The following is a 115,343-nucleotide window of genomic DNA, read 5'->3' on the forward strand; positions in this document are numbered from 1 at the left end:
TATGGCTGCTACTCGCACCGCGTGACTACCTGTCGACGTTCATGAAGGTCGGCACCATCGCACTGCTGGCCGTCGGAATTCTCATCGCCCGTCCCGAGATCCAGATGCCCGCGATGACCACCTTCGCCACCGAGGGCAACGGCCCGGCGTTCGCCGGCTCGCTGTTCCCGTTCCTGTTCATCACCATCGCTTGCGGTGCCCTGTCCGGCTTTCACGCACTGATCTCCTCGGGCACCACGCCGAAGTTGCTCGAGAAGGAAAAGCAGATGCGGATGATCGGTTACGGAGGCATGCTGACCGAATCGTTCGTCGCCATCATGGCTCTGATCACCGCCTGCGTTCTCGATCAGCACCTCTACTTCGCACTCAACGCACCGACTGCGCTCACCGGCGGGACTCCGGAGACCGCAGTGCCATACCTCAACGGACTCGGCTTGAGCGGCGGGGACATCACCCCGGCCGAATTGAGCCAGGCCGCAGCCGATGTGGGCGAGGAGTCGATCATCTCCCGCACCGGCGGCGCCCCGACCCTCGCGTTCGGCATGTCCGAGGTACTGAGCCAGGTCTTCGGCGGAGCGGGACTCAAGTCGTTCTGGTACCACTTCGCGATCATGTTCGAGGCGCTGTTCATCCTCACCACGGTCGATGCAGGCACCCGCGTCGCACGCTTCATGCTCTCCGACAGCATCGGCAACCTGCCCGGTGCATCGGCCAAGAAGTTCAAGGATCCGTCGTGGCGTCCCGGTGCCTGGATCTGCTCGATCATCGTCGTCGCAGCCTGGGGCGCAATCCTTCTCATGGGCGTCACCGATCCCCTGGGCGGCATCAACACCCTGTTCCCGCTGTTCGGTATCGCCAACCAGCTGCTGGCGGCGATCGCGCTGACGGTGGTACTCGTCATCGTCGTCAAACGAGGTCTCTACAAGTGGGCGTGGATTCCCGGAGTTCCACTGGCCTGGGACCTCATCGTGACGATGACGGCGTCGTACCAGAAGATCTTCTCCTCGGTCCCGGCCATCGGTTACTGGACGCAACACTCGCAGTTCCGCGATGCCAAGGCGCAGGGCCTCAGCGAGTTCCGCACCGCCGGGACACCCGAGGCCATCGACGCCGTCATCCGCAACACCTTCATTCAGGGCACGCTGTCGATCATTTTCGCGGTACTCGTCCTGGTCGTCGTGTTCGCCGGAGTGTGGGTGTGCATCAAGGCCGTTCGAGGAGACACCCTGCCCGACAACGAGGAGCCCGAGGTGCCGTCGAAGATCTTCGGTCCCACCGGTTTCGTCCTCACCCCGGCCGAGAAGAAGATCCAGGCCGAATGGGACGAGCTGATCGACGCCGGCACCGTCCGTCGACCCGGATCGGCGCACTAGATGCGCGGGCTGTGGTGGTGGATCACCTCGGTGATGGGCGACCACGATTACGACCGCTATGTCGCCCATCTGGCCCGCCACCATCCGGATCAGGAACCGCCGACCGTGCGGCAGTACTGGAAGGACCGGCACGCGGAGGCGGACCGAAACCCCGGGGCCCGATGCTGTTGACACGGTGATGTCCGATTCCCGCTAGCACCGACGCGTCCGCGCTGACACAGTAGGTGCATGAGCAGCGAACGGCAGGTGCAAGAGCTGGACTTCGATCGGTGTTATCGCGCGGTCTCCTCGCGTGACGCACGGTTCGACGGCCAGTTCTTCACCGCCGTCTCCACCACCGGCATCTACTGCCGACCCTCCTGCCCGGCCCGTACACCCAAGCCGAGCAACGTCTCGTTTCTGGCCACCGCAGCGGCGGCGCAACAATCCGGCTACCGCGCCTGCCGCCGCTGCCAGCCCGACGCCTCCCCCGGTTCCCCACGGTGGAACATCCACTCGGACCTCAATTCTCGCGCCATGCGGTTGATCTCCGACGGAGCCGTCGAACGCGGGGGTGTCGACGGCCTCGCGAGCACCCTCGGTTACTCGAGCCGGCAACTGACCCGCGTGTTGACCGCCGAAGTCGGTGCAGGCCCGCTCGCTCTGGCCCGCGCGCACCGCGCCCATACCGCCCGCACCCTGATCCAGACCACGGACATGTCGATGGCCGACGTCGCCTTCGCGGCCGGGTTCTCCAGCGTCCGGCAATTCAACGACACCATCAAGGAAGTCTTCGCCGTCGACCCGTCGACGCTGCGTCGCGAGGCACACCGCACCGCCGTACCGACCGCAGGCGGAACCGTCACGCTACGGTTGCCGTACCGCCCACCGCTCGATCGCGGCTGGATCGAGTGGTTCCTTCGAGGCCACGTGGTCGATGGCATCGAATCCTTCGCCGAGGACGGCGAATACGTGAGATCCCTGAGCCTGCCGCACGCCGCCGGACTCGTCGCACTACGGGTGATGGACGGATTTGTCAGTGCCGCAGTGACATTGCAGGACATGCGCGATCTGGCTCCTGCCGTCGCCCGCATCCGACACCTGCTGGACCTCGATGCCGATCCACTCGCCGTCGACGACGCCCTGCGCGCAGACCCGCAGTTGGCAGCGAGCGTCGACGCCCACCCGGGGATTCGCGCCCTCGGAGTGGTCGACGGCGCAGAGATGTTGCTGCGCACGGTGATCGGACAGCAGATCTCCCTGAAGGCCGCGGCCACCCACACCGCCCGGCTCGTCGACGCTCTCGGTGCACCACTCGATCTCGGCAACGACACGGTCACCAGGTTGTTTCCCGAACCTGCCGTCATCGCCGAACGAGGCCACGAGGTACTCACCGGACCTACCGCCCGGGTCCAGACCGTCATCCGCGTCGCCGACGCCATCGCGTCGGGAACCGTCGTGCTGCATCCCGCGCGAGAAGGGCCGGAACTGGAGCGAGAACTACTCGCGCTCAAAGGAATCGGCCCCTGGACCGCCCGGTACGTCGTGATGCGGCTACTCGGCGACCCCGATGTTCTGCTCGATACCGACCTGGTCGTCCGCCAGGGCGCACAAGCCCTGGACATCTCGCTGAAGGACTCCGCCCGCTGGGCTCCGTGGCGTTCGTACGTCTCGATGCACCTGTGGATCACCGCACTGGAAAGAAGACGAGCATGACTGCCACCGCCGCCACCCAGGACACCCCGATCGGGCCGTTCAGCACCATCGTCGACGCCGATCAGCGCGTCCTCGCATCCGGGTGGACCGCCGACGTCGAGGAACTGCGCGTCCTGATCCACTCGACGATGCGCCCCGAGACCGTCCGCGCTGTGTCCGATCTCGGCGACGTGACCCGCGCCGTCGACAGCTATCACCGCGGCGAGCTGAGGGCTGTCGACTCCGTGGCCGTCGCACAACGATCCGGCGAATTTCTCATGCATGCCTGGGGCGTATTGCGCACCGTCGAACCCGGCGCGCCGGTGACCTACTCCGAGTTCGCCGAACTGTCCGGGAGACCGGCGGCCATCCGCGGAGCTGCGTCGGCATGCGCTCGCAATGCCGCTGCACTGTTCGTGCCGTGCCACCGGGTGGTGCGCATCGGCGGCGGACTCGGCGGTTTCCGCTGGGGACTGCCGGTGAAGAAGTGGTTGCTGGCGCACGAGGCGGCCTGACCGGCCTTGTCTTGGACGGCGGTGACATACAGCTGGGCACGCCGGGACGTTATGGTTCATCACGAACCGCCAACCGCCGACTGTGAGGACCCCACCGTGACCGAATCGGCAGTTCCCGGTAGTACGTCGAAGTCCGAGAAGCCCGGCAGTGATCGCGGTGACCTCATCGGGGTCGGCGGTCTGTGGCTTGCCAAGTGGTCGCTCATTCTCATTTCGATCGCTGCCGGGGCGTGGGTACTGGGCTGGCTGATCGGCCACCTCTGGGTGATCCTGCTGCCGGTTCTGCTCGCTGTCATCGTCGCGACGGTGCTGTGGCCGCCGGCGAAACTGATGATGCGTCTGGGATTTCCTCCCGCACTGGCCGCCTCGGTGTCGCTCGTGGTGTTCTTCGTCGTCATCGGCGGCATCATCACCCTGATCGTTCCGTCGGTCGCCGAACAGGCTCCCGAGTTGGTGGACCAGGCGTCCGGCGGTATCGCGCAGGTTCAGGACTGGTTGAAGGGGCCGCCGCTGAACATCGGCGACGACCAGATCGACTCGGCGGTATCGGCGATCGTGTCTCGGCTACAGGACAGCGGGGAGGTCATCGCCACCGGCGTCTTCACCGGCGTCTCCGCGGCCGGCTCGCTGTTGGTCACTCTGGCGCTGGTGTTGGTGCTGACGTTCTTCTTCGTCAAGGACGGCCCGAGGTTCCTGCCGTGGCTGCACGGGTTCTCCGGTGGCCGCGCCGGACGCCACCTGGGCGAGGTGCTCTCACGAATGTGGGCGACGCTGGGCGGATTCATCCGAACTCAGGCCATCGTCAGTTTCATCGATGCCTTCTTCATCGGACTCGGACTGGTCATTCTGGGTGTTCCGCTGGCGTTGGTGTTGGCGACCCTGACGTTCATCGGTGGCTTCATCCCGATCGTCGGTGCGTTCGTCGCAGGTGCTCTCGCGGTACTGGTCGCCCTGGTGGCGAACGGGCTGACGACTGCGTTGATCGTGCTCGCCATCATCGTTGCGGTCCAGCAGTTGGAAGGCAATGTGCTGCAGCCGATCCTGCAGAGCCGCAGCATGAACTTGCACCCGGCGATCGTGCTGCTGGCCGTGGCGGGCGGCAGCTCACTGTTCGGCATCATCGGCGCGTTCCTCGCCGTCCCGGCGGCCGCAGTGGCCGCTGTGCTGATCCGGTACCTGTCCGAGCAGATCGACGAACGCTCGAACGAACCGGATCAGGACGAACTCGAAGACGAAATCCCGCCGCCCGATGGGCTGACCGAGGAGCAGGCCGGTCTGGACGACGAGGACGAGTCGAAATCCGACAAACCTGCTTCAGGTCAGGACGCTACGACCTGAAGGGTGGATCCGGAACGCTCCCGCTTGACGTAGAGCCGGCTGGGAATGCGTTGCCGCATCTCGTCGACATGGCTGACCACGCCCACGACGCGTCCGCCTGCACGTAGTTCGTCGAGAACCGCCATCACGGATTCGAGCGTGTCGGCGTCGAGTGTGCCGAATCCTTCGTCGATGAACATGGTGTCGAGGACAACACCGCCGGACTCGGCGGCCACGACGTCGGCCAGGCCCAACGCGAGCGAGAGCGACGCGAGAAACGCCTCACCGCCCGAGAGTGTCTTGGCCGAGCGCACGACGCCGGTGTAGTCGTCCCTGATGTCCAGCCCGAGACCACCCCGTTTTCCGCGGACGCCGGCCTCGTCGGAGTGCACGAATTCGTAGCGCCCCGAGGACATTCGACGCAGCCGCGCGGATGCGGACTCGGCCACGTCCTCGAGCCGCGACGCGAGTACGTAGGAGCGCAACGACATCTTGCGCGCATTCTGCCCCCGACCTGCCACCACGTCCGCCAGGTTGGCGAGTTCGTCGAATTCGGCGCGTTGTGGCGCGATGGCCTGGGCGGCGGTGAACAATTCGGCGATCAGGCGTTCCAGGTCGTCTGCGCGCCTTCGGCTTTCCGCCACCGTCGCAGCAGCAGCCCGGACCTCGTCGTCCAGCTCGGCGCACGCCTGATCGAGCGGTTCCAGATCCGCAGGCGGCCGACCTGCCACGTCCACGATGGCGGGCTCGCGCAGCACGTGCTCGGCATGCGCACGCGTCTCCTCTGCGGTGCGCAGCTCGGTCTCGATCTGCTCGACGCGGTCGGCGGCCAGCACTGCCCCGGCCGCTGCGTCGACCGACTCGAAGTTCGACGCCTGTACCCGTCGGTCCAGTTCGGCTGCCAGTGCATCCGCCCGCACGGTGGCGTCGAGCCAGGCGATGCGCGCTTCCTGAATTCGCCGGGCACCGTCGATCAGGTTCTCTCGCTCCGCGATTCGATCTGCCAGCGACGCGCCCTCGTTCACTTCCTCGGCTACCGACGCCCGCATCTGCGCCAGCGATTCCTCGGTAGCCGAGATGCGTTCGTCCACGGCACCACGCGAGGCGACGAGATCGTGGAGCGTGACCGTCAGCGCCTGCGACTCGCTCCGCAGGCGGTTCATTTCTGCGGTTGCCGGTTCGACATCGGCGGCCCGCGCTCGGGCGTCCTGCACTGCGGTGGTTGCGGCATCGAGCATCTGGGTCAACTCCGCCGCGGAGACCCCGCCGGTACGGTCGTGCAGCAGGTCGACGCCACGTCGCGCTTCCGCAACCTCCGCGACCCCTCGATCGAGCGCAGCGGCGGCCTTGCGTTCTGCGGCAGCGGCCTTGTCTTCCTGTGCCTTGGTCACCGTCGACATGGACGCTGCAGCGGGATGCGGGTGCACCTCCGATCCGCACACGACGCACGGCTCCCCCGCCTCCAGACGGGCCGCCAGCTCGGCCGCCATCCCGTCGATGCGTCGCTCACGGAGATCGAGCAGATGCTCCCAGGCCGTGTTGTGCGCTGCCGCGGCGGCGTCGCGGGCACGTTCGGCCTCGGCCAGAGTCGCGCGCTGACGAACCAATTCGAGTGCGGACTCGGCCGCCGCGCGGGCCCGACCGCAGCGCTCCTCCAGGCCCGGCAACTCTGCCGCAGCCGAGGCGGCTCGGGCCATCCGTGATTCGACCGCCGCGATCTTCTCGGGCACGGAGGCCTGCGACTGCACGGTGCGCTCGATCGCCGCCGCGGTGGTGCGTTGCTGCGCACGGTAGTCGGCGAGAGTGCCGTCGAGTCGGTCGGCCTCGCGGGCAAGACCGAGCAGCGACTGCAGCCGAGCGACATCGGTGGTCCAGTCGCGCACGAACTGTGCGACGACAGCGCGCTCGTCCGACGGATCGGTCGGCGCGGGCGGCCAGTGCAGTGCAGCGTGAAAGCGCTGCCCCTCCGCCGTTGTCGGTAGGCCACGCTCCGCCGCAGCGAGTGCGGCGGTGGCCGCGTCGGTGGTCAGGCGTGCGAGGCGAAGGTCTCCGGCCGCGTCCGCGATCGGCCCTGCAGCCGCGGAGTCGGCGAGCTCGGTTCTGCGCGCCAGTCGTGCCGCCTCGCCCTCCTCGTAGTGCGCGAGTTGGCCCTCGGCGAGAGCGCGTCGCCGCTGCAGATCGAGAACGGTGGTGGCCTTCGCCAGAGCTGCCGACGCACGCCGAGCTGCCGCGTCGATCAGCACCGCCCGGCCCTGCGCGAGGGTTCGATTCTGCCGGGCATCGTCCAGGACGTCGGCCGCCCACTCGAGTGGATCGGGCTGTTCGCTGTCCTCGCTCGTGGGCTCGGGCTCTCCCGACGCCTGCGATACGCGCCCCAGCATGATGTCGATGGCGTGGTGGGCGTCGGCGAGTTCGGCGGCGAGCTCCCGGCGGCGCTGCGCGAACCACTCTTCGACGTCACCGAATCGGCCTGTGTCGAAGAGTCTTTCGAGTAGGTTTCCGCGTTCGTCGCTGTCGGCTCGGAGGAATCGCGCGAACTCGCCCTGCGGCAGCAGCACCACCTGAAAGAACTGGTCGGCGCTCATCCCGAGCAGCGCATTGACGGCGTCACCGATCTCATTGAGCCGGGTGAGGTTCTGCCCGCGGCCGTCGAGCCAGGTGAGACTGGCTTTGGCGTGCTGTTTGGTAGTACCCGTGCTTCGAAGCTTGGGCCGCAGGAACTCCGGGCTGCGTACTATCCTGATGCGTCGCCCACCGAGTGTGGCCTCCAACGTGACCTGTGGAACCGCGCCCTTGGCTGCGTGATCGGACAGCAGTCGCTTGCCCTCGCGACGGGCTCCGGGCACGGTTCCGTACAGCGCGAACGCCACGGCGTCGAGCACCGTCGTCTTGCCCGCTCCGGTGTGGCCGTGCAACAGGAAGAGCCCGTCTGCTCCCAGCGCATCGAAGTCCACCGTCTCGGTGCCCGCGAAAGGGCCGAAGGCGGTGATCTCGAGTGAATGCAGCCTCATGCGGCACCGCGGCCGGCGGCGGTGGCCGGCCCGCGGGTGGTCTCGGCCTCACGGTGGACGGAGGCCAGAGCGCGAGCCAGAAGTGCGGACTCCGCTGCCGTCGGCACACTGCGCATATCCGTCACGAACGAAGTGGCGATGTCGAGATCGCTACGGCCGCGCACACGGTCACGGTAGCGAAGCTCGCCCGAGCCCTCCGGGCGACGCCATTCCAGGTGGATCGCGTGCGGGAAACGCTGCTGCAGCAATCGCATTGCGTCGACCGGACGCACCTCGTCGGTGAGCACGGCGGAAACGTATTGATCCTCGAACTCGAAATACGCTGCGCCCGTTGTCAATTCCTCGACGGTGCCTTCGATACGGGCGAGTCCGCGCACCACCGGCAGGTCCACTCGCTCTACGCTGCCGAGCCCGTTCGCGTCGAGGTCGAGAATCCACACCGCCTTGCGGTGCGACCGCTCGCCGAACGAATAGGGCAACGGCGAACCGGAATACCGCACCCGGTCGGTCAGTGTCTGAGGGGAATGCAGATGTCCGAGCGCCACGTAGTCGACCCCGTCGAACGCCGACGCAGGCGCGGTTTCGATGCCGCCGGAGGAGATCGACCGCTCCGAGCCGGTCGCCTCACCGCCGACTATGAATGCGTGGGCGAGCACGACCGATCGAACGCGTTGCCCTGCTTCACTTCTCGCAGCGAGGTCGCCGCGCACCCGATCCATTGCGGCACCGAGCACATCGGCGTGAGTACGTGCGGTGGGAACGTCGAGTTCGAGGCGCGTGGTTTCTGGCTCGAGATACGGAATCCCGTAGAACGCAACGCCGCCGTGCTCGTCGTCGATGACGACCGGGGTGGCGACGTCGCCCACCCGAGTCATCAGATGCAACCCGCCGGCCGAGGCGAACGCAGCGCCTGCGCCCAGCCGTGCGGGTGAATCGTGGTTTCCCGACGTCGCGACGATCACGGCACCGGCCGCACGAATCGCCTCGAGCCCGCGGTTGCAGACCAGGACGGCATCGGCACTGGGAACAGCGCGGTCGTAGATGTCGCCGGGCACCACCACCACATCGATCGATTGTGCCGCAACCAGTTCCGCGATGGACGCCAGCACAGCGCTCTGATCGGCCAACAGGTCGACACCGTGAAAGGTGCGACCGATGTGCCAGTCCGAGGTGTGCAGGATTCTCATACCGACGACGCTATCGGGAACCACCGACAAACTCCTCGAGGTGCCTCGGCCTGTCGGACGTGAGCTGCTGTCCACAGCCTTCGAGAACCGAAGTTGTCGGTACCGTCCTGCATCATCTGCCCCATGAACATTCTCACCGCGTTCGGCCTGCTCGTCGCCCTCGGTATCGGCGCGGTCGTCGGCTGGTTGCTGCATGCCTCCCGGATGGGCGATCGTGCCGTACGAGCCGAGGCACAGCTGTTCGCGCTGCGTGAGCACGAGAGCATGCTTCGGCAGTCGCTCAGTGCGGTCAACGAGGATTCGGCGCGGCGCAATTCGACCGTCATCGGTCAGCAGGTCTCGCATCTGGTCGAGCCCTTGCACGACGCCGTCGATGCTCTCTCCGAGCACGTACGGCAGGTTGAGCACAACCGCATCCGGGCGTATGCGGGGCTGTCGGAGCAGGTCACCGGTATGCATCGCGCGTCGATGCATCTGTCGACGCAGACCGGTCAGCTGGTCACGGCTCTGCGCGCGCCGCAGATTCGGGGCAGGTGGGGCGAGATCCAGCTCGAGCGCGTCGTCGAGCTCGCCGGCATGGTCAAGCACTGTGATTTCGACACTCAGGTCAGCAAGGACGGCATCCGACCCGACATGATCGTGCGTCTCGCCGGCGGTCGACAGATCGTGGTCGACGCCAAGGTTCCGTTCGCGGCCTACCTCGACGCCGCTCAGGACGAGGAACCCGGCACGCGCGAGAAGAACCTGCGTCGCCATGCCAAGCAACTGCGCACCCATATCGATCAGTTGGCCGACAAGGCGTACTGGCAGGCATTCGAACCGACGCCGGAGTTCGTCGTGCTGTTCGTTCCCGGCGACCCGTTTCTCGACGCGGCGCTGACGTCGGACACCGGTCTGCTGGAGTACGCCTTCGGCCGGAACGTGATCCTGGCCACCCCCACCACCCTGGTCGCGCTACTGAGGACCGTCGCGTACACGTGGAAACAGGAGTCACTGGCCGAGGACGCCGCACGCATCCAGCAGCTGGGACGTGAGCTGTACACGCGCATCGGCGTCGTGTCGACACACCTGGACAAGCTCGGTGCGCACCTCGGCAAGGCCGTCGAGTCCTTCAATTCCACCGTCGGGTCCGTCGATACCCGGGTGAGCGTTACGGCAAGAAAGCTGCACGAGCTCGAGCTGTTCGACGCCGAGCCGGTGGACATCGCCCGAGTGGACGAGCGACCGAAACTGTCCGATTCGTCCCGCTACCGGCACGACTTCGGTCATGTCAGCGATGCAGTCGGCTGAACAACGGCTAACCTCGGGGGGTGTCTACCTCCCAACGTGCCCGCTCCGGGGTACCGCTGGATCACCGATCCATCCTCGCGACTCTGCCCGGCATACCAGCATGGGGTGCCGTCGCGATCGCCGCGGGACTGACCTTTCTCGGATTTCTCATCGATGCCGCCCGCGGTACCGAGCTGACCGGTGCGTTCGCGTTCATGTACGTCCTGGGCTGCATCGCCGGCGTTCTTCTCGTCCGTTTCCGTGGACTGTTCACGGCGATGGTGCAAGCCCCACTGATTCTGTTCGTGGCGGTCCCGCTGTCCTACCAGTACTTCACCGACAACGCCGGCACCGGACTCAAGGACATCATCCTCAACGTCGCCATCCCGCTGGTCAACCGCTTCCCCTTGATGCTTCTCGGCACCCTGGTGGCCGTCGGACTCGGAGCACTGCGCATCGTTCTCAAACGGCAGAACACGCATGCCCCCGCACAACGACGCAGCCCGAAGCTCAGCGACGACAAGCCCACCAGAGCACAGCGACGAGCACAGGAAGAGCGCCCCGAACGATCTCGCAGGCGAACAGCCGCAGCCGATCGCACCCCCGACTCTGCGGCCGAGGCCACCGACATCGTGCCCGGGCCGTACGTCGGTCGCAGAAGCACCGATTCTCGCCCGCGCAACGCCACCGACCCTCGGTCGACCTCTCGCCCCGGCTCGCGTGGCACGGCTGATTCACCGGCGACTCCGCGCCGCTCGTCTGCACCGACATCGCAGTCGCGATACGCCGCCACCGACTCCCCTCGGCAGGACCGCAAGCCCGAACACCAGACGCCGGAGTACCCGCGAGCGCAGTATCCGCAGGCACAGCCCCGGCCGGCACAGTCACGTGAAACACAGCGGCCGCAGCCGTCCGAGTCGCGCTACGGGTCAGAGCCTCGTCATTCCGGCGAAGCCCGGTATTCGACCGAACCTCGTCGCGAGCGGTCTGCCCGGGTTCACGCTCCGCGCGAGGTGGCGGATCCCTACAGCACGGGACCCCGGCCCGTCGTGACTCCTCGGACGAGCAACTCCTCTGCAGACGACAGCCAGGGCGATCACGCTCTGCCGACTCCGCATCGGGACGACATTCCCCCGCATCCGGTGCCGCGGGTTCGCTACCGCGACCGTCCCAGCGACTAGTTCGTACGAAAAACGCCCCGTATCGGTTCCCTCACTTCTGGGCAGGGGTTCCGATACGGGGCGTTCTCGTGGGGCCTTGCCACTAGCGAGCGGGGCGCAGCTCGCGGGGCAGGGAGAACACTAGAGTCTCGTTTGCCGTGGTGACCGGCTGTACGTCGGCGTAGCCGTGCTCGGCGAACAGTTCGATGACGCCCTGCACCAGAATCTCGGGAACGGACGCACCCGAGGTGATGCCGATCGTCTCGACCCCGTCGAGCCAGGCCAGATCGATTTCCTTCGCGTAGTCGACGAGGTAGCTCGCCCGCGCACCGGCACCGAGCGCAACCTCGACCAACCGCACGGAGTTCGAGGAATTCCTGGAGCCGACGACGATCACCAGATCGCATTCCGGTGCCATCGCCTTCACCGCGACCTGGCGATTCTGGGTGGCGTAGCAGATGTCGTCACTCGGCGGGTCCTGCAGCGTCGGGAAGCGCTCACGGAGCTTGGCGACCGTCATCATCGTCTCGTCGACGCTCAACGTGGTCTGGGACAGCCAGATGACCTTGTTCTCGTCTCGGACGGTGACACTGTCGACCGAATCGGGGCCGTCGACCAGCTGAATGTGTTCGGGAGCCTCGCCTGCGGTGCCCTCGACCTCCTCATGGCCCTCGTGGCCGATGAGCAAAATGTCGTAGTCGTCCCTGGCGAAGCGCTTGGCCTCCTGGTGCACCTTGGTCACCAACGGGCAGGTGGCGTCGATGGTGCGCAGGCTGCGGTCGGCAGCGGAGGCGTGCACCGCAGGTGAGACGCCGTGCGCGGAGAACACCAGCAGCGATCCCTCGGGAACCTCGTCGGTCTCCTCCACGAACACTGCGCCACGGTCGGACAGCGTCTCGACGACATGTCGGTTGTGCACGATCTCCTTGCGCACGTACACCGGCGCACCGTGCTGCTCCAGCGCTTTCTCGACGGTCTCGACCGCTCGATCGACACCCGCGCAGTAACCCCGCGGCTCTGCGAGCAGCACTCGTTTACCCCCGGCGTACGAGGACTTCCCCGCGCCGGCGGAGTGTGCAATACCAAGATTCAGAGGAACAGCCGAAGACATACCTACCAGGATACGTGCACCCAGCACGCCTGCCTCGCTTCCGAGTCCTCCAGCCCCCGCTGCGAGGGGTCGTACCGCCTGTCGGCTACCCAAAGTTCACCGTTTCGGGCAGTCTGGTGCACATGACTCGAGTCCCCTTTGCAGCGCGTGTGGCTGCAGGCGTCGCCGTGACCGTCGTGGAAGAGGCTCGCAAGCTTCCCGGTTCCGCCCTGATGCTGCCGATGACGGTCGTCAGCGAGGCACTGGCGCGCAGCATGCGATTCCAGCAGCAGGTGACCGCGTTGGCCATCAAGGGCGATCTGGTGATCGCGAGCCTCCCGGTCATCGGGACCCCGAGCGAGGAGCAGCCCGCCTGGGCCAGCTTCGACGAGGACGGGGACGAGACCTCGGTCACCGAGTCGATGTTCGACGCCGCTGTCATCACCGACGACGTCGACGTGCCCGACGCACCCGTTGCCGAGCCCGTCGCGGCGAACGGCCGCTTCGCGCTGTACTCGACGCCTCCGCTGGACGAGCCGGTCCAGGACAGCGCGGCCAAGCGCGGTCCCGCAGCAGACAAGCCCGAGATCGTCGAGATGATCGACTTCGACACCCTCGCCCTGGCTCAGTTGCGAGCCCGTCTGCGCACACTCTCGATCGAGGAACTCGAAACACTGCTCGACTACGAGAACGACACGCTCTCCCGCGCACCCTTCCAGACGATGCTCGCCAACCGCATCACCACCGCCAAGGCCAAGTGAGCACTCCCCCACCCCAGTCCGGTCCCACCCAGCCGGGTGCAAGCACCGCCGAACAGCCATGGCCGGTGCGTACCGTCGCCATGAAGGTCGCCGGCTGGATCGACAAGCTCGGCTCCATCTGGGTCGAGGGCCAGCTCACGCAGATCAACGCTCGTCCGGGCACCAGGACGGCCTTTCTGACGCTGCGTGATCCGTCGGCCGACATGTCGTTGTCGGTGACGTGTTCGCCACAGCTGCTCGACCGTTCTCCGGTTCCACTGACCGAGGGTGCGCGCGTCATTCTCTACGGCAAGCTGTCGTTCTTCACCGGTCGAGGGACGATTTCGCTGCGCGCCACGGACATTCGCGCTGTTGGCGTCGGCGAACTCCTCGCCCGCATCGAGCGGCTCAGAGCCCTGCTCGCCGCCGAGGGCTTGTTCGACCCACGCCTCAAGCGTCCGCTGCCGTTCCTGCCGGGCACCATCGGCTTGATCACCGCTCGCGCCAGCGCGGCCGAGAAGGACGTACTCACCGTCGCCCAGAGGCGTTGGCCTGCGGTCCGATTCGAGGTTCGCAACACTCCGGTCCAGGGCCCGCAGTCGGTGCCGGCGATTCTGGACGCACTGAAGGATCTGAACGACGACCCCGGCGTCGACGTCATCATCCTCGCCCGCGGCGGCGGTAGCGTCGAGGACCTGCTGCCGTTCTCGGACGAGGCTCTGTGTCGCGCCATCTCTCGGGCGACGACGCCGATCGTCAGTGCCATCGGCCACGAACCCGACAGCCCGCTCAGCGATCACGTCGCGGATCTGCGGGCCGCAACCCCTACCGATGCCGCCAAACTCGTGGTGCCCGACGCCGTCGCCGAACAAACCCTCGTCTCGGAACTGAAGTCGAGAAGCGCTGCAGCACTCCGCAATTGGGTCGAGCGCGAGGCGCGCGGATTGGACATGCTCCGACACCGGCCGGTGCTGGCAGATCCACTGGCCTCGCTCGAGCAACGTCGCGAGGAGGTTCGACGCCTCCTCGACGCCGCCCGACGCGACGTGCAACGCGAACTCACCACCCAGGACACACTCGTCGAACATCTTCGGGCGCGGCTGTCGACGTTGGGACCGGCTGCCACACTGGCTCGGGGCTATGCCGTCGTACAGCGGGTGGTTGCGGGTTCGGATCCCGAGGTACTGCGTTCGGTAGAGGACGCGCCACCGGGTACACAGATCAGAGTGCGGGTGGCCGACGGTGCCGTCACCGCCGCAGTCATGGGACGGGTCAGATGACAGAAGGAGTACGGATGAGCGAGAACGACAAGCCGGTATCGGAATTGGGCTACGAAGAGGCCCGCGACGAACTCGTGGGTGTGGTGAAGATCCTCGAGCAGGGCGGACTCGATCTCGACGCCTCCCTGGCCCTGTGGGAGCGGGGAGAGCAGCTGGCCACTCGCTGCGAGGAGCAACTCGCCGGTGCCCGCAAACGTATCGAGACCGCGCTCGCGAGCACCGAGAAGGACAGCTAGGGCGCGAGCGGTTCGGTGACCTCGAGTGCCTGTGCGAGCGTGGTGAATTCCTCTGTGGTGGCGGTACCGCCCAGCAGGATTCGCACGTCGCCGAAGTCCGAGACCCAGTAGGTCCGCGAACCCTCTTCGCCGTAGACCACCCAATCTCGGCCCGACACGTTCTGCGCACCCGACGCGTACACCGTCTCGTCGCCTGCCACGAAGGGAACCAACACGTCCTCGACGGCGCTGGTCTGGGTCAGTTGGAGATACGCACCCGATCCGGTGATGTATCCGACAGTCGACACCGGTCCGCCGTTGTCGCCCGAGATCGTTGCGCTACTGCCCGAATTCGGCGTCCAGTCCTCGGGAACGACCGGGTTGCGCACCGGAAAGCCGATCTGCGATGCGTCGTACTGCAACGCGGTGTCGATGTCGAAGTTCGGAATGGGCCCCTGCTTGGGCCCGCCGGGGCTCAGTGAGCACTGACTGGCGATACCCGCAATCAGCAAACATGCGATGACCAGCGGAATGAGCGACCAGACCATGTCGCGGCTGTTGTTGAGAATCCGAGGTTTGCTGTTTGCCACCTCACCAGTATCCCCTGTGCGCGGCAGTGCTCGGTCGGCGCGTGCCTCACACCCGACCCGACCCCACCGCGGGCATCACAGAAGTGAGATAATCGCGCCTGGGTAACACCCCACCAACCAGGAGGCTACAAACCGATGACGGCCAGCACCGAGTCCACTCGCGCCATGGCGCCAGATCGCAACCTCGCACTCGAACTCGTACGCGTCACCGAGGCCGGTGCGCTCGCCTCGGGTCGCTGGGTCGGTCGCGGCGACAAGGAAGGTGGCGACGGTGCTGCGGTCGACGCCATGCGTCAGTTGGTCAGCTCGGTCTCGATGCGTGGCGTCGTCGTCATCGGCGAGGGCGAGAAGGACGAAGCGCCGATGCTCTACAACGGCGAGCAGGTCGGCAACGGCAACGGCCCCGAGGTCGACTTCGCCGTCGATCCCGTCGACGGCACCACGCTGATGGCCAAGGGCATGCCCAACGCCATCTCGGTTCTCGCCGTCGCCGAGCGCGGCGCGATGTTCGACCCGTCCGCCGTCTTCTACATGAGGAAGATCGCCGTCGGACCCGACTTCGCAGACGTCATCGACATCACCGCACCGGTCGCGGAGAACATCGCCCGCGTCGCCAAGATCAAGAAGGGATCGACCTCCGACGTCACGGTGTGCATCCTCGACCGGCCCCGGCACGCCGAGCTGATCCAGCAGGTGCGCGATACCGGCGCTCGCATTCGACTGATCTCCGACGGCGACGTCGCCGGTGCCATCGCCGCCGCTCGGCCCACCTCACCCATCGACATCCTGATGGGTACCGGCGGAACTCCCGAGGGCATCATCGCGGCGGCCGCCATGCGCTGCATGGGTGGCGCGCACCAGGGCATGTTGGCTCCGACCGACGACGACGAACGCCAGAAGGCCATCGACGCCGGGCACGATCTCGATCGCGTCCTGTCCACCGAAGACCTGGTCTCGGGCGAGAACGTCTTCTTCACCGCGACCGGCGTCACCGACGGAGACCTGCTCCAGGGCGTCCGCTACTCGGGCGGAGGCGCACACACGCAGTCCATCGTGATGCGCTCGAAGTCCGGCACCGTTCGCATGATCGACGCGTACCACCAGCTCAACAAGCTCAAGGAGTACTCGACCATCGACTTCGACGGCGACACCTCCGGCGCCATCCCGTCCTTCTGACCGTCCGCTCGACGAAGTTTCCGCTCCCCTACCGAGGCAAGAGGTCAATGACAGAGAACGAACAGCAGTTCCGGATCGAGCACGACACCATGGGAGAGGTTCGCGTTCCCATCGATGCGCTCTGGCGTGCCCAGACGCAGCGTGCAGTGGAGAACTTCCCCATCTCGGGCCGCCCGCTCGAGCGCACCCAGATCCGCGCGATGGGCCTGCTCAAGGCGGCCTGCGCACAGGTCAACAAGGATCTCGGTCTGCTCGACGGCGCACTGGCCGACGCGATCGTCGCCGCAGCCACCGAGATCGCCGACGGCAAGCACGACGACCAGTTCCCGATCGACGTCTTCCAGACCGGCTCGGGCACCAGCTCGAACATGAACGCCAACGAGGTCATCGCGTCGATCGCGAAGGCGAACGGCGTCGAGGTGCACCCCAACGATCACGTCAACATGTCGCAGTCCTCCAACGACACGTTCCCGACGGCTACTCATGTCGCCGCCACCGAGGCAGCCGTCACGTCGCTCGTGCCCGCGCTGCGTCACCTGCACGAGGCACTTGTCGTCAAGGCCACCGAGTGGAAGCACGTCGTGAAGTCCGGCCGCACCCACCTGATGGATGCCGTTCCGGTCACCCTCGGTCAGGAATTCGGCGGCTACGCCCGTCAGATCGAGGCCGGCATCGAGCGCGTCGAGGCCACCCTGCCGCGCCTCGGTGAACTGCCCATCGGCGGCACCGCCGTCGGCACCGGCCTCAACGCACCCGACGGCTTCGGCCCGAAAGTCGTTGCAGAACTGGTCAAGTCGACCGGCATCGACGCACTCACCGCAGCCAAGGATTCGTTCGAGGCGCAGGCTGCCCGCGACGGACTCGTCGAGGCATCGGGCGCACTGCGCACCATCGCGGTCTCGCTGACCAAGATTGCCAACGACATTCGCTGGATGGGATCGGGACCGCTCACCGGACTCGGCGAGATCGCCCTTCCTGACCTGCAGCCCGGCAGCTCCATCATGCCCGGCAAGGTCAATCCTGTTCTGCCCGAGGCTGTTACGCAGGTCGCGGCCCAGGTCATCGGCAACGACGCCGCAGTCGCATTCGGCGGCGCATCGGGCGCATTCGAGCTCAACGTCTACATCCCGATGATGGCGCGCAACGTGCTCGAGTCGTTCAAGCTGCTCGCCAACGTTTCGGTACTGTTCGCCGACAAGTGCGTCGTCGGCCTCGAAGCCAATGTGGAGCACCTCAAGACCCTCGCCGAGTCCTCGCCGTCGATCGTGACGCCGTTGAACTCTGCAATCGGTTACGAGGAAGCTGCCGCCGTCGCCAAGCAGGCACTCAAGGAGAAGAAGACGATCCGTCAGACGGTCATCGACCGCGGCCTGATCGGCGACAAACTCAGTGAGGCCGAACTGGACAAGCGCCTGGACGTCCTCGCCATGGCGAAGGTCAAGGACTAGTTTTCCCGTTCGCCCTGCCGGACCCCCTGAACGCGTGAATGGTCCATTGCACCGCCGAGACGTGTGCAATGGACCATTCACGGTTTCGAAGGGGGCGAACCTCAGGCCAGGTGCGCGAGTTCCTCGCGTGCCTTCAGGCCGTCCTCGCCCAGATCGGTGCGATCGAAGATCTTCCAGCCCGCGAGCAGCGGCTTGAACACCTTGTCGCGTTCCTGATCGGCGTCGTAGATTCCGGCTTCGGCGAGGGCGGCGGTGCTGCTGCCGCGGTCGGGGAGGTCGACCTCGGGGATCTTGAATCCGTTGATGCGGTCTGCGATGGCGCGCGCGGCCTGATCGGGCACCACGGCGAAGGCCTCGTCGAGGATGCTGGCGAAGAATGCCGACTGCAGCGCGTCGTCGTCGGCGATCCGGCCGAGGATGGTGGCCAGCACCGGGTCCTTGCCGAGGGCAATGGTGTTGCGGTTCCGCAGCGAGGCTGCCGCTTCCTCGATGGCGAAGTGCGCGAGGATGTCGAGCAGACCCTGGCTGGGCGCATCGAATCCGAGTGTCATGTGCTCCATCCGAACGCGCTCGAGGGCGACCGGGTCGACCGCGCGCGTGAGCACCAGGAAGTTGCGCAGCACGATGGACTGTCGGTTCTCCTCCGAGGTCCAGCGGCCGGTCCACTTCCACCAGGCTCCGAGGCCGGTGAGCGCGTGGGCCAATTCCCGGTGGTACGCGGGCAGGTTGTCCGCCACCAGCACGCCGACCGTGGCGGACAGGATTTCGACATCACTGAGGTGCGACTGCTCCGGCGTCCAGTCCTCGCCGCCGAGGAACGCGAAGTTCTTGCCCTCGTCGAACGGCGCGAGATCGTGTGGATGCCAGTCGCTGGCAGCCTCGATGTGGCGTCGTAGATTCTCTTCGACCGCGGGCTCCAAACGGACCAGCAGATCACCGTCGGACAGGTTCGTAGACATGCGGTAACCGTAGCGCCTGCGCCCGAGCGCCCGACGTCGCGCCCCTGACCATTGTGAATTGTCCTAACGCCCAGGTCGTCGCAGGTCTATTCTCAGGTGCATCCAGTCATCGAAGTGAGGACTCCTCATGATGCGGTCGGGTCGAAATTTTCTGTGTCTTGCTGTTGTGTGCTCGATGGTCGCGCTGGTCGGGTGCTCGAACGACGCACCCACCGCATCCAGCCCCCCGACCTCCGAGCCCTCCCCGCCCAGCGACCTCTCCCCCGGTCAGGTCGCGGGCGTCGATGTTCCTTCCGGTCGCATCGACGAGGCCGTCGGCAAGCTCGACGGCATCGCCGAGGAGCTGATGGCGTCGTCGAACATCCCCGGTATGGCCATTGCCGTCGTGCACGGCTCGGACGTCGTCTACTCGAAAGGCTTCGGCGTTCGCGAAGTGGGCACGGACGACCCCGTCGACGGTGACTCGGTGTTCCAGTTGGCCTCACTGTCCAAATCGGTCGGTGCGACGGTCATCGCGTCCCAGGTGGGAGCGGGCGTGGTCGACTGGTCGACGCCATGGGTCTCGCAGTTGCCGTGGTTCGCGCTCGACGACCCGTGGGTGACCGAGAACATCACGGTCGGCGACTTCTATGCCCATCGAAGCGGCCTACCCGAGCATGCAGGCGATCTGCTCGAGGACCTGGGCTACGACCGGCGCCAGGTTCTCGAACGCCTCCGGGAGGTGCCTCTCGACCCGTTCCGCTCCACCTACCACTACACCAACTTCGGCATCACGGCTGCGGCCGAGGCCGTCGCTGCGGCGTCGGGCAAGGACTGGGACACGCTCAGCCAGGACACGATCTACGGCCCACTGGGCATGACCTCGACGAGCTCGTCATTTTCGGACTACATGGCTCGGGCCGATCGGGCCGTACCTCATGTCCTCGTCGACGGCGAGTACCAGGCGAAGTATCAGCGACAACCCGATCCACAGACCCCGGCCGGTGGCGTCAGCTCCTCGGTGAACGATCTCGCGAAGTGGCTGACGATGCTCGTGGCCGACGGGACCCACGACGGCCGACAGCTGGTCGATCCCGACGCCCTCCTGCCTGCCGTCAGCGCGCAGATCGTCTCGAGCCCCTCCGCGACCCCGGATTCACGCGCGGGCTACTACGGCTTCGGGTTCAATGTCTCCACCAGTGCGGCCGGCCGCACGACGGTGAGCCATTCGGGAGCGTTCGCCCTCGGAGCCGGCACCAACTTCGTGTGGATTCCTTCGCTCGACGTCGCCATCGTCGTACTGACCAACGCCGCACCGATCGGTATCGCCGAAACGGTGACTGCCGAGTTCGCGGACCTCGTCCAGTTCGGTGAGGTGCGGGAGGATTGGCGGACGCTGTACAAGAATGCGTTCGCCGGGATGAGCGAACCGGAGGGCGAGCTCGCGGGCACAACCCGTCCCTCGAATGCTGCTGAACCACAAGCCCTCTCATCGTACGAGGGGGTGTATCAGAACAGCTACTGGGGGCCGGCGACGGTAACGGAGGTCGACCAGAAGCTGACGTTGACCCTGGGCCCCGATGGAACCACCTACGAACTGATGCCCTGGGACGGTGACACGTTCACCTTCGAGCCGAGCGGCGAGAATGCACCCGACGGGTCCATTTCCCAGGCGACGTTCGACGCGAATACGCTGACACTCGAGTTCTTCGACGGCGATGGATTGGGGCGGTTCACGAAATGACCGAGACGCAGCAGGCAACCGAGACCGTAGTGGATCTGTTCGACGCGTTGAGAAGTCGAGATACCGAGCGCGCGATGTCGCTCCTCGACGACCGGATCGTGTGGCACAACGTCGGATTACCGAAGGTACGCGGTCACTCGAACGTGGGCAGGTTCATGGCCACGCTTGCCAAGCCTGCGTTCGGCTTCGACGTGATCGTGCACAACATCGCCGCCGACGGAGCTGTCGTCCTCACCGAGCGCACCGACGTTCTGATCTGGCGGCGGCTCCGGATCGAATTCTGGGTGTGCGGCACCTTCGAGCTGCGCGACGGCAGAGTAGCTGTGTGGCGCGACTATTTCGACAACGTCGATTTCCTGAAAGGCCTTGTGCGCGGGGCATTCCGGGCCGTAGTGGGCCGGTGACCCTTGTGTGCGAAACTTCGTAGTGGGCTGCGAAGTCAGGAGTGGAGCCTGCGGAACGACCCGCAGGCTCCACGCTCACAAGGGGGGTCAGGCTCCCGAAGGCCCGAATTCTTCGAGCATTTCCGTCACCAGTGCCGCGATCGGTGAACGCTCGCTGCGGGTGAGGGTGATGTGCGCGAAAAGTGGGTGGCCCTTGAGCTTTTCGATCACCGCAGCGACTCCATCGTGGCGTCCGACACGCAGGTTGTCTCGCTGAGCGACGTCGTGGGTGAGTACGACGCGTGAGCCCGAACCCAGCCGGGACAGAACCGTCAGCAGGACGTTGCGCTCGAGTGACTGTGCCTCGTCGACGATGACGAAGGAATCGTGCAGCGAGCGACCGCGAATGTGCGTCAGCGGCAACACTTCCAGCATTCCGCGGGCGATGACCTCCTCCATCACCTCCGGGCTCGCGAGCCCTTCGAGGGTGTCGAAGACCGCCTGTCCCCAGGGGCCCATCTTCTCGCTCTCGCTACCGGGGAGATAGCCGAGCTCCTGACCGCCGACGGCGTAGAGCGGCCGGAAGACAACGACTTTCCGATGCGAGCGTCGTTCGAGGACGGCCTCGAGTCCGGCAGTCAGCGCCAGAGCGGACTTACCGGTGCCGGCCTTTCCACCGAGCGAGACGATGCCGATGCTCTCGTCGAGCAGAAGATCCAGCGCCACTCGCTGTTCTGCCGAGCGACCGTGCAGGCCGAACGCCTCTCGCTCACCGCGCACGAGTTGGATCTGCTTGTCGGGCGTGACGCGCCCCAGCGCACTCTGCCGTCCGGCAAGCAGTCGAACTCCGGTGTGGCACGGCAGGTCTCGCGCCTCGGCCAGGTCGATGACACCGTCGTTGAACAGTGTGTCCACGGCGTCGGGCTGCACGTCGAGCTCGGTCATGCCGGTCCACCCGGACGGGACGACGTCGTGTGCGTGGTACTCGTCGGCGGGAAGCCCGACAGCACCGGCCTTGACGCGCAGCGGGATGTCCTTGCTGACCAACACCACATCTTTGCCCTCGGCCGCCAGATTCAGGGCGCACGCGAGGATCCTGGAGTCGTTGGAGTCGGTACGGAATCCGACGGGAAGTACCGAGGGATCGGTGTGGTTGAGCTCGACTTGCAGTGTGCCACCGGAGGTTCCGATGGGGACCGGCTGGTCGAGTCGACCGAACTCGACGCGAAGGTCGTCGAGCATGCGCAAGGATTCCCGCGCGAACCATCCCAATTCGTGATGGTGGCGTTTGCCCTCCAACTCGCTGATCACGATCAACGGAAGTACCACATTGTGCTCGGCGAACCGAATAACTGCCCAGGGATCCGAGAGCAGGACCGAGGTATCGAGCACGAATGTCCGAAGAGGGGCGGAAACGGAGCGTGAAGTGGTCACGTGGGGCTCCTACGTCTGCGCGGTACCGCGCAAACTCTGTCGCTCGGCCGGTCGGGTCCGATGTGTCAGGTGACACGAGGACCGGGTACCGGCCCTCTCGCGCTCACTAGCTCAGTCACGTATCAGAACCTCCCGCACAGGTAGCTTCCCCGCTGCCTGTTACTGCCGACGGTACCGCCGAAATCGCGTGGGGGCTCGCTGGAAGTCTGGCGTGTCGGTGAACAACGCGTTACGTCGACATCGCCCCAGGTCGGCAGCCAACCGGTGCCGAACGCGCCCTCCCCGGACGCGTCAATGGACCACTGCATACGTCTGAGCGCTGCAACGGTCCATTGACGCAGACCAGCGTGCTGGGTGAATGGACCACTACATACGTCTGAGCGCTGCAATGGTCCATTGACGCGGAACAGGGTGGGCGGGCGGACCGGGGTGGGCGGGTGAGGGTGGGCGAGAGCCAGGGTCAGCCCAGCAATCCCCAGTCTTCGAGGCCCTCGTACAGCGGCGTGCTCTGTGCCAGTTTCACGACGCGATCCTTCAGGGAATCGCTGGCCTCGCCGGTGGCCAGGGCCGTACCGATGATGTCTGCGACCTCGGTGAACTCGGCTTCGCCGAATCCGCGGGTGGCCAGTGCACCGGTGCCGATGCGCAGGCCGGAGGTGACCATAGGCGGGCGCGGGTCGAAGGGCACTGCGTTGCGGTTGACGGTGATGCCGACCTCGTGCAGGAGGTCCTCGGCCTGCTGCCCGTTCATCTCCGAGTTGCGCAGGTCGACGAGAGCGAGGTGCACGTCGGTGCCGCCGGTGAGGACCGAGACGCCCTTGTCGGCGACGTCGGATGCGGTGAGGCGCTCGGCGAGCAGCGAGGCACCGCGGAGGGTGCGCTCCTGACGTTCCTTGAACTCGGGCGTGGCGGCGATCTTGAAGGCGACGGCCTTGGCTGCGATGGCGTGCATCAACGGCCCGCCCTGCTGACCGGGGAACACTGCCGAGTTGAGCTTCTTGGCCCATTCCTTCTTGGCCAGGATGATGCCGGAGCGGGGTCCGCCGAGGGTCTTGTGCACGGTGGAGGAGACGACGTCTGCGTACGGCACGGGCGAGGGGTGCACGCCTGCGGCGACGAGTCCGGCGAAGTGCGCCATGTCGACCCAGAGCAGAGCGCCCACTTCGTCGGCGATGGAGCGGAACGCAGCGAAGTCCTGGTGGCGCGGGTAGGCCGACCACCCGGCGATGAGCACCTGCGGCTTGGCGGCGATGGCCTGCTTGCGCACCTCGTCCATGTCGATGCGGTGGTCTTCTTTGCTGACGCCGTAGGACTCGACCTCGTAGAGCTTGCCCGAGAAGTTGAGCTTCATGCCGTGGGTGAGGTGGCCGCCGTGTGCCAGGTCGAGGCCCATGATCTTGTCGCCCGGGTTGATCAGCGCCATCAGCACGGCCGCGTTGGCCTGTGCGCCTGCGTGCGGTTGCACGTTGGCGAACTCGGCACCGAAGAGTTCCTTGGCGCGGTTGCGCGCGAGATCCTCGACGATGTCGACGTGTTCGCAACCGCCGTAGTAGCGGCGGCCGGGGTAGCCCTCGGCGTACTTGTTGGTCAGGACGCTGCCCTGGGCCTGTAGCACCGCGCGGGGGACGAAGTTCTCCGACGCGATCATCTCGAGAGTGTCGCGCTGACGTCCCAGTTCACCGGCCATCGCCTCGGCGACCTCGGGATCGAGTTCGGCCAGTGACAGGTTGTTGACGTCAGTCATAACAGGAGTCTCCAAGGGACAGCAGAGTAAGGGGCTATGCCAGTTTACGAGACGCGCAGTGCACCGGGTGTCAGTGGCTCGTCGAGCAGCCTGCCGAACAGTTGCGCGCGCGCACTGGTCGTCTCACCACGGTCGAGCCAGCCGGCGAGCAGCTTGTAGCCCTCGACGTAGGTGCTGATGTAGGCGCGCCAGAGCGGGGAGGACAGAAACCGCAGGCTGTGCCGGGCCCGCTGGGGTGATGCCAGTGACCATCTCTCGAGGTACGCAGCCACGTCGTCCTCGCTCTTGTGCTGATCGTGAAGCAGCAGCGCGGCGTCCTGCCGAACCCCCAACAGCTGGCTCGACGCGGCCGCGAGACGCTCGGCCTTCTCGCCGTCGAATCGCAGCCCCAGATCGGCGTAGATCTCCTGCGCCCACAGACCCCATCCCTCGCCGACGATGGCCCCGAGGGCGTGATCGGCCAGCCCCTCGGCCATCAGGCACTGCGGAGTGTTGACCACGAACAGCGTCTGCTCCAGCTGCCCTGCGCCGACCAACCCGGTCTCCTTGCGGCAATGCTCGGTGTGGTGTCCGGGATAGGACTCGTGCGCGATCAAGTGCGGCAGGTTGGCCATCTGCTGTTCGATGTCGGAGTTTATCGCGACGGTGGACTGGAAGTCGCCGAGGTAGTAGTTAAAGCCGGACCACGGCTTGTCTCCGACGACCTCGTAGGTGACTTTCTCGGTGTCGGGCAACGTGTATTCGGCGCGAACCCGGTCGCGGAGCGCGGACGAGAACGCCTCGACGCAGTCCTGCAGTCGGTCGGCCGGAATCACGTCGGCGCGGCGATGCGCGATCAACCGTTCACCGAGGGAACCGGGACCGGCAAGGACCTCGTCCATCTTGCGATGAGCCTGCAGGTACTGGTCCTGATCGCCCGGAGCGATGCGGACGTCGAAGTAGGAGTACACCTCGTCGACGAATCCGATGTCCTCGCCTGCGAACTTGCGCGCCGAGCATTCGAGAGCGCGCAGGTGAACGTCGAGGAACGTCGTGCGCTCGGGTGTCAGGTCGACGTTGCCGAGCTCGGCGCGCAGTGTCTGTGCTCGACGGATCAGCTCACGCGGCTCGGGCGCGGGGGCGTTCTCGGTGGTGCGACGCAACTCGGGATCGCCGGTGTACGCGTCGACGAATCCGTCTTCGAGCCGGTCGAAACTCAGGCCCAGCAGCAGGTATTCACGAACGAGGGAAGCAGCATCCATATCCGAACCCTAGTACGGCGAACGACCCCGCCCGTGCGTGACGGACCGGCACCGAGCACAATCGGGAACCATGCGACTCGCGCTCGACAGGAGCTCAGCCGATTCCTCTGCAGCTCCGATCAGTTGGAGCCGTGCGTGAGCGAGTCCAGTCCGTACGTCGAGTTCGACCGTGTGCAGTGGCGCACGCTGCGCCAATCGACGCCCCTGGTGCTGACCGAGGAAGAACTCGTCGGCCTGCGCGGTCTCGGTGAACAAATCGATCTGGACGAGGTGGCCGAGGTCTACCTGCCGCTCGCACGATTGATCCACCTCCAGGTCGCGGCTCGGCAACGGCTGTTCGCCGCGACCGCGACGTTCCTCGGCGAGAAGCACCCCGACCGTCAGGTCCCCTTCGTCATCGGTGTCGCGGGCAGCGTCGCCGTCGGTAAATCGACGACGGCCCGTGTGCTGCAGGCACTCCTGGCTCGGTGGGACCATCATCCGCGGGTCGATCTGGTCACCACCGACGGATTCCTGTATCCGACGGCCGAGCTCATGCGTCGAGGCATCCTGCATCGCAAGGGATTTCCCGAGAGTTACGACAGGCGCAAGCTGCTCAGATTCGTCACCGAGGTCAAGTCCGGGGCCGAAGAGGTGGGCGCTCCCGTCTACTCGCACGTTTCGTACGACATCGTCAAGGGCCAGTATCACATGGTCCGGCAGCCCGACATCCTGATCGTGGAGGGGCTCAACGTATTACAGACCGGACCGCGGTTGATGGTCTCGGATCTGTTCGACTTCTCGATCTACGTCGACGCTCGGATCGAGGACATCGAGAGTTGGTACGTCAAACGCTTCCTGGCGCTACGCAAGACGTCGTTCACCGATCCGTCCTCGCACTTCCATCACTACGCCGGCCTGTCCGACGATCACGCGCAGATCGCGGCCGAGGATCTGTGGCATTCGATCAACCTGCCGAATCTCGTGGAGAACATCCTGCCGACGCGACCGCGAGCGACGATGGTGCTGCGCAAGGACACCGACCACGCGATCAACCGGCTGCGGCTTCGTAAGTTGTAGATCCATGTCGTGAGTGGAAATTCGTAGCAGGCTACGAATTGCCGTGCACGTCAGATGCCGAAGCGTCGGTGTCTGGCGGCGAAGTCACGTAGCGCGCGCAAGAAGTCGACGCGACGGAATTCGGGCCAGTAGGCCTCGGTGAACCAGATTTCCGAGTACGCGCTCTGCCACAGCAGGAAGCCGGAGAGTCGCTGCTCGCCCGAGGTGCGGATGACGAGATCCGGATCGGGTTGGCCCGAGGTGTAGAGGTGGCTGCCGATTTCATCGACGTTGATCGAGGCCACCAATTCGTCGCCGCTGACGCCCTCGGCGATCTTCTCGCTCACCAGGGACTGCACGGCGTCGGCGATTTCCTGCCGACCGCCGTATCCGACGGCGACGTTGACGTGTGTTCCCGACCGACCCTCGGTGAGCGCAGCTGCTTCCTTGAGTCGACGCGAGGTCGACGCGGGCAGCAGATCGAGGGTGCCGACGAGTTTGACGCCCCAGTTCATCTCGGGTCCACAAATCTCTTCGACGACATCGGTGATGATGTCGAGCAACGAATCCAATTCGTCGGCGTCGCGGCGGAGGTTCTCGGTGGAGAGCAGGTAGATGGTGGCCATCTCGATCCCGGCGGCGTCACACCAGCCGAGCATCTCGGCGATCTTCAGGGCCCCCATGCGGTGCCCGTGCGCGACGTCGGTGAACCCGTTCTCCCGCGCCCAGCGGCGATTGCCGTCGCACATCACTGCTACGTGACGCGGGTGCTGAACTCCTTCGAGCTGGCTCAGCAGACGCCGCTCGTACACGTTGTAGAGAACGCCGCGGACCTTCTGCGGAATGATCACCACTGCTTCGTCACCGCTGCTCTCATCACCACGAAGGATCACCTTACGCCGACGTCTGCGAGCCGGTCGCCGGTACAGTAGCGTCGGAACCTACGGTTGCGTAGGTTCAGCGGACGGCACGGGAGGCAATCTTTCATGACGATGTTCGGACTGGACGAGATACCCGTCAAACCTCGCATGCGCGGCTGGATTCACCTGTACGCGTTCGGCGTGGCAGTGGTGTGCGCGATCACTCTCGTCACGCTCGCGTTCAGCATGGTCTCGGTCAGTGCGGGTGTGGCCGTGAGCGTGTATTCCATCACCGTCTGCGGCGTGTTCGGGGTCAGTGCCACCTATCACCGTGTGCACTGGAAGACCACGGCGTCGCAGATCTGGATGAAACGCGCCGATCATTCGATGATCTTCCTGTTCATCGCAGGTAGCTACACCCCGTTCGCCGTGCTGGGTCTGCCCGCCTCTACCGGACGCACGCTCCTGATCGTCGTATGGGTCGGAGCCCTGGCCGGGGTGGCCCTGAAGATGTTGTGGCCCACCGCTCCCCGATGGGTCGGGGTACCGCTGTACCTGATTCTGGGCTGGGCCATCGTCCCGGTGGCTCCGACGCTCATCGAGCAGGTCGGGTACGCACCGTTTCTGCTGCTGCTCGTGGGTGGGATCTTCTACAGCGTCGGGGCGGTGCTGTATGCCACCAAGTGGCCCAACCCGTGGCCGACGACATTCGGCCATCACGAGTTCTTCCACGCGGCAACCGTATTGGCGGCAACGTGCCACCTGGTTGCCGTGTGGCTCGTCCTGTTCTGACGACGCGTCCCAAGGGCTCCGAACACCACCTCGGCGACGTCACTTCCGCAGTGCGAGAGCCAGATCGTCGGCTGAGGTCACGGGACGGTCGCACACGAAGCCCCGACATACGTACGCCGTTTCCAGGCCGTCGACGGGCGGACGATCCATCAACAACACGGACGAGTTCGTCACCCCGGCGACCACCACGGAACCACCCGGAACCGATGCCCGGACGGCGGAAAGCAGGTCCCCGCCCGGTGCCGTGGACACCGCAACCTGAATCGGACCGCGAACGGATGCTTCGGCGACGGCCAGCCAGTGTCCGCCGGACCTGGGCGCGCGTTCGAGAATCGACGCCGATCGTGCCAGCGACGCACCCGCCAGCTCGCCGTAGCGCGCCGAGGACGTGTGATCGACCAACGCAGCTGCAGTGAGCAGCGCCTCGGCCATCGTGGAAGCACCCGACGGCGTGGCCCCGTCGATCGGGTCACGCGGCCTGGTCACGAGGGTCTCGGCGTCGTCGGCGGTGTCGAACCACCCGCCGGCATCGTCGGGGTCCGCGAAGTGCTCGATCGCAGCATCGATGACCGACGTCATGCGCTCGATCCACACTGCGTCTCCGGTGGCCTGGAACAGCGCTGCCGCGGCGACCGCGAGACACGCGTAGTCCTCGAGCACGCCGGTGGCCTCGCCGACTGCGCTGCCGAGTGAAGCCCGACGAATCCGACCCGCCTCGACGTGACGGGCGAAGAGTTGCTCGCCGCATTCGACCGCCGCGTCGACCCACCTCGGGTGCCCCAGCCCGGTGCCTGCCTCGACCAGTGCAGTGATCGCCAAGCCGTTCCACGCGGTGACCACCTTGTCGTCCCGGCCCGGTTGCGGCCGCGTTGCGCGGGCGGCCGACAGCGTGCTGCGCACCCGGGCGAACCGGTCGTAGTCCTCGGGTTCGGCAGGCAGCTGCAGAACCGACATGCCGGCCTCGAACGTGCCTGCGGAATTCACCGCGAACAAGCCGGCGGCCCAGACGCCGTCCTCGAAGCCGAGGGTCTCGATCAGCTGCTCCGGAGTCCACGCGTAGGTCAGACCCTCGATACCTTCGGTGTCGGCATCGAGTGCCGATGCGAAACAGCCGTCGGCCGTGCGTAGTTCGCGGAGCATGAACTCCGCAGTGTCCGACGCAACCCGCCGGGCGAGCGGATCGTCGTCGACCCGAGCTGCGTGGGCGTAGAACCGCAGCAGCAAAGCGTTGTCGTAGAGCATCTTCTCGAAATGCGGGACGACCCATTCCGCGTCGACGGAGTAGCGCGCGAATCCACCGCCGAGCTGGTCGTAGATGCCCCCACGCGCCATGGCCGACGCGGTGCGACGAACGACGCCGAGTACCTCGTCGTTGCCGGTGCGCTCGTAGTGTCGGAGCAGACCCTCGAGCAACGCGCCGGGTGGGAACTTCGGTGCCCGGCCGAAGCCGCCGTAGGTGGTGTCCTCGTCGGCGCAGATCGCAGAGACCGAGGCCGCCAATGCGTCGGCGTCGATCGGTCGTCCGCCGGCGGGCACGCCTGTGCTGTGCTTGCGCAGTTCGGTCACGATGTCGGCGGAGGCCTCGAACACCTCCTGTCGCCGCGTCGCCCAGGTGTCGGCGATCGCGGTGAGCAACTGCTGAAACGACGGCATGCCCTGACGCGGGGCAGGCGGAAAGTACGTACCGCAGTAGAACGGTTCGGTGTCGGGGGTGAGGAAGCACGTCATCGGCCACCCACCCTGACCGGTCATCGCGACGGTGGCGTTCATGTGCACCGAGTCGAGGTCCGGTCTTTCCTCACGATCGACCTTGATGCACACGAAGTGCTCGTTCATCAGCGCCGCGGTTGCCTCGTCCTCGAACGATTCGTGTGCCATGACGTGGCACCAATGACACGCCGAGTATCCGATCGACAGCAGAATCGGAACATCGCGATCGCGCGCGGACTGCAGAGCCTGCGGGCCCCACTGCTGCCAGTGCACCGGGTTGTCCGCGTGCTGCCGCAGATAAGGGCTGGTGGACTCACCCAGGGCATTGGCGTCGAGCATCAGGTCTCGTCGGGGACGGCGGGTTTGGGTCGATTCCGTTCCGATGGGGCCGCATCCGCTATACCGCCACGATCGGTGCCCTCGTCCAGCGCCTGATCCAGCGTCGGATCCTCCTGCTCGAACGTGGCGGGCAGACGCTTGATCTTCTTGTTCATCGACCAGATCAACAGTGCCGTTCCGACCAGCAGTGCCACCAGTATCACCAGACCGATCGGCGAGGACTTGCCGAACTCGGGGCCGGTGGGCTGCTGGGCGAGGATCGAAACGATCATTTGTCGGTCTCTTCTATTCCGGCGAACAGGTCCGTCTCGGGCAGCGACGTCGTGACCCGAGTGCGTGCCAGTTCGAACTCCTCGGTGGGCCACAACTTGCGCTGCACGTCCAGCGGCACGGCGAAGAAGGATCCGTTGGGATCGATCTGCGTTGCATGCGCCCGCAGGGCGTCGTCGCGCTGATCGAAGTGATCACCGACGGTGACCTGCGTGGTGATACGACCCATGATCTCGTCGCGCTGGCCGTCCCACCGCTTCAGCCAGTCGACGAACGGGCTTTCTTCACCGCGGTCGATGAACCAATCGTGGAAGAGCTGCATGCGCTTACGGATGAACCCGTGCGAGTAGTAGAGCTTGAGCGGAGTCCAGGGCTCACCCGCATCGGGGAAACGCTCGGCGTCTCCTGCTGCCTCCCACGCCGCCATCGAGACCTCGTGGCACCGAATGTGGTCGGGGTGGGGATAGCCGCCGCGCTCGTCGTAGGTGGTGATGACGTGGGGCTTGAACTCGCGTACCACCTTCACCAGGGCCTCGGTCGAGACCTCCAACGGAACCAAGGCGAAGCAGCCGTCGGGCAGCGGTGGCATCGGGTCGCCCTCGGGCAATCCGGAGTCCTCGAAGCCCAGCCAAGTCTGCTGCACGCCGAGGATGCGGGCAGCCTCGGCCATTTCCTCGCGTCGAACATCCCGGATGCGCTCGTGCACGCCGGGAATGTCCATCGCCGGATTGAGGATGTCTCCCCGCTCGCCACCGGTGAGGGTCACGACCAGAACATCGTGTCCTTCGGCCGCGTAGCGAGCCGTTGTCGCAGCGCCTTTGCTGGATTCGTCGTCGGGATGGGCATGTACTGCCATGAGCCGCAGTCCGGACACGTTCTTCCTCACCTCGGATTCGCCTGATTCTTGCCTGCCCCTATAGTTCCACCTGACGCCGACAGGCCCCCAGCGGCACCCCCGAATCGATCCCGAGAGCGGCCATGACCAACGCACTTCCCGCAGGTAGATACCCGTCGGGTTCCGGCCCCAGCGGTATTCGGCAGGCCCCGAAACGTGCGACGAAGATCGCATTGGTGGCCTTGGTCCTGCTGGTCGGGGTGGGCGTGGCCTATTACGCGTACAGCAAGTTCTCGGTCAAACCGATCGAGGGCAGTCAACTTTCGTTCGACATCGTCGACGACTCCACGATGTCGATCCGTTTCAGCGTCACCCGACAGGACCCCGAACAACCGGCCGTGTGCATCGTCCGTGTTCGCTCACGCGACGGCTCCGAGACCGGCAGGCGTGAGCTGTACATTCCACCGGAGCCCAGGTCCACCACCGTGGAGCTGACCACCGAGGTGACGACGTCGGCTGCCCCTGCCGTCGGCGACGTCTACGGCTGCAGCCTCGATGTTCCCGATTATTTACGAGCCCGATAGGCGAACTGCCTGTTCGTGGTAAGGTCAGGTCATACACGGCCACCGCAGTAGGTGCCGTGTATTGCTGCATTGCGGGCAGGGTTCACCTGCGAACGATGACGACGGCTCCAGGATGTGGGCCGACCAAGGGGATCCAACCATTGGAGTCCCCTGTTCGTTGCGTGCCCTACCTGCTCAGAGACCGGAATCCGAACTCGAGATTCCGACTACGAGGGAGTGATCGAGATGACCGAGACCCAGGTGACCTGGCTTACCCAGGAATCACACGACAGGCTCAAGAGCGAACTCGACCAGCTCATTTCCAATCGCCCCGTCATCGCCGCCGAGATCAACGAGCGTCGCGAAGAGGGCGATCTGAAGGAGAACGGCGGCTACCACGCTGCGCGCGAGGAGCAGGGCCAGCAGGAAGCACGTATCCGCCAGCTGCAGGAGCTGCTCAACAATGCGAAGGTCGGCGAGGCACCCACTCAGTCCGGCGTCGCCCTGCCCGGGTCCGTCGTCAAGGTCTACTACGACGGCGACGAGTCCGACACCGAGACGTTCCTGATCGCCACCCGCGAAGAGGGTGCCCGCGACAACAAGCTCGAGGTGTACTCCCCCGCGTCACCGCTGGGCGGATCGCTCATCGACGCCAAGGTCGGCGACACCCGCGAGTACACGCTGCCCAACGGCAAGACCATGAAGGTCACGCTCGTCAGTGCGGAGCCGTACCACACGTAGGCCTTCGCTCAGAAGACGCAAAAGCACCCCCGGCCGCCGAGCGACCGGGGGTGCTCTTCTGTCCGGATGCTGTCAGGCGGTCATCGTCTTCTGGTACTTGCGTACCGAGAGCGGCACGAACACCACGAGCATCAACACGACCCAGATCAGCGTGTAGAGCACAGGGTTCTGCAGTGGCCACACCTCCGGCGGCGGTGCCATCGGGTTGGTGTTGCCGAACTGCTCGCGTACCGCCAACGTCACCGACGAGATCGGGTTCCATTCCGCGATGGTCTTGAGCAGGCTCGGAAAATTGTCGATCGGGACGAAGGTGTTGGCGATGAACGTCAACGGGAAGATCACGATGAACGACGCGTTGTTGAAGATCTCCGGGGAACGCACCGTGAGTCCCACCAGCGCCATCACCCACGAGATCGAGTACGCGAACAGCAGGAGCAACACGTAGCCGAGCAATGCGTCGAAGAACGAGGACGTGATGCGCCAGCCCACGATGAGTCCGGTGATCGACATGATCGTGATGGTGACGAGGTTGTTGCCCACATCGGCCGCGGTGCGCCCGATGACGACGGCCGACCGCGCCATCGGCAGCGACCGGAACCGGTCCATGACGCCCTTCTGCAGATCCTCGGCCAGCGACGACCCGGTGAGGGAGGCCCCGAAGATCATCGTCTGCACGAAGATGCCGCCCATCAGGAAGCTCTTGTAGTCGATGCCGGGTACGTCGATGGCACTGCCGAAGACGTAGGCGAAGAGCAGCACGAACATGATCGGTGACAGCATCGCGAAGAACAGCAGATCGGGAACTCGCTTGAGCTTGATCAGGTTTCGCTTGGTGATGATCGCGGAGTCCAGGAAAACGTTGCTCATTTCTCTTCCTCCGCCGTCTCGGGCTCGCCGGTGGTCTGACCGGTCAAGCTCAGGAACACATCGTCGAGGTTGGGCCGCCGCAGTCCGACGTCGACCACGTCGATGCCCGCCGCGTCGAGCTGAGCCAGGGCAGTGGACAGGTCTTTCGAGCCTCCGTTGACCGGCATGACGATCCGGCCCACCTGTTCGTCGAAAGTAGGTGGCTCGACGCCGATCGGGGCCAGGATCTGCATCGCTCGATCTACTCGAGATCGATCGGTGAGCACGAATTCGACTCGCTCACCGCCGGTTTGAGCCTTGAGCTCGTCCGCCGTACCGCGGGCGATGATCTTGCCCTTGTTGAGCACGATGATCGAATCGGCCAACCGGTCGGCCTCTTCGAGGTACTGGGTGGTCAACAGGATGGTGGTGCCGTCGCGCACGAGGTCTGCGATGAACTCCCACATGGTGATTCGACTGCGCGGATCGAGTCCCGTGGTGGGTTCGTCCAGGAAGACCACCCGCGGCCGACCGATCAGGCTGGCCGCGATGTCGAGTCGTCGACGCATACCGCCCGAGTACTGCTTGGCCGTGCGATCGCGTGCGTATTCCAGATCGAATCGCTCGAGCAGTTCCCCGGCTCGCTTCTTGGCCTCCGCTTTGCGCAGTCCGAACAGCCTGCCGACCATCTCGAGATTCTCGTATCCGGTCAGATACTCGTCCACGGCCGCGAACTGGCCGGTCAGTCCGATCGTGCTGCGCACCTCGTTGGCCTGAGTCGCGACGTCGAGCCCGAAGATCGTGGCCGAGCCCGATGTCGCCTGCAACAGGGTGGCGAGAATCCGGACTGCCGTGGTCTTTCCTGCACCGTTGGGGCCGAGCACACCCAACACCGTGCCCTCGGGAACGGTGAAATCGATCCCGTCGAGCGCGACGTTCTTTCCGTACCGAAGTACGAGATCCTCTACTTCTATAGCGTTCGCCATTGCCCTGTCCCCGTTTCTCTCCTGGTCGGTGTAAGGACTTCCGAACGCGTAGAGATTAACCGGTCTTGATCGGACCGGGCGTCCACAGACCCGAACGCTTGACCTCTTCGGCTGTGATCTGCGCCGCTTGCGCCGAGTCGTCGTACGGGCTGTACTGCTCGATCGATCCCCAGTCGCGGTCCCAGTCGCCGGACAGATACGACGGGATGGTGCGGGCGGAGGCCACGATGTCGATCCACCCGAGCGGACCACCGCCGAAATGGTCCTGCCACGCGTTGGTGATGACGGCACCGCTGCGATCCGGCAACACCCGGTACTGCGGAACTTCGGCGACCCCGAGGCGGTGCTCGAACGGACGCTGGCACGGGAAATTGAAGCCGACCTCCCAGTCCAGCAGCACCGGAGCGTCACGGCCGACGACTTCGTTCAACGTCTGGGTGCGCGGAACCCGCGGCGGGGTGACCGCCAACCATTGGTCGGGATCACGATCGTCGTCGGTCAGCACGAGCCGAACAGTGTTGGTGCCGGACGGAATCAGCTCCATGGGCACGCGCAGGTTGCGCCACGACGGCGTCGGGCCGATGTCGATGGGTGTCACGCGACCCTGCGCCCGGCCGTCGACTCCGTACTCGAGTTCGAGGCTCTGCCCGTAGGTGACGATACCGTCGGAGTCGACCGAGCGGATGCGTCCGGCAGCGGCGATGGAGATCAGGTCGCCCGGATCGGACGGCAGCGCGTACCAGCCGGTCGTCAGCGTGGCGGGGGTGTCGGATCCGAACGAGCCGAGCACCGGAACGGCTGCGGGATCGAGGCCGTACGGCAGTGCGCTGCCGCCGGTTCCGGCTCCGGTGGTCGACGTCGGCTGCTGTTGTTCGTCGGTATCGACGGTGTTCGAGGTGCCCGACGCCGAGGACTCCTTGTCCGCGGTGAGGTCGCCCGCCACGCCATCGGGGGTGAACCCATCGTTGTCGGCACCCAGGGCGGCGAAGGCGTCCCCGCTGACCGGTTGCAGCACATCGGCATTGGGGTTCGTCTCGAGCAACACGTCGTTCGCCAGACCGCACGTGTTGCCGGCCAGCGCCGACAGGTTCGATTTGGCGACCGAGTACGACGGCCATTGCGCCACAGCACCCTTGGCCATCGACGCGACGGCCACCAGCACCATCAGAGCGGCCGCGACAGCGACAGGCGGTACCGACCACCAGCGCGCCATCGGTCTGTCGACGCGCATGTACGGCGCGCGGAGATGGAACCAGACGGCTGCGAGCAACAGCAGCAAGGTCAGGCCGAGGAACATGGTCGAGATACCGAGACCGGCAACGAGGATCGGCTTGTCCCAGAACGGGACTCCCCACGCCGAGACGTACCAGTACCCGTTGGTTCCGGTGAACGCGACGGCCATCAGGAACGATACGGCGGCGGCGAACAACAGTCGATTGCGCCGCGATCGCAGTACCGCCGCGCCGGTCGCCACGGCTGCCAGTACCGCCACCGATGCCGCGAGGCCGGCGAAGACACCGAAATGGTGGGTCCACTTGGTGGGGGTGATCATCATCAAGGCCATCGCCCCGACGGTGATGCCGACGATGCGCCGTCCCGGACCCGTTGCGGTGCCGGGAATCTTGCCGCCCTTGCGCAGCATGGCAACGACCACCGCGATCAGCGAGACGATCATCACGAACACTCCGAAGCGGCGCGCGAGCGAGCCGTCGATGTCCATGTTCATCAGCCACTGGTAGCGCAGATACTCGTCGAACCAGGCCTGGCTCGGCCCGACCGCGGTGTGCACCCGCTGCATCTCGAGCATGCCCGCCACGGTCTGGTTGCCGAACGCGAACACCAGCACCACCGTGCCCGACGCCACCAACGGGGCGAGCAGCGTCGCCGCGCCCAGTGTTGTACTGCCGAACTCGCGAGCGCGGGCGACGACGATCTGCAGCACCGGCCTGGCTCCAGCGATGAGCGGAGCGAAGCAGATGAAACCGGAGGGTCCGTGGGTGACCGTCAACGCCGCGATGAGAATAGCCGCGGCCGCGGGCAGCAACCTGCGCGTTGCGATGGATCGCTCCACCGAGCACCACGTCAGCAATACTCCGAGCGCTACGAACGGTTCCGGGCGCAGGCCGTTGTTGTACGGCAGCCAGAACGCGAGCAGCACCAGCCCGCCCGTCCACAGCGCGGTTTTCGAAGCGCGAGCGGCGGCACCGAACCGAGGTATCACCTCGCGACTGATGACGAGCCACGCGACGACCGCGCAGATCAGCGTCGGTAGTCGCATCCAGACACTGGCCGTCGAGACGTGCGCCATGAGTCCGAACATGTCGTACAGCGGTGTCCCGAACGGTGTCTCGGGCACACCGAAATAGCGGAAGTAGTTGGCCATGTACCCGGCGCTGTCCGCCGTGCGCGCCATGCCCAGCTGGTAACCGTCGTCGGAGGTGTTCGCGCCGATGAGATGCCACACCAGCAGCGTCCCGATCACCACGGCATCGGCAGCGCCGAAGGTCCACCATCGACGCGGGAGGAAGCGTCGGGCACGTCGGCCGTCGGACAGGTCGAGGCGGTGCAGTGCCACCAGAGAGATGCCCGTGGCGAGTACGCCGACGATCATCGCGAACCACTTCAGCGCGCTCGGGGTCGACGAGAACCTACTGTCCAGCTCGGCCTGCAGCTGCAGACCGGGAATGTTGCCCTGAAGATCGCTGAACACTCCGACCAGCTGTGGCCGAAGATCCCCCTCGCGCGTCACGGTGTCTTCGCCGGTCAGTCCGACAGTGGTCGTGGTGCCGTTCGAGGTGATCGTCAACGAGCAATCGCCCGCAGTCGATGGGCTCAGTTCCGAGACCGGCTTCTCGAGGAGAACCGAATCACGCAGCGTCACCTTCAACTGCGACGCCTCGCCTTCCGTCACTTCTGCGACAAGGCCGTATCGATAGGCGTCGGGCGATCCTTCGGGCGAGGTCGACAGCAGCAGCCCGCCGTCGGAGAGCTGATCAGCGGCGACACACGGGACCGTCGCGTCGACGCTGATCGGGGTGTAGCCGACGAGTGGAGCCTCGACATTGCCGATCGTGTCCGACTGTGGCCACGTCAGGGAGGACTGCTGCTGCTCGATCGGCAACAGCGGTATCGCGATCGTCAGCAGAATTCCCAGGACAGCGGAGACGATCGCGACGAGCCGAGCCATGCAAATATCTCCCACCGATGTCCTGGTTCAAGTCGCTGCTCAAAGTACCAGTGCCACCTGTGCGGCCCGGGAGATCAGTTCTCCACGTGCACCGCATACCCGGCCGCACCCAAGGCATCGAGTACCGAACCGCGATGGTCGGGTCCGCGCGTCTCGACGGTCAACATCACGTCGACCTCCTCGAGGCCCAGACGTCCGCCGGTACGGGAGTGGACGACGTCGACCACACTGGCCCCGGCGTCGCGAACCACACCGAGCACGCCGGTGAGTCCGCCCGGTTTGTCCGAAATCGTCACGCGTACAGCGAGATAGCGTCCACCGGCACGGAGACCGTGGGTGATGACGTGCGTGAGCAACAGTGGGTCGATGTTCCCGCCGGAGAGGACGGCACACACCGAGCCGGTCAATCCGAGCTCGTCCGCCGAGTGCGTCATCAGCGCCGCCACGGCAGCGGCACCCGCTGGTTCGACGATGAGTTTGGCGCGCTCGATGCACAGCACCAGAGCCCTCGACAGCGCGTCTTCACTGACGGTGACGACGTCGTCCACCCAGCCCTGCACGTGATCGAACGGCACCGATCCGGGCAGACCGACCGCGATGCCGTCGGCCATCGTCGACATCGATGTCAACGCGATCGGATGCCCCGCCTTCAGCGACGCCGGCCACGCGGCGGCACCCTCGGCCTGCACGCCGACGACCCTGATATCGGGCTTGGTCAGCTTGACCGCCGCGGCGACACCGGCCAACAGTCCCCCGCCGCCGGTGGGAATCACGATGGTGCCGACGTCCGGCATCTGCTGAAGCAGCTCGGTCCCGAGTGTCGCCTGCCCCGCGACGATGTCGAGGTGGTCGAACGGATGGATGAGGGTGGCACCGGTGCGTTCGGCGAATTCTCTGGCCGACTTCAGCGCCTCGTCGACGGTGTTGCCCACCAGATGGACCGTCGCTCCGTATGCCTTGGTGGCCACCAGCTTCGGCAGCGACGCCCCTACCGGCATGAACACCGTGGAGGCGATCCCCACCTGCGACGCCGCCCAGGCGACACCTTGAGCATGATTGCCTGCGCTGGCCGCGACGACCCCGCGTGCGCGCTGCTCGGCGTCGAGCCTGGCGATGCGGTTGTACGCTCCGCGGGGCTTGAACGATCCGGTGCGCTGCAGGTTCTCGCACTTGAGACGCACCTCGTGGCCGGTGAGGTCCGACAGAATTCGCGAGGCCACCACCGGCGTCCGGCGCATGACCGGCTCCAGCAGCTCCTCGGCCGAGGAGATATCCGACGCGGTCACCCGCACAATTTCCGACACGGTCGCAGTATGCCAGGAACAATTACTCTCGCGACGTCATCCACCACCGGTCGTCACTACAGTTGTGGAGCGCGTGCCGCACCACAGCGAGCCGCGACAGGTGCAAAGGATTCTCGGTGATGACGCATGCCGGATCCGACGAGGTCAGCGACGATCTCGAGATGCGTGGCAGCCTCGAGATCAAGAATCGGGCGATCTCCCGAACTGCCATCACGGCGGCCTTGAAGGACCCCCGGGTCACCCGAACCACCGGCGGAATGTCGCGGCTGACCGGTCGAGAACTCCCCCGCGCCGACGTCACCCTGGGCGAGGACACGATCGCCGTCAACCTCTACATCGGCGTGACATGGCCGTCGCAGATCACCGAGGTCACCGAGGCGGTGCACGCGGAGGTCGAAGACGCGCTGGCGACGATGACGGGTCTGCACGTGCATCGGGTGAACGTGCTGGTATCCGACACCACCCTCGCCAGCGGTCCAGCACCTGTGTCGAATCCCGATGCTTCGCAGACTGTTTCCCCCCGACCTCCCACCGCAAGCCCGGCCGCGATGCCGGTGGCCCTGCTGTTCGGGTTCGTTCTCCTGGGCGTGGCCTTCGTCGCCGGCCGGGAGTTCCTGATCGCGCAAGGAACCATCGGCGGCAGTCCGTGGATCGCCGACGCGATCGGCTGGGTCGCCGGATTGCACTGGCAGGGTTGGATGATCGCCGCCGCGATCGGCAGCGCCGTCGTCGGATTGCTCCTCGTGCTCATCGGCGTCAAGCCGCGAACGAAGACACATTCCGGTCTCGGTGGGTCGGCGTCGACCGTCTGGGCCACGCCCACCGACATCGCTCGATTGTGCAGTGCTGCAGCACAGTCCACCCGCGGGGTCGTGGACGCGCACACCGTCGTCACGCGCAGGAAGATCGACGTGCGGGTGGCGCGCGCTCCTGGTTTCGAGGTCGACGGCATCGACTCTGCGGTCCGCGAAGCGCTCGCTCCGGTGCTGTCGGTTGCCGCGGATGGGCGGCGATCGACGGTGAAACACACGTCTGCGCCGCCGACAAGGGTTACGTGATGAAGACGTTCGTCGCCGGGGTGGACCGGCTTCTCGCCGTCGTCACCGGAGTTGTTCTCCTCGCCGGTGGTGGCTTCGCTCTTGCCTGGCACCACGACGCCCCATGGGCGCGAGAGATGCTCTCTCGCTTCGATCGTGTGCGGATCGCCGAACTGCCCGAACAGGGCTGGTGGGTGCCGACGTTGGCTGTGGTCGGGTGCACCGCGGTGGTCATGGCACTACTCCTGTTGATCGGCAACATCTCGCCGCGTACGACCGGAACGGCAAGTGTCATCGAGGAGCCTCATTTCTCGGCGCATGTGGACCTGAGCTCCATCGCATCGGGCGTGGCGGCGGAGTTGGCCGAGTTCCCTGGTGTTCGACGCGCCCGCGGTACTGCGATCGACGATCGAGGAATGCCGACCGTCGCCGTGTCGGTCTATGCTGCAGCCGATTTCGACGTCGTCGCCTTCACCGCCCAGGCCGAATCACGAGCCGCTTTCGTAGCCGAATCACTCGCCGGTTCGCACGTCGCTACCCGTATTCAGCTGCACGTCGACAAGCGGCGGTAACAGTCCGGGCGGTACGGTAGGGCCATGGTTGCATCGACGCGCAGTAGGTTCGAGCGATGGTCCGGTGGGATGCCTCTCGTGGTCCCGGTGGCATTCGGAGTGGTGCTGGTGATCGCAAGCGTCTCGTCGAAGCTCGGTGGCAGCTCGCTCTTCTTCTTCGCTCCTCTGGCTTTCGTCACCTCGGGAACGGTCTTGTGGCTCAAAGCCCGACGTGACACGACACGAGACCACCTCGCTCACGCCGCAGTCGGATCCGCACTGCTGGTGGGCTGCGGCGTCGTCGTCGCCGTGTGTGGTCTCGCGGGCGGCCTGATGCTGGACTCGCCGGTGTTCTGGGCATCGATCGCGGTTGCTGCGGCAATCGCGGCTCCGATCAGCGCCGGCATCAGTCCGTTCTCGTCGCCCTCGAATTAGTGCCCACGGCACCTACAGTCGCGGGTCCACCGGCTCGGATTCCAGTGCCAGGACCGCGAATACCGCCTGGTGGATGCGATACAGCGGTTCATTGCGCACCGATCGGTCCAACGCCTCCATGCCGAGTGCGTATTCGCGTAGGGCCATCGACTGCTTGTGTCCCACGTTTCGATTACGCAGTGCAGTCAGTCGATCCGGATCGGTGTAGTCGGCACCGTAGATCAGCCGCAGGTACTCTCGGCCGCGAACTTTCATGCCGGGCTGCATCTTCCCGCTTGGCGCGTTCGCCGCAGGCTTGACCACCATGCCCTCACCGCCCTGTGCCGTCAACTCCTCCCACCACTTCTCCCCTGCAGCAACCGAATCCGCGGACGACAGATCGACCTCGATTCGACGGGTGGTGGCGAACACCTCGGGAGCAGCTGCCACCAGCCGGTCGGCGACGTCGAGGTGCCACGTGTGCGGTCGATCCGCATACGTCTCGACATTCGACGCCAGCACCTGGAACGGCGCGATCCGAACTCCGTCGAGCCCGTCCGTCGGCCAGACGTACCGCCGGTACGCGGCGGTGAACTCACCCAGGTTGCCCTGCCGAACGGTGTTCCGTTCCTGCAACTCCTGCACATTCAGACCGCGCGATCCGGCCGATGCCAACGCCGCCGCCTCGGCCTCGAGGTTCGCCCGAGACACCGCAGCGACCGCGGCGTACTCGGTCTTGATCAGGCCCTCCGCCTTGGCAGACCACGGCATCAGTTCGCAGTCGAGAATCAGCCAGCTCGAGGCCAATTCGTCCCACACACCGGCCTTCTCGATCGCGTCGGACACCCCGGAAATCAGCTCGCCGGTGAGCGACTCGTCGAACACCGGACGACCCGTCCGCGTGTACGCGGCGCCGAGCACTCCCTCCGGCGCATCGAACTTCTCCCGAGCGGTAGGTGCATCTCGACACACCACGACGACCACCCGCGAGCCCATGTGCTTCTCCTCGCAGATCACCGTTGACGCACCGACCGCCCGATACGCGTCGAACGCCTCTGTCGGATACTCGAGATAGCCCTCCCGGTCCGATGTTCGGCTCGGTGCCATGGTCGGCGGAAGATAGTGCAACCACTGCGGAGTCAATGCGAACCGACTCATCACTTCCAAAGCGCCCGCGGCATTCTCGGACCGTATCGACACGCGACCACGCAGCGACGTCTCGACGCCCGTCGGCCCGATCACATCGGACAGATCGAGAGACGCGGCATCACGGGTGAACGCGCCCATCGGCCGCGCCGGCTCGTACCAGACCTTCTCGGCCGGAACCGAGACGATCTCACGCTCCGGATAGCGCAATGCCGTGAGCTTCCCACCGAAGACACACCCCGTGTCGAGACACGCAGTGTTGTTCTCCCACTGCACTTCCGGCACCGGCGTGTGCCCGTAGAGCACCGTCGCCGAACCGCGATAGTCCTGCGCCCACGGGTACCGCACCGGCAGCCCGAATTCGTCGGTCTCACCCGTGGTGTCACCGTACAGGGCAAAGCTTCGAACCCTGCCCGACGCCCTGTTGTGGTACTTCTCGATCAGACCGGCGTGCGCAACGACGAGCTTTCCGCCGTCGAGCACGAGGTGCGCGACGAGTCCGTCGCAGAATTCGAGGACCTCCCTGCGGAAGTCTGGAGATTCGGCGTCGAGCTGCTCGAGAGTCTCGGCAAGGCCGTGCGAGGTAGTCACCTTCCGCCCCCGCAGCGCCTTGACGAGCTTGTTCTCGTGGTTGCCCGGCACTGCCAATGCCGCGCCTGCACCGACCATCCCCATCACCAGCCGCAGCACGCCGACCGACTCCGGCCCGCGATCGACGTAGTCGCCGACGAACACCGCGGTACGACCGGGCGGTGGCGTCGCGCCGACCGCACGGCCGACCTCGTCGCGCTCGATCGTGTAACCCAGTGCTTCGAGCAGGCTTTGGAGTTCGTTGAGGCAGCCGTGGATGTCCCCGATGACGTCGAACGGCCCCGTCAGTCCGCGGCGATCGCTGCGCAGCGGCGTCCGAACGAACTGCGCCGACGCCACCGCCTCGACACCGTCGAGTACATGGACCGAGCGAAATCCTTCCTTGGACAGACCACGCATCGAACGCTGCATCTGAGACTGCTGGCGACGCAGTACGTCTCGGCCGAACGCCCTGTCGGTCCGTTCTGCGTTGCGCTGGGCACACACCGATTCCGGCACATCGAGTACGACGGCGACCGGGAGCACATCGTGTTCACGAGCCAGCGCGATCAGCGCCTTGCGCGCCGCCGGTTGCACATTGGTGGCGTCGACGACGGTGAGCAGACCGGCCCGCAGCCTGGTCGCGACGAGGAACTCCAGCAGCGCGAACGCGTCCTTGGTTGCGCTCTGCAGATTGGGGTCGTTGCTCACCATCCCTCGGCAGGCATCGCTGGACACCGTCTCGTACGGGCCGAAGTGCTGCGTTGCGAACGACGACTTGCCGGACCCACTGATACCGATCAGGACGACCAGGGACAGATCCGGAATGTCGAACGTACTCACTGGGACTGCTCCTCTCGGGTGAAGACGGCCATCTGGGTCGGGGTTCCGTGCACGTCGTCGACGGGGCCGATGCGGTCGAAACGAACCGAGTAGGCGTGGCCGTCGGCCACCGATGATGCCCACTGCTCGAATTCGGTGCGGGTGAACTCGAATCGGTGATCGACGTGACGGAAGGTTCCTGGTTCGAGGCCGGGATACAGCACGTTGTACTCGGAGTTGGGTGTGGTGACGAGAACCGTTCGCGGACGCGCCTCGCCGAAGACCGAGCGCACCAATGCCGGCAGTCGATCGAGGTCGACGTGCTCGATCACCTCCATGAGCACCATCGCATCGAATCCCTGCAACCGAACGTCGCGGTAGGTGGCCGAGGACTGGACCAGTTCGATGCGCGTTCGCTGCCGATCCGCCATGTCGTCCAGACGCAACCGGCGGTGTGCCTTCACGAGTGCACGATCACTCACATCGGCGCCGAGAATACGGTCGAAAGAGTTGTCTGCGAACAGCTCTCGGAGTAGACGACCCTCACCGCAGCCCAGGTCGATCACCGACTTCGCGCCGAAGCCTGTCAGCGCCGCCAGTACGGCGCGTACCCGCTGCTCGGCCAACGTCGGATCCCGCGGGGCAACGTCGTCCTGCGGGGCGTCGGGCACGAGTCGGTCCAGCGCCGACGCCACGAGTTCGCGACGGTGCGCCAGGTAGCGGGACGCGATGAGCGCTGACTCCGGGTGATCTCCCAGCCAATCCCCTGCTGCGCGAACCAGTTTGTCGGCCTCGTCCTCGCCCACCCAATAGTGCTTGGCGTCGTCGAGAACCGGGAGAAGAACGTACAGGTGCCGCAGCGCAGCCGACAGCGTGAACGTGCCGGTGAGAACGAGATCGACGTATTCGGAGTCACCCCATTCCGGCTGCGTCGGATCGAGGGCAATGGGTGTCGCGTCTACCGTCCATCCGAGGGGACCGAAGAGCCGATCCGCGAGATCGGTTCCGCCCCGCGACGGCGCGGCAGGCATCGACATGGTCAGATCGAGTGCTGCAGAGACCAATTCAGGCTTTCCGGTGCACACACCGGCCAGCGTTTGCTTGAACAGTCGCGACAGGGCCACTGCCAGTCCGGATGCGGCGTCGGCATCGGCGAGAACGGCGACGGTGGTGCACTCAGCCGAGACCTCGGGATACAGCACCGTGGTGGCACCCATCGGCAGGTTCCAGCTCTGCACACGATCGGGGTGCTTGTGCAACAAATACCCGATGTCGGAGGTATCCGGGAAATCGGTTGTGGCATTTGCAGTCACGGTCAGTAGCACCGCAGCGACGTTACGGGACCGCCGAGCCCGATGCGTCCCATTTTTCGGGGATCCTCGTGCCGCGTGAATGGACCACTGAACACGTCTGGGCGGTGCAAGGGTCCATTCACGCACCTACGGGTGGCCATCTCCGGACCGCGTGAATGGACCGTTGCATACGTCTGAGCGGCGCAAGGGTCCATTGACGCGGGCGGCGGAGCCGACCGCACGCAAAAGCGGCACCCACCAGAAGGTGGGTGCCGCTTCGGTAGAGCAGGGTGAAACTAGATCACTTGACGATCTTCGTGACGCGACCGGCTCCGACGGTACGACCGCCCTCACGGATGGCGAAACGGAGGCCGACATCCATGGCGACCGGCTGGATCAGCGTGACGGACATCTCGGTGTTGTCACCGGGCATGACCATCTCGGTGCCCTCGGGAAGGGTCACGACGCCCGTAACGTCCGTGGTGCGGAAGTAGAACTGCGGGCGGTAGTTGTTGAAGAACGGCGTGTGGCGGCCGCCCTCGTCCTTGGACAGGATGTATGCGTTGCCCTCGAACTCCGTGTGGGGAGTCGTGGTGCCCGGCTTGATGATGACCTGTCCACGCTCGACGTCTTCGCGCTTGATGCCACGAACGAGGAGGCCGACGTTGTCGCCTGCCTGACCCGAGTCGAGCAGCTTGCGGAACATTTCGATTCCGGTGACGGTGGTCTTGGTCGAGCCGGGGCGGATGCCGACGATCTCGACCTCTTCGTTGACGTTGACCGAGCCGCGCTCGATACGTCCGGTGACCACGGTGCCACGACCGGTGATGGTGAAGACGTCCTCGACGGGCATGAGGAACGGCTTGTCGGTCTCACGGACGGGGTCCGGAACCGAATCGTCGACGGCCTGCATGAGCTCCATGACCGATTCGCCCCACTTCTCGTCACCCTCGAGTGCCTTGAGTGCGGAGACCTTGATGACCGGTGCGTCCTCGTCGAACTCCTGCGAAGCGAGGAGCTCGCGGACCTCCATCTCGACGAGCTCGATGATCTCGTCGTCGTCGACCATGTCGGCCTTGTTCAGTGCGACCAGGATGTACGGAACACCGACCTGGCGGGCGAGCAGCACGTGCTCGCGGGTCTGCGGCATCGGGCCGTCGGTTGCTGCCACGACCAGGATTGCGCCGTCCATCTGAGCCGCGCCGGTGATCATGTTCTTGATGTAGTCGGCGTGACCCGGTGCATCGACGTGCGCGTAGTGGCGCTTCTCGGTCTGGTACTCGACGTGGGAGATGTTGATCGTGATACCACGAGCCTTCTCCTCCGGAGCCTTGTCGATCTGATCGAAAGCCGAGGCCTCGTTCAGGTCCGGGAACTTGTCGTGCAGAACCTTGGTGATTGCAGCCGTCAGCGTCGTCTTACCGTGGTCAACGTGACCGATGGTGCCGATGTTGACGTGCGGCTTCGTCCGATCGAACTTCGCCTTCGCCACTGTGTGTCCTCCTGGACTGATCTGTGCGAGCCCCTGCGGGGCAAGCACGCGTATGTGTTGTTTCTTATTACAGGTCGAGCGTGGTCCAGCAAGCGGAGAGAATTACTCTCCGTTCACCTTCGCAATGATTTCCTTCGCTACGTTCGCGGGAACTTCTGCGTACGAATCGAAGACCATGGAGTAGTTTGCGCGGCCCTGCGTCTTCGACCGAAGGTCTCCGATGTAGCCGAACATCTCCGACAGCGGAACCAGTGCCTTGACGATACGGGCACCGCTGCGTTCCTCCATGGCCTGGATCTGACCACGGCGGGAGTTCAGGTCGCCGATGACCTCACCCATGTAATCCTCGGGCGTGATGACCTCGACGGCCATGACGGGTTCGAGAATGACGGGGCTGGCCTTGCGAGCGGCTTCCTTGAACGCTTGTGAGCCGGCGACCTTGAAGGCCATTTCCGACGAGTCGACGTCGTGGTACGCACCGTCGAGCAGTGTGACCTTGACGTTGACCAGGGGGTATCCGGCGAGAACACCGTACTGCATGGCGTCCTGAGCACCTGCGTCGACCGAGGGGATGTACTCCCTCGGCACACGACCACCGCTGACCTTGTTCTCGAACTCGTAGGTCGCGCCGTCTTCGCCCTCGAAAGGCTCGAGCTTGATGATGACCTTCGCGAACTGGCCGGAGCCACCGGTCTGCTTCTTGTGCGTGTAGTCGTGCTTGTCGACCGTCTTGCGGATGGTCTCGCGGTACGCGACCTGCGGCTTGCCGACGTTGGCCTCGACCTTGAACTCGCGACGCATACGGTCGACGAGGATGTCGAGGTGCAGCTCGCCCATGCCGCCGATGACGGTCTGGCCGGTGTCCTCGTCCAGCTTCACCGAGAAGGTGGGATCCTCTTCGGCGAGCTTCTGGATGGCTGTTCCCAGCTTCTCCTGGTCGGACTTGGTCTTCGGCTCGATCGAGACCTGGATGACCGGGTCCGGGAAGCTCATGGACTCGAGGATGATCTGGTTCTGCGGATCGCAGAGCGTGTCACCCGTCGTGGTGTCCTTGAGGCCGATGACCGCGTAGATGTGACCGGCAGATGCGGTCGCGATCGCGTTCTCCTTGTTGGAGTGCATCTGGAAGAGCTTGCCCAGACGCTCCTTCTTGCCCTTGGTCGAGTTGACGACCTGAGCGCCGGAGTCGACCTTGCCCGAGTACACCCGGACGTAGGTCAGCTTGCCGAAGAAGGGGTGAGTCGCGATCTTGAACGCGAGAGCTGCGAACGGCTCGTCTGCGGACGGCTTGCGAGTGATCTCCTTCTCCTCGTCGCCGACGGCGTGTCCGATGGTCTCGGCAACGTCGAGGGGAGACGGGAGGTAGTCGATGACTGCGTCGAGCATGGGCTGAACGCCCTTGTTCTTGAACGCGGATCCACAGAGGATCGGGTACAGCTCGCTGTTGACCGTCATCTTGCGGATGGCAGCCTTGATCTCGTCGATCGTGAGCTCTTCGCCGCTGAAGTGCTTCTCCAGAAGCGCCTCGTCGGACTCGGCCACGGTCTCGAGCAGCATTTCGCGGTACTCGGCTGCGCGCTCCTTGAGATCTTCGGGGATCTCGATGGTTTCGTAGGTCTCGCCCAGCTTGGTTTCGCCGCGCCAGATCTTCGCGTTCATCTCGACGAGGTCGACGATGCCTTCGAAGTCACTCTCGGAGCCGATCGGCAGCTGGATGACCAGCGGCTTGGCACCGAGGCGATCGATGATGGTCTGCACGGTGTAGTAGAAATCCGCACCGAGCTTGTCCATCTTGTTGACGAAGCAGATACGCGGCACGTCGTACTTGTCGGCCTGGCGCCACACCTGCTCGGACTGCGGCTCGACACCTTCTTTGCCGTCGAACACTGCGACGGCACCGTCGAGCACGCGGAGCGAACGCTCCACCTCGACGGTGAAGTCGACGTGCCCGGGGGTGTCGATGATGTTGATCTGGTTTTCGTTCCAGAAGCACGTCGTGGCAGCAGAGGTGATCGTGATGCCACGTTCCTGCTCCTGCTCCATCCAGTCCATCGTGGCTGCGCCATCGTGAACTTCACCGATCTTGTAGGAGATACCGGTGTAGAAGAGGATGCGTTCGGTAGTGGTGGTCTTGCCGGCATCGATGTGAGCCATGATGCCGATGTTGCGGACCTTGAGTAGGTCGGTCAGCACGTCCTGTGCCACGAGTTAACCCGCCTTGGTGTTGGAAGAGGTATTGCCTGAGCTGATCAACGCTCCGGCGGCATCGGATAGTTCCGAATACCGCCCGAGCGAGGAGATCACCAGCGGTAGTGGGCGAACGCCTTGTTGGCTTCGGCCATCTTGTGAGTGTCCTCGCGACGCTTCACAGCGGCACCGAGGCCGTTGCTGGCGTCGAGCAACTCGTTCGCCAGACGCTCGACCATGGTCTTCTCACGACGAGCGCGCGAGAACGTGACCAGCCAGCGCAGTGCCAGCGTGGTGGAGCGGCCGGGACGAACCTCGACGGGCACCTGGTAGGTGGCACCACCGACGCGACGGCTGCGAACCTCGAGGGCCGGCTTGACGTTGTCGAGTGCACGCTTGAGCGTGACGACGGGGTCGGTGCCGGTCTTCTCGCGAGCCTGCTCGAGCGCCTGGTAGACGATGCGCTCTGCGGTCGACTTCTTGCCGTCGAGAAGGATCTTGTTGACGAGCTGCGTGACCAACGGCGATCCGTAGACCGGGTCGTTGATCAGCGGCCGCTTGGGTGCTGGGCCCTTGCGTGGCATATCAGCTCTTCTCCTTCTTGGCTCCGTAGCGGCTACGAGCCTGCTTGCGGTTCTTGACACCCTGGGTGTCGAGCGAGCCGCGGATGATCTTGTAACGCACACCCGGGAGGTCCTTCACACGACCACCGCGAACGAGCACCATCGAGTGCTCCTGCAGGTTGTGACCCTCACCGGGGATGTATGCGGTGACCTCGACCGAGGAGGTCAGGCGAACACGCGCGACCTTACGGAGAGCGGAGTTCGGCTTCTTGGGGGTGGTGGTGTACACGCGAGTGCACACGCCACGGCGCTGTGGACTGCCCTTGAGGGCAGCGGTCTTCAGTTTCGCGACCTTGTCGGTGCGACCCTTGCGGACCAGCTGGTTGATCGTTGGCATAAACCGGCTTTCTTCGTGTCGATAAACAGGGATCTAGCAGTTGGAGCAAGAGAACACTGCTCCTCACCCGGTACTGCTGCTGCTCCAGTACTGCTATCGCGGGTCTCTTGCACCCCGCGGTCGGGTGTGTCGCATACCCCCACACGTCCAGCCGGTTGCGCGCTCTTCGAGCGAACGTGCGCACGGCTGTACCTCGCATAGGCACACAAACGGTCCGGCCAGGCCGGACACGACCCATAACGATACCCGGCAGCGTCGCCTCGGGTCAAAACACCCCTCGTGTGGGTTCGCGGGCTATCGACTGAGGTTCAGCGTGAGGTCGGCGAGCTTGGCGGCGGCCTGACAGGGATCGGGATGCGCGACGTCCGGCTGGTACTGCACCCACCACCCGAAAATGCCCGCCCGATCCGCACCGGCGGAGACCCCGCACGAGTCGGGGTCGTTCGGGCGCTGGGCCTGGATTGCCTTGCGTCCCTGGACCGTTGTGTCGGTGACGGTGTACATCAACTTCTCGTCGGCAGCCCGCTCGGCTGCAAGGGTGCCGGACTCGAACCAGTTGAACGTCACCTTCACCGTGCCCGCGGAGCCGACGAGATCCCACCGACAAATGGCCCCGAGGAAACCCTGAGCGATGAGGTCGGCACCGACAGTGTCGGTGATCTGGTCGTCGGACACGGCGTCGCACTCGGTCAACAAGTCGGTGAATTCTTCGCCACCCGAGCCACCGAAGCTCGCCGGCCTTGCGGTCCCCTCGACGGTCTGGGAGCAGCCGGCGGCGAGTAGCAGGGTCGCTGTGGCGGCAATGATGCGTCTCTTTCTCATTGCTTGCGCTCCACGGTCAGCTGTGCGAGTTCGTTTCCGACATCACAGGGTGGGCGCGCCGCGGGTTGGTCGGAGTACGTGATGGACCAGTGGAAGAAGTCGTCGCCGAATTGCACGCCGATCTCGCACAGTGTGCCCCGCTCGGCCTCGAAGCCGGGGTTGCCGTCGATCTCGATGTCCTTCGCCGGTCGGCCGATCAACTCCGAACCGGCCCGTTCCCGGCCGATCGGGCTACCGCGGTACCAGGAGAAGCTGACGCCGGGTCCGCCGAAGCCGACCGTCTCCCACTGGCAGCCGACGGAGTTGCGGGTGATCTGCCCGAACGGGCCCGCCCCGAACGCGGATTGCACCTCGGCGTCGGTGATCGATCCGCATTCGCCGAAGAAGGGGCCGGGCTCGTATGCGGAGGTAGCGGGTGCCGAGTCCCCGGGTGGCGCGGCGTCGTCCTCGGCACCGCCGCACCCGGCGACCAGAATTGCCGCCACCGTCACCGCCATCGCGAACCGCTTCATATCCGCCTACGGTGCCTCGAACGCGCCGACGCCGGGAATGTCGAACAGAATGCCGGAAGCCAGAACATGTGCGGTGAAGAGAATCGGTCCGCTACCGGTGTCCGCTACCACCGGCCCCGAGGGAACGAATCGTCCATTGCCCTGCTGGCAGATCGGAGCGTTCACCGATCCGGTGCGACCGTTGGCAACGTTGACGAAGTCGACCTGGAGGCTGGCGAAGTTCTGGTAGGACGTGCAGATCCGCGGCTCGGCGGCGCGGCCCCAGATGTGGGTCAGGCCTGGCGTCTCGGTACCGGCGGCCTCGATCGTGCCGATCCACTGATCCGGAACGATCAGCCCACCGACGGTGACCCCGAGGTTGGGAATCTGCAGAACGGGGACGGAAACCGGTCCAGGCGGGGGTGCAGGCGCATTCTCGGTGGGTGCAGGCGGGGCATCGGCAGGCGGTTGAGCCTGTGCGACCGGCGCGAGGGCGATGGTGCCCACAGCCGCGAATGCAGCTGCAAGTAGACCGAATCGAGTCCGACGAGCCATGTGCGAGTTACTCCTGATCCCTGGGAAGCGAGTGGGCAATACGTTACCGCGAAGCGGCGAGCTTCCGGCCCCGGACATAGACGCCGACGATGGCCGGCTCGCGCATCGCCATCAGTAGCGCGAACAGGGTCTGGTCGCGGGCGAGTTCGGGATCGTCGGCGCGGACGCCGTGGTCGATCGCCGTCGCGAGCTGCGGCCACGCGGACGGATCGACGACGACGAAGTCGGCTTCCTTGCCGGCGTCGAAGTTGCCGATTCGGCTCTCCATGTCCAGCGCGCGGGCCCCCGCGAGGGTTCCGGTGAACAGCAGTTCCGCCGGGTGCAGCGACAGTCCGGCGTCGCCGGCCTCGGAGATGTGCACCTTGAACGCATCGGCGAGGACCTGCGGCAGCAGCCATTCGTCACCTCCGCCGAAGTCGGAACCGATGGCGATGTTCACCCCCGCGGCGACGGTTCGCTCCCACGGCATGGTGCCCGAGCCCAGGAACTGCTGCGAGGTAGGACAGTGCGCAATGGAGGTGCCGGTTTCGGCCAACCGCTCGAGTTCGATGTCCTGGCAGTGCACCGCGTGGGCCAGGATGGTGCGCCGACCCAGGAAGCTCTTGCCGCCCACCTGCGATCCCGGCAGAAACTTGCCGTCGTAGGTGTCGAGGTAGGTGTCCACCCCGTAGGCGTTCTTGGTGGCGTCGATCTCGCCGGTACCCGGCCGGTTGTTCTCGTTCAGGTGCGTGTGGAAGTAGACACCTCGGGCGCGGACGGAATCGTAGAGCTCGCCGAGATTCTTCAGCGTCTCGGTTGTCACCGAGAGCGAGAACCGCGGTACGACGGCCACATGCAGCATCGCCGTGTCGACGTCGCCGGTATCGGCCGCGTGCCACTTCTCGATCTCCTCGGACACCAGTCGGATGGCCTCGTCCTCACCGGTGATCAGGGCCTGCGCCGACGCCGGCCCGGTGGTCTGGACCCCGCGGCCGCTGACGATGCGCAGCCCGTGCTCGAGCGTCTCGGAGAACAGCGAGTCCTGTGCGTGCGGAAAGGCCGAGCCGAACACCATCGCCTGCGTGGTTCCGGCCCGGATTCGCGCGGCGCAGAAATCTCTGGCCGCTGCGGCGGCGAACTCGGGATCGGCGAAGCGAGACTCGGACGGGAAGATGCACGTGTTCAGCCATTCGAGTAGTTGCCCGCCGCCGTAGGAATCACCCGCATAGGTCTGCGGAAAGTGAATGTGGGTGTCCACAAATCCCGGCAGCAGAAACCCGGGACGATGATCAGCGATCTCCCGGTGCGCGTAGTGCGTTGGCAGAGAATCGAACTCGCCACAGAACTCGATCGTGCCCTCGCCGGACACCACCAGCGCACCGTCGGGAATCGACACCAACGACGCGGCAGCGTCGAGCACCGTGGGCGAGCCGGCGACGTGAAAGATGTGGCCGCGGTGCACGCGTGCGGTATCGGAAGTCACCCGCCAGACTCAAGCACAGGTCGGTCGGTGCTGCAGACCGTGTGGGTTCTAGCGAGCTCCCACCGACGCTGCGGACAGCCGCGAGTTCAACGATGTATCCAGTACCTCGGCCCACGATCTGACGACCTCGGCACGGCGTCGCGCGTCGTCGGTGAGCACATCGGCGAGACCCAGTCCTCGAGCGAGGTCGAGGGTTGCCTGCACCAGACGGTGGGTGACGGGATCGTTGTCGTCGACACCGAGGTTCTCGACGGCCATCTGGTGGGCACGACGGCCGAACCGTTCCTCGAGCGGCACGATGCGATCGCGCAACTCGGGGTCGGCCGACGCTGCCGTCCAGACCTGCAGTGCGGCTTTGAACATCGGGCCGGTGTAGTACTCGACGAGCCGCTCGACCACGAGTTTCGTCCGGCCGGGACCCGGCGGGATCTCCTGGGCCTCGCGGCGTGCGTGGTCCATTCGAGTGTCGAACATGTACTCGAGGGCTCCGGTGATCAGGTCCTCACGCGTCGGGAAATGGTGCTGGGTCGCGCCGCGAGAGACGCCGGCGCGTTCGGCGACGACGCCCACGGTCGTGGCGCTCCACCCCTGCTCGGCGAGTGAATCGATCGTCGCCTCGAGCAGTCGCTGACGCGTGACCCTGCTGCGGTCCTGCTTGGGTTCGCGCGCCATCACCATCGCCATACTCCCTACTGCTACCGACGCTCTGCCGACCTACTTTTCGACCACCCAGGACGGCGGCCTCTTCTCCAGAAAAGACATCATCCCCTCTCGGGCCTCGTCCGATGCAAACAACCTGGCCGATTGCTCGGCGACGGCCGTTCCGCGTTCGTCGATCTCGCGTCGGATCGCTGCCGTGGTGAGCTGTTTCGACTCGGCCAGGCCCTGCGGCGAGCACTTCCGAAACATGATCATGTAGTCGGCCACCGCGGCCGCGGGAACGGCGTCGGCCGCGGTGACCAGGCCGATCGCCTCGGCCGTCGCCCCGTCGAACGTCTCCCCGGTGAGGAAGTAGTGACTCGCCGCGCGGGACGTCAGCCGCGGCAGCACGGCCACCGAGATGACCGATGCCGCGAGCCCGAGCCGCACCTCGGTCAGTGCGAACGAACTCTCGGGTCCGGCGATCGCGATGTCACACGCCGCAACCAGGCCCATGCCGCCGGCCCGCACATGTCCGTCGATGTGACAGATGACGGGTTTCGGGGTGTCGATGATCAGCCGCATCAGATCGAGCATCTGCCGGGTGCGTAACTCCGGGGACGCACCGGCCTCTCGGAGGTCGGCACCGGCGCAGAACGTCGTGCCGGTGTGACCGAGCACGATCGTTCTGACGTCGTCGTCGTGCGCCGCAGCGATCAGGCCCGCCGTCAGTTCCTCGACCAACACCGAGGACAACGCATTTCGGTTCTCCGGCGAATCCAACGTCAAATACGCCGTGCTCGTGGAGTTCTCGGCGAGAACGGCCATCAGTAGCTTCTCGGCAGTCCGAGCGAGTGCTGGCTCACGAAGTTCAGAATCATCTCCCGACTCACCGGTGCGACGCGCGCGATACGAGCCGCTCCGAGCATTGCAGCCAAGCCGTACTCACTGCTCAACCCGGCACCACCGTGGGTTTGGATCGCCTGATCGAGCGCCTTGATGCTGGCCTCGGCCGCAGCGTATTTGGCCATGTTCGCAGCCTCGGCAGCGCCGAAGTCGTCGCCGGAGTCGTAGAGCACCGCAGCCTTCTGCATCATCAATTTCGCCAACTCCAGCTCGATCTTGCACTGCGCCAACGGGTGCGCCAAGCCTTGGTGGGCCCCGATCGGCGTCTTCCAGACGGTGCGCTCCTTGGCGTACTTCACTGCGGCATCGATGGCGTACCGGCCCATTCCGATGGCCATCGCGGCACCGAGGATGCGCTCGGGGTTCAGTCCCGCGAACAGCTGCATCAGGGCAGCGTCGGCCTCACCGACGAGTGCCTCGGCGGGCAACCGGACGTCGTCGAGGAACAGCACGAACTGGTGATCGGGTTCGACGATGTCCATCTCCATCTGCGTCTTCTGCAGACCCGGAGCGTCCGTGGGCACGATGAACAGGGCAGGCTTGAGCTTGCCGGTCTTGGAGTCCTCGGTGCGCGCGACGATCAAGACAGCGTCGGCCTGATCGACACCGGAGATGTAGATCTTGTTGCCCTTGAGGACCCACTCGTCGCCGTCACGGCGCGCAGTGGTGGTGATCTGATGCGAATTGGATCCGGCGTCGGGCTCGGTGATGCCGAAGACCATGATCTTGGATCCGTCGGCGAGGGCGGTGAGCCACTCCTGCTTCTGATCGCCCGTGCCGTACTTGCCGATGATGGTGCCGCAGATGGCAGGGCTGACGACCACGAGCAGCAGACCGGCACCGTGCGCAGCCAACTCCTCCTGCACGAGAGCGAGTTCGTAGATGCCTGCGCCGCCGCCGCCGTACTCCTCGGGCAGATTGACGCCGAGGAAGCCGAGCTTGCCCGCCTCGTTCCACAGCTCGGTCAGCGGCTCACCCTTGCGCGCCTTGGGCAACACGTAGTCGATGTAGTTGTAGCGCTTGCCCAGTGACGAGACTGCGTTGCGCAGTCCCTTCTGCTCTTCGGTTTCGATGAAACTCATGCTTGCTCTGCTCCTTCTGATACCACGGCCAGAACTGCACCGACCTCGACTTGTTGACCCTGCTGAACGTTCAGTTCCGTGAGCACACCGTCTGCAGGTGCGGTCACCGTGTGTTCCATCTTCATCGCCTCCAGCCACAGGATGGGCTGACCGGCGGTGACGGTATCGCCCTGCGCGGCAGCGATTCTGATGACGCTGCCCGGCATCGGAGCGAGAAGTGAACCAGCCGCGACCTGGTCGGTGGGGTCGGTGAACCGCGGGGCCCTGATCAACCGAACCGGACCGAGCGCCGAATCCACGAAGACAGCCGAACCGTAGCTGCCGACCGTGAAGATACGTCGAATACCGTTGTCGTCCAACGTCACCGAGGTCGGCGTGTGCTCCACCAGTTCGACACCCTCCACCGAGGAGGTGAGCCCGCTGCGTCCGATCGAATATTCGACGGTGATGTCGTTGTAGGTCTTGCGCTGCGGCTGCGACCGCAGGTTTCGCCAACCGCCGGGCAGTCCCCGATTCACGCGTGCTCGTTGGAGGTTGCTCGCCGCGTCGGCCAGAGCAGCTGCGAGAGCGGACAGTTCCTCGCCTCGGCCGTGCGCGATCGGCTGAGCCAGGACGTCGAGGCCGTGCGTGTCGAAGAATGCCGTATCGGTATCCCCCGCCACGAACGCCGGGTGCCGCAGAATGTTGACCAGCAGATCGCGGTTGGTCTTCAGGCCGTGAACGGTGGCCTTCTGCAACGCTTTGGCCAGTAGGTTCGCTGCCTGATCCCGCGTCGGCGCGAAGGAGATGACCTTCGCCAGCATCGGGTCGTAGTGAGTTCCCACCACACTGCCGGTCTCGACGCCGGAGTCCACTCTGATGTATCCAGCTTTGTCCGACACCTCGAACTGCGCACCGGGAATCTCGAATCGGTGCACGGCACCGCTCTGTGGCTGCCAGTCCTGGGCCGGATCCTCGGCGTAGAGGCGAACTTCGATGGAGTGTCCGCGAGTTGCCGGCTGCTCGGCGGGCAACCGCTCCCCCGCTGCCACCCGAATCTGCAGTGCTACCAGATCGAGTCCCGTCGTGCATTCGGTGACCGGGTGTTCCACCTGCAGCCGGGTGTTCATCTCGAGGAAGAAGAAATTCCCCTTCTCGTCGGCGAGGAATTCGACCGTGCCTGCACCCTCGTAGCCGATCGCCTCGGTGGCCAGTGTCGCCGCATGGAAGAGCTTCTCGCGCATGCCGTCGATGCGTTCGACGAGCGGCGACGGAGCCTCCTCGACGACCTTCTGGTGACGACGCTGAATAGAGCATTCACGCTCGCCCACCGTCCACACGGTGCCGAATCTGTCTGCCATGACCTGCACTTCGATGTGCCGGCCGGTCTCGATGTACCGCTCGACGAACACCGTTCCGTCGCCGAATGCCGAGAGTGCCTCGCGCCCGGCCGCTTCCAGCTCCGAATCCAGGTTCTCCAGGTTGCGCACGATACGCATGCCGCGCCCGCCGCCGCCTGCGGACGCCTTGATCAACACCGGAAGTTCGTTCTCGGTGACCGACTCGGGATCGAGCTGGGTCAGCACCGGCACTCCGGCGTCGGCCATCATCTTCTTGGACTCGACCTTCGAGCCCATCAATTCGATGGCCTTGACGGGCGGCCCGATCCACGTCAGGCCGGCGTTCTGCACCTGCTGCGCAAAATCGGCGTTCTCGGACAGGAATCCGTATCCCGGATGCACGGCGTCGGCTCCGGCCGCCGCGGCTGCCGCGATGACGAGCTCGCCGCGCAGGTACGTCTCGGCCGAACTGTTTCCGGGTAGCCGCACTGCCGCATCGGCCTCACGCACGTGCGGAGAGTTCGCGTCGGCGTCGGAGAAGACCGCGACGGTGTCGATGCCTTCGGCGCGGCAGGTAGTGAAGACGCGGCGGGCAATTTCGCCGCGGTTGGCTACGAGGACGGACGTTACGGTCATGGCTTCACATCCGGAAGACACCGAAGTTGGCGGTGCCTTCGATCGGGGCGGTGGCGATGGCCGACAGGCACATTCCCACCACCGTGCGGGTATCACGGGGGTCGATGACGCCGTCGTCGTAGAGGCGTCCGGAGAGGAACATCGGCATCGACTCGGCCTCGATCTGGCCTTCGATCATCGCGCGCATGCCGGCATCTGCTTCGGCGTCGAAGGCTTGTCCACGAGCTTCGGCGGCGGCGCGTCCGACGATGGAGATGACACCGGCGAGCTGCGCGCCACCCATGACGGCGGACTTGCTGGACGGCCAGGCGAACAGGAAACGCGGATCGAAGGCGCGACCGCACATGCCGTAGTGGCCGGCTCCGTACGAGGCGCCGAGCAGAATCGAGATGTGCGGGACGGTGGAGTTGGAGACGGCGTTGATCATCATCGAACCGTGTTTGATCATGCCGCCCTCTTCGTATTCCTTACCCACCATGTAGCCGGTGGTGTTGTGCAGGAACAGAAGTGGAGTGTTCGACCGGTTGGCGAGCTGGATGAACTGCGTCGCCTTCTGCGATTCCTCGCTGAACAGCACACCGCGGGCATTGGCGAGAATGCCGATCGGATAGCCGTGCAGCTCGGCCCAGCCGGTGACGAGCGATCCGCCGTACATCGGCTTGAACTCGTCGAAATCGGAGCCGTCGACGATGCGGGCGATGACCTCGCGGGGATCGAACGGGATCTTCAGATCGGTGGGGACGATGCCGAGCAAGTCCTCGGGGTCGGCGAGCGGCTCGATGACCTCGACGCGAGGCTCGGGGCCCTTCTTCTTCCAGTTGAGCCGGGAGACGATGCTGCGTCCGATGCGGATGGCGTCCTGCTCGTCGACGGCGAAATAGTCTGCGAGGCCGGACTTTCGAGCGTGCATCTCGGCCCCACCGAGCGACTCGTCGTCGGAGTCCTCACCGGTGGCCATCTTGACGAGTGGCGGCCCTGCGAGGAAGACCTTGGATCGTTCCTTGACCATCACGACGTGATCGGACATACCGGGGATGTATGCGCCGCCGGCGGTGGAGTTGCCGAACACCAGGGCGATGGTGGGGATGCCCGCCGCCGAGAGCTGCGTCAGATCACGGAACATGCGACCGCCGGGGATGAACACCTCCTTCTGCGTCGGCAGATCGGCTCCACCGGATTCGACCAGTGAGATCACCGGAAGCCGGTTCTGCGTGGCGATGTCGTTGCCGCGGAACCCCTTCTTCAGAGTCCACGGATTGCTCGCTCCGCCGCGGACCGTCGGGTCGTTGGCCACGATGAGGCATTCGACGCCGCACACGACGCCGATACCCATGACGGTGCTGGCTCCGACGGGAAAGTCGCTACCCCAGGCCGCGAGTGGGCACAGCTCGAGAAACGCGGAATCCTCGTCGATCAGCAACTCGATGCGTTCGCGGGCCAGGAGCTTGCCGCGCTTCTTGTGCCGCTCGACGTATTTCTGACCTCCGCCGAGCAGAGCCTTCGAGTGCTCGGCGTCGATCTCGCTCAGCTTGGTGTTCATGGCTTCGACGCTTCCGGCGTACTGCTCCGATGCCGTGTCGAGGGTGGACTTGAGCACGCTCATGCCTGGTACCCCAATCGTTTTGCTGCCAGTCCGGTGAGGATTTCGGTGGTGCCGCCGCCGATACCGAGGATGCGCATGTCGCGGTACTGCCGCTCGACCTCGCTCTCGCGCATGTAGCCGAGTCCCCCGAAGAGTTGGACAGCCTGATTGGCGACCCACTCTCCGGACTCGACGGCCGTGTTCTTCGCGAAGCAGACCTCGGCGATGAAGTCTTGGTTCTCCTGCATGGACCGCTCGACGAGCGAACGGGTGTAGACGCGGGCGATGTCGATCTTGCGCGCCATCTCGGTGACGGTGTTCTGTACGGATTGCCGTGCGATGAGCGGCTTTCCGAATGTTTCGCGATCACGGACCCACTGCAACGTGAGATCGAGGCACCGCTGTGCGCTGGCATAGGCCTGCGCGGCGAGGGCGATGCGCTCGGTGAGGAACGCCTGCGCGATCTGTGCGAAGCCACTGTTCTCGGCACCGATCAGGTTGCTCACCGGCACTCGGGCGTCGACGAACGAGAGCTCCGCGGTATCGGATGCGCGCCAACCCATCTTGTCGAGCTTGCTGGTGACCTCGAACCCGGGTGTGCCCTTCTCGATGACGAGCAGGGAGACGCCTGCAGCCCCCTCGCCGCCGGTGCGGACCGCGGTGACGATGAAATCGGCTCGGCATCCGGAGGTGATGTACGTCTTGGATCCGTTGACGACGTAGTGCTCGCCATCTTTGACGGCTTTCGTCCTGAGGTGGCCGACGTCGGAGCCGCCACCCGGCTCGGTGATGGCGAGCGAGCCGATCTTCTCCCCCGCGAGCGTGGGCTCGACCCACTTCTCGATCTGCTGCGGGTCTCGGGCGGCAATCAAGTGCGGCAATGAAATTCCGCTGGTGAACAGAGATGCGAACAGTCCACCCGACGCGCCGGCCTGGTGCATCTCCTCGCAGATCACGACGGCGTCGGCCAGATCACCGCCGCTGCCACCGACCTCCTCGGGGAAGCCCGCGCCGAGCAAGCCGAGAGCGGCCGCCTTCTTGTGCAGCTCACGCGGAATCTCGCCGTCGGCTTCCCACTGGTTCATATGCGGCGCGATGTCCTGCTCCACGAAACTGCGAACGGTCTTGCGCAGCTGCTGACGCTCCGGCGTCGTCCAGATGTTCATACGAGTGCTCCCTTGTAGGCAAGTGTTTCGGGGATGTCGATGTGACGCGACCGCAGCCACTCACCGAGCCCCTTGGCCTGTGGATCGAATCTGGCCTGCGATGCAACGCCCTGGCCGAGGATGCCCTCGATGACGAAGTTCACCGCCCGCAGGTTGGGAAGTACATGCCGAGTGACAGTGAGTTTTTCGGCCTCGGGCAGCATCTTCTTCAGGGTCTCGACCGTCAATGCGTGCACCAGCCAGGCGAATTCGTCATCGGTACGTACCCACACCCCGACGTTGGCATTGCCGCCCTTGTCGCCGCTTCGGGCCGCGGCGATGGTTCCCAGTGGTAGCCGGATGGTCGCTTCGTCTGCTCTCGGTGGCGGGAGCGTCGGTTGATCGAGGGGTTCCAACGCCCGCGTGTCCGTCGACGGTGCGATGGCGCTTTCGGTGCCGTCCGCGAGATGCGCAAGGTGCGGCACCTGGGCCGCGTCGACGAATCCTGCCGTGAACACTCCGTACGGCGCGCCGTTGCCCGGGGGTGCAGTCACCGAGAATCCTGGGTAGCTGGCCAGTGCGAGTTCGACTGCCACGGCCGAGAACTGACGTCCGACGGCGTCGGGGTTGCTGTCGCGAGCCACGCAGCGCAGCAAGGCGCTGGCCGTCTCCTCCGTCTCGGCGTCCGGCTTGTCGGTACGCACGAGAGTCCACTTCAACTCGGCGGGTCGCGAGGGGAGCCAAGACTCGAATTGACGTTGCGCCAGTGCTGCTTTCGCCTCGATATCGAGGCCGGTGAGCACCATCGTGAATTCGTTGCGGAAGCCGCCGAGTGCATTGAGCGAGACCTTGTAGGTGGGCGGCGGAGCTTCGCCGGTCACGCCGCTGATGGAAACTCGATCGCTGGATTCCTGCGTCAGGATCGCTGAATCGATCCGTGCTGTCACATCGGGATTCGCATAACGCCCGCCGGTGATTTCGTACAGCAACTGAGCAGTGACGGTACCGACGCTGACGGCACCCCCGGTTCCCTCGTGCTTGGTAATGACGCTCGACCCGTCGTTGTGAATCTCTGCGATCGGGAAGCCCGGGCGCGACATATCGGCAATCTCGGTGAAGAAGGAGTAGTTGCCACCCGTCGCCTGCGTTCCGCATTCGATGACGTGCCCTGCGACCACGGCCCCGGCCAGAGCGTCGTAATCGGTAGGTGTCCAACCGAAGTGGGCCGCCGCAGGACCGACGATCACACTGGCGTCGGTGACGCGCCCGGTGACCACGACGTCGGCACCGGAGTTCAGGCATTCCACGATGCCCCACGCGCCGAGGTAAGCATTTGCGGTCAGCGGGTTACCGAGGCCGAGTTCGGCCGCTCTGCCGAGAAGGTCGTCGCCGTCGACGTACGCTATTTTCGCACCGGAGTCGAGCTTCTCCAGCGCTTCGGCCAAGCCACGTGGGTTCAGACCACCGGCGTTGGCGACGATCTTGACACCCTTGTCGAGTGCCAGACCAAGGCAGTCCTCGGCTTGGCGCAGAAAGGTTTTGGCGTACCCACGGGTCGCGTCCTTCATCCGATCGCGGCCGAGGATGAGCATCGTCAGCTCGGCGAGGTAGTCACCCGTGAGGTAATCGAGTTCGCCGCCCTCCAGCATCTCGCGCATGGCGGAGAGGCGGTCTCCGTAGAAGCCTGAGCAGTTGCCGATACGTACGGTCATGCTTTCTCGAGTCCTGACTGTGTACGTCCGACCCCCGGAGGGCCTGCGAAGGCTTGGGCGATGGTGAGCCAGTGCGCGGCGTCGGGTCCCTCGGCATGGATGTCGAGGTTGTCGCGATGAGCGCGCTGGGTGACGAGAAGGCAGAAGTCGAGAGCCGGTCCGCTCACGCGTTGGGCGGCGTCCTCGGGTCCCCATGTCCACACTTCACCCGACGGTGCCATGAGCTCTACTCGGAACGGTTCGGTGGGAGGGGTCTGCTGGTTGACCATGTAGGCGAAATCCCGCGTCCGCACGCCGATGTGCGCGACGCCGCGGATTCTGTCGGTGGCGACGCGGGTGACGCCCAGTGCGTCGGCGACATCTTGACCGTGGGCCCACGTTTCCATCAATCGCGCTGTGGCCATGGACGCCGCACTCATCGGGGGGCCGAACCAGTCGATCTTGGTCCCGGGCGGAACCCGTACGAGAGCATCGGTCATGGCGTGGCGACGGGTACGCCAGATGCTCAGCAGGTCGGGATCCCGCGACTCCTCCTCGGCGGCTTCGTCGACGAAACCGCCGGGGTTCTCCCACGCTTTCTTCAGAGTGAGCGCGAACTCCTCCTTGGCCTCGATATCGCCGGATGCGCCGGACGTGGTTCGCTCCGCGACGTGATCGGTCCAGGAGAGATGCCCGATCTGATGCGCGACGGTCCAACCCTCGGCCGGCGTCGGTGCCGACCACCGTTCCGGGGTCAGCTCGGCCACCAGGGCATCGAGGTCGTCGCCCTCGGCGCGGAGGTCGTCGACGAGTGTGTCGAGGTCTGCCATGCGCTCAGCTTCACAAAGGGGCGCGAAAAAAGCAAGCACGCCTGCTTGTTAATTCGTTACCTCGCGTTCGCTTGCCGTCTCTACGGTGTCGAACGTGAGAATATCGAGACTTGCGGCCGCCGCCGTTACCCTGACCTTCATGGCTGCCGGTTGCTCCTCTGTGAATCCAACCGCAGCGGACCCGGCCCCCGACGAACCGTCGAGCATCCGGGTGGCGACGTTCAATGCCAGCCTGAACCGGCCCGCCCCCGGGCAGTTGGTGACCGACCTGCAGGGCGAGAACACACAGGCCCGCGCGGTGGCCGATGTGATCGCGGCGAACTCACCGGATGTGTTGTTGGTCAACGAGTTCGATTACTCGGGTGACGATGCGGTTAGGTTGTTCAACGACAACTATCTCGATGGGCAGTATCGGCATTCTTTCACTGCGCCGGTGAACACGGGCGTCGATTCGGGATTGGACCTGGACAAGGACGGCGCGCTCGGCGGGCCCGGTGACGCCTGGGGGTTCGGACAGTTTCCAGGTCAGTACGGGATGGTCGTGTACTCGAAGTTTCCCATCGCGACCGAATCGGTACGTACGTTCCAGAATTTTCTGTGGAAGGACATGCCGGATTCGCTGCTGCCACGCGACTACTACGGCGACGTGTCGGACGCACTGCGGCTCTCCAGCAAGTCCCATTGGGACGTGCCGATCGACGTGAACGGCAAGACGCTGCACGTGTTGGCGTCGCACCCCACTCCCCCGTCTTTCGATGGTCCCGAGGACCGCAACGGCAAACGCAATCACGACGAGATTCGGATGAGTGCCGATTACATCTCGGGTGCGGACTACCTCTACGACGACAAGGGCGTGCGCGGCGGGTTGGAACAGGGTGCCTCGTTCGTGATGCTGGGTGATCAGAACAGCGATCCGGTCGACGGCGACTCGGTGGCCGGTGCCATCGCGCAGGTTCTCGATCTGCCGCGGGTCCAGGACCCGGCACCCACCTCCGATGGACATGGCACGGACACAGCCGATTTCGCCGACCCGACTCCGGGCGACCTGCGGGTGGACTACGTGCTGCCGTCGGACGATCTGAGCGTGCTCGATTCGCAGGTGTATTGGCCGAATCAGGCCGAGCACCCTTCGGACCATCGACTGGTGTGGGCCGACCTCGAAATATGATGGGTCGGTGACCGATCTTCCGATTGTCGAATTCGCGTTCCCCGGACCACTACGGGACAGGCTGATTGCAGCCGTTCTCACCGGCGAGAAGACCAGTACAGCAAGCCTGTTGGTGCAGTACGTCGACGAGGAGCTGCCGAGAGTCGGCGATCGTGGCGCGGTGGTGGATTCGGCGGGATCGACGGTGGGGATCATCGAGACCACGGGCGTTGAAATCGTTGCGCTGTCCGATGTTTCGCTCCAGCACGCTCTCGACGAGGGTGAAGGATACGTCGATGTCGCGCACTGGTGCGCCGGGCACGAAAGGTTCTGGCAGTCGGCCGAGGTCCGCGAAGAACTGGGCGATCCACACTTCAGCGTGAACGACGACACCCAGGTGGTTCTGGAGCGGTTCACACTCGTGTGACCGCGTGCCCTGACGCGGCGTCTGGGTCGGAGCCGGGGTCGCCACATCGTGTCGGTGGGTAGGTGTATAGGCACTTGCGCGTCGATCCTGCTCTGCTGCAACACTATTGATGTTGACGAATGCCCCACACCTCGGTACCATCGAACACACGTTCTACTTCTTCTTGAACAAGCGCCGGGGGGCAACTCGAGATGACTACATCTGGATCGACGCGCAGTAGGTTCGCGGCCTATCTCGGGCCGCAATCGAAGCCGTACATCGACAACGCAGTGTTGGGCGAGATCCGTGACGTCGCGATCCTCGAGAATCAGGCGTGCGCTCGCAAGGTCGCTCTGGCCGCTGCCATCTGGGACACGTGCATTCATCAGAACGTGCTCGTCGGTGATGTCATTCAGGACGCGGGCAACTATGCGGCTTCCGAAATTGCGCACGTTCTGGGTTGCTCCAAGACCGTTGCGAACACATACGCCGAGGTCGGAATGGACCTTCGACTTCGGCTTCCTGCCGTCGCCGCCGCGTTCGAGGCCGGCGAACTCGATCTACCTCGCGTCCGGCCGATATACCGCTGCACCCACAATCTGACACAGGGTGCAGCGACGGCCGTCCAGGGCGAGGTTCTGCACGCTGCCCGACGCTTGTCACCGGGTCCGCTGGCGACGGAAATCTGGTCGATCATGTATCGCATCGCGCCCGAGGAAGCTGCCGCCTTACGCAAGGACTTGAAACGGCACACCAACGTCACGTACTCCGACAAAGATGTGCTGTCGACGCTGAAGGCCGACCTCACCGCAGCCGACGCCGCCGCTGCCTGGCAGCTCATCAACGAGATGGCCGCCACCGTCTGTCGACGAGATCCACGTACCCGGGGACAGAAGCGAGCGGCGGCGTATGTTGCTCTGCTGCATCAGGAGTCGTCGATGGCTTGCATGTGCGAACCCACCGACGACAACCCGTGCACGGCCGATACCTCACGCCCGGACCGGCGCGCACCGCTGACGGTGATCACGGTCGACCTCGCCACGCTCGCCGGTCTGCTGTCCAATCCTGCGCACCTGTCCGGGCACGGCACCATCGATGCCGAGTACGCCCGGGAACTCGCCGACAACGCTCACTGGCAGATCCTCCTCACCGAGGCACGCAACCTCTCCGAGTCACTCGGCCACGGCGAAGACCTGGAATCGCTCATGGACCTCGACCTCAGTACCGACACCGAGAACGGCGCAGACACTGACGACACTGGGAACACTGAAGACAAGGGTGCCGAAGGCAGGTCCGACAGCGGCAGCAGGACGAACCACAGCGGATCGAAAGGTGGCCCACAGAAGCCCAGAGGATCGAAAGTACGCATTACGAGGAACAGCCGGTCCGAGGGCAGCAGGTCGCATGTGGTGTTTCATCCACTGGGACGCGGTCGTCGTCGTGTCGGCGGTTCTGTTCCTCGACCGCGGCGCTCGCAGAATGCCCCGCGTCCACCGCGGAACAGTTGTGTCGCCACGCCGTATCGCGGCACGTACACCTTCGTTGCCGAGCTCGAAGCGGCCATCGCAGCGGATCCCGCTCTCGGGCTCGCGCTGCATCCGGACGGGCATGGCGGCCTTCTGCTGCCGCCACCCGGAGCCCTCACCTATCGGCCGACTCCTGCACTGGCGGAGCGTATTCGCTACCGCGATCGCACCTGTCGGCATCCGGGCTGCGACGTCCCGGCCCAGCAATGCGAGATCGACCACATCGTCCCGTATTTCCATCGCAACCCCTCGACGGGAGGCTGGACCATCGACACCAACCTGCACTGCCTGTGCCGCTACCACCACAGCCTCAAGACCATGGGCCTGTGGACTCCTGTCATGCTCGCCGATGGTGTCGAGTTCTGGATCTCCGATGCCGGCACCAGCGCAGTCACTGTTCCCGGCACAACGCAACTCGCAGACTTCGACCACCTGCCGAAAGTCAGTCCGAAGCCGAAAGGGACAGCATTAGAGTGTGATTCGCCGACTCCGAAGACGGCGAAACCACAACCGACCTCGATGCCCGCCTCGGCACCCGAGGACGAGCCACCGCCCTTCTGACTCAGCCCAGTTTGCGGACTGTGGCCCGACTGCCCGCTCAGACCCGATCGGCGTACACGACGATGTTGTCGTCGTAACTCGAGATGTCCGAGTCGAATTGGCCGCCACAAGTGATCAAACGTAGGCCGGGATGGTCGATGCCTCCGTAGACCTTGTCGGTGGGGAACGCATCCTTCGGGTATTGCTCCACCGCGCTGACCACGAAGCGGACGGTGTTGCCGTCCTGGCTGACGACGGTGACATCGTCGCCCTGTTCGAGTTCACGGAGCCGGTAGAAAACGCCGGGGCTACCGTCCCAATCCACATGTCCTGCAACGATCGACGGTCCCAGTTGCCCGGGAGTCGGCGATCCGGTGTACCAACCGGCGGGGAATCCTCCCGGGGGAACCTCCATCGAGCCGTCCGGCTGCAGACCCAGACCCATCACGTCGGATTCGACGCCGATCGCACCGATCTCGAGTCGCGCAGGCGGTGACCCGGGGGCCGACGATGACTGCTCTGCAACCTCACCCGACGGGGCGACGGAGGCAGGAGCAGAAGAAGTCGAGGACATCGAATCGTTTTGCGGCGGTCCGGGATCCGAGGGTGTTGCGCACCCAGCAACCAGCGACAACAGCAACAGGAACGCCGCCGCCACCGCCCGGACCACGACCCGATTACGGGTCGTGGTCCGAGCGAATCGAGCCAGAGGTACTGATACCTCGACGGTAGATCTCACCGATCAGTTCCGACGACGAGTCAGAGTCAAGGCTGAGACCGCACCGACCGCGAGCACGGCCAGCAACGTCCATACCGGAACGAACGACGCTGCACTCGAACGGTTTACGGTACTGCCGTCACCGGTATCGACGCCACCGTTGGGAATCTGTGTGATCTGCCCACCCGGGTTGTACGTACCCGGTTGATTCGGGCCAGTCGGTGTGTTCGGCTGGTTCGGTGTGCGCGGCTGGTCCGGAGTATTGGGCTGATCAGGGGTGTTCGGTGTGTTGGGGGTGTTGGGTGTGTTCGGCTGGTTCGGTGTGTTGGGGGTATTAGGTGTGTTCGGCTGATTCGGTGTGTTCGGCTGCTCCGGCACATTCGGGATACCCGGGGTGTTCGGCAGTTCAGGCGTCGGGACGCCCGGGATCGGCGGGATGGTGATCACCGGAGGCACACCCGGGATCGGGGGTAGTTCGATGACTATCGGCGGGGTACCGCCACCATCACCGGGCGTACCCGGCGTACCCGGCGTTCCGCCACCATCACCGGGCGTACCCGGCGTACCACCACCGTCACCCGGCGTACCACCACCGTCACCCGGCGTACCCGGGGTACCACCATCACCCGGCGTACCACCACCATCGCCCGGCGTACCCGGCGTACCACCATCACCCGGCGTACCCGGGGTACCACCATCACCCGGCGTACCACCACCATCGCCCGGCGTACCCGGCGTACCACCATCACCCGGCGTACCCGGCGTACCACCACCATCCCCCGGGGTACCGCCACCACCGTCACCCGGGGTGTCGCCGTCGTCATCCGGCGGCGTGATCCCACATTCAGCATTGCTGATCGTGTTGGAGTCGAGGGTGACTGCGCCGGTGAGAGCCAACAGGCGGCCCCGCACATCGGCACCCGTCGCAGCGGTGATCGACGCCTGCGCCATGACCGTGCCGACGAAATCGGTGTCGGTGCCGAGAGTGGCCGAACTTCCGATCTGCCAGAACACGTTGCACGGGCTGGCACCGTTGATCAGCGACACACTGCTGCCCGAGCCCGTGACGAGAGTCGATCCCGCTTGGAAAATGAAGACCGCATCTGCATTTCCTTGCGCGTCGAGTACCAGAGGCAGGTCTCCGGTCAGTCCGAGAGTGCCACCTCTGTACAAACCGGCATTCCGTGTTGTGCCCCCCAACTCGACTGGGACCAGTTCCGGTCCCGACCTGCCGGCAGCATCGGTATATGCAGTCTGCAGAGCGCCTTTCGCGTTCAAAGCCCGTTCGTTCTTGTCGTCGATCACACCGTTGGTAATTTGTTCCGGGAGCAGGCCGGTGACACTGGAAGGCTCGCCATTTCCCGGGCTCACACCCACGGAGCCGGAGATGACGGAAGTGCCCGCGTCGGTGACGGTCGAGCCGGCAAGTATCGCGTAAGGGTCTGCGGCACCGAGCAGGACTTCGGGAACCACGACGGCTGGGGCTGGAGCTTGAGGTTGAGCGTCGGCTGTCGAGACGTTGACCAGCATGAGCGCACTGGTTGCGAGCGCGACAGTGCCGACGAGAGGAACGAACGCCGAGCCCTTCCGTCGGGATGTGGACGGCGCAGGACGGTGTTGCGGAGCGTGCATGTTGTGTGCCGATCTTATGGAGGAGTTTCGCGTGAGACATGTATTCGCACAACGAATATGGGTATCGAATCCCCCGACGAGAGTCGATTGGGAAATTCCGCGACGGTCGACGATTGTCACTGGAATTCACCAGGGGCGCCGAGGTCTCGCGGAGTCCGTAGATCGGTGGATCGCCGGCCGACTGTCTGCAACCGAGCGAAAGGAGTGGAAGACCAGCGAAGGCTCGTGCCCACTTCGCAAGAAAGAGTTTCCCCGTATCTCTACGGTGTAGAGCTACAGCTGACCATGTGTAAGGTCAAGGGTCAAGCGAAAAACGTTGACGAACAACAAGTTTGTTTGAAGAGCGAAAGCCGATCGGCGTGACGCTTACCGTGTTGTACCGAAAATGGTGAAGCATTCATGACGCCCTCGGACCGTTTCAATCAACTTCCACGCGACAAGATCGACCGCGAGTACGTCGTGTCCGCGGCCCTGTCCATCGTCGACAACACCGGACTCGACAGTTTGACGATTCGCAGCCTGGCAACATCGATCGATCGAGATCCGATGACGGTGTACCGGTACGTTCCGACGAAGGAAGCCCTGCTCGACGCAATAGCCGATTCGATTCTGGGAGACCTCGTAGCGGTCGACGGGTCGGACACGAACTGGAGACGTCAGCTCACGATCTTCGGCCGGCACTACCGCGAACTCGCCTTGGCACACCCACGAGCGGCTGTCCTGCTGGCGACGCGCCCCCGGGCGACGCCACTGGGGCTGGGCACCACAAGGTCGCTGGTATCGCTCGAGGGCATCCTGAGTCTTCTGGCCACTGCCGGTTTCACCGTGCCCGAAGCACTTTCGGCCTACCGGTTACTGATGTCCCTACTACGTGGACACGTGCTCAGCGAGACCCAGGAGACAACAGAGCATCCGGACGAGACGGTGGACAGATTGAGCCTCGCGCTGCGGAGATTGCCGATCGACGAGTTCCCCATCATGTCGGTCATCCCCTCGCTCATCACGGAATACGACGGTGCCCACGAGCTCGATCGCGGATTGGACGTACTATTCGACGGCCTGCGCCACGTCCCGAGCACCTGAGTTCGGCCCGCGAGATCCCAGCTCAGACTCGGCGAATGGGCGCAAAAGTCTGGACGGCGTCTCGAGTGAGGAAATCCAGCAGAAGTGCGTTGCAGAGCGCCGGCTTCTCGACCAGTAGCCCGTGCGACGTTCCCGGCACGACGGCCAGTTCGGCAACCGGAAGGCTGCGATAGAACTCGGTGGCGTGCTCGATGCTCACCTCGTCGTCGTCGCCGATCATCACCATCGTGCGTACCGACAGCTCGGCCAGATCCGCAGGCGTCAGTGCCGGATCTGCGCTGTGCATGTCGTCGAGCCTGCGCACGAAGTCGGATCGCTCGGTCTGGCCCGACATCCCGCCGCCCCAGCCGTCACGGTGGAACACGCTCGCAACGCAGGCGAGACGTTCCACCAAATCCGGTCTCTGCAGCGCGACCATCAGGGCCACCACACCGCCGTCACTGCACCCCGCCAGCCTCGTCGGTCCGCCGACGACCTGCTCGATGAACGCGATGGTATCGGCGGCCATGGCGGCAAAAGTCAATTCCGTCGAGAGCCCGGGCCCCTCGACATCGGGTGTGCGGCCGTGACCTCGACGCTCGGGGGTGTACACCCGCAGCGTCGACGCCAGTCCCGCGACAGTGGGCTCCAACGCCCACGCATCGACGCCCCCGGGATGCAGAAACACCAACGGATCGCCATCGCCGAACTCGGCGTACCAAGTTTGCACCGGCCCCAGCTGTACCCAGTTTCCAGTGTTCACGGCGTCAGTGTTCACAGGATCAGTGTTCACAGGGTCAGTGTTCACAGCATCAAACTAGACCCGTACCCGACTCCTTCGCTCGTTCTTCGTCGCGCTCCTGCTGCGCAGCAGCCAAGCCCGACATGGTGCGCAACGGAACCTCCTTCAGGAACAGCACCAGCACGAACCCGATCAGCATCAGAATCGACACGGCCAGGAACACGTAGTCCATGGCATCGGAGAACCCGATGCGGAACGGCTCGGCCAGTGCGGGTTCGAGCTTCTGAATGAACGAGCTGTCCTGCAACGCACTGCCTGCCACGGAGGCGTCTCCCGAGGCGATGGCCTGGGCGAAGCCGGATTGCAGAGGGTCGGAACTGGTAGCGGCGCTCTGCACTGCCTGCTGGAAGGCAGGCGTCGAACTCGCGGCGACCAACGCGTCGCCCGTCTTCGGAGTCAGCTGGGTGAACAGCATCGACAGGAAGACCGCCACACCCACCGTCGCACCGATCTGACGGAAGAATGTTGCGGCAGAGGTCGATACACCCATGTCCTTGGGCGGCATCGCGTTCTGGATGGCCAAGGTCAACGGCTGCATCATCGAACCGAGACCGAGGCCGAACACGCCCATGACGACCATCGTCTGCCACAGCGGGGTATCGGCGTGCACGTAGTGGAAGACGAACATCGCAATCGCCATCAGTGCGGTACCGACGATCGGAAAGATCTTGTAGCGCCCAGTCTTCGAGATCATCCGACCCGAGACGATCGACGCGACCATCAGTGCACCGACGAGAGGTAGAGTCTGATAGCCGGCCAACGTCGGCGAGGATCCCTTGACGACCTGCAGGTACTGCGGCAGCAGCGAAATACCGCCGAACATGGCCGCACCGGCGATGACGCTGACGGCAATACACAACGAGAACAAGGGGTTTCGGAAGAATCGCATGGGGATCAGGGCGTCGTCGCCCATCTTGATCTCGGCCAGCACGAACGCGATGACGCCGACGATGCCGATTCCGAAGCACAGCAGCGCCCGAGGCGAGCTCCAGCCCCACACCCGACCCTGCTCGGCGATGATGAGCAGCGGCACGAGGCCGACACTGAGAAGCACTGCGCCCCACCAGTCGACGCGCGCCTCGCGGCGGTACACCGGCAGGTTCAGCACTCGCCACACCACCACGAGCGCGATCATGCCGAGCGGAACGTTGATGTAGAAGACCCAACGCCAGCCGGTGATTCCGAGAATCGTCGACTGCCCCGCCAGCAGGCCACCGATGACCGGCCCGAGCACACTGGACGTACCGAAGACGGCCAGGAAGTAGCCCTGATACTTGGCTCGTTCACGCGGCGGGACGATATCGCCGATGATGGCCAGCGCCATCGACATCAGACCGCCTGCACCGAGACCTTGGACGGCGCGGAAGGCGGCGAGCTCGTACATCGACGTCGCGATCCCGCACAGCATCGATCCGACGACGAAGATCGAGATGGCCGTCATGAAGAACGGCTTGCGCCCGTACAGGTCGGACAGCTTGCCGTACAACGGGGTCGAGACCGTCGAGGTGATGAGGTAGGCGGTCGTCACCCAGGCCAGAACCGAGAACCCGTTGAGGTCGTCGGCGATGGTGCGGACGGACGTCGAGACGATGGTCTGGTCGAGGGCAGCGAGGAACATGCCCATCATCAGACCGGACAGGATGGTCATGATCTCGCGATGCGAGTACTCGCCGGTCGCGGGCTTCACTTCAGGCTCGGTTACCATCTCTTGACTGCACCTTTACGTAGCGTTTGCTTGTGTCCTGCAACGATATTCGGGACACCAGCATGCGCTCACTAAGCCGTTCGAGCAAAGGTTTATTTGCGGCGAATCCGGTCGCGCACCTCACGCATCGTGTGCGGGTGAATGCCCTCGGCCGCCAGGACCTTGCGAGTCTTGCGACGCGTCGACAGGACACCGATGATCGCGACGATCCACACGGGAAATTGCACGAGCAACGCCACCCGGAAACCGTCGAACGTGTAACCACCCATCGCGTCGAGAATCCACCCGATCGCCGCGATCACCAACAGTGATGCCAGGAAGCCGCCGATGTTGACCATCCCCTGAGCCGTCCCCAGATTGGCACTCGGATTGAACGTACGGGCGAGGTCGAAACCGATCACCGACCCAGGGCCACCCATCGAGATCACCACCACGAGCAGCACCAGCAACCACAGCGGCGCAGGCCCCGGCAATGCCAGGACGATCGCCCACATCGTCGCGTTGCTGATCATGATGGCCAGCACCAGCCACGACCGTCGCATCGGATATCGCCCGGTGAGCAGACCGAGCACGATGCCCGACGCCACCGCGGCCAGCACCGACATCGTCAGCAACGCTCCGGCCGTCGACGCCGACAGGCCCTGCGCCGACGTCAGATACGGCACACCCCACAGCAAGGCGAACACCGTGATCGAGAACTGGGTGCCCATGTGCGAGAAGAAGCCCAGCCGGGTACCGGGGCGTCGCCACACCTCCGCGATGGAGGCGAGGGTCTGCCGCAGCGACGTGGGTTCGAACACGGGGGCAGCTCCGGCGTCGGGGCGATCGCGCACCAGAGCCACGACCAACACGAGTGCAAGCAGCCCCAACGATGCAGCGCTACCGAACGCGAACGTCCAGCCGGGCCCGTTCAGCAGGATCAGGAACGGGACCGCCGAGAGCACCTGACCGAGCTGGCCGAGCAGTCCCGTCAGCTGCGAGACGATCGGCACCCGCCGCGGCGTGAACCACACCGGCACCAGGCGCAGCACCGAGATGAACGTGAGCGCGTCTCCCACACCGACGAACGCGCGCGCCGCCACCGCGACCGGCAGCGACTCGGTGAGCGCCAACGTGATCTGCGCCGACGCCATGATCAGCGCGCCCGCGGCGATCATCTTCCGTGAACCGATTCGGTCCAGGAGCACACCGGCCGGGATCTGCATCCCCGCGTAGACGATCACCTGCAGCACCACGAACGACGACAGCAGAGACGGCGATACGGAGAACCGATCGGCCGCACCGAGGCCAGCAACACCGAACGACGTTCGATGCAGCACCCCGACGATGTAGGCGAAGACACCGACGCCCCACACCACCCACACTGTTCTCACTCGGTCACTGCCTTCACCGGACGATTGTGTCAACCCCCTGTGAAATGATCGGACTCGGTAGTACCCGAAGCAGGAGAAGGAGTGATGTCGTGGCCAAGCAGCTGTTGGTGCTCAACGGTCCGAATCTGAACATGCTCGGAACCCGGCAGCCCGAGGTGTACGGCCACGCCACCCTCGCCGACGTCGTCGCCCTGTGCGAGAAGACCGCCGCCGACCACGGACTCACCGTCCGCGCCGAGCAGTCCAACCACGAGGGACAGCTCATCGACTGGATCCACGAGGCCCGCGGGGTGGCGTCGGGCATCGTCATCAACCCGGGCGGGCTGACCCACACGTCCGTGGCCCTGCGCGACGCCCTCGTCATCCCCGAGGTTCCGATCATCGAGGTGCACATCTCCAACGTGCACGCCCGCGAGGAGTTTCGGCACCACTCCTACGTCTCCCCTATCGCCAGCGGGGTGATCGCCGGACTCGGGATCGACGGCTACAAGTTCGCCATCGAAAGACTCGCTTCTCTCGTCTGATACGACTCTCGTTCGATACAGCTCTCATCGGACGCTCAGGATTGCTTGCCTAGACTGGCCGCGTGAACACGAGCAAGAACGTCTCGAAAGACATCAAGGCCATGCAGAACGGCGACAAGAATCGTCGGACTCTCGTTCAGATAGTCGTGGCAGTCGTTCTGATCGCGCTCGTGGCGGCGATCGCTCTGTTCATCGTCAACCGGGATTCCTCCTCGAACGATCCGGCATCTGCGGCCGACACCACCTCCGGCCCCCAAATGACCCCCACGTCCTTGACCGAGAGCGGTGCCATCCGCTTCGGCAACCCCGACGCCACCACCATCGTCAGCGTCGTCGAGGACTTCCAGTGCCCGGCGTGCAAGAACTTCGAGGCCCTCAGCGGATCGACGCTGCAGCAACTGGCAGACGCAGGCAATGTCGCCGTCGACTACCGTCCCATCTCCATTCTCGATCGGTTCTCGAACGGAACCATGTACTCGACCCGCTCGGCGAGCGCAGCGATCTGCGTCGCCGAGAACGATCGCGACAGCTGGATGAACTGGCACACCGCGATGTTCGCGCAGCAGCCCGCCGAGAACGGCACCGGACTGACCGACGACGAACTCGTCGAGATCGCCACGTCGGCAGGGGCCGACTCCCCCGCCACCGCGTCGTGCATCACCGACGGCAGCTACACCGACTGGGTCACCACTCAGACGCAATCGGTCATCGGCGAAGGCATCAACGGAACGCCGAACGTGCGCGTCAACGGCACCGACATCTCCAACCCGACGCCCGAGAACATTCTCGCCGCCGCCGCAGCAGCCGGTAACTGAGCAGCCACCGGTACCGATCCATGAGAACCCGTGCAGGTGCTGCAGTTGTCGGCCCAGCCGCCTTCACCGTCCTCAGTGCTCTCGGGTTGCTCGCCGCGCTCACGCTGACGATCGAGCGATTCAAACTGCTCGAGGACGCGTCGTACGTCCCGTCGTGCAGCCTGAATCCGGTGCTCTCGTGCGGGTCGGTCATGGTGACGAAACAAGCTGCGCTGTTCGGTTTTCCGAACCCCATCCTCGGCATCGTCGCGTTCTCCGTCGCCCTCGTCGCCGGAGTCCTCGCACTCGGCCGCGTCGAACTGCCACATTGGTTCTGGCTCGGGCTGAGCGCGGGCCTACTGCTCGGTGAAGTGTTCGTGCACTGGCTGATCTTCGAGAGCCTCTACGAGATCGGTGCGTTGTGCCCGTACTGCATGGTCGTGTGGGCGGTGACGATGCCGTTGTTCGTGCTGGCTCTGAGCCGACTGATCAGTACCGGCTCGAACAACACCGGCTCGAACAACACCGGCACACTCGGCCGTCTCTTCCTGGAATGGCGCTGGACGCTGCTGGCCGTGTGGTACGCAATCGTCGTCGCGCTCATCGGAATCCGGTTCTCGGACTACTGGGCAACCTTTCTCTGAATGTCCCTGCTCTGAATGTCCCTGCTCTGAATGTCCCTGCTCTGACAGTTTCGCAAAACTCATGAGTCGAACGTCTGCACCGTGCATGATGGGTGCAGCACCCGAGTGAGACTGATCACAGCTCCTGGCTCGGGGAAGATCGTTCGAGTAGCAGGAGTCGATACATGGCAGGCGATCCCTTCGCAGTCATCGTTGCCGTCATCGTGTCGGCCGCCGGCGTAGTCGCCGGAACCGACGCCCCGGCCCCGATTCCGGATCAGGCGGTGCAGGATCAGGCGGCAGAGATTGCCGCCAACGCCGAGGATCAGGCGAAGACGATGAGCGATCAGTGGACCGAACTCCTGGGCACCATGCCCGAACCGGCCGCCGACATCGCCGACCGCACCCTCTCCGACGCCGCCGAAGGCCTGCACACCGCCGCCGAACCGATGCTTCCCGACCTGCCGACGGTGGAAGACATCGAGGCAGCCGACCCAGCGCTGGTCGACCCAGATGCAGCCGCCGCAGATCCAGCCGACGCCGCGGCAGCCGGTATTGCTGCACTGTCGACCGACCCGGCGGCTGCGGCCGCCTTGCCCGCCGCAGCTGTGGCTTCTGCCAGTTCTCTCTCTGCTCCGCTGCCGTTCAGTGTGTTCTCGCCGAGTGCTCTCGCGTCCACTGCGGTGTCCACCACGGCAGCCGCACTCGGCGCCGGTGCCGTGCAATTCGCCGGCCGGACGTACACCGCCGCCGATATCGCCACCCAGACGGCGTTCATGGCGTCGGCCGAGGCCATTCGGCGTGCGTTGTTTCCCGGTCTACCGGTCACATTCACCGGCATCAATGTGGGCCCGATCGGTCTGGGTGCGGTAGGAGCCATCACCGCGTTCGTGCCGTGGCTGCAGAAGGCAGGCAACATCTGCGGCGGCGTCAAGGCCACCACGATCGCCGCACTCTATGCCGCCGAGAACGGCTTTCGGCACGGGCCCACTGCGCCGGTATCGAGCACCGGCGCGCAAGGTCCGGGGCAGTTCATGCCCGGCACCTGGGCCACGTACGGCAAGGACTACGACGGCAACGGCGTCACCGACGTCAACAGCATCGGCGACTCGGTGATGGCGTCGGGCACCCTGCTCTGCGATATCTACGGGCAGGTCGACGGTTGGAAGCGCGAGGGCAAGGTGTCCGGTGACACCTTGGACCTGACCCTGGCCGGATACAACGCGGGCGCGGGAGCGGTCCTACGATCGGGCGGAATGCCCTCGGGCACATTCGATTACGAGACGCAGACCAAGCCGTACGTGTCTCGCATCCGGGCGACCGAAGCGCAGTTCGCCGCGATCCTCACCCCGTTCGCCGGACTCGACCTCACCGGAATCGGCGGCCGATCGGTGCAGTTGGCGATGGACTACCTGGGACTGCCGTACGTGTGGGGCGGCGGAAACATCAACGGACCGTCCGGCGGCGGTTTCGACTGCTCGGGTCTGACGTCGTACGCCCTCTACAAGGCCTCGGGCGGAAAAGTGACCCTGCCCCGCACCTCGGAAACTCAGTGGAACGTGGGCACCGAGATCCCTATGGAGCTCGCGCAACCGGGCGATCTGCTGTTCGGAAACTTCGGACCGGCCGGACCGGGTCACGTGGCGATCTACATGGGCAACGGCCAGATGGTGCATGCTCCCACCACCGGAGACGTCGTGCGGGTGGCTCCGGTGTTCGACGGCATGCGGGCACGTCACATCGTCTGACGGTGCACTCGTAGCTGTCCGCGTACAGTGCGAGCGTGACCAATGCACGCGTGGAACCGGCCGGCTTCGACGACGATCTGGCACCGGAGCCGCCGCCCGGTGAGGGCTTCGAGACCAGCTGGCCGGTGCGGACCGGGGACATCGATCCGAGCAACCGACTGCGGTTCGACGGCGTCGCCCGCTACCTGCAGGACATCGGCACCGACAACCTCGACGCGACTCCGCTCGGTAAGACGGACCCGATGTGGATCGTCCGACGCACCGTCATCGACGTCTTCGAGCCCATCCACTTCCCGGACCGCGTGCACATGCGCAGATGGTGTTCCTCGATGTCGACCCGATGGTCCAACATGCGGGTGGCGTTGACGACGCCGAAGGGTGGACGCGTCGAAACCGAGGGCTTCTGGATCAACATCAGCAAGGACACCGGAATGCCGACCCGCATCAGTGACGGGGCACTGGAAATGTTGGCGCGAACCACCGATCAACACCGGTTGCGATGGAAGGCCTGGCTGACCGAGCCGGTGCCGGCCGAATCGCCCACCGATCTGCACTTCCCTTTGCGCGCAACCGATATCGACCCGTTCAACCACCTCAACAATGCGGCCTACTGGCACGCGATCGAGGAGTTGCTGGTGGACGCACCCGCGTTGGCCGCGGCACCCCACCGCGCCGTCATCGAGTACCTGACGCCAGTGCTGGCGGGGGAACGCGTCACTCTGCGCCACCGCTACGACGGCGGTGTGTTGACCGTCTGGTTCGTCGTCACCGGAGCATCGGGCGAGTCGACGGTCCGCACCGTGGCCAAGGTTGCGCCCAAGGCATGACGGTCGAGCTTGCCGCGGGGTGTGCGGGGTAGGGAATCCAGGAAGGCGATCACCACCGGCATGGCGGGACCCGGCAGCAGCGCCCTGAGGTGGTGACGAATACTGGATGCGGATGGCGGATCATGTTGCGCAACAACGACTCCAGCCGCCGGAACCTCACCGGCTCGATCGTCGGGCAGGCCGAGCACTCCGGCATCGAGAATGCCGGGGATCGACAACAGTGCCGCCTCGATCGGAGCCAACTCGACGTTGAGTCCGGCTCGAACGATCGTCTCGCTGCCACGGCCGTGCAGAATCAATCGACCCTCGTCGACACTGCCGCGATCGCCGACGGTCATCCACCCGCTTGTGTCCGGCCCTGCAGTTACCGACTCGTGCTCGCCTTCTCGACCCAGATAGCCGTCGAACAGCATGTCGCTGCGCACATGCAGCAGATCTTTCCTAATCTCCACCTCGACCCCGTCGAACAGCCGTCCGCTGACCTCGGCGCCACTGCTTTCGGTTCGGTCGTAGGAGACGAAACTGAGCTCGGACGCCCCGTAGAAGTGCGTCATGGTTGCGTTCGGTAGCGCCGTCGCCAGTGCAGCCCGACCCGACTGCGGCCATCGCGCCGCGGACGAGAGCACCTCGCGGACACTCGGGGCGAGAGCTCCGGAACGCGCGATGTCCCAGGCGATGGTCGGTACCGAATACAGGTGCGTCGGAGCATCGTCGAGAGCGATCGCCGCTGGGCGCAGGTCCACCGTCGCACCGCGGGTGAGCCCGTGCACCGCACCGTAGAGGAAGTGCGTGTGATCGAGGGTTCCGGATGCAGACACCCGATCGCCCGGCCCGAGATCGAACAGTGAATCGGAGCGATCGAGCGTGGCCGCCCACGACGCCTGATCACGGACGAACAACTTGGGCGGGCCGGTGGTTCCCGAGGTGATGCCGACGAGCAGTTCGGCACTGCGTGCGGGCGGATCGAGCGGCGCGGCACGGCCGGTGGTGAGCTCCTCGGGTGCCAGCACGGTGTCGGCACCCCAACGATGCACTCGTGCGTGCTGACGTGGATGCGCGACGATCAGCGAGGGCTCACACACCGCCGTGACATCGGCGAATTCGTGAGCCAACAGATGTCGATGCAGCAGAACGACACTCACGCCGGCATGCATCGCCGCAACGACGACCACCAACGACCCGATATCCGACGTCGGCAATACCGCGATGCGACGCATCCCTGCCACTGCGGTCGCAGTGCAGGTCACCCGATCCCAGAATCCACGATAGGTGATCTCCCCGGACGCGTCGACGACGGCTACTCCGAGACGGTCGGAATGCCGCGCTATCCGGGCGGCGAGAAGCTCACTCGTCATCATCGTCTACACCGCGCGCGACGAGGGCATCACCCATGGCGTCGGCGGTACGGAGGGCGCGCACCAGGACCGGCGTTGCCAGTGCCGTCATCGACCACTGCAGTCCGCGGGCCTTACGGGCCTGCGAGACCTCCTGCACGATGGACGCCAGCAGCGGGATGCATCGAATGGCCAAAGCCAGGAGCAGTCCGATGCGTTCCGGATCGATGCCGAAGCGTCGGACAGGGCCGAGCGCTCGGGTGACGGTGTCGAGCATGTCGGTCACCCGGGTGGTGAGCGTGACGAGGGCCGCCAGAGCAACGGAGATCACCAACACCCCGCACACCACCACGGCGCGCTGCCAGGTCGTGATGATCACCTGGAACACCCCGATGATCAGCAGCATCCAGAGCACCGGACGTAGTTGTGCCAATGCGACTTTCAGCGGGATTCGGGCTACCACGAACAGTACTGCGACCACCAGCGCCACGACACCGACCTCGAGCGGGGTGCGCGCGAAGATCACCGTCGCCAGGATTGCGAAGATCAGCGCCAGCAACTTCGATCCCGGGCTCATCCGGTGCAGCAGTGAGGTGCCGGGGCGGTACAGACCGATCATCCGATCAACTCCCGATAGGCCGGGACCGCGGCGGCAGGGGTGCCGTCGAACGCGATGCGGCCGTCGTCGATGACGATGACGCGCTCGAAGCTGTCCAGCAGTGCCAGTTGGTGAGTCACGACGACGACTTGCTGGTCCATCGAATCCAGAGCCTGCGCGACGACGCGTCCGTTGCGCAGATCGAGAAGCGTCGTCGGCTCGTCCGCAACGACCACCTCCGGCCGTCGAATGAGGACGGCACCGATCGCGAGCAGTTGTTTCTGTCCACCCGAGAGCAGATGCGCCGGATGGTCGCGGTGCTGATCGAGACGGAAGCGAACGAGAATCTCCTCGACCCGCTCGGCCACCTCTACCTTGCTCAGACCGGACCTACGCAACGAGAACGCGAGATCCTCTGCAACAGTGGGCATCACGATCTGCGAATCCGGATCGGTGAACACGAACCCGACCTTCTTGCGAACCTGCGCACCCTTCTTCGCGGCATCGATGCCGTCGACCGTGACGCGGCCCGTATCGGGCTTGATCAGACCGTTGATCATCCGCGCGAGCGTCGACTTACCCGAGCCGTTGGAGCCGATGATGCCGATTCGGCGCTCGTCGAACTCGAGGTCGATGCTGCGGAGCACCTGCCGTTCCCCGAACGAGTGCGAAATGTTCTCGAACTTGATCGTGCTCATACACACCCACTCATGTTGCTCGCTCCACCAGCATCGCTATTCCCTGCCCGCCGCCGATGGCGCAGGCCGCCAGGCCCAGTCCCGGGCCCCCGGTGTGCAGCATTCGAGAGGCCAACCGCACCAGAAGAATTGCGCCCGATGCTCCCCACGGGTGGCCCATCGCGATGGCTCCCCCGTCGGGGCAGATGCGATCCTCGTCGAGGCCCACTTCATCCGAGACCGCCAGCACGACCGACGCGAACGCCTCGGTGATCTCGACGATATCGATGTCGCCGAGGCCCACCCCGGTACGAGCGAGAAGCTTCTCGATCGCCGGCACCGGGCCGAGACCGGGAAGCGCCGGATCGGCCCCTGCGACCGCACTGCCGAGGATGCGCAACGTCGGCATCCCGGCTGCCCGATCGGCCGAGGTGATGGCCAGAACCGCCGCCCCGTCTGATATTCCGCACGAGTTTCCCGCGGTCACCGTGCCGTCGGAGGTGAAGGTGGGTCGCAGCCTGCCGAGCCGCTGGGCGGTCATGTTCGGGCGGACGCGCTCATCGGTTGCGACATCGTTCACGGTGACGATCTCGGCCGAGAAGTCGCAGGCCGCCGCGCGCGCAAACGACCGTGCAGCGTAGGCATCTTGGCGTTCGCGCCCGATGCCGCGGATTCGCGCGAGGTCGTCCGCTGCCACACCCATGTCCGGGTCCTCGAAACCGTGGGGAGCGAAGGGTGCTCGGGTATAACGGACGGGTTCTGCGCCGTCCACCGGCGGCCAGAATCGCCACGGGCTGGTGCTGGCGGATTCGACGCCGCCGGCCAGAATCAGCGTCTCGTCGCCGCTGCGGATGCGCGACGCGGCCTGCGCGACGGCGTCGAGCCCGGATCCGCACTGCCGATCGACCGTGACTCCGGGAACGCCGACACCGAGGCCCGCGAGCAGCGACGAGACCCGTGCGACGTCGCCGCCGGGGCCGAGACAGTTGCCGAGGATCACATCGTCGATCGGGGTGTCGAGTGAGCCGACCTCTGCTGCAACAGCTTTCAACACCGGCGCGGCGAGTTCCGGTGCGGTGACATCGGCGAACCCATGCCCGGCGATCCCGATGGCCGTGCGTTTTGCCGCGACTATGACGGGCACATTCACTGCAGGCACAGTCACTGCAGGGCCCCTCGCGCGATTTTGCCGCTTGCCGTGCGGGGCAGCTGCTGCACCACCGTCCACCGACGCGGCAGTGCTTCCTTGGCCATGATTGCGCGAGCGTCGGCGCGAACGAGTTCGAGGTCGCGGGATCCGTCGAGTTCGATGACGGCAGAGACAGTTTCGCCGAGAACCGCGTGCGGGGTGCCGATCGCTGCCGCAGCTCGGACGCCGTCGAGTGCGGTCAGGATGTTCTCCACGTCCTCGGCGATCACCGTGGTACCACCCACGTTGATCGCCGCATCCCCGCGGCCGTGGACGAGAAGTTCGGAGCCGTTCAGTTCGGCCAGATCACCGACGCCGAACCACCCGTGCGCACCGATCGCAGCGTACGGCGACCGAACGAACAGGTAACCGTCCTCGGTGCGCGCTTCGACATCCCGGAGCAGTCTCAGGGGCGAGCGTTCGGCCACGACCCTCGCCGCCACCAGCGACAGTTCAGCCGATCCGTAGTATTCGACCAGCCTGGTGTTCTGAGTCGAGATGTTCTGAGTCGAGGTGTTCTGATCCGAGGCGTTCTGGCTCGAGATCGTCTGCGCGGCAGCATCATCGAGTCCGGCACCGGCAGCGACGGCAACCCGCGCGCGAGGCATCCGGCGAACGACGTCACGGAGTACCGCAGGCACGGCGTGGACAGCGGTGGCCTGCGCAGGATCGTCGGTGACGCATGCCCCCAGCCACAGTGCATGCACCGCGGCGAACAGATGCATCGTGGCGTGTAGCGGTCCGGTGATCAGCACGGTATCTGTGGGGCGAAGACCGGTGATGTCGGTGAACTCGGGGAAGCTGTCGACCCACGACGCGGCAGTGCGAGCGAGCGGTTTCGGGCGGCCGGTGGAACCGGAGGTCGCCACCAGCAGGAACGCGTCGGGATCGGCGTGCGGAGGGCGCTCGGGACGAGCAGCCGGATCCTCGACTCGCACCGCGCTGCCCTGCCTGGCCGCCGCGAAAACGCAGATCAACGCGTCCGGCAGATCCAGTGCTGACGCGTCGTGGGATAGAGCACCGTGGGATCGAGCGTCATGCACCGGGAGGTGAGGCCACTGCTCGACGGCGGCGTCGAGTTCGGCATAGGTGAGTGTGCGGCCCGCCCAGGCGATGGCTGTGCAGTTGGCGGTGCTGCTGTCGCGGCCTCGACCTCCCAGCATGAGCGTCACGCCTTGATCAGGCCCGGGTACGCGCGGTGGACGCTCTTGGCGACGACTGTGGCGACGACGACTTTGGCGATGTCGCCGGGCAGGAACGGTCCGTTGGATGTGACGGCGGCCCAGAGCCCGACGTCGGTACGGAGAACGAGTCCGAGGACGCCGAATGCGTAGATGACCAGGATTCCGCCGAGCGCGTTGATCAGCAGGCCGAGCGCGATCGAGTATTTGGGCAGGATGCGCGCTGTGAGCAGGCCGATCAGGAATGCGGCCGGTATCCAGCCGATGAGGTACCCGACGGTGGGCCCGGCCATGGCGGCAAGACCGGTGCGTCCACCGGCCAGCAGCGGCAGACCGATCATCGTCAGGGCAAGGAACACCAGGACTGCGGCTGTGCCCTTGCGGGGTCCGAGGATGGCACCGGACAGGATGATGCCCAGCGTCTGCAGGGTGATGGGGACGCCCGAGAATCCGACCGTGATCGACCCCGGCAGGCCGAGAGCAGCGATGAGTGCAGCGAACACTGCAATCTGCGCCATATCGCGGGCGGAGACATTCATTCGGCTGACCTTACGGCTCGGCCGGCGAGTACTGCTGTCGACATCTGACACGGGTGGCTCCTCGAGGAGTGGGGCCCGCGAACTGCCCCAGAGACTTGAACGGCGTTCAAGGTAGCAGGCCAGCGGCCTGGGCCACACCGGCACGGGTACCGATCAGAAGGGTGGAGGGTCGTATCGGGCGCGGTCGTACCGAACGCGTGCATGGACGACGCGACAGTGTTCGAGGTAGGACCGCCGCTTCTCCGCCAACTTCTTTCGATCGATATCCGTTGTTGCAGAGCGAAAGTCGTCGAGAGTCGGAGGTGCACACCCGCTGTAGTCGAGCTCCCAGCGGGTCGGTTCCTCCGGGCTCGATCCCGGCCGGGCCGAGGCCCTTCGCCGTCGGCGAGATGGGCGGGGAGCCGCGATGGACAACTCCGGCAACGTGACTCTGCGCAAACCGAGGGAGTTCGACCACAGAATCGCGCCGTCTGCGAGCATCACCGCCGACCACGCGCCCGAGGTCTTGGCCTGATGATGGAACACGCACACCGGCTGGAGATTGGTCACGATCGTCCAGCCGCCGCGCTCGGGATCGTCGTGATCGAACGGAACCAGATGATCGATCTGACACCGGGCCGACGGCACGTCGCAGTTCGGGAACGTACACGTGCGATACGCAGCCCTGACGAACGCTGCGACGCGGGCAGCAGGCCGATACGTCACCGCCGAGTGCGACGGTGCGGACTCGCCGCCATGACCGTCGGGAAAGATGCCGCGAGCACGCTCCGGTTGTCCGGCAATCCATGCCAGCCACCGTGCGACGAGCCCGTCGTGGACAGACTCCTCCCCCAATATCGGATTCACGGGTGGGAGGCAGTGGGCATCCACGAGACGCGCGGACGGAAGCTCGGCGGCACCGCGCACCCGACCCATGCCGACCACCCGACGCAACAGCGAGGGCGGGGCCGGCGACAACGGCCCGTACGACCTCGACAGCAAACCCGACACATCGCCACTGCGGGAGCCGGAACCGCCGCCGGGGCCGGCGTCACCGGGCGACTGCCCGTGGCCGGAGCGCGATGGACCGTTGGGGCGATCCGGGTCCGAACTAGCGTCGGGGCGTTCCCGGTCCGAGCCGTCGGGGCTGCCCGTGCCGCCGTCGCCGTTGCGCATACCGCCACCATCCGGGCCATTACCGTCTGGGCCCCTGTCATCGGGGCCACCGTCATCCGGGCCACCGTCATCCGGGCCGTCGCTGTCCGGGCCACCACCATCGGGACCACCGTCCGGGCCATCGTCGTCCAGGCCATCGTCCGGACCACCACCATCGGGACCACCGTCCGGCCCATCGCCCTCACCCGGGCCGACATCGCTGGCACCGTCATCGTTCGATCCGTCATTGTTCGATACGTCGTCGCCTGTATTGCTTTGTTCGGGCTTCAGCATCTCGACCAGCTCGGTCAGCAGCGCCTGCCACTTCGCATCCGCGGCAACGATGCGCGCTACTTCGGGATCGATGGGCGTGCCGTCGGCGAGGGTCGCAGGCTCCGAGGACAGTCCCAGCAAAGTCTCCACCGCCACCACGATCTGGAGGAGATGCCCGCGCCGAGGAGGAATATCGTCGGCAGCGCCGGCCACCGGGCAGTCGTCGCCGCGATCGCACTGACACGCCAGCGAATGCTCGCCGTGCAGCAACGCCATCAGACCCGCTGCCCGCAGGGTCCCCGCCGATCGTGGGTCGCGCTTACAGACCGTCCCGACGATCTCGACGATGAGGGCGTCCGCTTCGGCTGCTTCGAGATCGGTGATCTTCGCGATGAGTGATGCGATCTCGCCCGGACCGGTGCGGTCGATCCGCACACCGACCTCCTCGGACTTCGCCGTCTCGCGGGCAGCTGCGGCACCGACCGGATCGGCCTTCATCCACAGCCGCCAGATCCGGTTCCGCAACGCCTGCGGACGCATCCGGCCACCAGACGCACAGACCTCGTACTCGATTGCCGCGATCGTCTCGTCACCGGCGCGATGCAAAACCGAGGTGATCGTCACCACCGTCGACCAGTCGAAGCTGCCGGTCACGAAACGCAAGGCCGTCAACGGCATTCGATGCAGACGCTCCGCGACATCGTGTACAACGGACGCATCGCGACGGGTTCCGGTCATCGTCACGGCCAGATCGCACAGGGCACCGCGGACGGTCTCACCCGGATCTCCGCCGGCGGCTTCGGCTGCTTCGAGGCGCATCTCGAGCACGTCGCAGTACGCGAGCACGGTCGCCGCCCGAGCAAGGTTCTCGGTGACACGGTTGAGCGCGATGACATCGAGAAACCCCGCGATGCAGTCATCGACCGGCGGCGTCTCCGCCACCCCCCACCCACCCGTATCGAACATGCATTCGATACTACGAGAGGGGTCCGACAAGAAAATCCGACGAACAATTCGAGCCGTATCGGTATAACTACAACCGTGGGCAGCTACACGATTCGTGACATCCGCCCGGGCGACGAGGAACAGCTCGGCACCGCGCACGTGGCGATCTGGAAGGCGACGTACGCGGGAATGATGAACAGCGCCAAGCTCGATGCGGTGCGTCCCCTCGATCGCATCGAACGATGGGAGCAGATCATCGCCCACCGCGACGAGGCGTCGAGCCGCGGTGTGCTGACTCGGTGCGCCGTCGACACCAGCGATTCACGCATCGTCGGTTTCGCCACCGGCGGCCCACCACGCGACGACGATCCGCCGGCATCGACCGAACTGTGGTCACTGAACGTCGTGCCCGAGCACCACGGCACCGGCGTCGCAACAGAACTCATGACCACCGTGGTCGACCCGGAGGCATCCACATACCTGTGGGTGGCAGCGGCCAACGATCGCGCCGTGGCGTTCTATCGCAAGCATCGATTCGAGCTCGACGGCACCGAGAAGTGGGACCCGTTCTGGGAGTGCCTCGAAGCCCGCATGGTCAGGGCTTGACGGGCGGTTCTCGTCTGGACTCGTCGGGATCGAGTTTTTCGGGGTTCAGCACCACCTCGGCCACCATCGGAGTCGTCTCGACGGTCGCATCGCCGTACCGGACGGCCACCGTGTTCGGCAGGAACGCCTCCAATGCACGCGGGGTGACCCACCACAGCAGTGCCGAGAAGAGGATCAGAATGTTGATCCACTGCAGCACCGTCGCCGCATTATCGGATGGAATGACACGATCGAACACCTGGATGTTCATCACCAGCCCGTGGATGACGATCAACACCCACAGCCGCCGGTAGCGGTAGAACACCCAGACCGCCGCCGCACCCCAGCACAGTGCCCACAGAAAACCACCGCCGCCGAAGTACAGGTAGAGAAAGCCTCGCATTGTGGCCGACAACGCCATGATGGCCCAGATCGGAAGCCGGCCCACAAGCAGCAACACCGGCAGCGCCACCAGAATCGGCTCCTCGCGTAGACCCACGGCGAGAGCAGAAACCACTGCGAGCCAATCGGATTCGACCGAGGCCGGAACCGAGAAGCTGAAGCGGACGATGTCCATGCGAGACAACACGAGCAGCGAAGCAGACGCGGCACCGATCGCGGCGCACCAGGTGAGCGCGGCCTCACGCGCAGTGCCGCTGCGGACCGGCCACACCGCAGGCAGCCTCCGACGTCGAGCGAAGTACACCGCGGCGATTGCCACGGCACCCACCGCCACCTGCGCTGCGCCGACAGCGAGATCGGCCCACTGATCCCCCATCGAGAGCGTCGGAGCCGGCGCGTTGGGCTCGCGGAAACGCCACAGTGCCCCCAGCAGGCTCACCGAATAGACGACGATCCAGCCGACCACCAGACCCAGGAGCATCGCGGCGGTACCGGCCGCGGTCAGACCCGGCCGGGGCGAGCGAGTAGTGAGACCCGCGCGGACACCGCTCGTCACCAGGTCACCACCGTTCCGCTCGATACAGCATCGCCGAACAGCTTGTCTATCACGCCTGGGCCGAGAATTCAGTACTGTCACGGCGATACGGAACCGGGGATGCCACTCACGGCCGAGTGTCACGCTCGGATGTGTCGCTCGCATCCTTCGCGCCGACGATGTCGTCTCGCAATTCGGCGAGCAGCCCCTTCTTCGGGGTGCCGCGACGCGATTCCCAGACGTCGACCATCGCGAGCACCACCAGAACACAGCCGATCGGGCCGCCCTGGAACCAGAACACTTGCAGGTCCCAAAAGAACAGCGCCAGCGCAGCGCCGACAACAATCGTGACGATGCTGCGTATATCTCGAGCACTCATTGCGTCCCCTCTCATCGGTTCAAACCAGGTTCAATTCGATTGCCGCATCCGCTGCCAGTAGTGCGCCCAGCACCACCGACACCGTCGCCCACACGTCCCCACTCCAGCGGTCCACGCGCCGGAGCAGAGTTGGCGTGATCGACGAAACACGTTCCTGCGCAAGTACTCTGACGGCAAGCAGGACGAGAGCAGGTGACAGCGTCACGAGCACGTACGCCGCGAGCAGCAGCGCCGACAACCCCCACCCCAGCCCGGCATCACCGACCGCGTCGATCGCTGCGAAGTAAGGCAGCATCGTCGCCACCTCCACCGCGCCCACAGCGACCGCGAGCAGGACCACCCCGCGAACAGTTCCCGGGGGCCGCGTCCACCACGCAGCCTTCGGAGCTTGCCGCCGACGGTCACAGACCAGGCCCATGATCAAAAGCGCAAGACCCACCGCCAACCGAATCCGCGCGTCGCCAGGAACAGCAACGCTCAGGCCATCGGTGGCCGCCCACACAGCAATGCCAACCCCGAGATAGAGCAGTCCCAACACGCTCAGATGCAGCAGAACGACACGCGCACGGAACGACGGCCACAGCATCATCCACAACGGAACCGCAAGAGTCCCGATGCCGATGCTGTCCACCAGCGCGAGTCCGGGCAGCTGAATTAACACAGCTGTACCGTAACAGGATTTCAGCACAGTTGTGTGGAAAAGATTTCCTCGTGCTAGAACAGACCGATGCCGAAGATCGTCGACCACGACGCACGCCGGGCGGAGATCGTCGCCGCCGTGTGGCGCGTCATCGAGCGGTCGGGAATGGACGGGGCGACGGTTCGCAGTGTCGCCGCCGAGGCAGGCGTCTCCCCCGGATCACTTCGCTACTACTTCTCCGACCAGGGAGAACTGGTGCTGTTTGCGGCCGAGGCCATGACGCAACGCGTCGTGCATCGGTTGGAGGCGCACCCGACCTATGGTGACGGCCTCGTTCGCGCAATCCGCGTTCTCGAGGAGTTGCTGCCACTCGACGAGGACCGCCGCGCCGAGGCGTCGGTGTGGCTGGAAGCGATCGTGCGTGCCAGAGTCGACGAGCGACTCGCCTCCCTCAAGACGGCCGGGTGGTTCGGCAGCCGGTACCTGTGTCGGCTCGCGTGGGCGCACCTGCACGATCTCGATCGACCGAACTCCCCCGCCTTCATCTTCGACAGCGCCGCGGACGAACGTGCAGCGGCCGAACTGCATACCTTCATCGACGGGCTGACGCTGCAGGCAGTGACGTATCCCGAGCAACTCGCGGCCGACGAGGTGCGTCGGATGTTGCAGGACTACCTGAAGACGCGGCTCTAGCCGGTCCCGTCAGCTGCAACGAATCCGGCCGGATCCGTTACTCGAGGTAACGTCGATGGGATGCATGTGTCCGACCGCCTCACCGACCACGTTCCCCAGCGCTGGCTCGAGCCCCTCGTCAAGCACGCCGAGGCCCTCAAGTTCCTGATCGTCGGAGCGATCACCTTCGTCGTCACCGTGGTCCTGTTCTTCGGCCTGAAGTGGACGATCCTGCAGGACAAGCCCGTGACAGCGAACGTTCTGGCCGTGCTGATCGCGACCATCGTGTCGTACATCCTCAACCGGGAATGGTCGTTCACAGCGCGCGGCGGACGACGTCGCCACCACGAGGCAGCACTATTCTTCGCCGTTGCCGGAACCGGTCTGGCAATCAACCAGCTACCGCTGTGGGTGTCGAGTTACATGCTGGATCTGCGTTCGCCGAACGTGTCCTTCCTCACCGAGAACATCGCCGACTTCGTCAGCGGATCCATCATCGGCACCTTGCTGGCAACCGCCTTCCGGTGGTGGGCGATGCGCAAGTTCGTGTTCCCGGAACAGGCGGACGTTCTCCCCGATCCCGTCGCCCTGACCGTTTACGGTGGACGGCATGGCGACCACTAGGACCCTCGTGCTGATGCGGCACGGCAAATCCGGCTACCCCGACGGAGTACCGGATCACGAACGCCCCCTGGCCGCACGTGGCCAGCGCGAGGCCGGACTGGCCGGAGCCTGGATCAGCGAGCACGTCGGCAGCGTCGACGCAGTGCTGTGCTCGACGGCTCTGCGCACCCGCGAAACTCTCGCGGCCACCGGTCTGAGCGACGCTCCCACCCGCTTCGAACGCGACATCTACGGCGGATCCGCCGACGAGATCATCGACGAAATCCGACTGGCCGACACGTACTTCGACGACGTCACCGTCTCGACCTTGCTGGTCGTCGGGCACGAGCCCGGAATCCCCTGGACCGCACTCGAACTGGCGGCCGACGACGACACCGACCTGGCCCGCGAGGTGCGACACCGCTTTCCCACCTCGGCAATCGCAGTGCTGACCACCGAGTCGTCCTGGGCAGAGGTGGCTGCAGGGACGGCCACCATCACCGAGTTCTGCATCCCGCGCGCCGAAGAGACCCGCCCCGAGTCCTGACTAGCGGTTCCTGAGGTACAGGTAGCCGGCCCCACCTGCGGCGATCAGCAGAATCAACGCGGCGGGGAATCCGAGCAGCCACCACACCAGAGCCAGCACCACCAATGCGGGCGCGGCAGCGATCAACGCAATGCCGGGATTCTCGCGAACTGTCTCCAGCGCGGACTGTGCGTGCACTCTGTCGATCTTCTTGCCTGCCATCGTCGACTCCCGGGTTTCGTATGTCCTGTATGCGTACTTCCACAGTAGCGCGGTCGGCTACGACTTTCGGTGGAGCGCAGCGTCGTACCTTCGGCCGAACCACCAGGTACGACGCCTCCGCGGGGGTACCGCGCGCACGGCGGCTGCGGTGAGATCGGGCCCATGAACAATCCGATTCTGCTCACCATCGCGATCTGCGAGGTCGGCTTCTGGGTTCTGGTGATCGGTGGCCTCTGCCTGCGCTACGTAGCGCGCATGCGACGCGCCAGCACCGTCACCCTGGCCCTGCTCCCGGTCCTCGACATCGTATTGATTGCGGCCGTGGCGCTCGATCTGCACCGGGGCGGCGAGGTCGAATTCGCGCATCGCCTCGCCGGCATCTATTTCGGCTGGACCGTCGTGTTCGCGCACTCGACGGTGGCCTGGCTCGACGTGCGCTTCGCGCACCGATTCGCCGGCGGACCCGCACCTGTCAAGCCCCCGAAAGCCGGTCCGCAGGCCTACCGCAACGAGATCCGGGGATTCGTGAAGTGGTTGATCGCTGCCGCTATCGCGCTGGTGATCACCTACGCACTGGCCTACACCGTGGCAGACTCGGAGCAGGCAGCAGCACTGAAGACCGTGATCCAGCCGCTCGGCGTCATCACCTTCTTCTGGTTCGTCACCGGACCGCTGTGGGTGCTGGGTTCCAAAACTGCGGGTACGAAGAACTCGAAAGATGCGGCAGGAGAACGGAGTCGACTCTGATGCTGGGCGGTTACCGGGTACGGGGTTTTCACCGCGTGCTGGGTTTTCACCGCGTGCTGCGCACACTTCGCCCGTCCTGGCGGCCACGCAATCCCGTTGTGCTGCCGATCGAGATGCTTCTGGCCACGCTCGTCTACGCCGGATTCCAACTCTCCACCGGCATGGTCGGTGACACCGGAAACGAACTCGTCGGCAGCCCACCCTTGATCGCAGTGAGTGTCGTTGCCCTGCTGGCGATGACCGCGGTGCGTGCATGCGCCGATCGTTTCCGGTCACGGCTTACCTGTCGGTGGTAGCGATCAGCGTCGCCCTGATCCTGGTTCTGCCGGACCGAACTCTCGGGTTCACCCCGCTGTACTGGTTTGCCATCGCGGCCTTGGCAATTCGGGTGACCGGGCCACGCCTGTTCGCCCCCATCGCCGTCGGGTTGATCCTCGACATCGCTGTCAGCGTCGATACCGGACTGTCCTACCCGAACGCCGCAACCGGTCCCGGTGGCACGATCGGAGTGATCACCGAGCAGATCGCGAATCTCGCCATCAATTACACGGTGCTCATCGCACTGGGCAAGTACATCGCCCGGAACCGCGCGCAGGAACTCGAGAGCGAGGCTGCACTCGACCGAGCCGAACTCGAACACCGGAGGCGATTGGACGAGACCCTGGACAACGAACGAAAGACCATGGCACGCGAGCTCCACGATGTCGCGGCTCACCACCTGACCGGCATGCTGATCCAGGCCAAGGCATCGAAGACGCTCATCACGAGCAACCCCGAGCAGGCACGCGAACTACTTACCGGCGCAATCGGACACGGCCAGCGCACCCTCGACAGCCTGCGTCAGATCGTCGGCATCCTGCGACCGAGCGACACCGACCGTGCACCGCAACCGATGATCTCCGACATCGCCGAGCTGATCGAACAGTCTCGAATATCGTTCGGGCGCATCGACGCCGACGTCTTCGGCGATGCCGACAAGATAAGTGGCACAGACAGCGCCGTGCAACTGACGTGCTACCGCATCGTTCAAGAGTCGTTGTCCAATGCCCGAGTCCACGCGCCGAGCTGCGATGTGCGCGTCGACGTATCCGATCGATCCTCGGCCATCGAGGTGACCGTCACCAATACGATGCCACCGGCCGGCTCCGAACTGCACGAGCCTGCGGGTCAGGGCTTCGGCATCCCGGGAATGCGGGAGCGTGCCGCACTACTCGGCGGCACCCTCGATGCCGGATTGTCCGACGACCGAACAACGTGGACCGTGCGCGCTCGACTGCCCATGGGCGGAATGATCTCTCGGCCCCCAGAGCTGTTCGTATGATCGAGATACCAGCATGATCACCGTACTCATCGCCGACGATCAGCCCGTGGTTCGGCAGGGGTTCGAGCTGTTCCTCGCCGGCAATCCCGACATCGAGGTCGTCGGGCACGCGAGCTCGGGACAGCATGCCGTGCACCAGGTATCGATACTGCGGCCGGACGTCGTGCTGATGGACATCAGGATGCCGAACGGCGATGGGCTGACCGCCACGCGAGAGATACTGGCGCAGTTCGACAGCGTTCGCGTCATCGTCGTCACCACGTTCGACCTCGACGAGTACGTGTTCGCCGCCCTCGACAGCGGGGCAGCCGGATTCCTGCTCAAGGACACCGATCCCGACGAACTCGCCGATGCAGTGGTCACAGTGGCCGGTGGCGGGGCGGCGCTCTCCCCACGACTGACCCCGCGCTTGATGGCCGAGTTCGCGCGCCGGGGCACGCCGAGTCGAACCACTCCCGTTGCACCGCAACACGACCTGAGTCTGCGCGAAATGGAAGTGGTTCAACTGCTGGCGAAGGGCCTGGGCAACAACGAGATCGCCCGTGCACTGCAGCTCGAACAGAGCACAGTCAAAACTCACGTCGGGAACATCTGCCGCAAACTCGACGTCAACACCCGAGTCCACGTGGTGATCTGGGCCTACCGCAACGGCCTGGTGAGCAGCTAGGCGGCCTTTCGCTCCTCGTCCGAGGTCTTGCCGGTCAGCTCGGTTGCCGAAGCGGAGTGATCGGTGTACTGGAAGTGCGGTCGCTTGTCGCCGATGTACGAGGTCATCCACGAGACCACGGCGACGTAGCGGTTGCGGAACCCGACCAGGTACATCAGGTGCACGGCGAGCCACATGAGCCAGGCGATCGGTCCCGACATGTCGACCTTGCCGAACAGCCTTGCGACAGCGCTGAATCGACCGACGATCGACATACTGCCCTTGTCGGTGTATTTGAACGGCGTTCCCGCATCGACCTTTCCGATGATCATCTTCGCCACGTGCCTACCCTGCTGCATCGCCACCGGTGACTGGCCGGGGAGCTTGTTCAACGACGTCACGTCGCCGATCGCGTAGATGTCCTTCGCCGAGCCGACCGTCAGGTCGTCGTGTACGAGAAGGCGTCCGGCACGGTCGGTTTCACATCCGGTGCGCTCGGCGACAGTGGCCGCCAGGTCGCTCGCCTGAACGCCGGCCGACCAGATGACGGTCTTGGCCGGGTAGGTACGCGAAGTCTTGGTGTCGACGTCCTGCACCGTGACGACGTCGTCGGCGATGTCGGTGACCATGCCCCCGGTGACGACGTCGACGCCCGACTTCTCGAGCTTCGTGCGGGCGTACGCGCTGAGCTTGCCGCCGAATGCGGGCAGCACTTCCTTGACTCCGTCGACGAGGGTGACCGTGACGTCGTCGGGTTCGATGTCCGGGAACGATCCGGCGAAGTAGCGGTGCGCGAGATCCCTGATCTGACCGGCCAACTCGACACCCGTCGCGCCTGCACCGACGACGACGAAGCTCAACAGCTCCTTGCGAGCAGCCGGATCGGTGGTCAGGTGCGCGGTTTCGTAGCAGCTCAGAATCTGCTCACGCAGCGCGATCGCGTCGTCGACGGTCTTGAGGGCGAACGTGCGGTCCTTGAACTCGTCGCGGCCGAAGTACGCCTGGGTGGCACCGGTGGCGACGATGAGACGGCCGAAGCCGATGGTGTGGCTCTGGCCACCGCCGACGTAGGTCACCTGGTGAGCCTCGGGATCGACATCGACGACGCGTCCGAGACGGACGTCGGCGGAGTCGTACTGCGCGAGGATGCGCCTGATCGGCGGGGCGATCTCGCCCGTCGACAGCATCCCGGTGGCGGCCTGGTAGAGCAACGGCTGAAAGAGGTGTTCGGTGGTGCTGGAGATCAGCGAGAACGTCACACCGGCCTTGCCCAGAGACTTGGCGGCGGCCAATGCTCCGAATCCCGATCCCACGATGACGACGTCGTACGTTTGCACAGCACTTCCCTTTTCGGCTCGAGTCTTTCCCATAACGAAGAACTACCTCCATGAAACTCCGACCTCGGTGGTCTATCAACGCGGAAGTTGAAATAGCATCCATGAGTAGAACTCATGATTGGACGTGTTCATGGAACTGCGGCAACTGAAGTACTTCCTCGCGGTCGGGGAGGAACTGAACTTCTCGCGCGCTGCCGAGCGCTGCTACGTCTCGCAATCGGCGATCAGCCTGCAGATCTCCAAGCTGGAACGAGAGATCGGCGAGCCCCTGTTCGAGCGCACCTCTCGTACCGTCCGATTGACCGTTGTCGGAGCACAATTGGTCTCCATCGCCCGGCACATGGTGGAGCTCGAGCAGGCCGCCCTGGCGTTGACGACGCGCAAGCGAAACCAACTACGCCTGACCGGAAACATGACGTTCGCGGCCAACGCCATCGCCGCCATCGTCGCGGTACGCGAGCGCCACCCCGACGCCGAGATCGACTTCGTCCTGAAACGATTCGCAGAACAGATCGAAGCGGTGACGTCAGGGGACTGTCAGGTGGCGCTGATCCGCGGCAGCGTCGAACGCTCCGGCCTGCACGTGACCGAGCTGTGGACCGAGGACCTCGTCGTCGTGCTCGCCGAGGGCCATCCCCTCGCCGGGGAGGACAACCCGAGCCTGAGCCAGCTCGCCGACTACCCGTTGCTGCTGCCCAAACGCAGCGAGCAGATTCTGCTGCACCGGGTGATCGAGCGCGAGATGAAGCGCAGCGGACTGCCGCTGAGCTTCGGCCCGCCCGTGGCGTCCGATCACACCGCCAGCGCCGAACTCCTCAACCACCCGCAATGCTGGTCCATCCTGTATGCCAGCACCGCCGACAGCACCCCCAAAACGGGCCTGGTCTTCCGCACGGAAGCCGACCGTCGGTTGCGGCTACCGGTATCGGCCGTCGTCGACGCGACCGTGCCCATCACCGACATTCAGCGCGACCTCGTAGCGGCCCTGGCGGCGACAGCACCGGTTCAGCCCGCCACCCCCGCGAGCTGAGCGAACGCGGCATCGGCGTCGAACAAGTCGGCGCGATCGTACGTGGACGTCGAGGCCATGATCTCGTTCGCACCGGTGCGCTCGATCACCTCTTCGAGCCTCGGGCGGACCTGCCCGGCCGTGCCGAGGATGCTCGACGCGAGGGACGCCTCGATTCTGTCGCGCGTCTGCGACGTCCACTGCGATTCATCGATCGCCGACGCCGGTTCGAGAGCCGGGAACTCGCCCTCGCGCCTGGACCTGGCCATCGCCCACGCCTCCGGCACGGCGAGCCTGCGGGCATCGGCAGCGTCCGCTGCGATGGTCACGTCGAGCGAGACGATCACGTACGGTTCGGGATTGGTCGCCGTAGACCGAAAGTGCTTGCGATACAACGCCAATGGGTCATCACGCTGGAGCACCGGTCCACCGACGACGACCGGAAGCCCAGCGCGGGCGGCAACCTCGAGACCGGCACCGGTCGCGAGAACGAACACCGGCGGAGCCGGGGCGGCGGGCCGGGCCGTCACCGGTGCCGAACCGTCGAGATACGAACGCAACTCGGCGATGTCGGCCTCGAAGGTATCGGGCGCGTGACGATCTCGGCGCAATGCGGCCCGGACCGGTTCGGTGAAACCGAGGGAACGGCCGACGCCGAGATCGATCCGGCCGGGAAAGAGAGACTCCAGCATCAGGAACTGCTCGGCAACGATCAGCGGCTGATGGTTGGGCAGCATCACACCGCCGGATCCGACGCGAATGCGCGAGGTACGCGACGCCACCGCGGCCGCCAGAACCGCAGGCGCCCCCGACGCGATGCCGGGTACGCCGTGATGCTCGGCCACCCAGAACCGATGCAGCCCGATCTTCTCTGCATGCACTGCCCGCTCGACGGTATGCCGCAGCGCCGAGGCATCGTCCATTCCGGACCGAGTACGGGATCTGTCGAGGAGGGAGAAGAACACGGATATCTCAACCGACGAGGCGTCGGGCATATTTCTCGAATTGTTCGTTCGACGCGGACCGAATGCGTCCGCAATCGGCGTCAGTATTGCTCCATGAACCTCACCATGAAGATCGAACTCGTCACGTTGGCCGTCACCGACGTCGATCGCGCCAAGGACTTCTACGTCTCGATCGGCTTCGTCGCCGACCACGATGCTCGCCCCTGGGACGGCATCCGGTACGTCCAGCTCACTCCCCCGGGCTCGGCGTGCTCCATCGCGATCGGCGAGCACATCACCGACGCAGAGCCGGGCAAGGGGGCCGGGATGCTGATGGTCGTGGACGACGTGCAGCAGGCCTACGAGCACCTCACGTCGGCGGGCCTGACCATCGATCCACCCAAGGACGAGGGCTGGGGCACGTTCGTGTACTTCGCCGACCCCGACGGCAACACGTGGTCGGTGCAGCAGTTGCCCGCACAGTCCTGACGCTAGGGCCGGAGCTGCAGCCGAGCCAGGATGCCACGGTGGTCGGAACCCGCGATCGTCACTGCCTCGACCGATCGAACGGCCAGCCCTGCCACCAGTACATGGTCGATGGCGATGACGGGCGGGTACCAGGTGTGTGCCGGGTACGTCCTGAGCATGCCCGCCCCGGTGGCCACCGCCGCATCGACGAACCGGCCATCCTGTAGATCTCGGTACCGCCGATGATCCTGCGTCGCGTTGAAGTCGCCCGCCACCACCACGGGACCGTCGTCGACGGGGATCTTGGCCAAGAGCTGGCGCAACAGCCCCAGTTCACGAACCCATTCGGACGGCTCCCTCGGCCACGGCGGCACGGGGTGAACCGCGAACACCAGAGGCCGGCCCGGCATCTCCACCCGCGCGGAGAGCAGTTCTGTCACGAAACCGTCGTGGCGCTGCTCGTCGACGAGCGGGAAGCGGCTGTAGATTCCGGCACCCTCTCCGCCGGGCGCAGCGCTGACGTACGCGTGTGGCAACGACTCGGACAGTCTCGGGCGTAGACGGGCCTCGGCCTCGGGCGTCAGTTCGACGAGAGTGAGCACGTCGGGTCGGTGCTGCTCGACCAGCGCGACCAACGCGTCGAGATCGGCCTGACCCAGCCAGATGTTGGCGTGTAGCACTGTCAGGTTCGACTCGTCGGATCTTTGTGCGAATCTGCGCCGTTGCAGTGGAAGCTGGGTCGCGGCCGCGCCTGCCAGTACCGCCGCGCCTGCCGCCAGCCCCCACCACCCGAACGCCACCGCCGCGAGAGCAGTGCCCGGCACCGCGGCGAGCATGAGGACATGTGCCAACGACGCGGCAACGAGCATCCCCTGGCCCCGCGCGTTTACAAGGTGCGCCATGATGCCGAGTACCGCTGCGACGAGCAGTAACAGAGCCACCGATGCCGAAACCATGAGCGGAGTCTGACAGGCAAACCTGAGGCCGAGCTGGGAAGCATCCTCGAGACCGACCGAACTGTTCGCTTTCTCGCGGCAAACACGACAGAATCGACAACGCTGTCCGTGAGTCAAGTAGGGGGACTTTCCGTGAACCGAAGGCAACTGCTGCGGTTGGCCGCTGCCGGAATGCTCGGCGCTGCCGCCGCTCCGGTCCTGAACTCGGCGGGCATGGCGGGCTCGCCCACAGCAGGTGCACTCCCCATCGGTGCCGACCGCATCCGATCACTGGTTCCCGAACTGTTCGCCGATCCCCCGCGTCCACCGGATCATTCCTCCGTTCTCGTCATCGGCTCCGGCTTCGGTGCCAGCGCCGCCGCCCTTCGGATGGCGCAGGCCGGCACCCAGGTGACCGTCCTCGAACGTGGACTGCGCTGGCCACGCGACCCGTGGCGCGAGATCTTCACCGCCGACATGACCGCCGACGGACGCGGACTGTGGCAGCAGACCTCGTTCACCAACATCACCGGCATGCCCGTCGGACCGGTCGACCTCTTCGGCGGCGTACTCGACACCACGCGCTACGAGAACCTCTCGGTCTGGCGCGGCGCGGCCGTCGGCGGCGGGTCGATCGTCTACACCGGCGTGACCATCGCCCCGGACAAGAAGTTCTTCGACCTCTCCTTCGGCGGACGACTGGACTACGACGAGATGGCCGCCACCTGGTACCCCAAGGCCCGCTCGATGCTCCGGCCGTCGCCGATGCCCGAGGACGTCTACAACAGCCCGAACTTCGCACACTCGCGCACCTGGGACGACCACGCCCGACGGGCAGGCTTCACCCCTCAGGCAGTGGACGGCAACTGGAACTGGAACGTCGTCCGCGACGAGATCGGCGGGCGCTCGAGGCCGTCCGCGACCGTCGGCGCGAGCACCTTCGGCAACTCCAACGGCGCCAAGCACGACCTGACGCAGAACTACATCCCCCAGGCCGAGGCCACCGGCCGAGCGATCGTGTGCCACAGCCACCGCGTCGCGGCGATCGGCACCGAATCCGGCGGCCGCTACCGCGTCGAGGTCGAACGCCTGGACCCCTTCGGCAACGTCGTCGAGACCCGCACCGTCACCTGCGACACTCTCGTTCTCGGAGCCGGATCCATCGGCACCACCGAGCTGCTGATGCGGGCCCGCACCACCGGTGCGCTGGCGAACCTCAACGAGTTCGTCGGCACCGGTTGGGGCACCAACGGAGACGCCTCGATGACCCGCTCCCTCGGGCCGATGTCCGCCGGACCGCAGGGAGCGCCCTGCGCGTCCCGCATCGTCGACGACTCAGGACTGCCGCTGACCGTCGAGAACTGGTATGTGCCAGGCGTTCCGACGAACCTGGGTTTCATCGGCTCACTGGGCATGACCATCGATCCACTACGCGGGAACTTCGGATTCGATTCCGCCACGAACCAATTGACGCTGAACTGGCCGAAGGGCGGCAGCCGAGACACCGTCGAGGCCCTACGCGCAGTACAGAATCGGATGGCGCAGGCCGGCGGTACCGTCGTCGCGGCCGAACCGTTCACCCGCGACGTCGACGACACCTTCACCGCCCACCCCCTCGGCGGCGCAGTACTGGGCGACGTCACCGACGGCTACGGCCGCGTGAAGGGCCACCCCGGGCTCTACGTCGTCGACGGTGCACTGATTCCCGGCAGCACCGGAGCCGCCAACCCGTCGCTGACCATCACTGCGCTCGCCGAGCGCAACGTGGCACAGATCATCGCGGACGGGCGCTGACCACTCGAAATGGGTAGACCCGCGCCGAACGGGTAGCCCACAGATATACCCGTCAACGATCCGACCGAACGCACCATCGCCGACCGCGACGTGGAGAAGCGCTGGAGCGACCCCGGTGCCCTCCGCAAAGCTGCGGGATACTCTGCCGGCGTCGTAGCGGTGGCCGCGGCGCTGACCGCGGTGTTCCTCCTCGTCGACCGCACCAATCCGGTGTTGGCCGCGTCGGTTCCTGCGGTGTGCTTCCTCGGCGGCATCGGGGCTCTCACGTTGGGATACAAGTCCTACCGCGCCGGTGGCACCTGGCCGATCTGGCAAGGCGCGGCATGGTTCCTGTTCACCGTGATGCTGCTCGGTCTTGCAATGCCGATGTTCGCGATTCGTCAGTGACCGTCGGCGTCAACCGAGCTGAATCTCGGGGCGGCCTTCGGGGACGGTGACGGTCGCGGCTGTGCGTACCGCCTTGCCTGGCGTCGACACCGCATCGAGAACCCTGACCTCCGAACGCCATTCGGTGTTCGTCAGCGTGCTGCGGAGATAGCCGCGTCGAGCGTTGCCGTACTTGACGTGCGGTGAGGCTTCGGCGATGGCCGCACCCGCGGTGTCGACATCGGCACCGTCCTTGCCCGACGCGATCGACGTGGTCGCGATCTCCACACCTTGGATCGGCGACGCCTGATCCTGGTAGTCGCGGCGCAGTTCCGACACGATCGTTCGATGAATGTCGCCGACGATCGACGCGACGTTCTTCGTGCCACGATCCCGAGCCCCGTCCAGGATGCGATGCCGCGAGGCCTCGTATCCGCTCCACGGATCCATCCCGACCTTGCGATCGCTGCCGAGTCCGCGGGCCAGATCGGAAATGACCGTCTGATGCGCCAAGAAGTTCCACCTCGACGGTGATGCGAACCCGTCGAGAATCCATTGTTCCTGTGCCGCACCGGTTATGGTCCGCGACGGATCAGCCGTCTCGGCGTCCTGCGCATGCTCGCCGTCCCCGTGCGCTTGATCGCTGCGGTACTGCCGCGTGTCCAGCACCGAGAAATCCACCAGATCGCCGAACGAGAACCGCCGATAGACCGTCATGTCCGGCCCGACGGGCTTCAGATTCGCACGAACAGGGGTGTTCTCCCACCACGCCTTGAACGCGTCGGCTCTGCGCAACAGGAACTGCTTCGGATCGTCATCGTCTTGGCTGATCTGCGAGGCCCAATTGTTGTCCACCTCGTGATCGTCGAATGCGGAGACGAACGGTGCCGAGGCATGAGCGGCAGCGAGGTTCTCGTCCGCCTTGTACAGGGCATACCGATCCCGATAGTCGCCCAGCACCATGGTTTCTCGAGCCGCCGACTCGGTGCGTGGCTCGCCCTTGCGTGCGCCCTCGTCCTTGATGGCGTACTCGTAGATGTAGTCGCCCAGAAAGAACACCACATCCAGGTTCGACGCCGCCAGATCCTGGTACGCGCCGAAGTAGCCGTCCTCCCACTTCTGGCACGAGGCCCACGCGAAATCGAGCCTGCTGAGCGGCTGACCCAGTGCCGGTGCCGTTTTGGTGCGTCCCACCGGACTGGCGTGCGGGCCGACGAGGAAGCGATAGAAGTACTCACGAGCCGGCTCCAGGCCCCGGACGTCGACGTGTATCGACCAGCCGTCGAACTCGGTGGCGAGCTCGATGCCTTCGCGGGTCATCTGCGCGAAGTTCTCGTCCGCCGCGATCTGCCACCGCACCGGCACAACGCCGGGAGTCATACCACCCAGCGGGGCAAAAGGATCGGTGGCGAGCCTGGTCCACAGCACCACCGAGTCTGGCAGTGGGTCGCCGGATGCCACGCCGAGACGGAACGGGTAATCGGGCGTCACCACGGACTGCGCACCCGCTGTCGCTGTGGTTCCTGCGAGTTCGGGAGTGAACGCCAGCGCTCCCACCAACGCACTCCACGTCAGGAACTGTCGACGCGTGGCCCCCGCCCGCAAGGAGATGTCCTGACCGATCCGTACCTCGTTAGCCCGTCTCACCATCGTTCGAGGGTTTCGCACCAGGGCGAACTGTGCCCGTCATCGATCGAACGGCGAAGTGAACACGAAGCTTTCTTTGCATTCAGGACCGAAGCCGTCCGCGATGTCGGCAACACTCGAGCGCATGACAAACACCGACCGCACAGGCTCCCAGATCGACCACCTCAACACCGGCGTCGCCGATCTCGACGCCAGCGCCGAGTTCTACGGAGCTGTACTGAAACCGCTGGGGATCACCGAGATCATGCGGGTACCGCACACCCCCGAAGCGAACCAGCTCGCCATGATCGCGTTCGGTTGGGCGCAGGTGAAGCCCTTCTTCTGGATCGTGGACGCCCCGGGTTCGGCCATCGGACCGCATACTCATCTCGCATTCAGCGCCCCGGATCGCGACACCGTCGATGCCTTCCACGCGGCGGCGCTGTCGGCGGGAGCGGTCGAGTTACGACCTCCGGGCCTGCAGCCCGAGTACCACGCCACGTACTACGGATCCTTCGTTCGCGACCTCAACGGCATCGACCTCGAGGCCGTCTGCCATCACGAATGAACAGTCGAACGCACCCGCGGCCGGTCAGCTACTACCGAACATCGGAGGCAGGACGGGTATCGCCGGGACAGGGTACGCAGCAACGTTCATGACCACGGTGCCGTCGCAGTAGCCGCCGTAGATCGTGGTCTCCCATACTCCCGTCAAGCTGCCGTCGGGTTGCGGGGTGTAAGTGGCTACCGAGCGGGCATCGTTGTAGTCCTTGGGAACGCCTTCGCCCTTGAAGCAATCCCACACCCAGTCATAGGTGTGCACCCAACTCGTTCCGTCCCAGATGTAGTCGATCGGGCGGTTCTGGAGAGACTCGTTCGCCGGTGGTGGACCGGCGACAACGGAGGCGACGCACTCTCCATCGGTGCAGTCGGAGGCGAAGGTGTACACGTTGGAGAAATCCGGTTCGCGCTGCGACGCCGCCGCGCTCGTGCCGGTCTTGCTCGCTGCGAACCGCATCAACGAATAATCGCCGGACCACAAAGGCTCATCACCGGGTGCCGCACCGGCCGGGAGGGCTCCCGCGACGATCCACGCCATGACCATCGCGAGCACGAGCACAGTCTTTCGCATTGGGCAACGATAGCCGTCGAAACCCCGCGCCGAGCCCGAGACGACGAAGTTCGCCGTACCGGCAATGCGCTGAAGATGGGCCTCCCCAGGGTCAGGCCTGAACGACCCACACCATATTGCCGTCGGGATCACGAAGCACGAACATCGGCGGCGCACCGTCCTCTGTCCCGGAGATTGCGTCCATATCGACACCGCCGATCGCGCTCAGTCGCGCATGTTCCGCCCCGACGTCGGGAGTTTCGACACCGATCGAGGACCCGCCGGGCGAGTCACCCATCGGCGGATTCAGGGCGAGCCGTGCCGTCGAACCGGGCGGTGCCACCTCGACCCACCGATACTCGCCCTCGGGGCCGAAACGCGTGTCATCGCGCAGCTCGAAGCCGAGCACACGTGAATAGAACTCGAGGGCCTTGTCCTGGTCCGCGACGGTGAACATGGCCACGCCGATGTTCACGATGGTGCTGGGTGTTTGGTTGGTCATGTCGGTACGGACTCGCGTCACGCGGAAAACTCACCGCTGCCCCTGTATACGACAAAACCCCGCACCGACCGAAGTCGATGCGGGGCTTTGGCTGCTGGCTCTGTCGTCGTGAGCAGAAATTCGTAGTGGGCTACGAAGTTCTGCTCACGTGCGACGAAGTCGCTCTAGCGGTATTCGTTGGAGAAACCGTAGTCGTCGAGCGGCACTGCAGCGCCGGTTCCCTGGCCGAAGCCGTCCGGGCTGTAGTACTGATCGTCGTACGACGGCACCGCGTACGCCGCGGCACGTGCCTCTTCGGTCGGCTGCACCGTGATGTTCCGGTACCGGTTAATGCCGGTACCAGCCGGGATGAGCTTACCGATGATGACGTTCTCCTTGAGACCTATGAGCTTGTCGCTGCGGCAGTTGATCGCCGCGTCGGTGAGCACACGAGTGGTCTCCTGGAAGGACGCTGCCGACAGCCACGAGTCGGTGGCCAGCGACGCCTTGGTGATACCCATCAGGACCGGACGTCCGGCTGCGGGCTCGCCACCCTCGGAGACGACGCGACGGTTGCTCGACTCGAATTCGCTGCGCTCGGTGAGTGAACCGGGCAGGAATTCGGTGGAGCCGCTGTCGATGATCGTCACGCGACGGAGCATCTGGCGCACGATCGTCTCGATGTGCTTGTCGTGAATCGACACACCCTGCGACCGGTACACCTCCTGGACCTCGTTGACGAGGTGGATCTGCACCTGGCGAGGACCCATCACGCGCAGCACCTCGTGCGGATCGGCAGCACCTTCCATGAGCTGCTGGCCGACCTCGACGTGGTCACCGTCCGCCAGAAGGCGCTCGGTGCCGTCGTCGTGCTTGAAGACGCGCAGACGCTGACGCTTGGAGAGCTTGTCGTAGACAACCTCTTCGCCGCCGTCGTCCGGAACGATGGTGATCTTGTAGAAACGATCGCCGTCCTCGAGCTGGATGCGTCCCGACACGTCCGCGATCGGAGCCTTGCCCTTCGGCACACGTGCCTCGAACAGCTCCTGCACGCGAGGCAGACCACCGGTGATGTCATCTCCGGCGACACCACCCTGGTGGAAGGTACGCATGGTCAGCTGGGTTCCGGGCTCACCGATGGACTGTGCGGCAACGATGCCGACGGCCTCACCGATGTCGACCAGCTTGCCGGTGGCCATCGAGCGGCCGTAGCAGGTGGCGCAAACGCCGGTGCCGGTGGTGCAGGTGAGCACCGAGCGAACCTTGACCGACGTGATGCCCGCAGCGAGCAGCGCGTCGATGGCCGGGTCACCGAGATCGTGTCCACGAGCGACGATGACCGTGCCGTTCTCGTCGACAGCGTCGTTCGCCAAGGTGCGGGCGTACGTGCTGGTCTCGACGTGAGCGTCGCGGATCATCTTGCCGTCGGCCGTCTTCTCGGCGATCGTCGTGACGATGCCGCGCTCGGTGCCACAGTCGGTTTCCCGAACGATGACATCCTGCGAGACGTCGACCAGACGACGCGTCAGGTAGCCCGAGTCGGCGGTACGAAGCGCCGTGTCGGCCAGACCCTTACGAGCACCGTGCGTGTTGATGAAGTACTCGAGGACCGTCAGGCCTTCCTTGAAGGAAGACTTGATCGGACGCGGGATGAACTCACCCTTCGGGTTCGTCACCAGGCCCTTCATACCGGCGAGCGAGCGAACCTGAGTCATGTTTCCGGCTGCGCCGGACTTCACGATCATCGGGATCGGGTTGTCGTCGGGGAAGTGGGCCTCCATGGCCTTACCGACCTGCTCGGTCGCGTCCTGCCAGATCTTGACCAATGCGGAGTTGCGCTCGACCTTGTCGAGTGCGCCACGCTGGTACTTCTTCTCGATCTGATCGGCCTGAGCCTCGAAGGTCTCCATGATCTGCGGCTTCTCCGGCGGCACGAGGACGTCGGAGATCGAGATGGTGACACCCGAACGCGTGGCCCAGTAGAAGCCTGCGTCCTTGAGCTTGTCGACGGTCTGTGCGACGACGATCATCGGGTAACGCTCGGCGAGATCGTTGATGATGGTCGACTGACGCTTCTTCGGCATCTGCTCGTTGACGAACGGGTAGTCCGCCGGCAGCAGCTCGTTGAAGAGAACGCGTCCCAGAGTGGTTTCCGCGGTCCATGCCTCGCCACGGGTCCAGCCCTCGGGGAACAGCTCGTTCTCGATGTCACGCGGCGGGCGCTGCGTGGTGAGACGAACCCGAATCTGCGACTGCACCGTGAGCGATCCACGGTCGACGGCCATCTGAGCCTCGGCCGGGGAGGAGTACGCCCCGAACTCGGCCGTGTCGGTCTTGGCGTCGGCGCGCTCGCCGACAGCACCGGCATCGAGACGCGTCAGGTGGTACAGACCCGTCACCATGTCCAGACGCGGCATGGCGAGCGGACGGCCCGATGCAGGCGAGAGGATGTTGTTCGACGACAGCATCAGCACGCGTGCCTCGGCCTGAGCCTCGGCGGACAGCGGGAGGTGGACAGCCATCTGGTCACCGTCGAAGTCGGCGTTGAACGCCTCACACACGAGCGGGTGCAGCTGGATGGCCTTGCCCTCGACGAGCTGCGGCTCGAACGCCTGGATGCCCAACCGGTGCAGGGTGGGTGCACGGTTCAGCAGCACGGGGTGCTCGGCGATGACCTCTTCGAGAACGTCCCACACCTGCGGACGCTGACGCTCGACCATGCGCTTGGCCGACTTGATGTTCTGCGCGTGGTTCAGATCCACCAGACGCTTCATCACGAACGGCTTGAACAGCTCGAGGGCCATCAGCTTCGGCAGACCGCACTGGTGCAGCTTGAGCTGCGGGCCGACGACGATGACCGAACGGCCCGAGTAGTCGACGCGCTTGCCGAGGAGGTTCTGACGGAATCGACCCTGCTTGCCCTTGAGCAAGTCGGAGAGCGACTTCAGCGGACGGTTACCCGGTCCGGTGACCGGACGTCCACGACGGCCGTTGTCGAACAGGGCGTCGACCGACTCCTGCAGCATCCGCTTCTCGTTGTTGACGATGATCTCGGGAGCACCGAGATCGATCAGACGCTTGAGGCGGTTGTTGCGGTTGATGACGCGGCGGTACAGGTCGTTGAGGTCGGACGTCGCGAAACGGCCACCGTCGAGCTGCACCATCGGACGAAGCTCCGGTGGGATGACCGGGACAGCGTCCAGGACCATGCCCATCGGCGAGTTACGGCCGGCCTGGAATGCGGCCACGACCTTCAGACGCTTGAGCGCGCGCAGCTTCTTCTGACCCTTGCCACTGCGGATGGTCTCGCGAAGAGACTCCGCCTCGGCGTCGATGTCGAAGGTCTGCATGAGCTTCTGGATCGACTCGGCACCCATGGCACCGGTGAAGTACTCGCCGTACCGGTCGATGAGCTCGCGGTAGATGAGCTCGTCGACGATGAGCTGCTTGGGAGCGAGCTTGGTGAACGTGGTCCAGATCTCTTCGAGACGATCCAGCTCACGCTGCGCGCGGTCACGGAGCTGACGCATCTCGCGCTCGCCGCCGTCCTTGACCTTGCGGCGCACGTCGGACTTGGCACCCTCGGCTTCGAGCTCGGCGATGTCGGCTTCGAGCTTCTGCGCACGAGCCTCGAGATCGGCGTCGCGCTGATCTGCGACGGCCTTCTTCTCGACCTCCATCTCGGCCTCGAGCGTCGAGAGCTCGTTGTGACGGAGCTCGTCGTCGACCGTGGTGATGACGTAGGCAGCGAAGTAGATGATCTTCTCGAGATCCTTCGGAGCCAGGTCGAGCAGGTAGCCCAGACGCGACGGCACACCCTTGAAGTACCAGATGTGCGTGACCGGAGCGGCCAGTTCGATGTGGCCCATGCGCTCACGACGCACCTTGGCGCGAGTGACCTCGACGCCACAGCGCTCACAGATGATGCCTTTGAAGCGGACGCGCTTGTACTTGCCGCAGTAGCACTCCCAGTCCCGGGTGGGGCCGAAGATCTTCTCGCAGAAGAGGCCGTCCTTCTCGGGCTTGAGCGTGCGGTAGTTGATGGTCTCCGGCTTCTTGACCTCGCCGTAGGACCACTGACGGATGTCGTCCGCAGTGGCAAGGCCAATGCGAAGTTCATCGAAGAAGTTGACGTCGAGCACGTAACTTCCTTTCCCCGTTATGGGTGTTGTGCTGGAAGAGCAAATGAGAAGAACGCCTGCCGGATCCGCACTGGGCGGATCCGGCAGACCACAGAACTACTGAGCGAGGTCGTCGACCGTGGCAGCTTCGTTGCGGGAGAGGTTGATTCCCAGGTTGGCTGCGGCACGCTCGAGGTCTTCGTCGTCACCGTCGGCCATCGTGATGGCTGCGCCGTCCGAGGACAGCACCTCCACGTTGAGGCACAGCGACTGGAGCTCCTTGAGGAGCACCTTGAAGGACTCGGGGATACCCGGCTCCGGGATGTTCTCGCCCTTGACGATCGCCTCGTACACCTTCACGCGGCCGACAACGTCGTCCGACTTGATGGTGAGAAGCTCCTGCAGCGTGTACGCGGCGCCGTAGGCCTGCATGGCCCAGCACTCCATCTCACCGAAGCGCTGTCCACCGAACTGCGCCTTACCGCCGAGGGGCTGCTGCGTGATCATCGAGTACGGCCCGGTCGAACGAGCGTGGATCTTGTCGTCGACCAAGTGGTGCAGCTTGATGATGTACATGTAGCCCACCGACACCGGGTACGGGAACGGCTCGCCGGAGCGGCCGTCGAACAACGTGGCCTTTCCGTCGGAGCCGACCATCTGCTCGCCGTCGCGGTTGGGAATCGTGCTCTCCAGCAGGCCGGCGAGCTGATTCTCCTTGGCACCGTCGAACACCGGGGTGGCGATGTTGCTGTCGGCCGGAGCCGCCAGCATCTCCTCGGGCAGACGCTCGGCCCAATCGGGCTTGCTGCCGTCCGCGGCGATCTGCACGTTCCAACCGGTCTTGCCGATCCAACCCAGGTGGGTTTCGAGGACCTGCCCGATGTTCATACGACGCGGAACACCGTGGGTGTTGAGGATGATGTCGATCGGGGTGCCGTCGGGCAGGAACGGCATGTCCTCCTGCGGGAGGATCTTGCCGATGACGCCCTTGTTGCCGTGGCGGCCGGCGAGCTTGTCGCCGTCCTGGATCTTGCGCTTCTGAGCCACGTAGACGCGGACCAACTCGTTGACGCCGGGAGGCAGATCGTCGTCGTCGTCGCGCGAGAAGACGCGGATGCCGATGACCTTTCCGTTCTCGCCGTGCGGAACCTTGAGCGAGGTGTCGCGAACTTCGCGAGCCTTCTCACCGAAGATGGCGCGCAGCAGGCGCTCTTCGGGGGTCAGCTCGGTCTCGCCCTTGGGCGTGACCTTTCCGACCAGCACGTCGCCGTCACGAACCTCGGCACCGATACGGATGATGCCGCGCTCGTCGAGGTCAGCGAGGACCTCGTCGGAGACGTTCGGGATGTCGCGAGTGATCTCCTCGGCACCGAGCTTGGTGTCGCGAGCATCGATCTCGTGCTCCTCGATGTGGATCGAGGTGAGAACGTCCTCTTCCACGAGGCGCTGCGACAGGATGATCGCGTCCTCGTAGTTGTGGCCCTCCCACGGCATGATCGCCAGCAGCAGGTTCTTGCCGAGTGCCATCTCACCGTTCTCGGTGCAGGGGCCGTCGGCGAGGACCTGGCCGGACTCGACGCGCTGTCCCTCGTCCACGATCGGACGCTGGTTGGCGCACGTGCCCTGGTTGGAACGCGCGAACTTGCGCATCCGGTAGGTCTTGCGCGATCCGTCGTCGGCCATGACCGTGACGTAATCGGCGGAGACCTCTTCGACGACACCGGTCTTCTCGGTGATGACGACGTCACCGGCGTCGACAGCTGCACGCAGCTCCATGCCGGTACCGACGATCGGAGCCTCGCTGCGCACCAGCGGGACGGCCTGACGCTGCATGTTCGCGCCCATCAGGGCACGGTTGGCATCGTCGTGCTCGAGGAACGGAATCATCGCGGTCGCGACGGAGACCATCTGTCGCGGCGAGACGTCCATGTAATCGATGTCGTCGGACGAGACGAACTCGACCTCTCCACCCTTACGACGGACGAGAATCTTGTCCTCGACGAAGTGACCCGAATCGTCGACCGGAGAGTTCGCCTGCGCGAGCGTGTGGCGATCCTCCTCGTCGGCGGTCAGGTAATCGACGTCGTCGGTGACCTTGCCGTCGACGACCTTGCGGTACGGGGTCTCGATGAAGCCGAACGGATTGACGCGTGCGTACACCGAGAGCGATCCGATCAGGCCGATGTTCGGGCCTTCCGGGGTCTCGATGGGGCACATGCGGCCGTAGTGCGACGGGTGAACGTCGCGGACCTCGAGGCCGGCGCGCTCACGAGAGAGACCGCCGGGTCCCAGTGCCGACAGGCGACGCTTGTGCGTCAGACCCGACAACGGGTTGTTCTGGTCCATGAACTGCGATAGCTGGGAGGTTCCGAAGAACTCCTTGATCGCAGCGACGACGGGACGGATGTTGATCAGGGTCTGCGGCGTGATCGCCTCGACGTCCTGAGTCGTCATACGTTCGCGCACGACGCGCTCCATGCGGGACAGGCCCACGCGGATCTGGTTCTGGATGAGCTCGCCGACGGTACGCAGACGACGGTTGCCGAAGTGGTCGATGTCGTCGACCTCGACCGGAACCTCGACGCCGTCGGGTGCGGTCATCGAGGTCTCACCTGCGTGCAGACGCACGAGGTACTCGATGGTCGCGACGATGTCTTCCTCGGTGAGGGTCGACGCCACGATGGGCTGACCCGAGTTGAGGCCGAGCTTCTTGTTGATCTTGTAGCGACCCACGCGAGCGAGGTCGTAGCGCTTGTCCTTGAAGAACAGGTTCTCCAGCAGGGTCTGCGCCGACTCCTTGGTCGGCGGCTCGCCCGGACGCAGCTTGCGGTAGATGTCGAGGAGCGCCTCGTCGGTACCGGCGGTGTTGTCCTTCTCCAGGGTGGCCATGAGGATCTCGGAGAAGCCGAAGCGCTCCGTGATCTGCTCGGTGGACCAACCGAGAGCCTTCAGCAGCACCGTGACGGGCTGACGACGCTTGCGGTCGATGCGGACACCGACGGTGTCGCGCTTGTCGACGTCGAACTCGAGCCATGCACCGCGACCGGGGATCACCTTGACGCTGTGCAGGTCCTTCTCGGTGGTCTTGTCGATCGAATGATCGAAGTAGACGCCCGGAGAACGCACCAGCTGCGACACCACGACACGCTCGGTGCCGTTGATGATGAAGGTGCCCTTGTCGGTCATCATCGGGAAATCACCCATGAAGACCGTCTGGCTCTTGATCTCACCGGTGTTGTTGTTGATGAACTCGGCCGTGACGAACAGCGGAGCCGCGTACGTCATGTCCTTGTCCTTGCACTCATCGGTCGAGGCCTTGACCTCGTCGAATCGTGGGTCGGAGAAGGAGAGAGACATCGAGCCCGAGAAGTCCTCGATCGGAGAGAGCTCGGTCAGGATGTCCTCGAGTCCACCGGCGACACTGCTGTCTCCGCGGGCGGCGGCACGGTCACGCCAACTCTGCGCACCTACCAGCCATTCGAACGAATCCGTCTGTACATCGAGGAGACCGGGTACCTCCAACGGCTCGCGAATGTTCGCGAACGAAACCCTCCTCGGGGCTCCCGGTGTTCCGACAACTGCCTTGGTCTGGCTAGAGACTGCCAAGATGCGTCCTTCCAGCACCTCACGCGGGTCGCTCGTGCAGTGCGACCGCCGCTGTATCTGTTTGCTATATGTGGGGCGAATTTCGGCTGGTGCAACCAGACCGAATCCCCATCACAGCGGCCCGAAAACGTGCTTTCGGGTAACAGCGATCGAGAGGTGGACAGGAGGCAGCCAGCGCAACGTCCAAAGGTACCCCAAATGTGCGCAGAGCGCAACGGGGGCATCAAAAGTAGCACCCGGGGTCCATTCGTGCGCTGACTCGACGAAAGCGTGTCGCCTGCCGTACGCCCGATGCCGCTGCGCTTCAGAACCGCTGGGGGTGCTCCTGACGACAAGAGTGACCCTTGAGCCTTCCTTCGTCAAGAGGTTCGGCCCGATCCGTTTTCCGTGAGACCCGTTTTCCGTGAGACCGCACTCGAACCGGTCGCGTCGATGGACCATTGCACCGCCGAGACGTATGCAAGGGTCCATTGACGCAGACGGCAGGGGCGGGGGCGGGGCGGGGCTGCGGGCGGGGACACCGACGCGCCCCGCCCCTGCCGACTACCGGGCGCTCTCCCGCCACCGCGTGGCCTCGGCGAGCGCGAAGCCGTGCAGATCGGCCAACTCACCCAACCGTTCGACGCTCTCGCCGTCGAGGGTGGCCCCGACACTGCGCAGTCCGAACTCAGCCGACAACGCGATCAGCATCGTCTCGGCCATACAGGCGTAGGTCAGCCCAGGAGCCAACCCGTAGGTCAGCCCGAAATCCGAACCCGCCGGCACCTGCACGATGCCGCCGTCGAACACCGTGACGTCCGGCCGCTCACTGCGCACGTCCCGGCCGATGTTCGGCGGCTGCGCCACATCGCAGACGATGGCACCCTCCATCAGATCCGTCGGATCGATCAACGCATGTGGTGCCGACGTCGCAGCGATGACGATCAACGAATCATGCACCGCAGCAACGGGATCGGTGAAGAACCCCAGGTGCCGCGACCTGATCAGATCGTCCAGATCACCGTCGACAGCGTGCGCGGCGGCGGCCAGCTCCCCCGACCCCGCACCCGCCCGAGCGCTCGCCACCATCTCCTGCGCAGCCGCCCACAGCTTGGGAGCGATCACCGAACTCTCCCCCTGCCTACCGACCAGCACGACGGCACCGACCTCGCCGGCCAACTGCCTGCCGATGGTTCGCCCGATCGCCCCGGCGGCACCGAGAATCGTCACCCGAGCCCGCGCGACATCGATTCCGCGTTCACGGCACACGCGTCGAACAGCCCGCAGACTGGCCGCAGCGGTGAACGTGTTGCCGGTGGTGATGGGACGCGTCGTCGCGCCGAGACCCAACCCGTTGACGGTGATCACCGACGAGTAACCGCCCAACCCGACGACCGTTGCACCGCGTGAGATCGCCAGCTCGACGGCACCGCCCACCACTGCCAGCGCACGCTGGGTCGGCAGCTGCAGCAACTGCTGAGAGGTGTACGGCAGCCCGATCAGATCACCGTGCGCCGTCGCGTCCCCGCCTCCGACGACCCGGCCACTGCCGATGACGAACGACGCGGGTTCGAGCTCGGACGTCGACGCCGCGAACCGCTCGAGCAAGTCCTGTCGCTCGGAGTCGTCGAACACCTCGAGCGCCGGGTCGAATGCCGCGAAGAACCCGAGATCGAGGGGATGTGCGATGAACGCGAAACGTCGATCGGTGGGCCGTACCGCGATGTCGGGGGTACGCCCGGGACGCAGCGCCGCGAGGGCAGGCGGCGTGGCGACGGTCGGACGGCCCAACAGGTGCCCGAACAATCCGTCCATGTCTCCCGCTGCCGCGTAGCCCAACGCCCGGTCCAGTGCTGCGACCAGACGCGAGCACTGCACCCCGGACACCGTGAGCGGCGGCTCGATGCGAATCACCCTGTTGCCGAACAGAGTCGGAGCCACTCGGATCCCCTCGACATTGAGCAGGTACGAGCAGATCACCGCGGAGAGGTTGTGCTGATCTGCGATCGATCCGAGCAGCGACTGCCGTCCGACGAAGTTCACGTCCGCGGTGAGTTCGATGCCCAGCAACAGTCCGCGGCCGCGTACCTCGGTGACCACCGACGGATACTTCTCGGCCAGCGCGCTCAGATCGTTCTTCAGCCGATGGCCGAGTACTGCCGCATTCTCCACCACCGCGCAGCCGTCCCGAGTCAGTTCTTCGAGTACCGCGATACCCACCCGTGCAGCCAACGCGTTCCCCGCGAAGGTCGACGTGTGCCGTAGCGCGAAGCTCTCCCCCACCAACTCCGGGCGGCTCAGCACCGCGCCCACCGGCACGATCCCGCCACCGAGCGCCTTGGCGAGAGTAAGAATGTCCGGCACCACGCCGTCGTGCTCGGCTGCGAACATCCGGCCCGTCCGGCCGAGCCCGGTCTGCACCTCGTCGAGTGCCATGAGCACCCCGTGCCGATCGCAGATCTCCCGCACGCGGCGCAGGTATCCGTCGGGCGGGCACACCACTCCACCCTCACCCTGAATCGGCTCCACCAGAAACACTGCATAATGCCCGGGTGCTGCCGCCAGGGCCGCGTCGAGCGCATCCGAATCCCCGAACTCGATATGATCGAATCCCTCGACCGGAGCGCCGAAACCGTTCTGATACTTGATGTTTCCCGTCGCAGACAAGGCACCGAGGGTCTTACCGTGGAAACTGTTCGCGGTGGTCAGCACACCCAGCCGCCCGGTGTGCGCTCGGGCGATCTTGAGCGCGACCTCCGTCGCCTCGGTACCACTGTTGACGAACGTCGTTCGCGTCAACCCCTCGGGGGCCAAGCGCCCCAACCGATCTGCCAATTCACCGGCCGCGCTCAGCACCGAGGGCTGCACGAAAATTGCCTCCCCGCTGCAGCGAACGTCGTTGACCGCCTGCCAGATCGGAGTGGGACCGTGCCCGAACGGAAGGGCTCCGTACGCCCCCGCGAAGTCGAGATAGCGTCGGCCCGAGGCGTCGAACAGGACCGTCCCGTCGCCGCGCACGTACTCGCGATCCAGGTTCAGCGCAGACAACAAGCGGTACAGTTCGGGATTGACGTGCTCGGCAAAGCCCGATCGACCGGACCGGGATTCCAGCACGGAAAAATCGATAGTTGTGTCAGTCATGACCAGCATGCTCCGTTTTCATCGGATCCACCCCTGGCTGTCCGAGCGTGAAAATGGTTGTCCCGAACAACCAGGGCTCGTCCCAACCAGGACGCAAACGCGATGGTTGCTCGGCCCGAAGTCGGTGAGAGACGGCCGAAAACGATACGAAAAAACCCCGTCCGCGCAGGGCTTCTGCGTCGAACGGGGCCTGATCGAGCTATTGGTTGGAGCGACTATTGATCGTCGATGGCCGAGAGCTTCCAGGAGCCGTCGACCTTCTCCATGTTCACCGTCAACGGGCCCTCGGCGCTGCCCGACGCGACGCCGTTCTGCGTAGCGCTGATGTTCACATTGGCGAGCAGCTCGGCCTTGTCGTCCTCCAACCGCGTGACACCGATGTCCGTCACCATGGCCTCGGTACCCGTATTCGTTTGCACCACAGCAGATTTGGTTGTCTCAGCGGTGGAGTTGAACTCGTCGAGCATCGACTGATTGAGAACAGCGCGGGCCGCATCGAAATCGGCATCGATCGTCTCGGCCTTGTACGTGTACAGGGTCTGCAGCGCATCGGTCGCAGCCGAAGTGACCTCCTGGGTGGCCGCGGAATCCACCCACGCCGCATTGTCGATCGTGGCGAACGGCTTGAACGCGGCAACGGCAGCGAACGCGCCGAGCACCACGGCAATCACCGCGACGACGATCACGTGCTTGTAGCCGATACCCGACACCGGTCCGGAGGACGAGGCGCTTGCGATGGAGTCGGCAGCAGACTTGTCGGTTGCAGACTTGTCGGTTGCAGTTTTGTCGGTTGCAGGCTTGTCGACCGAAGGCTTCTCGGTTGCAGACTTGTCGGTTGCAGGCTTGTCGACCGAAGACTTCTCGGTTGCAGTTTTGTCGGTTGCAGGCTTGTCGACCGAAGGCTTCTCGGTTGCAGACTTGTCGGTTGCAGGCTTGTCGACCGAAGACTTCGCGAGTGACGGCTTCTCGGTCACAGGCTTGTCGGTTGCGGGCTTGTCGAGAACCGGCTCGGTCGGCGTCGTAACGGCCTGCGACTCGGCGGCCGCCGATCCCTCGGCGTCGGTCGACGCCGTGTCGGTGTCGGCTGCAGTCGGCTTCCCGGTGCCGGCCACCTTGCGTCGAACCTTGCTGGTGGTGGTGGGTGGAACGATCTTGCGACGCTGGGGAGGCACTACAGAACTCCTTCGAAACTCACTTCGGTACAGACGGAAAACACCAC

103 protein-coding genes (1 of these 103 running past the window's edge) are annotated in these 115,343 nt (G+C 65.1%); 43 read left to right on the forward strand and 60 right to left on the reverse strand.

From position 1 onward, the window contains the following. The 5 genes from MTX35_RS16285 to MTX35_RS16305 form a co-directional block, all read left to right on the forward strand. Positions 1–1,373: the 3' portion of a carbon starvation CstA family protein gene (locus MTX35_RS16285; protein ID WP_243595986.1), read on the forward strand. Its footprint begins 901 nt before the window's first position; the window shows 1,373 of its 2,274 coding nt (coding positions 902–2,274); the start codon falls outside the window, past its left edge; the stop codon is at positions 1,371–1,373. Then, positions 1,374–1,544, forward strand: a complete 171-nt coding sequence (locus MTX35_RS16290) for a YbdD/YjiX family protein (protein WP_094641195.1) — start codon at positions 1,374–1,376, stop codon at positions 1,542–1,544. Positions 1,545–1,601: 57 nt separating this feature from the next. After that, positions 1,602–3,068, forward strand: a complete 1,467-nt coding sequence (locus MTX35_RS16295; RefSeq protein WP_243595987.1) for a DNA-3-methyladenine glycosylase 2 family protein — start codon at positions 1,602–1,604, stop codon at positions 3,066–3,068. Next, on the forward strand, positions 3,065–3,562 hold the full coding sequence (locus MTX35_RS16300; RefSeq protein ID WP_243595988.1) for a methylated-DNA--[protein]-cysteine S-methyltransferase: 498 nt from the start codon (positions 3,065–3,067) through the stop codon (positions 3,560–3,562). Before MTX35_RS16295 ends, MTX35_RS16300 begins: the two co-directional genes overlap by 4 nt. A 96-nt stretch (positions 3,563–3,658) precedes the next feature. Beyond that, positions 3,659–4,900, forward strand: coding sequence for an AI-2E family transporter (locus MTX35_RS16305; protein ID WP_374230312.1), 1,242 nt, complete (start codon positions 3,659–3,661; stop codon positions 4,898–4,900). On the opposite strand, the gene MTX35_RS16310 is transcribed toward MTX35_RS16305, so the two are convergent. Together MTX35_RS16310 and MTX35_RS16315 are read right to left on the reverse strand one after the other, a co-directional pair. Further along, complete coding sequence (locus MTX35_RS16310) at positions 4,882–7,890, reverse strand: AAA family ATPase (protein WP_243595990.1); 3,009 nt, start codon at positions 7,888–7,890, stop codon at positions 4,882–4,884. The genes MTX35_RS16305 and MTX35_RS16310 overlap by 19 nt on opposite strands. Next, on the reverse strand, positions 7,887–9,077 hold the full coding sequence (locus tag MTX35_RS16315) for an exonuclease SbcCD subunit D (RefSeq protein WP_243595991.1): 1,191 nt from the start codon (positions 9,075–9,077) through the stop codon (positions 7,887–7,889). The genes MTX35_RS16310 and MTX35_RS16315 overlap by 4 nt, the downstream gene beginning before the upstream one ends. A gap of 123 nt (positions 9,078–9,200) precedes the next feature. On the opposite strand from MTX35_RS16315, the gene MTX35_RS16320 reads away from it, so the two are divergent. Both MTX35_RS16320 and MTX35_RS16325 read left to right on the forward strand, forming a co-directional pair. Further along, positions 9,201–10,367: a DNA recombination protein RmuC gene (locus MTX35_RS16320; protein WP_243595992.1), complete on the forward strand. Its 1,167-nt coding sequence runs from the start codon at positions 9,201–9,203 to the stop codon at positions 10,365–10,367. A 20-nt stretch (positions 10,368–10,387) separates the two neighbouring features. Continuing rightward, entirely contained in the window at positions 10,388–11,527 is a 1,140-nt protein-coding gene (locus MTX35_RS16325) for a DUF6542 domain-containing protein (protein WP_243595993.1), read from the forward strand. An 82-nt stretch (positions 11,528–11,609) separates the two neighbouring features. Here MTX35_RS16325 and MTX35_RS16330 read toward each other — a convergent pair whose 3' ends face one another. Beyond that, positions 11,610–12,617, reverse strand: a complete 1,008-nt coding sequence (locus tag MTX35_RS16330; protein ID WP_243595994.1) for a 4-hydroxy-3-methylbut-2-enyl diphosphate reductase — start codon at positions 12,615–12,617, stop codon at positions 11,610–11,612. 122 nt (positions 12,618–12,739) lie between these two features. Between MTX35_RS16330 and MTX35_RS16335 the strand changes: the two genes are divergently transcribed. From MTX35_RS16335 to MTX35_RS16345, 3 genes are read left to right on the forward strand one after another with little or no spacing between them, the layout of a single operon-like run. Next, a complete protein-coding gene (locus tag MTX35_RS16335) occupies positions 12,740–13,357 on the forward strand; it encodes a lipid droplet-associated protein (protein ID WP_243595995.1) in 618 nt (205 codons plus the stop codon). Continuing rightward, complete coding sequence (gene xseA / locus MTX35_RS16340; RefSeq protein ID WP_243595996.1) at positions 13,354–14,616, forward strand: exodeoxyribonuclease VII large subunit; 1,263 nt, start codon at positions 13,354–13,356, stop codon at positions 14,614–14,616. Before MTX35_RS16335 ends, xseA begins: the two co-directional genes overlap by 4 nt. A 14-nt stretch (positions 14,617–14,630) precedes the next feature. Further along, positions 14,631–14,852, forward strand: coding sequence for an exodeoxyribonuclease VII small subunit (locus MTX35_RS16345; RefSeq protein WP_037191413.1), 222 nt, complete (start codon positions 14,631–14,633; stop codon positions 14,850–14,852). On the opposite strand, the gene MTX35_RS16350 is transcribed toward MTX35_RS16345, so the two are convergent. Next, positions 14,849–15,421 carry a DUF4245 domain-containing protein gene (locus MTX35_RS16350; RefSeq protein ID WP_243595997.1) on the reverse strand — a complete coding sequence of 191 codons (573 nt, stop codon included), beginning with the start codon at positions 15,419–15,421 and terminating at the stop codon, positions 14,849–14,851. The genes MTX35_RS16345 and MTX35_RS16350 overlap by 4 nt on opposite strands. Before the next feature lie 135 nt (positions 15,422–15,556). On the opposite strand from MTX35_RS16350, the gene glpX reads away from it, so the two are divergent. Together glpX and MTX35_RS16360 are read left to right on the forward strand one after the other, a co-directional pair. Further along, the gene (gene glpX, locus MTX35_RS16355) at positions 15,557–16,597 is read left to right on the forward strand and encodes a class II fructose-bisphosphatase (protein WP_243595998.1); all 1,041 of its coding nucleotides are present in this window, start codon (positions 15,557–15,559) and stop codon (positions 16,595–16,597) included. 47 nt (positions 16,598–16,644) lie between these two features. Further along, positions 16,645–18,045 carry a class II fumarate hydratase gene (locus tag MTX35_RS16360; RefSeq protein ID WP_243595999.1) on the forward strand — a complete coding sequence of 467 codons (1,401 nt, stop codon included), beginning with the start codon at positions 16,645–16,647 and terminating at the stop codon, positions 18,043–18,045. A 101-nt stretch (positions 18,046–18,146) separates the two neighbouring features. Here the strand turns inward: MTX35_RS16360 and MTX35_RS16365 are convergent, their stop codons facing one another. Continuing rightward, entirely contained in the window at positions 18,147–19,004 is an 858-nt protein-coding gene (locus MTX35_RS16365) for an acyl-ACP desaturase (RefSeq protein WP_243596000.1), read from the reverse strand. Between the two features lie 130 nt (positions 19,005–19,134). On the opposite strand from MTX35_RS16365, the gene MTX35_RS16370 reads away from it, so the two are divergent. Both MTX35_RS16370 and MTX35_RS16375 read left to right on the forward strand, forming a co-directional pair. Beyond that, positions 19,135–20,727 (forward strand): serine hydrolase, encoded by a 1,593-nt coding sequence (locus tag MTX35_RS16370; protein WP_374230317.1) that lies wholly within the window; start codon positions 19,135–19,137, stop codon positions 20,725–20,727. Next, entirely contained in the window at positions 20,724–21,131 is a 408-nt protein-coding gene (locus MTX35_RS16375; RefSeq protein ID WP_243596002.1) for a limonene-1,2-epoxide hydrolase family protein, read from the forward strand. The genes MTX35_RS16370 and MTX35_RS16375 overlap by 4 nt, the downstream gene beginning before the upstream one ends. Positions 21,132–21,218: 87 nt before the next feature. Here MTX35_RS16375 and MTX35_RS16380 read toward each other — a convergent pair whose 3' ends face one another. The 3 genes from MTX35_RS16380 to MTX35_RS16390 form a co-directional block, all read right to left on the reverse strand. Then, positions 21,219–22,544, reverse strand: coding sequence for a PhoH family protein (locus MTX35_RS16380; RefSeq protein WP_243596003.1), 1,326 nt, complete (start codon positions 22,542–22,544; stop codon positions 21,219–21,221). A 460-nt stretch (positions 22,545–23,004) separates the two neighbouring features. Beyond that, positions 23,005–24,288, reverse strand: a complete 1,284-nt coding sequence (gene glyA, locus MTX35_RS16385) for a serine hydroxymethyltransferase (RefSeq protein WP_243596004.1) — start codon at positions 24,286–24,288, stop codon at positions 23,005–23,007. A gap of 44 nt (positions 24,289–24,332) precedes the next feature. Beyond that, complete coding sequence (locus MTX35_RS16390; protein ID WP_243596005.1) at positions 24,333–25,529, reverse strand: DUF885 domain-containing protein; 1,197 nt, start codon at positions 25,527–25,529, stop codon at positions 24,333–24,335. Between the two features lie 123 nt (positions 25,530–25,652). On the opposite strand from MTX35_RS16390, the gene coaA reads away from it, so the two are divergent. After that, positions 25,653–26,588, forward strand: a complete 936-nt coding sequence (gene coaA, locus MTX35_RS16395) for a type I pantothenate kinase (protein WP_243596079.1) — start codon at positions 25,653–25,655, stop codon at positions 26,586–26,588. A gap of 50 nt (positions 26,589–26,638) precedes the next feature. On the opposite strand, the gene MTX35_RS16400 is transcribed toward coaA, so the two are convergent. Next, positions 26,639–27,421, reverse strand: a complete 783-nt coding sequence (locus MTX35_RS16400) for an isoprenyl transferase (RefSeq protein ID WP_121873590.1) — start codon at positions 27,419–27,421, stop codon at positions 26,639–26,641. Positions 27,422–27,553: 132 nt separating this feature from the next. Between MTX35_RS16400 and MTX35_RS16405 the strand changes: the two genes are divergently transcribed. Further along, positions 27,554–28,219, forward strand: coding sequence for a hemolysin III family protein (locus tag MTX35_RS16405; RefSeq protein ID WP_243596006.1), 666 nt, complete (start codon positions 27,554–27,556; stop codon positions 28,217–28,219). Positions 28,220–28,258: 39 nt separating this feature from the next. On the opposite strand, the gene MTX35_RS16410 is transcribed toward MTX35_RS16405, so the two are convergent. From MTX35_RS16410 to mca, 3 genes are read right to left on the reverse strand one after another with little or no spacing between them, the layout of a single operon-like run. Beyond that, on the reverse strand, positions 28,259–30,268 hold the full coding sequence (locus MTX35_RS16410; RefSeq protein WP_243596007.1) for a thioredoxin domain-containing protein: 2,010 nt from the start codon (positions 30,266–30,268) through the stop codon (positions 28,259–28,261). Continuing rightward, on the reverse strand, positions 30,268–30,540 hold the full coding sequence (locus MTX35_RS16415; RefSeq protein WP_243596008.1) for a hypothetical protein: 273 nt from the start codon (positions 30,538–30,540) through the stop codon (positions 30,268–30,270). Before MTX35_RS16415 ends, MTX35_RS16410 begins: the two co-directional genes overlap by 1 nt. Continuing rightward, complete coding sequence (mca, locus tag MTX35_RS16420) at positions 30,537–31,412, reverse strand: mycothiol conjugate amidase Mca (protein ID WP_243596009.1); 876 nt, start codon at positions 31,410–31,412, stop codon at positions 30,537–30,539. Before mca ends, MTX35_RS16415 begins: the two co-directional genes overlap by 4 nt. Before the next feature lie 104 nt (positions 31,413–31,516). On the opposite strand from mca, the gene MTX35_RS16425 reads away from it, so the two are divergent. Further along, complete coding sequence (locus MTX35_RS16425; RefSeq protein WP_243596010.1) at positions 31,517–31,957, forward strand: DUF4307 domain-containing protein; 441 nt, start codon at positions 31,517–31,519, stop codon at positions 31,955–31,957. Positions 31,958–32,182: 225 nt separating this feature from the next. After that, entirely contained in the window at positions 32,183–32,677 is a 495-nt protein-coding gene (gene greA, locus MTX35_RS16430) for a transcription elongation factor GreA (RefSeq protein WP_032394210.1), read from the forward strand. 72 nt (positions 32,678–32,749) lie between these two features. Here the strand turns inward: greA and MTX35_RS16435 are convergent, their stop codons facing one another. The 4 genes from MTX35_RS16435 to ilvA form a co-directional block, all read right to left on the reverse strand. Further along, positions 32,750–33,544: an ABC transporter permease gene (locus MTX35_RS16435; RefSeq protein ID WP_243596011.1), complete on the reverse strand. Its 795-nt coding sequence runs from the start codon at positions 33,542–33,544 to the stop codon at positions 32,750–32,752. After that, complete coding sequence (locus MTX35_RS16440; protein WP_243596012.1) at positions 33,541–34,509, reverse strand: ATP-binding cassette domain-containing protein; 969 nt, start codon at positions 34,507–34,509, stop codon at positions 33,541–33,543. Before MTX35_RS16440 ends, MTX35_RS16435 begins: the two co-directional genes overlap by 4 nt. 55 nt (positions 34,510–34,564) lie before the next feature. Further along, positions 34,565–37,696: an arabinosyltransferase domain-containing protein gene (locus MTX35_RS16445; RefSeq protein WP_243596013.1), complete on the reverse strand. Its 3,132-nt coding sequence runs from the start codon at positions 37,694–37,696 to the stop codon at positions 34,565–34,567. 74 nt (positions 37,697–37,770) lie between these two features. After that, on the reverse strand, positions 37,771–38,934 hold the full coding sequence (ilvA, locus tag MTX35_RS16450) for a threonine ammonia-lyase (protein WP_279396034.1): 1,164 nt from the start codon (positions 38,932–38,934) through the stop codon (positions 37,771–37,773). Positions 38,935–39,119: 185 nt separating this feature from the next. On the opposite strand from ilvA, the gene MTX35_RS16455 reads away from it, so the two are divergent. From MTX35_RS16455 to MTX35_RS16465, 3 genes are read left to right on the forward strand one after another with little or no spacing between them, the layout of a single operon-like run. Beyond that, on the forward strand, positions 39,120–40,058 hold the full coding sequence (locus MTX35_RS16455) for a DUF6286 domain-containing Asp23/Gls24 family envelope stress response protein (RefSeq protein WP_243596014.1): 939 nt from the start codon (positions 39,120–39,122) through the stop codon (positions 40,056–40,058). Next, positions 40,058–40,609 (forward strand): alkaline shock response membrane anchor protein AmaP, encoded by a 552-nt coding sequence (locus MTX35_RS16460; protein WP_243596015.1) that lies wholly within the window; start codon positions 40,058–40,060, stop codon positions 40,607–40,609. The genes MTX35_RS16455 and MTX35_RS16460 overlap by 1 nt, the downstream gene beginning before the upstream one ends. A gap of 24 nt (positions 40,610–40,633) precedes the next feature. Further along, positions 40,634–41,023, forward strand: a complete 390-nt coding sequence (locus MTX35_RS16465) for a hypothetical protein (RefSeq protein WP_243596016.1) — start codon at positions 40,634–40,636, stop codon at positions 41,021–41,023. 12 nt (positions 41,024–41,035) lie between these two features. On the opposite strand, the gene MTX35_RS16470 is transcribed toward MTX35_RS16465, so the two are convergent. The 18 genes from MTX35_RS16470 to MTX35_RS16555 all read right to left on the reverse strand — a co-directional run bounded on the left by MTX35_RS16470 (position 41,036) and on the right by MTX35_RS16555 (position 62,631). Continuing rightward, a complete protein-coding gene (locus tag MTX35_RS16470; protein ID WP_243596017.1) occupies positions 41,036–43,561 on the reverse strand; it encodes a polynucleotide kinase-phosphatase in 2,526 nt (841 codons plus the stop codon). Further along, positions 43,558–44,853, reverse strand: a complete 1,296-nt coding sequence (locus tag MTX35_RS16475; protein ID WP_243596018.1) for a 3' terminal RNA ribose 2'-O-methyltransferase Hen1 — start codon at positions 44,851–44,853, stop codon at positions 43,558–43,560. Before MTX35_RS16475 ends, MTX35_RS16470 begins: the two co-directional genes overlap by 4 nt. A 280-nt stretch (positions 44,854–45,133) precedes the next feature. Continuing rightward, positions 45,134–46,324 carry an elongation factor Tu gene (tuf, locus tag MTX35_RS16480; protein WP_068052772.1) on the reverse strand — a complete coding sequence of 397 codons (1,191 nt, stop codon included), beginning with the start codon at positions 46,322–46,324 and terminating at the stop codon, positions 45,134–45,136. 102 nt (positions 46,325–46,426) lie between these two features. Next, on the reverse strand, positions 46,427–48,529 hold the full coding sequence (gene fusA / locus MTX35_RS16485; RefSeq protein WP_243596019.1) for an elongation factor G: 2,103 nt from the start codon (positions 48,527–48,529) through the stop codon (positions 46,427–46,429). 95 nt (positions 48,530–48,624) lie between these two features. Next, positions 48,625–49,095 (reverse strand): 30S ribosomal protein S7, encoded by a 471-nt coding sequence (gene rpsG / locus MTX35_RS16490; RefSeq protein ID WP_003941856.1) that lies wholly within the window; start codon positions 49,093–49,095, stop codon positions 48,625–48,627. A 1-nt stretch (position 49,096) separates the two neighbouring features. Continuing rightward, positions 49,097–49,471 (reverse strand): 30S ribosomal protein S12, encoded by a 375-nt coding sequence (rpsL, locus tag MTX35_RS16495; protein ID WP_008714048.1) that lies wholly within the window; start codon positions 49,469–49,471, stop codon positions 49,097–49,099. Between the two features lie 294 nt (positions 49,472–49,765). Further along, a complete protein-coding gene (locus MTX35_RS16500) occupies positions 49,766–50,293 on the reverse strand; it encodes a DUF3558 domain-containing protein (RefSeq protein ID WP_243596020.1) in 528 nt (175 codons plus the stop codon). Continuing rightward, positions 50,290–50,805, reverse strand: coding sequence for a DUF3558 domain-containing protein (locus MTX35_RS16505; protein WP_243596021.1), 516 nt, complete (start codon positions 50,803–50,805; stop codon positions 50,290–50,292). Before MTX35_RS16505 ends, MTX35_RS16500 begins: the two co-directional genes overlap by 4 nt. Positions 50,806–50,811: 6 nt before the next feature. Beyond that, a complete protein-coding gene (locus MTX35_RS16510) occupies positions 50,812–51,339 on the reverse strand; it encodes a hypothetical protein (protein ID WP_243596022.1) in 528 nt (175 codons plus the stop codon). A 43-nt stretch (positions 51,340–51,382) separates the two neighbouring features. Beyond that, positions 51,383–52,801 (reverse strand): amidohydrolase family protein, encoded by a 1,419-nt coding sequence (locus MTX35_RS16515; RefSeq protein ID WP_243596023.1) that lies wholly within the window; start codon positions 52,799–52,801, stop codon positions 51,383–51,385. A 48-nt stretch (positions 52,802–52,849) separates the two neighbouring features. After that, on the reverse strand, positions 52,850–53,473 hold the full coding sequence (locus tag MTX35_RS16520) for a TetR/AcrR family transcriptional regulator (protein ID WP_243596081.1): 624 nt from the start codon (positions 53,471–53,473) through the stop codon (positions 52,850–52,852). Between the two features lie 42 nt (positions 53,474–53,515). Next, positions 53,516–54,268, reverse strand: coding sequence for an enoyl-CoA hydratase family protein (locus tag MTX35_RS16525; protein ID WP_243596024.1), 753 nt, complete (start codon positions 54,266–54,268; stop codon positions 53,516–53,518). After that, positions 54,268–55,428: an acyl-CoA dehydrogenase family protein gene (locus MTX35_RS16530; protein ID WP_243596025.1), complete on the reverse strand. Its 1,161-nt coding sequence runs from the start codon at positions 55,426–55,428 to the stop codon at positions 54,268–54,270. The genes MTX35_RS16525 and MTX35_RS16530 overlap by 1 nt, the downstream gene beginning before the upstream one ends. Further along, entirely contained in the window at positions 55,425–57,383 is a 1,959-nt protein-coding gene (locus tag MTX35_RS16535; protein ID WP_243596026.1) for a biotin carboxylase N-terminal domain-containing protein, read from the reverse strand. Before MTX35_RS16535 ends, MTX35_RS16530 begins: the two co-directional genes overlap by 4 nt. A 4-nt stretch (positions 57,384–57,387) precedes the next feature. Beyond that, the gene (locus MTX35_RS16540) at positions 57,388–58,986 is read right to left on the reverse strand and encodes an acyl-CoA carboxylase subunit beta (protein ID WP_243596027.1); all 1,599 of its coding nucleotides are present in this window, start codon (positions 58,984–58,986) and stop codon (positions 57,388–57,390) included. Next, complete coding sequence (locus tag MTX35_RS16545; protein ID WP_243596028.1) at positions 58,983–60,131, reverse strand: acyl-CoA dehydrogenase family protein; 1,149 nt, start codon at positions 60,129–60,131, stop codon at positions 58,983–58,985. Before MTX35_RS16545 ends, MTX35_RS16540 begins: the two co-directional genes overlap by 4 nt. After that, a complete protein-coding gene (locus MTX35_RS16550; protein ID WP_243596029.1) occupies positions 60,128–61,822 on the reverse strand; it encodes an acyclic terpene utilization AtuA family protein in 1,695 nt (564 codons plus the stop codon). The genes MTX35_RS16545 and MTX35_RS16550 overlap by 4 nt, the downstream gene beginning before the upstream one ends. Continuing rightward, positions 61,819–62,631, reverse strand: a complete 813-nt coding sequence (locus MTX35_RS16555) for a TIGR03084 family metal-binding protein (RefSeq protein WP_243596030.1) — start codon at positions 62,629–62,631, stop codon at positions 61,819–61,821. Before MTX35_RS16555 ends, MTX35_RS16550 begins: the two co-directional genes overlap by 4 nt. A gap of 94 nt (positions 62,632–62,725) precedes the next feature. Between MTX35_RS16555 and MTX35_RS16560 the strand changes: the two genes are divergently transcribed. The 3 genes from MTX35_RS16560 to MTX35_RS16570 all read left to right on the forward strand — a co-directional run bounded on the left by MTX35_RS16560 (position 62,726) and on the right by MTX35_RS16570 (position 66,271). Next, complete coding sequence (locus MTX35_RS16560; RefSeq protein ID WP_243596031.1) at positions 62,726–63,799, forward strand: endonuclease/exonuclease/phosphatase family protein; 1,074 nt, start codon at positions 62,726–62,728, stop codon at positions 63,797–63,799. 7 nt (positions 63,800–63,806) lie between these two features. Next, the gene (locus MTX35_RS16565; RefSeq protein ID WP_243596032.1) at positions 63,807–64,205 is read left to right on the forward strand and encodes an ASCH domain-containing protein; all 399 of its coding nucleotides are present in this window, start codon (positions 63,807–63,809) and stop codon (positions 64,203–64,205) included. A gap of 191 nt (positions 64,206–64,396) precedes the next feature. Then, positions 64,397–66,271, forward strand: a complete 1,875-nt coding sequence (locus MTX35_RS16570; protein WP_243596033.1) for an HNH endonuclease signature motif containing protein — start codon at positions 64,397–64,399, stop codon at positions 66,269–66,271. Positions 66,272–66,308: 37 nt separating this feature from the next. On the opposite strand, the gene MTX35_RS16575 is transcribed toward MTX35_RS16570, so the two are convergent. Both MTX35_RS16575 and MTX35_RS16580 read right to left on the reverse strand, forming a co-directional pair. Further along, positions 66,309–66,824, reverse strand: coding sequence for a class F sortase (locus MTX35_RS16575; protein ID WP_243596034.1), 516 nt, complete (start codon positions 66,822–66,824; stop codon positions 66,309–66,311). A 168-nt stretch (positions 66,825–66,992) separates the two neighbouring features. Continuing rightward, positions 66,993–68,600 (reverse strand): ice-binding family protein, encoded by a 1,608-nt coding sequence (locus tag MTX35_RS16580; protein ID WP_243596035.1) that lies wholly within the window; start codon positions 68,598–68,600, stop codon positions 66,993–66,995. 399 nt (positions 68,601–68,999) lie between these two features. Here MTX35_RS16580 and MTX35_RS16585 point away from each other — a divergent pair, with 399 nt between their 5' ends. Further along, complete coding sequence (locus MTX35_RS16585) at positions 69,000–69,683, forward strand: TetR/AcrR family transcriptional regulator C-terminal domain-containing protein (protein WP_243596036.1); 684 nt, start codon at positions 69,000–69,002, stop codon at positions 69,681–69,683. A 22-nt stretch (positions 69,684–69,705) separates the two neighbouring features. Here the strand turns inward: MTX35_RS16585 and MTX35_RS16590 are convergent, their stop codons facing one another. The 3 genes from MTX35_RS16590 to MTX35_RS16600 all read right to left on the reverse strand — a co-directional run bounded on the left by MTX35_RS16590 (position 69,706) and on the right by MTX35_RS16600 (position 73,542). Further along, on the reverse strand, positions 69,706–70,425 hold the full coding sequence (locus MTX35_RS16590; protein WP_243596037.1) for an alpha/beta fold hydrolase: 720 nt from the start codon (positions 70,423–70,425) through the stop codon (positions 69,706–69,708). Positions 70,426–70,474: 49 nt separating this feature from the next. Then, positions 70,475–72,169 (reverse strand): MDR family MFS transporter, encoded by a 1,695-nt coding sequence (locus MTX35_RS16595; RefSeq protein ID WP_243596038.1) that lies wholly within the window; start codon positions 72,167–72,169, stop codon positions 70,475–70,477. Between the two features lie 92 nt (positions 72,170–72,261). Continuing rightward, a complete protein-coding gene (locus tag MTX35_RS16600; RefSeq protein WP_243596039.1) occupies positions 72,262–73,542 on the reverse strand; it encodes a nitrate/nitrite transporter in 1,281 nt (426 codons plus the stop codon). Positions 73,543–73,631: 89 nt separating this feature from the next. Here MTX35_RS16600 and aroQ point away from each other — a divergent pair, with 89 nt between their 5' ends. The 5 genes from aroQ (at position 73,632) to MTX35_RS16625 (ending at position 78,058) form a co-directional block, all read left to right on the forward strand. Further along, positions 73,632–74,066 carry a type II 3-dehydroquinate dehydratase gene (gene aroQ, locus MTX35_RS16605; RefSeq protein ID WP_308198553.1) on the forward strand — a complete coding sequence of 145 codons (435 nt, stop codon included), beginning with the start codon at positions 73,632–73,634 and terminating at the stop codon, positions 74,064–74,066. Between the two features lie 62 nt (positions 74,067–74,128). Next, positions 74,129–74,881 (forward strand): thioredoxin domain-containing protein, encoded by a 753-nt coding sequence (locus MTX35_RS16610; RefSeq protein ID WP_243596041.1) that lies wholly within the window; start codon positions 74,129–74,131, stop codon positions 74,879–74,881. A 20-nt stretch (positions 74,882–74,901) separates the two neighbouring features. Continuing rightward, positions 74,902–75,504 carry a vitamin K epoxide reductase family protein gene (locus MTX35_RS16615; protein WP_243596042.1) on the forward strand — a complete coding sequence of 201 codons (603 nt, stop codon included), beginning with the start codon at positions 74,902–74,904 and terminating at the stop codon, positions 75,502–75,504. Positions 75,505–75,668: 164 nt separating this feature from the next. Then, entirely contained in the window at positions 75,669–77,231 is a 1,563-nt protein-coding gene (locus MTX35_RS16620) for an NlpC/P60 family protein (RefSeq protein ID WP_243596043.1), read from the forward strand. 35 nt (positions 77,232–77,266) lie between these two features. Next, positions 77,267–78,058 carry an acyl-[acyl-carrier-protein] thioesterase gene (locus MTX35_RS16625; RefSeq protein ID WP_374230313.1) on the forward strand — a complete coding sequence of 264 codons (792 nt, stop codon included), beginning with the start codon at positions 77,267–77,269 and terminating at the stop codon, positions 78,056–78,058. Here the strand turns inward: MTX35_RS16625 and MTX35_RS16630 are convergent. The 7 genes from MTX35_RS16630 to MTX35_RS16660 all read right to left on the reverse strand — a co-directional run bounded on the left by MTX35_RS16630 (position 77,962) and on the right by MTX35_RS16660 (position 85,949). Next, complete coding sequence (locus MTX35_RS16630; RefSeq protein WP_243596044.1) at positions 77,962–79,416, reverse strand: AMP-binding protein; 1,455 nt, start codon at positions 79,414–79,416, stop codon at positions 77,962–77,964. The genes MTX35_RS16625 and MTX35_RS16630 overlap by 97 nt on opposite strands. Further along, a complete protein-coding gene (locus MTX35_RS16635) occupies positions 79,403–80,011 on the reverse strand; it encodes an energy-coupling factor transporter transmembrane protein EcfT (RefSeq protein WP_243596045.1) in 609 nt (202 codons plus the stop codon). Before MTX35_RS16635 ends, MTX35_RS16630 begins: the two co-directional genes overlap by 14 nt. Then, positions 80,008–80,688 carry an energy-coupling factor ABC transporter ATP-binding protein gene (locus MTX35_RS16640; RefSeq protein WP_243596046.1) on the reverse strand — a complete coding sequence of 227 codons (681 nt, stop codon included), beginning with the start codon at positions 80,686–80,688 and terminating at the stop codon, positions 80,008–80,010. Before MTX35_RS16640 ends, MTX35_RS16635 begins: the two co-directional genes overlap by 4 nt. A gap of 10 nt (positions 80,689–80,698) precedes the next feature. After that, positions 80,699–81,817, reverse strand: coding sequence for a thiolase family protein (locus MTX35_RS16645; RefSeq protein ID WP_243596047.1), 1,119 nt, complete (start codon positions 81,815–81,817; stop codon positions 80,699–80,701). A gap of 11 nt (positions 81,818–81,828) precedes the next feature. Further along, entirely contained in the window at positions 81,829–83,028 is a 1,200-nt protein-coding gene (locus MTX35_RS16650) for an AMP-binding protein (RefSeq protein WP_374230314.1), read from the reverse strand. Then, on the reverse strand, positions 83,025–83,576 hold the full coding sequence (locus tag MTX35_RS16655; RefSeq protein ID WP_243596048.1) for a biotin transporter BioY: 552 nt from the start codon (positions 83,574–83,576) through the stop codon (positions 83,025–83,027). The genes MTX35_RS16650 and MTX35_RS16655 overlap by 4 nt, the downstream gene beginning before the upstream one ends. A 153-nt stretch (positions 83,577–83,729) precedes the next feature. Then, positions 83,730–85,949, reverse strand: a complete 2,220-nt coding sequence (locus tag MTX35_RS16660; protein ID WP_243596049.1) for an HNH endonuclease signature motif containing protein — start codon at positions 85,947–85,949, stop codon at positions 83,730–83,732. Positions 85,950–86,024: 75 nt separating this feature from the next. Between MTX35_RS16660 and MTX35_RS16665 the strand changes: the two genes are divergently transcribed. Further along, positions 86,025–86,534, forward strand: a complete 510-nt coding sequence (locus tag MTX35_RS16665; protein WP_243596050.1) for a GNAT family N-acetyltransferase — start codon at positions 86,025–86,027, stop codon at positions 86,532–86,534. Here MTX35_RS16665 and MTX35_RS16670 read toward each other — a convergent pair. From MTX35_RS16670 to MTX35_RS16680, 3 genes are all read right to left on the reverse strand, one after another. Beyond that, positions 86,524–87,471, reverse strand: a complete 948-nt coding sequence (locus MTX35_RS16670; RefSeq protein ID WP_243596051.1) for a CPBP family intramembrane glutamic endopeptidase — start codon at positions 87,469–87,471, stop codon at positions 86,524–86,526. The genes MTX35_RS16665 and MTX35_RS16670 overlap by 11 nt on opposite strands. A gap of 106 nt (positions 87,472–87,577) precedes the next feature. Then, entirely contained in the window at positions 87,578–87,829 is a 252-nt protein-coding gene (locus MTX35_RS16675; protein ID WP_243596052.1) for a hypothetical protein, read from the reverse strand. Positions 87,830–87,848: 19 nt separating this feature from the next. After that, positions 87,849–88,490, reverse strand: a complete 642-nt coding sequence (locus tag MTX35_RS16680) for a GAP family protein (RefSeq protein ID WP_243596053.1) — start codon at positions 88,488–88,490, stop codon at positions 87,849–87,851. Between the two features lie 66 nt (positions 88,491–88,556). Between MTX35_RS16680 and MTX35_RS16685 the strand changes: the two genes are divergently transcribed. Genes MTX35_RS16685 through MTX35_RS16695 form a run of 3 tightly spaced genes read left to right on the forward strand, consistent with a single transcriptional unit; the run spans position 88,557 to position 90,291 of the window. Then, entirely contained in the window at positions 88,557–89,162 is a 606-nt protein-coding gene (locus tag MTX35_RS16685) for a TetR/AcrR family transcriptional regulator (RefSeq protein WP_243596054.1), read from the forward strand. A 60-nt stretch (positions 89,163–89,222) separates the two neighbouring features. Further along, a complete protein-coding gene (locus MTX35_RS16690; protein WP_243596055.1) occupies positions 89,223–89,765 on the forward strand; it encodes a GtrA family protein in 543 nt (180 codons plus the stop codon). Continuing rightward, entirely contained in the window at positions 89,752–90,291 is a 540-nt protein-coding gene (locus tag MTX35_RS16695; protein WP_243596056.1) for a histidine phosphatase family protein, read from the forward strand. The genes MTX35_RS16690 and MTX35_RS16695 overlap by 14 nt, the downstream gene beginning before the upstream one ends. Here MTX35_RS16695 and MTX35_RS16700 read toward each other — a convergent pair whose 3' ends face one another. Further along, complete coding sequence (locus MTX35_RS16700) at positions 90,292–90,492, reverse strand: hypothetical protein (RefSeq protein WP_068053408.1); 201 nt, start codon at positions 90,490–90,492, stop codon at positions 90,292–90,294. A gap of 162 nt (positions 90,493–90,654) precedes the next feature. On the opposite strand from MTX35_RS16700, the gene MTX35_RS16705 reads away from it, so the two are divergent. Genes MTX35_RS16705 through MTX35_RS16720 form a run of 4 tightly spaced genes read left to right on the forward strand, consistent with a single transcriptional unit; the run spans position 90,655 to position 93,227 of the window. Further along, the gene (locus MTX35_RS16705) at positions 90,655–91,239 is read left to right on the forward strand and encodes a hypothetical protein (RefSeq protein WP_243596057.1); all 585 of its coding nucleotides are present in this window, start codon (positions 90,655–90,657) and stop codon (positions 91,237–91,239) included. Further along, a complete protein-coding gene (locus MTX35_RS16710; protein WP_243596058.1) occupies positions 91,239–91,535 on the forward strand; it encodes a hypothetical protein in 297 nt (98 codons plus the stop codon). The genes MTX35_RS16705 and MTX35_RS16710 overlap by 1 nt, the downstream gene beginning before the upstream one ends. Continuing rightward, positions 91,493–92,560: a sensor histidine kinase gene (locus MTX35_RS16715; protein WP_243596059.1), complete on the forward strand. Its 1,068-nt coding sequence runs from the start codon at positions 91,493–91,495 to the stop codon at positions 92,558–92,560. The genes MTX35_RS16710 and MTX35_RS16715 overlap by 43 nt, the downstream gene beginning before the upstream one ends. A 13-nt stretch (positions 92,561–92,573) precedes the next feature. Then, positions 92,574–93,227, forward strand: a complete 654-nt coding sequence (locus MTX35_RS16720) for a response regulator transcription factor (protein WP_243596060.1) — start codon at positions 92,574–92,576, stop codon at positions 93,225–93,227. Here the strand turns inward: MTX35_RS16720 and MTX35_RS16725 are convergent. Further along, on the reverse strand, positions 93,224–94,543 hold the full coding sequence (locus MTX35_RS16725; RefSeq protein WP_243596061.1) for an NAD(P)/FAD-dependent oxidoreductase: 1,320 nt from the start codon (positions 94,541–94,543) through the stop codon (positions 93,224–93,226). The genes MTX35_RS16720 and MTX35_RS16725 overlap by 4 nt on opposite strands. Before the next feature lie 130 nt (positions 94,544–94,673). Here MTX35_RS16725 and MTX35_RS16730 point away from each other — a divergent pair, with 130 nt between their 5' ends. Beyond that, the gene (locus MTX35_RS16730) at positions 94,674–95,573 is read left to right on the forward strand and encodes a LysR substrate-binding domain-containing protein (protein WP_243596062.1); all 900 of its coding nucleotides are present in this window, start codon (positions 94,674–94,676) and stop codon (positions 95,571–95,573) included. Here the strand turns inward: MTX35_RS16730 and MTX35_RS16735 are convergent. Beyond that, positions 95,549–96,517 carry an MsnO8 family LLM class oxidoreductase gene (locus MTX35_RS16735; RefSeq protein ID WP_243596063.1) on the reverse strand — a complete coding sequence of 323 codons (969 nt, stop codon included), beginning with the start codon at positions 96,515–96,517 and terminating at the stop codon, positions 95,549–95,551. The two genes, MTX35_RS16730 and MTX35_RS16735, sit on opposite strands and share 25 nt — an antisense overlap. A 93-nt stretch (positions 96,518–96,610) precedes the next feature. On the opposite strand from MTX35_RS16735, the gene MTX35_RS16740 reads away from it, so the two are divergent. Then, positions 96,611–96,985: a VOC family protein gene (locus MTX35_RS16740; protein WP_243596064.1), complete on the forward strand. Its 375-nt coding sequence runs from the start codon at positions 96,611–96,613 to the stop codon at positions 96,983–96,985. A gap of 2 nt (positions 96,986–96,987) precedes the next feature. Here MTX35_RS16740 and MTX35_RS16745 read toward each other — a convergent pair whose 3' ends face one another. Beyond that, entirely contained in the window at positions 96,988–97,920 is a 933-nt protein-coding gene (locus tag MTX35_RS16745; protein WP_243596065.1) for an endonuclease/exonuclease/phosphatase family protein, read from the reverse strand. A gap of 132 nt (positions 97,921–98,052) precedes the next feature. On the opposite strand from MTX35_RS16745, the gene MTX35_RS16750 reads away from it, so the two are divergent. Together MTX35_RS16750 and MTX35_RS16755 are read left to right on the forward strand one after the other, a co-directional pair. Beyond that, complete coding sequence (locus tag MTX35_RS16750; RefSeq protein ID WP_243596066.1) at positions 98,053–99,693, forward strand: GMC oxidoreductase; 1,641 nt, start codon at positions 98,053–98,055, stop codon at positions 99,691–99,693. Positions 99,694–99,783: 90 nt separating this feature from the next. Next, on the forward strand, positions 99,784–100,080 hold the full coding sequence (locus MTX35_RS16755) for a hypothetical protein (protein WP_243596067.1): 297 nt from the start codon (positions 99,784–99,786) through the stop codon (positions 100,078–100,080). A 9-nt stretch (positions 100,081–100,089) separates the two neighbouring features. On the opposite strand, the gene MTX35_RS16760 is transcribed toward MTX35_RS16755, so the two are convergent. Beyond that, the gene (locus MTX35_RS16760; RefSeq protein ID WP_243596068.1) at positions 100,090–101,709 is read right to left on the reverse strand and encodes an alkaline phosphatase; all 1,620 of its coding nucleotides are present in this window, start codon (positions 101,707–101,709) and stop codon (positions 100,090–100,092) included. A 121-nt stretch (positions 101,710–101,830) separates the two neighbouring features. Here MTX35_RS16760 and MTX35_RS16765 point away from each other — a divergent pair, with 121 nt between their 5' ends. Then, positions 101,831–102,253: a VOC family protein gene (locus MTX35_RS16765; RefSeq protein WP_243596069.1), complete on the forward strand. Its 423-nt coding sequence runs from the start codon at positions 101,831–101,833 to the stop codon at positions 102,251–102,253. A 24-nt stretch (positions 102,254–102,277) separates the two neighbouring features. Here the strand turns inward: MTX35_RS16765 and MTX35_RS16770 are convergent, their stop codons facing one another. The 6 genes from MTX35_RS16770 to MTX35_RS16795 all read right to left on the reverse strand — a co-directional run bounded on the left by MTX35_RS16770 (position 102,278) and on the right by MTX35_RS16795 (position 115,296). Then, positions 102,278–102,817, reverse strand: coding sequence for a hypothetical protein (locus MTX35_RS16770; RefSeq protein ID WP_243596070.1), 540 nt, complete (start codon positions 102,815–102,817; stop codon positions 102,278–102,280). 91 nt (positions 102,818–102,908) lie between these two features. Beyond that, positions 102,909–103,298 (reverse strand): VOC family protein, encoded by a 390-nt coding sequence (locus MTX35_RS16775; RefSeq protein WP_243596071.1) that lies wholly within the window; start codon positions 103,296–103,298, stop codon positions 102,909–102,911. Between the two features lie 164 nt (positions 103,299–103,462). Continuing rightward, the gene (locus tag MTX35_RS16780; RefSeq protein WP_243596072.1) at positions 103,463–107,419 is read right to left on the reverse strand and encodes a DNA-directed RNA polymerase subunit beta'; all 3,957 of its coding nucleotides are present in this window, start codon (positions 107,417–107,419) and stop codon (positions 103,463–103,465) included. Between the two features lie 96 nt (positions 107,420–107,515). Continuing rightward, positions 107,516–111,022, reverse strand: a complete 3,507-nt coding sequence (gene rpoB / locus MTX35_RS16785; protein WP_094665727.1) for a DNA-directed RNA polymerase subunit beta — start codon at positions 111,020–111,022, stop codon at positions 107,516–107,518. A 525-nt stretch (positions 111,023–111,547) separates the two neighbouring features. Further along, positions 111,548–114,124 carry an aminotransferase class III-fold pyridoxal phosphate-dependent enzyme gene (locus tag MTX35_RS16790; RefSeq protein WP_094665775.1) on the reverse strand — a complete coding sequence of 859 codons (2,577 nt, stop codon included), beginning with the start codon at positions 114,122–114,124 and terminating at the stop codon, positions 111,548–111,550. A gap of 215 nt (positions 114,125–114,339) precedes the next feature. After that, on the reverse strand, positions 114,340–115,296 hold the full coding sequence (locus tag MTX35_RS16795) for a hypothetical protein (RefSeq protein ID WP_094665726.1): 957 nt from the start codon (positions 115,294–115,296) through the stop codon (positions 114,340–114,342). Positions 115,297–115,343: the final 47 nt, after the last annotated feature.

The sequence above is a fragment of the Rhodococcus sp. ARC_M12 genome (assembly GCF_022810385.1).
Lineage (GTDB): Bacteria > Actinomycetota > Actinomycetes > Mycobacteriales > Mycobacteriaceae > Rhodococcoides > Rhodococcoides navarretei.

Coding starts and splice junctions, on each gene's coding strand:
- MTX35_RS16290 (WP_094641195.1), top strand. CDS start 1,374: ATGCGCGGGCTGTGGTGGTGGATCACCTCGGTGATGGGCGACCACGAT.
- MTX35_RS16295 (WP_243595987.1), top strand. CDS start 1,602: ATGAGCAGCGAACGGCAGGTGCAAGAGCTGGACTTCGATCGGTGTTAT.
- MTX35_RS16300 (WP_243595988.1), top strand. CDS start 3,065: ATGACTGCCACCGCCGCCACCCAGGACACCCCGATCGGGCCGTTCAGC.
- MTX35_RS16310 (WP_243595990.1), bottom strand. CDS start 7,890: ATGAGGCTGCATTCACTCGAGATCACCGCCTTCGGCCCTTTCGCGGGC.
- MTX35_RS16315 (WP_243595991.1), bottom strand. CDS start 9,077: ATGAGAATCCTGCACACCTCGGACTGGCACATCGGTCGCACCTTTCAC.
- MTX35_RS16320 (WP_243595992.1), top strand. CDS start 9,201: ATGAACATTCTCACCGCGTTCGGCCTGCTCGTCGCCCTCGGTATCGGC.
- MTX35_RS16330 (WP_243595994.1), bottom strand. CDS start 12,617: ATGTCTTCGGCTGTTCCTCTGAATCTTGGTATTGCACACTCCGCCGGC.
- MTX35_RS16335 (WP_243595995.1), top strand. CDS start 12,740: ATGACTCGAGTCCCCTTTGCAGCGCGTGTGGCTGCAGGCGTCGCCGTG.
- MTX35_RS16345 (WP_037191413.1), top strand. CDS start 14,631: ATGAGCGAGAACGACAAGCCGGTATCGGAATTGGGCTACGAAGAGGCC.
- glpX (WP_243595998.1), top strand. CDS start 15,557: ATGACGGCCAGCACCGAGTCCACTCGCGCCATGGCGCCAGATCGCAAC.
- MTX35_RS16360 (WP_243595999.1), top strand. CDS start 16,645: ATGACAGAGAACGAACAGCAGTTCCGGATCGAGCACGACACCATGGGA.
- MTX35_RS16365 (WP_243596000.1), bottom strand. CDS start 19,004: ATGTCTACGAACCTGTCCGACGGTGATCTGCTGGTCCGTTTGGAGCCC.
- MTX35_RS16370 (WP_374230317.1), top strand. CDS start 19,135: ATGCGGTCGGGTCGAAATTTTCTGTGTCTTGCTGTTGTGTGCTCGATG.
- MTX35_RS16375 (WP_243596002.1), top strand. CDS start 20,724: ATGACCGAGACGCAGCAGGCAACCGAGACCGTAGTGGATCTGTTCGAC.
- glyA (WP_243596004.1), bottom strand. CDS start 24,288: ATGACTGACGTCAACAACCTGTCACTGGCCGAACTCGATCCCGAGGTC.
- MTX35_RS16390 (WP_243596005.1), bottom strand. CDS start 25,529: ATGGATGCTGCTTCCCTCGTTCGTGAATACCTGCTGCTGGGCCTGAGT.
- MTX35_RS16405 (WP_243596006.1), top strand. CDS start 27,554: ATGACGATGTTCGGACTGGACGAGATACCCGTCAAACCTCGCATGCGC.
- MTX35_RS16410 (WP_243596007.1), bottom strand. CDS start 30,268: ATGCTCGACGCCAATGCCCTGGGTGAGTCCACCAGCCCTTATCTGCGG.
- MTX35_RS16415 (WP_243596008.1), bottom strand. CDS start 30,540: ATGATCGTTTCGATCCTCGCCCAGCAGCCCACCGGCCCCGAGTTCGGC.
- MTX35_RS16425 (WP_243596010.1), top strand. CDS start 31,517: ATGACCAACGCACTTCCCGCAGGTAGATACCCGTCGGGTTCCGGCCCC.
- greA (WP_032394210.1), top strand. CDS start 32,183: ATGACCGAGACCCAGGTGACCTGGCTTACCCAGGAATCACACGACAGG.
- MTX35_RS16435 (WP_243596011.1), bottom strand. CDS start 33,544: ATGAGCAACGTTTTCCTGGACTCCGCGATCATCACCAAGCGAAACCTG.
- MTX35_RS16440 (WP_243596012.1), bottom strand. CDS start 34,509: ATGGCGAACGCTATAGAAGTAGAGGATCTCGTACTTCGGTACGGAAAG.
- MTX35_RS16445 (WP_243596013.1), bottom strand. CDS start 37,696: ATGGCTCGGCTCGTCGCGATCGTCTCCGCTGTCCTGGGAATTCTGCTG.
- ilvA (WP_279396034.1), bottom strand. CDS start 38,934: ATGCGCCGGACGCCGGTGGTGGCCTCGCGAATTCTGTCGGACCTCACC.
- MTX35_RS16455 (WP_243596014.1), top strand. CDS start 39,120: ATGACGCATGCCGGATCCGACGAGGTCAGCGACGATCTCGAGATGCGT.
- MTX35_RS16460 (WP_243596015.1), top strand. CDS start 40,058: ATGAAGACGTTCGTCGCCGGGGTGGACCGGCTTCTCGCCGTCGTCACC.
- MTX35_RS16465 (WP_243596016.1), top strand. CDS start 40,634: ATGGTTGCATCGACGCGCAGTAGGTTCGAGCGATGGTCCGGTGGGATG.
- rpsG (WP_003941856.1), bottom strand. CDS start 49,095: ATGCCACGCAAGGGCCCAGCACCCAAGCGGCCGCTGATCAACGACCCG.
- rpsL (WP_008714048.1), bottom strand. CDS start 49,471: ATGCCAACGATCAACCAGCTGGTCCGCAAGGGTCGCACCGACAAGGTC.
- MTX35_RS16500 (WP_243596020.1), bottom strand. CDS start 50,293: ATGAGAAAGAGACGCATCATTGCCGCCACAGCGACCCTGCTACTCGCC.
- MTX35_RS16505 (WP_243596021.1), bottom strand. CDS start 50,805: ATGAAGCGGTTCGCGATGGCGGTGACGGTGGCGGCAATTCTGGTCGCC.
- MTX35_RS16510 (WP_243596022.1), bottom strand. CDS start 51,339: ATGGCTCGTCGGACTCGATTCGGTCTACTTGCAGCTGCATTCGCGGCT.
- MTX35_RS16520 (WP_243596081.1), bottom strand. CDS start 53,473: ATGGCGCGCGAACCCAAGCAGGACCGCAGCAGGGTCACGCGTCAGCGA.
- MTX35_RS16525 (WP_243596024.1), bottom strand. CDS start 54,268: ATGGCCGTTCTCGCCGAGAACTCCACGAGCACGGCGTATTTGACGTTG.
- MTX35_RS16530 (WP_243596025.1), bottom strand. CDS start 55,428: ATGAGTTTCATCGAAACCGAAGAGCAGAAGGGACTGCGCAACGCAGTC.
- MTX35_RS16535 (WP_243596026.1), bottom strand. CDS start 57,383: ATGACCGTAACGTCCGTCCTCGTAGCCAACCGCGGCGAAATTGCCCGC.
- MTX35_RS16540 (WP_243596027.1), bottom strand. CDS start 58,986: ATGAGCGTGCTCAAGTCCACCCTCGACACGGCATCGGAGCAGTACGCC.
- MTX35_RS16545 (WP_243596028.1), bottom strand. CDS start 60,131: ATGAACATCTGGACGACGCCGGAGCGTCAGCAGCTGCGCAAGACCGTT.
- MTX35_RS16550 (WP_243596029.1), bottom strand. CDS start 61,822: ATGACCGTACGTATCGGCAACTGCTCAGGCTTCTACGGAGACCGCCTC.
- MTX35_RS16555 (WP_243596030.1), bottom strand. CDS start 62,631: ATGGCAGACCTCGACACACTCGTCGACGACCTCCGCGCCGAGGGCGAC.
- MTX35_RS16570 (WP_243596033.1), top strand. CDS start 64,397: ATGACTACATCTGGATCGACGCGCAGTAGGTTCGCGGCCTATCTCGGG.
- MTX35_RS16575 (WP_243596034.1), bottom strand. CDS start 66,824: ATGTCCTCGACTTCTTCTGCTCCTGCCTCCGTCGCCCCGTCGGGTGAG.
- MTX35_RS16580 (WP_243596035.1), bottom strand. CDS start 68,600: ATGCACGCTCCGCAACACCGTCCTGCGCCGTCCACATCCCGACGGAAG.
- MTX35_RS16585 (WP_243596036.1), top strand. CDS start 69,000: ATGACGCCCTCGGACCGTTTCAATCAACTTCCACGCGACAAGATCGAC.
- MTX35_RS16595 (WP_243596038.1), bottom strand. CDS start 72,169: ATGGTAACCGAGCCTGAAGTGAAGCCCGCGACCGGCGAGTACTCGCAT.
- MTX35_RS16615 (WP_243596042.1), top strand. CDS start 74,902: ATGAGAACCCGTGCAGGTGCTGCAGTTGTCGGCCCAGCCGCCTTCACC.
- MTX35_RS16620 (WP_243596043.1), top strand. CDS start 75,669: ATGGCAGGCGATCCCTTCGCAGTCATCGTTGCCGTCATCGTGTCGGCC.
- MTX35_RS16630 (WP_243596044.1), bottom strand. CDS start 79,416: ATGATGACGAGTGAGCTTCTCGCCGCCCGGATAGCGCGGCATTCCGAC.
- MTX35_RS16635 (WP_243596045.1), bottom strand. CDS start 80,011: ATGATCGGTCTGTACCGCCCCGGCACCTCACTGCTGCACCGGATGAGC.
- MTX35_RS16640 (WP_243596046.1), bottom strand. CDS start 80,688: ATGAGCACGATCAAGTTCGAGAACATTTCGCACTCGTTCGGGGAACGG.
- MTX35_RS16655 (WP_243596048.1), bottom strand. CDS start 83,576: ATGAATGTCTCCGCCCGCGATATGGCGCAGATTGCAGTGTTCGCTGCA.
- MTX35_RS16660 (WP_243596049.1), bottom strand. CDS start 85,949: ATGTTCGATACGGGTGGGTGGGGGGTGGCGGAGACGCCGCCGGTCGAT.
- MTX35_RS16675 (WP_243596052.1), bottom strand. CDS start 87,829: ATGAGTGCTCGAGATATACGCAGCATCGTCACGATTGTTGTCGGCGCT.
- MTX35_RS16685 (WP_243596054.1), top strand. CDS start 88,557: ATGCCGAAGATCGTCGACCACGACGCACGCCGGGCGGAGATCGTCGCC.
- MTX35_RS16690 (WP_243596055.1), top strand. CDS start 89,223: ATGCATGTGTCCGACCGCCTCACCGACCACGTTCCCCAGCGCTGGCTC.
- MTX35_RS16695 (WP_243596056.1), top strand. CDS start 89,752: ATGGCGACCACTAGGACCCTCGTGCTGATGCGGCACGGCAAATCCGGC.
- MTX35_RS16700 (WP_068053408.1), bottom strand. CDS start 90,492: ATGGCAGGCAAGAAGATCGACAGAGTGCACGCACAGTCCGCGCTGGAG.
- MTX35_RS16705 (WP_243596057.1), top strand. CDS start 90,655: ATGAACAATCCGATTCTGCTCACCATCGCGATCTGCGAGGTCGGCTTC.
- MTX35_RS16710 (WP_243596058.1), top strand. CDS start 91,239: ATGCTGGGCGGTTACCGGGTACGGGGTTTTCACCGCGTGCTGGGTTTT.
- MTX35_RS16715 (WP_243596059.1), top strand. CDS start 91,493: ATGCGCCGATCGTTTCCGGTCACGGCTTACCTGTCGGTGGTAGCGATC.
- MTX35_RS16720 (WP_243596060.1), top strand. CDS start 92,574: ATGATCACCGTACTCATCGCCGACGATCAGCCCGTGGTTCGGCAGGGG.
- MTX35_RS16730 (WP_243596062.1), top strand. CDS start 94,674: ATGGAACTGCGGCAACTGAAGTACTTCCTCGCGGTCGGGGAGGAACTG.
- MTX35_RS16740 (WP_243596064.1), top strand. CDS start 96,611: ATGAACCTCACCATGAAGATCGAACTCGTCACGTTGGCCGTCACCGAC.
- MTX35_RS16745 (WP_243596065.1), bottom strand. CDS start 97,920: ATGGTTTCGGCATCGGTGGCTCTGTTACTGCTCGTCGCAGCGGTACTC.
- MTX35_RS16760 (WP_243596068.1), bottom strand. CDS start 101,709: ATGGTGAGACGGGCTAACGAGGTACGGATCGGTCAGGACATCTCCTTG.
- MTX35_RS16765 (WP_243596069.1), top strand. CDS start 101,831: ATGACAAACACCGACCGCACAGGCTCCCAGATCGACCACCTCAACACC.
- MTX35_RS16770 (WP_243596070.1), bottom strand. CDS start 102,817: ATGCGAAAGACTGTGCTCGTGCTCGCGATGGTCATGGCGTGGATCGTC.
- MTX35_RS16775 (WP_243596071.1), bottom strand. CDS start 103,298: ATGACCAACCAAACACCCAGCACCATCGTGAACATCGGCGTGGCCATG.
- MTX35_RS16790 (WP_094665775.1), bottom strand. CDS start 114,124: ATGACTGACACAACTATCGATTTTTCCGTGCTGGAATCCCGGTCCGGT.